The organism is Streptomyces sp. NRRL F-6492 (assembly GCF_001280125.1).
Classification (GTDB): Bacteria; Actinomycetota; Actinomycetes; order Streptomycetales; family Streptomycetaceae; genus Streptomyces.
On sequence record NZ_LGEG01000091.1, the window covers coordinates 1 to 90011 of the forward strand.

Sequence of the window (90011 nt, forward strand, 5' to 3'; positions counted from 1 at the left end):
GCCCCGACAGGCCCCCGTCTCACCCCCGCGCCACCCACCCCTTCTCGTACGCGTGCCAGCCCAGCTGCAGCCGGGTCGAGACCCCCGACAGCTCCATCAGCCCCTTCACCCGCCGCTGCACCGTCCGCAGCCCCAGGTCCAGCTGCTTCGCCACGCTCGCGTCCGTCATCCCGGCGAGCAGCAGGGAGAGGATCTCCAGGTCCACCGTGTCCGGGCCCGGCGCCTCGTCCTCGGTGATCTGCGCGCCCGCCCCGAGCCGCAGCGGCAGCGCGTCCCGCCACACCGACTCGAAGAGCCCCATCAGCGATTCGAGGAGCCCGCTCGCGTGCACCACCAGCGCCGCCGGCTCCGCGCCCCGCCCGGTCAGCGGCACCATCGCCAGGGACCGGTCGGCGACGACCAGCTTCGTGGGGACCCGGTCCGCGACCCGGATGCGCTCCTCGCGGCCGAGCGCCGCCGAGAGTTCCAGGAGTCCCGTCGGCAGCGAGAGCACCTCGCGCTCGATCACCACCCGGTAGCGCACCCCGCGCCCGGCCGCCTGCTCCTCCGCCTCGTTCTCCAGACCGGAGACCGCGATCGGCTTGCCCGTCACCAGGGCGCAGACCTCCTCCGTCGCGCCCAGCTGGAGCTGGAGGAAGCGGTGGGTCACCGCGCTCGCCCCGGTCACCACCTCCACCAGGTCGTGCACGGCCGCCTCCGCGGCCTCCGCCCGGTACTCCTCGGCGAGCAGCGCCGCCGCCAGCTCGGCCTGCTCCAGCTCGTGGCGCTGCTGGGTGAGCAGCGCGCCGAGCGCCACCCCGGGCGGGGCCGCGACCCACCGCCCGGTGCAGGCGGACGACTGGGCGGCGAGCCCCTGCGACTCCAGGCGCCGCAAGGCCCGTTCGGTCTCCTGCTCGGGCAGGGCGAGCCGGTGGGCGAGGTCCGTGACCTCGGCCGCGCCCAGCGAGACCAGGGCGCGGTACGCCGATTCCTGGCGCTCGTCGAGTCCTATCGCTCCCAGCATGGATGCCCCACCCCTCGCCCCACCCCCCGCCGGGCGTCCCGCGTCTTCCGGGGACGTCCGGCGGAGGCTTTCGTTCCGTTGGTGACCTGGCGGGAAACGGCCACGGCGTATTCCCGCCCGGCTCATCATCCCTGTACCGCCCTCACCTCTGCCAATGTGGCGCCACCGCAGCACCGACAGCCTCCGGGAACGGGCGATTCGCGCCGTCGTGCCCGGAACCAGATGGGGAGAGCGATGCGCCCGATTTCGCGTACGGTCCTGGGAGCGGCGACCGCCGCCGTCCTGGTCGCCACCGCGGTCGCGCCGGCCGTGGCGGACGAGCCACGGGACGGCACGGCCGGCAAGCGACCGCCGGTCGGCGGCGAGGCCCCGGTCCGCGCCGGCGCCCGGACCGCCACGGTGACCCTGGTCACCGGCGACCGCGTCCTGGTCACCCACGACACCGCCGGCGCCCCGGCGGCCACGGCCCTGCCCCGCGAGGACGGCACCGTCCCCCTCGTCCAGACCCGCCTCTCCGGCCGGGACCTGTACGTCTACCCCGAGGCCGCCACCGCCGCGCTCGCCGCCGGACGCGTCGACGAGGAGCTCTTCAACGTCACCGGCCTGATCCGCCAGGGCTACGACGACGCCGCCACCACCGCCCTCCCCCTCATCGCCGTCTACGGCTCCGGCGTCGCCCGCTCCGTCCCCCTCGCGCCGCGCGGCGCCCGGCGCGGCCAGGTGCTCAAGGCGGTCGACGGCGTCGCCCTCACGGCCGAGAAGAAGACCGCCGCCACCTTCTGGGCCGAGGTGGACGCCCCGAAGGCCCGCGCCGCCTCCGGCATCGAGAAGCTCTGGCTCGACCGCAAGGTCGAGGCCACCCTGGAGCGCTCCACGAAGCAGGTCCACGCCCCCGAGGCCTGGGCCGCCGGCTACGACGGCAGGGGGACCAGGGTCGCCGTCCTCGACACCGGGGCCGACGTCGACCACCCCGACCTCAAGGGCCGCGTCGTCGCCTCGGAGAACTTCACCGACTCCGACACCGCCGACGACCGCCAGGGCCACGGCACCCACACGATCTCCACCGTCGGCGGCTCCGGCGCCGCCAGTGGCGGCAGGAAGAAGGGCGTCGCGCCCGGCGCGGAGCTCCTCAACGGCAAGGTCCTCAACGACTCCGGCTCCGGCGCGATCTCCTGGATCATCGCCGGCATGGAGTGGGCCGTCGCCCAGGGCGCCGACGTCGTCTCCATGAGCCTCGGCAACCCCACCCCCACCGACTGCACCGACCCGATGAGCGTCGCCGCCGAGGAACTCGCCAGGAACGAGGGCACCCTCTTCGTCGTCGCCGCCGGAAACACGGGCCCCTCCCTCAACACGGTCTCCTCGCCCGGCTGCGCGCCCGGCGTGCTCACCGTCGGCGCCACCGACCGCGACGACTCCACCGCGTACTTCTCCAGCCGCGGCCCGACGATCGTGAACCACACCCTCAAGCCCGAGATAGCCGCGCCCGGCGTCGCCATCTCCGCCGCCGCCGCGGGCGGCCGGGGCGTGTACGCGTACCAGTCCATGTCCGGTACGTCGATGGCCACCCCGCACGTCGCGGGCGCCGCCGCGATCGTCAAGCAGCGCCACCCCGACTGGACCGCCCGGCAGATCAAGGCCGCGCTCGTCGCCTCCGCCGAGAGCGACCTGCCCGGCGACGTCCGCGAGGTCGGCGCCGGACGCCTCGACGTCGGGGCCGCCGTCGACCAGAAGGTCCTCGGCGCCCCCGCCGTCCAGGGCGGCACCTTCCCCTGGCCGCAGGACAGGAGCGACCGCACCACCGTCTCCGTCCCGTACACCAACACCTCGAAGACCCCGGTCACCCTGGACCTGGCCGTCGAGAGGGTCACCGGCAACGACGGCTCCCGCGTGCGGTCCGCCGTCGCCCGCCTCGGCAAGCGGACCGTCACCGTCCCCGCCGGCGCCACCGTGAAGGTCCCGCTGGAGCTCGACCCCGCCGCCCGTCTGGACCGCGCCCAGTACGGCGACGTCACCGGCCGCGTGATCGCCACCGGCAGGGGAGGCGTCCACGTCTCCACGCCGTTCTCCCTGTACGTCGAGCCCGAGACCGTCACCCTCCGCGTCAAGCTGGTCGACCGCCTCGGCCGGCCCGCCTCCGGCGCCTCCTCCCTCGACGTCATCGGCACCGACGACGCCACCGGGGAGCGCCGCTTCAACGAGGGCGCCACCGACCAGGTCTTCCGCCTGCGCCCGGGCGCCTACTTCCTCTCCTCCTACGTCACCACGCCCGACGCGGGCGAGGGCGCCACGCTGAACGACTCGCTCAGCTACCTCGGCCGCCCGCAGTTCGAGCTGAAGAAGGACACCACCGTCGTCCTCGACGCCCGCAAGGCCCACGAGCTGTCCGTGCGGACCGACAAGGACACCGAACTCCGCGGCGCCACCCTCGCGTTCGCCCGCTCCTGGGACGACACCTGGACGCACGCCGGCACCGCCGCCGGACCGCGCACCATCCGCGCCTACTACGCCTCGGTCGAAGGCCGCGCCGACGACGGCGACTTCGAGTTCGGCAGCTACTGGCGGGCCGCCGCCCCGCAGATCACCTCGCTGCGCACCGGCGACGGACTGACCCTGCACCCCCTCACCGGCTCCCTCGCCTCCGACAACCTCGACGGCACCGGCTCCGCCCGCCTCGCCGACGCCGGAACCGGCACCCCCGAGGAGCTGGAGGCCGCCGGCGTGAAGGGCCGCGTCGCCCTCGTCCGGCTCCCCGACGGCGTCGACCAGGCGAGCGCCCTCGCCCGCGACGCCAAGGCCGCCGGAGCCGTCGCCGTCGTCGCCCACCACGCGGCCCCCGGCCGCTGGTACCCGGCCGGAGGCTTCATGGGCAACGGCCTCCCCGTCCTCTCCGTCCCGTCCGCCGAGGCCGCCGCGCTCCTGAAGAGGCTGGCCACCGGCCCGGTCACCCTCGCCTGGAAGGCCACCGCGAAGAGCCCGTACGTCTACAACCTCGCCTTCCCCGAGACCGGCACGATCCGCTCCGCCAAGGACTACCGGGTCCGCGACGGCGCCCTGGGCCGCACGGAGTCCGCGTACGGCTCCACCGGCGTCGCCACCGACTTCTTCGACAGCCCGGCCGCTCATCGCCCCAACGGCACCCGCGTCTTCTTCGGCTCCCTCGAAACGGTCCCCGTGCCCGGCACCCGCACCGAGTACTACTCCGCCGGCGACACCGCCTGGGAGCAGCTGATCGGCAGCAACTTCCCCTTCGGCGAGCTCATGGTCGGCGCCCGCCACGCCTACCGGGCGGGGGAGAGGCGCACCGAGCGCTGGTACGACGGCGTCCTCGCCCCCACCGCCCCGCGCGACACCACCGGGAAGCCGGTCCTCGTCTCCGAGCGACAGGGCAACCTCATCGGCTTCGCCTCGGCCATGTGGGGCGACTCCACCCACCACGCCGAGTCCGGCTCCTTCGGCGACATCGGCAACCTCCGCCTCCGCCGCGACGGCGAACTCCTCGGCGAGACCGGCTGGCCGCACGGCGTCTTCGAAGTACCGGCCGAAGCCGGGACGTACACGCTCGAACAGAACACCACGAAGATCGGCAGCAGGGTGTGGAACCGCTCCACGTCCGTCAACTCGGTGTGGGAATTCACCTCCAAGCTCGACGAGAGCGTCTATTCTCAGGGCATCCCGATTCTCTTCCCCCGGTACGACCTTCCGGAGGACGGCCTCAAGACCCTCGCCGCGACCGACGGCCAGCACATCGGCCTCACCGCGACGGGTCACGCGGGCTACACCCCCGCGGCGCTCACCTCGGCCAGGCTCTCGTACTCCTACGACGGCGGCACGACCTGGACCGAAGCGCGGGTCTCCCAGCAGGGCGGCCGCTGGACCGCGACCGTGAACCACGCGGGCGCGACCGGCGAGCAGGTCACCCTGAAGACCGAACTGACGGACGCCAGGGGCAACTCCGTCACCCAGACCGTGGTCCGCGCTTACGACGTGCGCTGACCACGCCGGTCCGCCGGGCGTCCTTCCCGTGGGGGGTGGGGTCGCCCGGCGGACCACCCATTCGCCGCAACGCTTTTCCCGATGTCCCGTTTTCGGGCCCCCCGCGCGGTGGACAATAAGGGCATGACGCAGCAGGGGGACAGCTGGTGGGACAAGCTCTACGACGAGTCGGCGCCGGACACGGCCCCGACGGCCTCGGGTGACACGCTCGACGACCACTTCGACACGGCGGCCCGCGCCACCACGGGCCCGCCGGACGACCCGCGCCCTCCCACACCGGACGCGACACCGGACGCGACACCGGTCGCGACACCGGTCACGGCGACGGCTCCCGGCCGGACCGAGACCCCGGCCCCCCGGACCACGGCCCCGGCCCCGAAGACCGGGCCCGGTACCGGGCCCGGTACCGGGCCCGGGCCCGACCCGAGCAGGGCCCCCGGCCCGGCCCCGGAGGACACGGCTCCCGAAGCGGTCCCGGAACCGCCCCGGCCCTCCGCACCCCCTCCGCCGCCCGCACCGCCCCCGCCCGCTCCCTCCGCCCCGGGCGCACCCGCTCCCGTGCCGCCCGTCCCCGGGCGGGCCCCCTGGGAGGGTGCCGAGGCCGGGCCGCGGACCTTCCCCGGGCCGCCGCCCCCGTCCGCCCCGCCGGCCGAGGCGCCCGTCGGGGCGCCCACCGTCCAGGTGCCGGCGCCCCCGGACCCGCCGGAGCGGGAGCCCGAGCAGGAACCGGACGGCACCGACACCGACGCCCGCACCGGCGCCGACCACGCCCCGACCGTCCAGGTCGCCCTGCCCGTGCCCCGGCCCCGTACCGGATTCGTCGGCAGCAGGCCGCCCACCTACGAGCCCGAGCCCACCGCCCTGCCCGTCGCCCGACCCGGCGAACTCGCCGACGTGGTCGCGGACACCGTCCTCGACGGCGCCCGCTACGGCACCTGCACGCTGCGCGCCGTCTCCGCGCGCGGCGACTCGGCCCGCTTCCGGGGCGAGCCCCGCCGCGACGCCCTCCTCACCGCCCGCTTCGGCCACGACGAGGCCGCGCTCGTCCTCGTCGCCGTCGCCGCGGGATCCCGCGCCGCCGAGGACGCCCACCTCGCCGCGGCCGACGCCTGCCGGTGGATCGCCGAGGCCGTCTGCCGCAGCCACACCCGGCTCTCCGAGGACATCAGGTCCGGCCGCCGGGGCGACCTCAAGTCCGGACTGCACCGGCTCACCGACCGCACGTACGGCAAGCTGCGCGCCCGCGCCGCCGAGCGGGGCCTCGCCCCCGAGGAGTACACCGCCTCCCTCCGCTGCCTGCTCCTGCCCGCCGACCCCGACTGCCGCACCCGGGTCTTCTTCGGCATCGGCGCCGGCGGTCTCTTCCGGCTCCGCGACGGCGTCTGGCAGGACATCGAGCCGCTGCTGCCCGAGCGGGCCGTCACCGGCGCCCCCGTCGTCGGCTTCGGCTCCCCGCCGGCCGCCCCGTCCGTGCCGGAGGCGACCGAGGAGGGCGACCGGCTCACCATGGACCTCGGCATCACGACCGCGCCCGGGCCGCTCGTCGAGGAGCCCGTGCCGCCGCCCGCCGAGCCGTTCCGCTTCCGCGCCTCCGTCGCCCGTCCCGGTGACACCCTGCTGCTCGCCTCGCCGGGGCTCGCGGAACCGATGCGCGGCGAGCCCGGCCTCGCCCGCGAGCTCGCCGACCGCTGGGCCGACGCGGAGCCGCCCGGCCTCGCCGCCTTCCTCGCCGACACCCAGCTGAGGGTGACCGGTTACGCCGATGACCGTACGGGGGTGGCCGTCTGGGAGGCGTGATCCGCCGGGCCGTGTGTTGATGGAGCCATGGCCAAGCAGAACGTAGCGGAGCAGTTCGTCGACATCCTCGTGCGCGCGGGCGTCCAACGCCTCTACGGAGTGGTCGGCGACAGCCTGAACCCGGTCGTCGACGCGATCCGCCGCACCAAGGGGATCGACTGGATCCACGTCCGGCACGAGGAGACCGCCGCCTTCGCCGCGGGCGCCGAGGCCCAGATCACCGGTGGCCTCGCCGCCTGCGCGGGCTCCTGCGGACCGGGCAACCTGCACCTCATCAACGGCCTGTACGACGCCCACCGCTCCATGGCCCCGGTCCTCGCCCTCGCCTCCCAGATCCCGTCCAGCGAGATCGGCCTCTCCTACTTCCAGGAGACCCACCCCGACCGGCTGTTCCGCGAGTGCAGCCACTACAGCGAGCTGATCTCCAGCCCGAAGCAGATGCCCCGGCTGCTCCACACGGCGATCCAGCACGCCGTCGGCCGCGGCGGCGTCAGCGTCGTGTCGCTGCCCGGCGACATCGCCGGCGAGCCGGCCCCGGAGAAGGCCGTGGAGTCCGCGCTCGTCACCACCCGGCCCACCGTCCGCCCCGGGGACGCCGAGATCGACGCCCTGGTCCGGATGATCGACGACGCCGACCGGGTCACGCTCTTCTGCGGCAGCGGCACCGCCGGGGCCCACGCCGAGGTGATGCGGTTCGCCGAGCGGATCAAGGCGCCGGTCGGCCACGCCCTGCGCGGCAAGGAGTGGATCCAGTACGACAACCCGTACGACGTCGGCATGAGCGGACTGCTCGGGTACGGCGCCGCCTACGAGGCCACCCACGAGTGCGACCTGCTGATCCTGCTCGGCACCGACTTCCCGTACAACGCCTTCCTGCCCGACGACGTGAAGATCGTCCAGGTGGACGTCAGGGCCGAGCACCTCGGGCGCCGCTCCCGGCTCGACCTCGCCGTCTGGGGCGACGTCCGGGAGACCCTGCGCTGTGTGATCCCCCGGGTCCGGGCCAAGAAGGACCGCCGCTTCCTCGACAAGATGCTCAAGAAGCACGCCGACGCCCTCGAAGGGGTCGTCAAGGCCTACACCCGCAAGGTCGAGAAGCACACCCCGATCCACCCCGAGTACGTCGCGTCCGTCCTCGACGAACTCGCCGACGACGACGCCGTCTTCACCGTCGACACGGGCATGTGCAACGTCTGGGCGGCCCGCTACCTCACGCCCAACGGGCGGCGCAGGATCATCGGCTCGTTCAGCCACGGCTCGATGGCGAACGCGCTCCCGCAGGCCATCGGCGCCCAGTTCACCGACCTGAACCGCCAGGTCGTCTCGCTCTCCGGCGACGGCGGCTTCTCCATGCTGATGGGCGACTTCCTCACCCTGGTCCAGTACGACCTGCCCGTGAAGGTGGTGGTGTTCGACAACTCCTCGCTCGGCATGGTCGAGCTGGAGATGATGGTCGCGGGCCTGCCCTCGTACGGGACGACGAACAAGAACCCGGACTTCGCCGCCATCGCCCGCGCCGCCGGGGCCTACGGCGTCCGGGTCGAGAAGCCCAAGCAGCTCGCGGGCGCCCTCAAGGACGCCTTCAAGCACAAGGGCCCGGCCCTGGTGGACGTCGTCACCGACCCCAACGCGCTCTCCATCCCGCCCAGGATCAAGGCGGACATGGTGACCGGCTTCGCGCTCTCCGCCAGCAAGATGGTGCTGGACGGGGGCGTGGGCAGGATGCTCCAGATGGCCCGCTCGAACCTGCGGAACGTGCCCAGGCCCTGACCCTCCGCCACGACCCATGTATGCCGACGGTCCTGTGGGGCATGCATCCCCGTGAGCCTGTTCGACGCGACCACGGGTGGGGGGACATGACCGGGGAGGCACGACAGCCGACTCAACTGCTCAGGAAGGTGGGGTGCGCGGATCTCACCGCCGTGCCGGAAGTGCGGCACGCCTTGCGCGAACTGCTGCGGAAGTGGGGCGGTCCTGGCGCCTCCGACGTGGCCGAACTCCTCACCAGCGAGCTGGTGACCAACGCCCTGGTCCACACCGGCCACGGGGCCGTCGTGACCGCGACGGTCGTCCCCGAGCAGTTACGGGTCGAGGTCCGCGACTTCGTCCCCGGCCTGACGGCGCCGGACGCGCCGCCCCCCGACGACCGCACGAACGGCCGGGGGCTCGTCCTCGTCCAGGCCCTGGCCGACTCCTGGGGAGTCGAGGACCAGGCGGTGGGCAAGGTGGTGTGGTTCGAACTGAACGGCGGGGCCGCCTGAGGGGGCGACCCCGCCGTTCTCTCTGCTTCCGTACCGCGTGATCCGGTACCTCGTGATGCGCGTACCGCTCAGCCGAACTGCTGCTCCAGGTCCTTGAGCTTGCGCTCCAGGGAGTCGAGACGGGGCAGCGCCTGGGTGTCGTCCTCGGCGGTGAGGTCCACCGTCCGGGAGTCTCCCGTCCGGGGCTCATCGCCCCTCACGGCTTGCAGGGATGGCCTTTGGCGAAGGGGCAGTTGTCCGGGGTCCGCTATGGCGGGCTCCACGACGGGCGCCGGGACGGCCCCCGTCGTGGAGCCCGACCCGGCGACCTGGGCGGGCGCCGTGCCCGGGGCGGCCGTGGTGTTCAGCGCGGCCATCTCGACCTGGCGGCCGCCGCCGCGCCCGAGCCCGAAGGCACGGTGCTGACGGTTGATCGCCTTGAGCCGGGCCCGGTCCAGCTTCACCTGGTCCCGCCTGCGGATCCGGTTCTGCTCCTTCTCCCTGCGGTCCTCCCGCACCTCGTCGACCGCCTCGTCCAGGGTCCGCACGTTCTCCAGGAGCATCAGGGACCAGGCCGCGAAGGTCTCCCGGGGCGCCCTCAGCCAGCGGACGATCCGGATCTGCGGCAGCGGGCGGGGCACCAGGCCCTGCTCGCGCAGCGCGGCCCGGCGGGTCTGCTTCAGCGCCCGGTCGAAGAGGACCGCCGCCGAGAGGGACATGCCCGCGAAGAAGTGCGGGGCCCCGTCGTGGCCGAAGCCCCTGGGCGCGTGCACCCAGTTGAACCAGGCCGCCGCGCCCGCGAACAGCCAGACGAGCAGGCGCGAGCCGAGGGCCGCGTCGCCGTGGCTGGCCTCGCGGACGGCGAGGACCGAGCAGAACATGGCGGCGCCGTCGAGGCCGAAGGGCACGAGGTACTCCCAGCCGCCGGAGAGGCTGAGGTTCTGGCGGCCGAAGCCCACCAGCCCGTGGAAGGAGAGCGCGGCCGCGACGGCCGCACAGCAGAACAGCAGGCCGTACGAGGCGAATCCGTAGACCGCCTCCTTGCGCCTGCGGCGTTCCTCGCTGCGTTCCCAGGAGTCCTCGGCCGGGGTCTGGTCACCGGCGCGCTTCCCGCGCGCGAGCACCGCCACCGCCGTCAGGACCCCGGCGACCATCACGCCGCCGGGAAGCAGCCAGTCCAGCGATATGTCGGTCAGTCTCATGCGGTGTCCCTTGCATCGCGGTAGGGCGTTCGGTCGCCCATACTGACCGACCTCGTACGGCCCTCACGGCGTTTCGGGGCAAGACCACGCCATCGGGGTGCCGGGCCATACGAATAGGGGCGATCCGGTCGAACGTCCTTGCAGGGGAGGGGGTTAGCGTTCGATTGACGCCACCCTTCCGGGTGGCGTAATCGTCGTGCGGTCCGGCCGGGCCTCAGGCGGCCGCGGTCAGCCGCCGGACCCGGTCGGCGTCGCAGGTTCGCGGGCAGGTGACGCAGGTGTCCTCGGGGCGCAGCGTGTAGAAGAAGCAGCAGGTGGCCCGGTCGCGGGTGGTGAGCGGGGCGCCGCCGGGGCCCTCGGCGCCGGGCAGCTCCCGGAAGCCCGCGGAGCCCGCGTACGGCTTGGCCGTGCCCGGCATGAGGAGCTCCAGCTCCGCCATCGCCCGCCGCTCCTCGCCGAGCAGGGTGCCGACGTACCAGAGGCCCTCGACGATCTCGTCCGTCGCCATCCCCCACAGGGCCCGGCGGCCGCGCCGCATCCGGGAGCCGAAGCCGTCGAGGACCGACTCGAAGTGCTCGGCGAGCGAGGAGCGCACCTCGGCCCGCAGCGCCTCCTCGTCGGCGACGACCCGGGCGCCGGGCAGGGCCGCGGCGGGGTCGCCCGGCAGGCAGGCGAACTCCTCGACCCGGACCGCCATGCGGCCGAGCGTGCGCTGGAAGGCCACGTTCCGGACGGGCAGGCGGGGGACCCGGCGGTCCAGGAACCAGGGGACGGTCACCAGGAGGCAGGCGGGCCAGGCGTAGCGGTGCAGTCCGAAGCTGGCGACGACGTCGGGGCGGGCCCGGGTGCCGTAGTCCCGCAGCACCTGCTCGTCGTCCCAGGCCAGGAAGGCGTCGAGCTCGGCGCCGCCGGCCGCGAGCGCCTCCGCGTCGACCCAGCCCTCACCGCGCGGCAGGACCTCACCGAGGGCGTGTTCCTCTATGCGCAGGTACGAGAAGACCTCGGCGAGGCGGGCGTAGGAGGCTGCGACGGGCGAGGCGGGCGGGGCGGGCAACAGGGCGGGGACGGTCATGCGGACCACCGAATCGCGATCGTTGGCAGGTAAGGCTTACCTTACCCGATTCGATCGCGTGTCTCACCACCGGCACACGGCTCCGACCTGCGAGGCGTCTCTCACACCCCTGGCACGGGTCCGTTCGCCTATGGTGCACAGAGGACCCGCGCGACGCGAGCCGGGCCCGGCACGAGGCCGCAGGAGGACCCGGGTGGAGCAGGGCGCAGCGCGCGAGCGGACGACGGGAACCCCGTCACCGCCCCCGACCCCGCCCTCCGCCGACGCCGCGTCCGGCGAGTTGGCGGAACCGGCCGGGGCGACGGGCGCGGACGCGCGGTCCGTACGAGTGCCGGGGCAGGCCCGAAGCACGGAGCCGGCCCGGGGCGCGGTCCCGGCCCCCGGGCTCCCGTACGCCCGGGACGAGCACACCCACGACGAGCACACCCACGACGAGCCGGCCGGGCTCACGGTGCCCCGGTCCGTGCGGCGGCACTCCGTGCGCGGGCAGGTCCTCGAAGCGCTCCGCACCGCCCTCGTCGGCGGCGAGCTGGTCCCCGGCGAGGTGTACTCCGCGCCCGCCCTCGCCGAGCGCTTCGGCGTCTCCGCCACCCCCGTCCGCGAGGCCATGCAGCGCCTGGCCGTCGAGGGCGCCGTCGAGGTCGTGCCGAACCGCGGCTTCCGCGTCACCGAGCGCACCCCCCGCGAGCTGGCCGAACTGGCCGAGATCCGCGCGCTCATCGAGGTCCCCGTCATGCTGCGGCTCGCCCGCACCGTCCCGGCCGCCCGCTGGGCCGAGCTGCGCCCGCTGGCCGAAGCCACCGCGACGGCCGCGGCCCGGGGCGACCGCGCCCACTACGCCGAGGCCGACCGCGCCTTCCACCGGGCCGTCCTCTCCCTCGCCGGGAACCAGCAGCTGCTCGCCGTCGCCGACGACCTCCACCGGCGCTCCCAGTGGCCCTTGATCAGCGCCCCCGTCCTGCGCCACGGCGTCCTCGTCGCCGACGCCGCCGAGCACACCGCCCTGCTCGACGCCCTGATCGCCCAGGACCTGGCCGTCGTCCAGGCCCTCGTGCGGGAGCACTTCACCGGATCGGAGTGCTGAGCGCCCGGGGCGACTAAGGTCGTGGGCGTCAGCCGCTCGTACCGTGCCGTCCGTGAGGTGCCCCCATGCCGTCCGCGACCCCGTCCCCGGCCTGGGACGGACGTCGGCCCGCCACCGGTACGGAACCCGGGGCGACGGCCCTGCTCGGCTGGCTCACCGACCCCGACGCGCCCCGGCTCTGCCTCGTCACCGGCGCCCCCGGCAGCGGCAAGACGGCGCTGCTCGGCTGGCTCGCCGCGCACGGCCCGCGCTCCGGCCGCACCCGCCGCCGCCCCGCCCGGGTGCTCGTCCCGCTGGCCGGGCAGAGCGTCCTCGGCGCGGCCTGGACCGTCGCCGACCGCCTCGGCGTGGTGGCCGGAACCCCCGGCGACCTCGTCGACGCCCTCGCCACCAGCGAGGCGCGGCCCACCGGCCGGGCCGTCCTGCTCCTCACCGACCTGCACGCCGCCGCCGAACCCGACGCGCTCGCCCGGCTGGTCACGGAACTCGCCGGCGTGGGCCGGGTCCGGCTCGTGGTCGAGGCCCGCGACGACACCCCCGCCCTCGCCGCCCTGCGCGCCGACCGCCGGGTGGCCCTCGTGGACCTCGACGGCGACCCCGCCCCCCTCGACGCGCCCACGGAGCCCGCCCGGCCGCTGCCGGACCTCTCCGACCCGGCGGCCGTCTGCGCCGCCGACCCGCTGCTCGTCACCACGGCGTACGTCACCGGCTCCGCCCCGGCCGGGGTGCCCGGCACCCTCGACGGGCCCGAACCCTCCGGGCGCCCCGGCGAGACCACCGCCGAGGACCACGGCGGCCTGCGCACCGCCTGGATGCGGGCCGGACAGTCCCTCTGCCGCGCGCAGCCCCCGGCGGAACGGGCCCTGGTGCTGCTCGCCGCGCTCGGCGACGGGGCCGACCCCCGGCTGCGCCCCGCCCTCGCCGACCTCGCGGCGGCCGCGCCCTGGCGGCTCCGCTGGGCCCGTCACCGCGGCGACCTGACCCCGCCCTGGCCGGGCCCGGTCACCGTCCTCGGCGCGGCGGGCGGCCCGCTGGAGGGCACCCTGCTCGTGGGCGACCGCACCGGCACCGTACGCCTGCTGCACGAGACCGACGCGAGCTCCGCCGGGCGCCTGGCGCACACCGTTCCCGGCCGGATCGCCGCCCTGGCGCCCGCGCCGGACGGCACGGTGCTGATCCTGGACGACCGGGGCCGGCTGCACACCGTACGGGGCACGGCGCCCCGGCCCCCGTACCTGGAGCGCCTCACCGAGGCGGTCTCCGCGACGCTCGCCCGCCACCCCGGCACGGCCCTCGCGGCGATCGCCGGCTCGGTGGTGGTGGGGGACCGGCTCGGTTCCGTGCACGCCTTCGGCCTCACCGGCCTCCACCAGACGGCCTCCCACAGCGGCCGGGTCACGGCGGTCGCGGCGGTGGAGTCCGCGACCCCCTTCGTCTGCTCCGGCGGCGCCGACGGGACCGTGCGGCTCTGGACCCCGGGGCGCGACCCGCGCCCCGAGCCCCTCGCCGAACGCCCCTCCCCGGTGGTCTCCCTGCACGCCGCGGAGACCCCGCGGGGCTCCCTGGTCGCCGCGGCCTGGGCCGACGGGCTCGTCGAGCTCCACCGGCCGGAGGGCGGCCCGAAGCTCTCCTTCCGCCCCGGCCCCCCGGTCCGCGCCGTCGCCGTCACCGGCTCCGGTTCCCTCCTCGTCGGCACCGACGAGAGCCTGCTGTGCCTCGCCGCGAAAAGGTGACGCCGGGTCAACAAGCCTTTCTATGAAGGGAATTCATGCGGCCGGGTGCGGGGTGAGCTGGGACGACAGCCAGGTCGGCACCCCGCCCAGCAGCCGGAAGAGGCGCCGCGCCTCCGCCCGCAGCCGGCCGGCCTCCGGTTCGGTCTCGGTGGTGGCCAGGGCGGTGAGGGCCGGAGCCGTACCCACCAGGTAGCCCAACTCCTCCCGGATCCGCAGTGATTCGGCGAATCCGTGTCTCGCCTCCGCCAACTCGCCCTCGCGCAGCGCCAGTCCGGCCAGGTGGCGCCAGGTGGAGGAGAGCAGCAGCGAGTCCCCCTGGGCGGCCGCCCCCGCGTGCGCCCTGCGGTACGCGGCGCGGGCCGCCTGCGGGGAGTCGCCGAGGTTCTGGGCGATCAGGCCGCGCCGGAAGTCCAGCAGCGGCCGGCCCCCGGCGGAGGGGGCGATCAGGGCCGCCGCCCGGCCCAGGGCCATCCGGGCCTCGTCGGCCCGGTCGCGGACCCCGAGCAGGGTGGACGCGTAGGCGAGGTAGCCGCGTTCGCAGGCGGCGGCTCCGCGTTCCTCGTCGGTGCGGGCGACCGCCTCGGCCGTCCGCAGGGCCTCCTCGGCGTCGGCCCAGCCCTTCTCGGTGTAGAGGCAGCGCTCGATGAGCAGCGCGGCCCGTTCGAGCGCCGCGGCCGGTTCGGTGGCGCGCGGCGCGAGCAGCGCGGCCGCGTCCGTCCAGCAGCCCCGGGAGCGGAGACGCCATATGGCGGTCTCCACGGGAGTCTCCTTGCCGTGGGCGAGGGACGGATCTTCGCCATCCCTTGATTCGGAACCAGACATGGCGGTATCCGCCACATTGCCCTCCCCGAGCGCGCCATCGAGCTGTTGAGTAGACCCGCATCTCAGCACGAAGGGCCGCACCCGGCCAAGGGGTCGGGTGAAAGATTTCACAAAGGGACGATCGGTGTGGTGACCACCCTTCGGAGGGCGTCCGACGGGCCGTCAGATCGCCGCCGGGCCCGGGATCGGGCCCCGGCCCGGCCCGGCGGCCCACCCGGCCGACAGGTTCCCACCAGCCCGTACGTCACTCCTTCGGACTCCTCCGAAGGAGTGAATTCCCGGACGGGTTTCCGGGCCGCCGACGGGTCTCTGCCGGGCCTTCGACGGACCTTCGACGGACCTCCGCCGGGTGTCCCCGCCGGGCCTCCACCGAGCCTCCGACGCGCCTCCGCCGGATCGCTCCGGGACGCCTCAGCTCATCCGCAGCGCCAGGAAGAAGTCGAGCTTGTCCTCCAGCCGGGACAGGTCGCGGCCGGTGAGCTGTTCGATCCGGCCCACCCGGTACCGCAGCGTGTTCACGTGCAGGTGGAGCCGGGACGCGCAGCGCGTCCAGGAGCCGTCGCAGTCCAGGAACGCCTCCAGGGTCGGGATCAGCTCCGCCCGGTGCCGCCGGTCGTAGTCCCGCAGCGGGTCGAGCAGCCGGGCCGTGAACGCCCGGCGGACGTCGTCGGGCACGAACGGCAGCAGCAGCACGTGCGAGGCCAGCTCGTGGTGCCCGGCCGCGCAGACCCGGCCCGGCCGGGCCGCGGCGACCCGGCGGGCGTGCCGGGCCTCCTCCAGGGCCCCGCGCAGGCCCTCCGCCGAGTGCACGGCCGCGCTGACGCCCAGGGTCAGGCGCCCGTCGTCGGCGAGGCCCGCGGAGAGCGGAGCCCGTACGGCGGCGAGCAGCGCGTCCGCGTGCAGACCGGCGGCGGGCGTCCGGCCCTCGTCCTCGCTGTCCGGCAGCGGCCCGGCGGCCAGCGGCACCAGGGCGATGGCCTCGTCCCCGCTGTGCGCGACGGCGATCCGGTCGGCCGATTCGGCGCCGGCGGTCGCCGGGTCCACCAGGATCTCCTCCAGGAGCGCCTGCGCGACCGGGCCGCCGTCCACGGCGGAGCCCTGACCGGCCTCCTGCTCCCACTCCACCCGGGCGACGACGACCTGCCAGTGCGGGGCCGTGCCCAGCCCGGGGAGCAGCACCGGGGCGGCCACCCGCAGCCGGGCCGCGATCTCGGCGGGCGCGGCGCCCGTCTGCACCAGCTCCAGGACCTCCTGGGCGAGCCGGCGCCGCACCGTACGGGCCGCGTCGCGCCGGTCGCGCTCGACCGCGATCAGCTGGGTCACGCCCTGGAGCAGGTCGAGCCGGGCGGCCGGCCAGTCCCCGGCGTCCGCCTCGACGGCGAGCAGCCAGTCCGAGAGGACCGTCTCGCGCACGTCCCGGACGGCGGGCGCGGCGCCCCGGCCGGTGTTGCGGATCGGGAAGAGCGAGTACGTCGTGCCGCCGCCGGTCACCCGGTGCGGACCGCGCCGGCCGGTCCGGACGGCGGCCAGGTGCTCACCGGCCAGGGTGGCGGCGAGTCCGCTGTCCAGCGGCTCCCCGGCGCCCGCGATCCGGCGGCCGGTGGGGGAGAGGACCCAGGCCCGCAGGTCCAGGTCGGAGCCGAGCAGATCGAGGACGACCTCGGGGCCGCCGCCCGCCGGACCGGAGGTCATCAGGCGCCGGTGGCGGTCGACGACGGCCGCCAGGTCCCCGGCCCGCTCGCCGGACACCTGTCGAACAACGTGCTCGGTGATCGTCGCGAACGCAACGGACTCGTTGACCGCGAAGAGCGGCAGCCGATGGCGCGAACACGCCTGTACGAGATCGTCGGGGATGTCCCCGAGCTCCGCCTCGCCCGCCGCGAGCGCCGCCACCCCGGCCGAGGCCAGGAGCCGGGCGAAGGGCTCGGCGTCGGCCGGCTCCCGCAGCCAGGCGAGACCGGTGAGGACCAGCTCTCCGCCGGACAGGTACCGGCTGGGATCCTTGAGGTCCGTCGTCATCACGCCCCGGACGGTGCGGTCCAGCTCGTCCTCGCCGCCGAGCAGGCGCAGCCCCAGCGCGTCGTTCTCCAGCAGTGCGCGCAGCCGCATGATGTCGCCGCCGTCCTTCTCGTCAGTGCTCGTGGATGTCGCGTTGTCGACGGTGCGGTGGTGCCACCGTTTCCAGGGGGAAACGGTGAGGTTTCCGTTTCCCGTCTTTCGTTCGAATCTACAAGACGACGGTGGGCGCCAGCCAACTCCTTCATGTTTTCGGTGACTGCACCCAGGAGAACGTGGGCTTGTGTACTAGGCCACACACCGCGTGAACAGCACATGAACAAGTCGAGGGCCGGCCGTCTTCCCGGGCCCATCCGCACCGCCCTGATCATCCGATCACCAGAATCACTAGAAGAGAGCCACCATGGACTTCCTTCGCCCCGCCAGCTGGGAGGAGGCGCTCGCCGCCAAGGCCGAGCACCCCACGGCCGTGCCCATCGCAGGCGGTACCGACATCATGGTCGAGATCAACTTCGACCACCGGCGTCCCGAGTACCTCCTGGACCTGAACCGTATCGAGCTGCTGAGCGAGTGGGAGGTCGGCGAGGAGAACGTCCGGCTCGGCGCCTCCGTCTCCTACACCCGGATCATGGAGAACCTGCGGGCCGAACTGCCCGGCCTGGCGCTCGCCTCGCACACGGTGGCCTCCCCGCAGATCCGCAACCGCGGCGGCGTCGGCGGCAACCTCGGCACCGCCTCCCCGGCCGGTGACGCCCACCCGGCCCTGCTCGCCGCGGGCGCCGAGGTCGAGGTCGAGTCCGTGCGCGGCAGCCGGTTCATCCCGATCGACGCGTTCTACACGGGTGTGAAGCGCAACGCGCTGGAGCCCGACGAACTCATCAAGACCGTCCACATCAAGAAGGCGGACGGCCCCCAGCAGTACTCCAAGGTCGGCACCCGCAACGCGATGGTCATCGCCGTCTGCGCCTTCGGCCTGGCGCTCCACCCGGAGACCCGGACCGTGCGCACCGGCATCGGCTCCGCCGCGCCGACCCCGATCCGCGCCAAGGAGGCCGAGGCCTTCCTGAACGCGGCCCTGGAGGAGGGCGGCTTCTGGGACAGCGGAAAGATCATCACCCCGTCGATCGCGAAGCAGTTCGCCGACCTCTGCTCGGGCGCCGCGAACCCGATCGACGACGTCCGGGGCACCGCCAAGTACCGCCGCCACGCCGTCGGCATCATGGCCCGCCGCCAGCTCGGCTGGACCTGGGAGCAGTACCGCGGCACCGGCCGCACGCTTGAGGGAGCTGCATAACATGCGCGTCAATTTCACGGTCAACGGACGTCCGCAGGAGGCCGACGACGTCTGGGAGGGCGAGTCCCTCCTCTACGTCCTGCGCGAGCGGATGGGCCTGCCCGGCTCCAAGAACGCCTGCGAGCAGGGCGAGTGCGGTTCCTGCACGGTCCGCCTCGACGGCGTCCCCGTCTGTTCCTGCCTCGTCGCCGCCGGCCAGGTCGAGGGCCGCGAGGTCGTCACCGTCGAGGGCCTCGCCGAGTTCGCCAAGGAGCGCGCGGAGCACGGCTCCTGCGGCACGGGCTCCTGTGGCACCCCGCTCGACGCCGCCAAGAAGTGGGAGGCCAGGCCGAGCCAGGACTCCCAGACCGGCGAGGGCGTCGAACTGAGCCCCGTCCAGCAGGCGTTCATCGACGCCGGCGCCGTCCAGTGCGGCTTCTGCACCCCCGGTCTGCTGATCGCCGCCGACGAACTCCTGGAGCGGCAGAGCGACCCGTCCGACCAGGACATCCGCGAGGCCCTCTCCGGCAACCTGTGCCGCTGCACGGGCTACGAGAAGATCCTCGACGCGGTCCGCCTCGCGGCCGCCCGTCAGGGAGAGGCGGTCTGACCATGGCGCAGAACACCCGTACCGCACCCGCCGGTACGCCCACCAACGTCACCCAGAACCACACCAAGGGCGGCATCGGCGAGTCCACGCTCCGCCCCGACGGCACCCTCAAGGTCACCGGCGAGTTCGCGTACTCCTCGGACATGTGGCACGAGGACATGCTCTGGGGCCAGACGCTGCGCTCCACCGTCGCCCACGCCGAGATCGTCTCCATCGACGTCTCCGAGGCCCTCGCCATGTCCGGCGTGTACGCCGTCCTCACGTACGACGACCTGCCGACCGAGGTGAAGAACTACGGTCTGGAGATCCAGGACACCCCCGTCCTCGCCCACGGCCGGGTACGGCACCACGGCGAGCCGGTCGCCCTGATCGCCGCCGACCACCCGGAGACGGCCCGCCGCGCCGCCGCCAAGGTCAGGATCGAGTACCGGGAGCTGCCCGTCGTCACCGACGAGGCCTCCGCGCTCGCACCCGACGCGCCCCTCATCCACGAGGGCCGCGACGACCACCACGCCGGACACGTCCCGCACCCCAACATCGTGCACCGCCAGCCGATCGTCCGCGGCGACGTGGCGGAGGCCCGCAAGCGGGCCGACGTGATCGTCGAGGGCGAGTACGTCTTCGGCATGCAGGACCAGGCCTTCCTCGGCCCCGAGTCCGGCCTCGCCGTGCCCGCCGAGGACGGCGGCGTCGACCTGTACGTCGCCACCCAGTGGCTCCACTCCGACCTGCGCCAGATCGCGCCCGTCCTCGGCCTGCCCGAGGAGAAGGTCCGCATGACGCTCTCCGGCGTCGGCGGCGCCTTCGGCGGCCGCGAGGACCTGTCGATGCAGATCCACGCCTGCCTCCTGGCGCTCCGCACCGGCAAGCCGGTCAAGATCGTCTACAACCGCTTCGAGTCCTTCTTCGGCCACGTGCACCGCCACCCGGCCAAGCTCCACTACGAGCACGGCGCCACCAAGGACGGCAAGCTCACCCACCTCAAGGCCCGGATCGTCCTCGACGGCGGCGCCTACGCCTCGGCCTCCCCGGCCGTCGTCGGCAACGCCTCCTCGCTCGGCGCCGGACCGTACGTGGTCGACGACGTCGAGATCGAGGCGGTCGCCCTCTACACCAACAACCCGCCCTGCGGCGCGATGCGCGGCTTCGGCGCGGTCCAGGCGTGCTTCGCGTACGAGGCGCAGATGGACAAGCTCGCGAAGAAGCTGGGCATGGACCCGGTCGAGTTCCGGCAGATCAACGCCATGGAACAGGGCACGCTCATGCCCACCGGCCAGGTCGTGGACTCGCCGGCCCCGGTCGCCGAGCTGCTGCGCCGGGTCAAGGCCCGTCCGATGCCGCCCGAGCAGCAGTGGCTCGCCGCCGGTGAGCAGGCCGACGTCCGCGCGCTGCCCGGCGGCCTCTCCAACACCACGCACGGCGAGGGCGTCGTCCGCGGCGTCGGCTACGCCGTCGGCATCAAGAACGTCGGCTTCTCCGAGGGCTTCGACGACTACTCGACCGCCCGCGTGGTCCTCCAGGTCATCAACGGCGAGCCCGTCGCCATGGTCCACACGGCCATGGCGGAGGTCGGCCAGGGCGGCGTCACCGTGCACGCCCAGATCGCCCGCACGGAACTCGGCGTCACCCAGGTCACCATCCACCCGGCCGACACCCAGGTCGGCTCCGCCGGCTCCACGTCCGCCTCCCGGCAGACGTACATGACCGGCGGCGCGGTGAAGAACACCTGCGAGGCCGTCCGCGAGAAGGTCCTGGAGATCGGCCGCCGCAAGAACGGCTCCTACCACCCCGCCTGGGCGACCGCCGAACTCCTCCTGGAGGGCGGCAAGGTCGTCACCGACGGCGGCGAGGTCCTCGCGACCCTCGCCGACGTCCTGGAGGGCGAGGACCCGGTCGACCTGGAGCTGGAGTTCCGGCACCGCCCGACCGTCCCCTTCGACCTGGTCACCGGCCAGGGCGACGGCCACGTCCAGTACACCTTCGCCGCGCACCGCGCGGTCGTCGAGGTGGACACCGAGCTCGGCCTCGTCAAGGTCGTCGAGCTCGCGACCGCCCAGGACGTCGGCAAGGCGCTCAACATGCTCTCCGTCGTCGGCCAGATCCAGGGTGGCACCACCCAGGGCCTGGGCGTCGCGGTGATGGAAGAGATCATCGTGGACCCGAAGACCGCGAAGGTGCGCAACCCCTCCTTCACGGACTACCTGATCCCGACGATCCTCGACACGCCGACCATCCCGGTCGACGTGCTCGAACTCGCCGACCCCAACGCGCCGTACGGCCTGCGGGGACTCGGCGAGGCCCCGACCCTGTCGTCCACCCCGGCCGTCCTCGCGGCGATCCGGAACGCGACGGGCCTGGAGCTCAACAAGACGCCGGTCCGCCCCGAGGCGCTCACCGGCACCCTGTAGCACCCTCCGGGCGGTACGGCCCGTCCCGGGAGCGTCACCCCTCCCCGCCCGTACCGCCCGCCCCCACGCACCACCCCCGTTCGTCTCGGGCCGTCCCCCGGGTCGTGCAGCCACGCAGCATCCCAAATCCCGCGGCTTCAGCCGGACCAGAACCCTTCGAAGTCCGACGCGGGTGCCCCTTTGAACCTTGGGAGTAGGCCCCATGACCCAGTCGTCAGTGGAGCCCAAGACCACCGCGGAGGACGTGGGCTCCGGCTCGCGCACCCCCGCCGGCAGGTCCTGGCTCGACCGGTACTTTCACATCTCGGAGAGAGGATCCACCGTCGCGACGGAGGTCCGCGGCGGCGTCACCACCTTCATGGCGATGGCGTACATCCTCCTGCTCAACCCCCTGATCCTCGGCGGCAAGGACGTCGACGGCAATCTGCTCGGCCAGCCGGCGCTCATCACCGCCACCGCCCTCGCCGCGGCCGCGACGACCCTCCTCATGGGCTTCTGGGGCAAGGTCCCGCTCGCCCTCGCCGCCGGTCTGAGCGTCTCCGGGGTCATGGCCTCGCAGGTCGTCCCCGTCATGACCTGGCCGCAGGCCATGGGCATGTCCGTGGCCTACGGCGCGGTGATCTGCCTCCTGGTGGTCACCGGCCTCCGCGAGATGATCATGAACGCGATCCCGCTCGCCCTGAAGCACGCCATCACCATCGGCATCGGCCTCTTCATCGCGATCATCGGCTTCGTGAAGGCCGGCTTCGTGCACGAGAACCCCGCCCCGGGCGGCGGCCCCGTCTCCCTCGGCCCGGCCGGCGAACTCCAGGGCTGGCCCGTCCTGATCTTCGCCTTCACCCTGCTCCTGATCTTCGCCCTCCAGGCCCGCAACGTCCCCGGCGCCATCCTCATCGGCATCGTCGCCGGCACGGTCGTCGCGGTCGTCCTCAACGCGGTCGCCGACATACCCGCCAAGGCCTGGTTCTCCGGCCCGCCGGAGCTCGACGGCAGCGCGGTCTCCGCCCCCGACTTCTCCCTCATCGGGGACGTGTCCTTCAGCGGCTGGGGCGACGTCGGCTACATCACGATCACCATGATCGTCTTCACCCTGGTGCTCGCCGGCTTCTTCGACGCCATGGCGACCATCCTGGGCGTCGGCACCGAGGCCAAGCTCGCCGACGACAAGGGCCGCATGCCCGGCCTCTCCAAGGCCCTCTTCATCGACGGCGCCGGCGGCGTCATCGGCGGCGGCGCCGGCGCCTCGGGCCAGACGGTCTTCGTCGAGTCCGCCACCGGCGTCGGCGAGGGCGCCCGCACCGGCCTGGCCTCCGTGGTCACCGGCGGCTTCTTCGCCCTCTGCCTCTTCTTCACCCCGCTCACCGCGATCGTGCCGCAGGAGGTCGCCGCCGCGGCCCTGGTCGTCATCGGCTCGATGATGATGCAGAACGCCAAGCACGTGGACTGGAGCGACCGCTCCGTCGCGATCCCGGTCTTCCTCACCGTGGTCCTGATGCCGTTCACGTACACCATCACCACGGGTGTCGCCGCCGGTGTCATCTCCTACGCGGTGATCAAGACCGCTCAGGGGAAGGCGCGGGAGGTCGGGGCCTTCATGTGGGGCCTGACCGCGATCTTCGTCGTGTACTTCGCCATCCATCCGATCGAGAGCTGGCTCGGCGTCGGCTGACGCCCCCACCGCCCTCCCCGCACCTTCCAAGGAGAACCGAGATGCTGGACATCGCCGAAGAGCTGCACCGGTGGGTCGAGCAGGGACGCGCCTTCGCCGTCGCCACCGTGGTGGCGGTCGGCGGCAGCGCGCCCCGGCAGCCGGGCGCCGCGCTCGCCGTCGACAGCGAGGGCACGGCGATCGGATCGGTCTCCGGGGGGTGCGTGGAGGGCGCGGTCTACGACCTGTGCGTCCAGGCCCTCGACGACGGCCACACCGTCGTCGAGCGCTTCGGCTACAGCGACGAGGACGCCTTCGCCGTCGGCCTGACCTGCGGCGGCGTCATCGACATCCTCGTCACCCCGGTCCGCGGCGGGGTCCTCCCCGCCGCGCTCGCCGCCGCCGTCGGGGGCGAGGCGGCGGCCCTCGCCCGGATCGTCTCCGGCCCCGACGACCTGCTCGGCCGGGCCCTCCTGGTCCGCCCCGACGGCTCGTACGAGGGGAGGCTCGGCGGCCACCCCGAGCTGGACCGCACCGCGGCCGGCGAGGCCCGCGCGATGCTCGACGCGGGCCGCACCGGCACCGTGGAGATCGGCGAGGACGGCAGCCGCTGCGGACAGCCGCTGACCCTCCTGGTCGAGTCCTCCGTGCCCGCCCCCCGCATGATCGTCTTCGGGGCCATCGACTTCGCCGCCGCGCTCGTCCGGGTCGGCAAGTTCCTCGGCTACCACGTCACCGTCTGCGACGCCCGGCCCGTCTTCGCGACCCCGGCCCGCTTCCCCGAGGCCGACGAGATCGTCGTCGAATGGCCCCACCGCTACCTGGAGTCCACCGAGGTGGACGGCCGGACCGTCCTCTGCGTCCTCACCCACGACGCCAAGTTCGACGTGCCCCTCCTCCAGGTCGCCCTCCGGCTCCCCGTCGCCTACGTCGGCGCGATGGGCTCCCGCCGCACCCACGAGGACCGCAACGAGCGCCTGCGCGGGGTCGGCGTCACCGAACTCGAACTCGCCCGCCTGCGCTCCCCGATCGGCCTCGACCTCGGCGCCCGCACGCCGGAGGAGACCGCGCTGTCGATCGGTGCCGAGATCGTCGCCCACCGCCGGGGCGGCACCGGGGCCTCCCTCACCGGCGCCCACACCCCGATCCACCACGACGCGCCCCGGGGGCCGCTGGGCCGGATAGGTTCCGTGGCCTAGGGGGTGTCTTCGACGGTCAGGCCGGATCCACCGGAAGCGCCTCCCACGGGGGAGGCGCGAGCTGCTCCGTCCAGGCCGCCAGGGCCTCGCCGTCGACGCAGACGATCCCGCAGGTGTCGGCGTACTCGGCGGCCGGCGCGGTGAGGGAGCTGGTGGTCACGAGCACGGCCACGTCCGCCTCGTGCACGGTGAAGCAGGTGCCGCCGAACCGCTGGAGGTCCTGGGAGCCCACCCGGTGGTCCTCCGCGTACTGCTTGCACTGGATCACCACCCGGCGCCCGTCCATGGTCGTCGCGATCACGTCGGCGCCCAGGTCGCCCGCGCCGCCGACCACCTCCACGGGGGTGCAGCCGTCCCGCGCGCAGAGCGCGGCGACCGTGTGCTCGAAGCCGTCGGGGTCGACCGCCGTGTGGTCCAGCGCCTCCGCCCCGACGTCGGGCACGTCCATGACCGGGGCGGCGGCGGGGGCACGGAGGACTCCGGGCCCCCCGACGGGTGCCGCGCGCCTGCGCACGGGCGCCGCGCTCCTCCTGACCAGCGCGAAGGCCACGGCGAGTGCCCCGAGGGCGGCGAACGCCACCAGGAGGGCGGCCGACACCCCCGAGCCGCTGTCCCCGGCCGCCCCGGCCGTCTTGAAGAAGAGGGCCAGACCCCCGACGCACGTCCCCGCGAGCCCGATCGCGAGCACCAGATCGCGCCCGACCGCCACGGGGCCGCGCCGCACCGGCCCCCTGTCCTGCCCGATGGATCCCATCAGGGCCCCTCCCTCCCTCGCGTACGAACTCCCGCGTACGAACTCCCGCGTACGAACTCCTCGTGCACGACCTCGCGCGCACGACCCCTCGCGCACGATCCCGCGCGCACGACCCCTCCTGTACGGCGCGTCCGGGTCCGCACATGCCGCGGCCCCGACCCGGAAGGGGCCGGGGGCCGCGGCATCTGCCGACCCGGAGGTCAGTGCTTGAAGGCGTCCTTCGTCTTCTCCTTGGCCTCGCGGGCGTCGCCCTTGGCGCGCTCGGCGCGGCCCTCGCCGGCCATCCGCTCGTCGCCGAGCGCACGGCCCGTGTTCTCCTTGACCGCGCCCTTGACCTGCTCGCCCTTGGCCTTGATCTTCTCGTTGCCCGACATGTCGGCTCCTCTCCGAGAACCTGGAAAACCGTTGCCTTGATGGAATGCCGCATAACCGCGAACCGGCCCCCGAAACGGGTCCTCGTGCCCGGCCCGCGATAATCGCCGTGGGCCACGCGTGCGCGTGCGGACGGCCCGACCATCCCGAGGACGAAGGACCGAAGATGCTGAAAGCGGGCGGGCGAGTACGCCTCGCGGTGGACCTCAGGCTGGCCGGAGAGGTCGTCCCGGCCGCCGGACCCGGGGCGGAGACGGGCGCCGGAGCGGGGTTCCTGGCCCTGGCGGCCGGCACCGGGGGAACGGTCGAGCGGGTGGACGAGGACCGCCCCCGGAGCCGGGAGGTGCGCGAGTACGAACGGCTCAAGTCCCTCCTGGACGACTTCGGCCACCAGCTGCCCCCGGCCAGCGGGCGGCAGCTCGAAGAGCAGGTCGCCGCCCTGGAACCCGCCTGGGCCGCCTACCTGGAGCGGAAGCTCCGCACGACCGTCCGCGTCCGCCTCGACAACGGGTTCGTCCTCGACGACGCGCCCGGGGACCTCTTCACGCCCGCCTGACCGGTCCGTTCCTCATCCGGCCGCCGCCGGGCCCGTACGGACCACGGCCCGGCCCCCGTGGGGACCGAACAGGTGCAGGATCTCCACCGCCTCGCGGCCGGCGGGCCCGAACCAGTGCGGTTCGGCGGTGTCGAACCCGGCCGTCTCGCCCGGCCGCAGGACGACCTCGCGCTCCCCGGCCAGCACGTACGGCCACTCGTGACCGGCGTGGGACACCAGCCGCGGCGCGCGGTGCGCGAGGACCTGCTTGAAGACCTGGACCCGGCCCGGGCACCGCGTCAGCGGGACGAGGACGCTCCCGCGCCCCCGGCTCCTCGGCGTCAGACGGACCCGGGGGGCACCGGTGGCCGATGCCGGCGACGAGTTCCGCGAGTCCGGTGTCCATGCGGTCATTCTGCGGCCCCCGCACAGCACCCGGACGACGTTCTTGCGGTCTCCGCAAGGTTCCTGGCCCCGTCCTCCTCCCCGGCGCCCTCGCCGACCGCTTCGGACGCCGCCGGGTCTTCCGGTGCGGACTGCTCCTCTTCGGCCTGGCCTCCCTCGTGTGCGCCCTCGCCCCGTCCCCCGGCGTCCTGGACCCGGCGCCCCCGCCGCACTGACCGGGGAACGGGCGGACGACGCGTCAGGCGGCCGGTTCGGCCGGGACCGCCTTCCGGACCTCCGCGAGGTACGCGGTCATGGCGTCCCGGTTGCGGGCCAGTTGGTCGATCCGCCGCGACATGCGCGCGCACTCCAGCTCCAGGAGCGCGATCGTCTCCGGCGTCGGGTTCGGGATGTCGATCCGTCCCGGCGGCCCGAGGCAGGGCAGGATCCTGCGGATCGTCTGCGTCGGGAGGCCCGTGTCGAGCAGCCCGCGCACCTGCTGGACGCGGTCCACGCAGGACTCGGGGTACTCCCGGTAGCCGTTGGCGCACCGCCGGGAGGCGATCAGCTCCTGCTCTTCGTAGTACCGCAGCATCCGGCGGGAGACACCGGTGCGTTCCGACAGCTCCCCGATCCGCACGGACCTCGCCCCCACCCGTTCCCACGACGCTTTTCCGGATCCCGCTTGACCCTCACATCAATGGAAGGGTTCGAGCATGCTGTCATGCCGAGCACAGACCTGACCAGAGGGCCCTCCCACGGCCCCGCCCCCGCCCCGCGACGGGCCGAAATCCCTTCACGGCCGGACAAGTTGCCCCTGCCCGCGCTGCTCGCCCTGGCGACCGCCGTGTTCATCACGAGCCTCACCGAGACGCTGCCCGCCGGGCTGCTGCCCGCGATGGGCGGCGACCTGGGCGTCAGCGAGTCCGCCACCGGGCAGACGGTGACGGTCTACGCCCTCGGCACCGTGCTCACCGCCATCCCGCTCTCCGCCGCGACCGCCGCCTGGCGCCGCCGCCGGCTCCTGCTGACCGCCATGGCCGGGTTCGCCCTCGCCAACACGGTGACGGCGCTCTCCACCTCCTATCCGCTGACGATGGGGGCCCGGTTCGCCGCCGGGGTCGCGGCCGGCCTCGCGTGGGCGCTGCTCGCCGGCTACGCGAGGCGGATGGCTCCCGTACACCTCCAGGGCAAGGCCATCGCGGTGGCCATGGCGGGCATCCCCGTCGCGCTCTCCCTCGGCGTGCCCGCCGGGACGTTCATCGGCAAGGCCGTCGACTGGCGGACGGCCTTCCTCGTCATGACCGGCCTGACCCTCGTCCTCCTCGCCTGGATCCTGGCCGCCGTCCCGGACTATCCCGGCCACCGCCCGGAGAAGGGTTCCGCGCCGTCGATGCTCGGGGCGCTCAAGGTGCCGGGCGTCACCCCCGTCCTCGCCGTCACCCTCGTCTTCGTCCTCGCCCACACCCTCCTCTACACCTACATCGCCGCCTTCCTCGACCGGCTCGGGATGGGCGGCCGGGCCGACGTCGTCCTCCTGGTCTTCGGCGGTGCCTCGCTGCTGAGCATCTGGGCCGTCGGCACCCTGATCAACCGCCGGCTGCGCGCCCTGATGATCACCGGCACGCTGCTCGTCGCGGTGGCCGGCGGCCTCCTGGCGCTGTTCGCGCAGTCGCCCGCGCTCGTCTACGGCGCGGTGGTGCTCTGGGGCCTGGGCTGGGGCGGTGCGCCGACCCTGCTGCAGACGGCGGCGGGCGACGCGGGCGGCGAACAGGCCGACGCGGCGCAGGCGATGCTGGTCACCCTCTGGAACGTCGCCATGGCGGGCGGCGGGGTGGTCGGCGGCCTCCTCCTCGACGCGTTCGGCACCGGAGCCCTGCCCTGGAGCGTGCTGATCCTCCTGGTCCCCGTGACGGCCCTGGTCGTCGCGGCCCGCGCCCACGGGTTCCCGGCCCGCCGGGACGCTCCCTGACGAAGTCTCAGGCGGGGGGCGCGTCCAGGGCCGCCCGTACGGCGGCCAGGACGGCCGTCCCGTCGGCGCCCGTCGCGCGGGCCCCGGCGACGTACGCGCGGGCGAGCCGGGTGAGGGCGGCGGTGTCGACGGGGGCGGCGCCGGGGCGGGCGGCGACCCTGGTGCCCGCGCCGCGGCGGGTGCGGACGAGGCCCGCCGCCTCCAGCTCCTTGTAGGCGCGGTTGACGGTGCCGGGGGCGAGCCCCAGGTCGGCGGCGAGCCGGCGGACGGTCGGGAGCCGTTCGCCCTCCGGCAGGACGCCGCCGCCGATGAGCGCCGCGAGCTGGCAGCGGATCTGCTCGTACGGCGGGACCGGGCCGGTCGTGTCCACGCGTACGGCCGGGCCGTTCACGACCGGCTCCGGAAGGCGGCCGGCGGGGCGAGGACGGTGAACAGCGACCACAGCGCCGTGCCGGCCGCGACCGCGGCGACCGGCAGCAGGAGCAGACCGGCGGTGTGGACCACGGGCCCCACGCAGGACAGCGAGCGCAGCGCGCCGGAGGCGAAGAGGGCGGTGCCGGCCAGCGGCGCCGAAACCAGGAGCCCCCACGCGGCCGTCACGGCGCGGGCGCGCTCCCGGCGCCGCCGCGCGTCGGCGGCCACCGCCGCGGAGTCGCCCCCGGGGACCGGGCGCCCGGTGATCCGGCGCAGCGCGTGGCCGCAGGCGGCGGTGCCGCACGCGAGGGCGGCGAGCACCGGGGCGCCGTAGAACAGGCCGGGCCAGGGCCCCCGGGTCTGGGTGAGGCTTCCGCAGGCGACGCCGAGCGTGCGGCCCGCCCTGCCCATGTCGTCCGGGGAGGCGGTGAGCGCGGCGACGGCGAGCAGGGCGACGAGGACGGCGGCCTCGACGGCGAGCAGGACGGTGAAGCGTGCCGGCAGGACGTCGCGGACGCGGCGCGGGACGAGGCTCGCGCGTCGCACCGCGCCCCCGGGCCCCGGCGTCAGCGCGTCGGCGGCCAGGACGCCCGCCGTGGCGCAGACGGCGAAGACCGGCAGGGCGTGGAGGACGCCGAGCCCGAGCCCGGCGCCCCGGGCGACCGTCCAGGCCGCCGCCGCGCCGATCGCCGCACCGCCCCACCGGACGAGCAGTTCGGCGCGGGCCGGCCGGTGCGGGGCGGGCAGGGCGGAATCGAGCATGGTGACCCCCGTCAGAGCTCTTGTGTCAAGCGGTAGGCACAAGATGGAGGACCTCACGGCTTGTGTCAAATGAATGACACAAGGGGGTGGCGGGGGAGGGATCAGTGGGCCGTCCGCTCCCGTACGGTCGTCGCCCACGCCGGCTGCTCCCCGGCGGTCTCGGTCTCGGTCTCGGCCCGCCGGCCGCCCCGCGCGAAGAAGTCCGCGAGGGGCAGGATCGCCGCGCCGACCGTGACCGCGTCCGGGCCCAGCGTTCCCAGGCCGATGCGGACCCGGGCCGCCGGGTACTTCAGGGCGTACTCCCGGGCGTAACCGGTCACGGTCTCCAGGAAGCGGGTGCCGAGCTGGAGGCCGGCCCAGCCGCCGACGAGGATGCGTTCGGGCTGGAAGAGGTTGATGAGGTCGGCGAATCCGGCGCCGAGGAACTCGGCGGTCTCCTCCAGGACGGCGAGGGCGGTGGCGTCGGGCGGGGTCGTGGTGTCGGCCGGATAGGCGGCGGCGAGCATCGCCGTCAGGGCCGTCTCCTCGTCCACGTCCTCCGGAGGACGCCCGCCCGCCTCGCGCCAGCGCTCCAGCAGCGCCTCCGCGCCCGCGTACGCCTCCAGGCAGCCCAGGGCGCCGCAGCGGCAGCGGCGCCCCCGCACCCGGACCGTCAGATGGCCCCACTCGACCGCCCGCCCCGGCCCCGCCGGGTCGGTGACGACGCAGGCGCCGACGCCGGAGCCGAAGAGCACGACGACGGCGCTGCGGGCGCCGCGTCCGGCGCCGAACCACATTTCGGCCTGGCCGAGGGTCTTGGCGCCGTTGTCGATCCAGTACGGCACCGAGGCCGGGAGGTCCACGCTCTCGCGGAGCAGGCGCTCCAGCGGGACGGCGTCCCAGTCGACGGTCTGGCCGTGCACGACCGCGCCGTCCTCCGGGGTGCGGGCCACGATGCCGGGGACGCCGACGCCGACGCCGAGGAGCTGGTCGGCCGGCACGTCCGCGGTCCGCAGCACCTCAGCGATGCCGTCCCGGAGGTGGCCGACGACGACCCCGACCTCGTAGCGGTTGTGCGGATGCGTGCGGTCCACGGCCAACGGGCGCTCGGTGCGCGCGAGTTCGGTGAGGGCGAGGTCGAAGAGCTCGACCCTGATCCGGGTCTCGCCGACGTCGACGCCGATCATGAAGCCGCTGCCGGAGGAGATCCGGAGCAGCGTACGGGGGCGCCCGCCGGCCGAGTCGACGCTGCCGGCCTCCTCGACCAGGCCCTCCGCGACCAGTTCCGCGACCACGTTGCTGATCGAGCCGGAGCTCAGTCCGGTCGCGGGGCCCAGTGAGAAGCGGCTCATCGGCCCGTCGAAGTACAGGCGCTGGAGGACGGCGGTGCGGTTCTCGCGCCGCAGGTCACGGACGGTGCGTCCGTTCCGCATGGTCACTGGGCCCCCTGGGTGAAGTAGTCCTGACCGCAACATACCGCTGCGGGGCCCCCGGGGCGACTTTATCTTTAGGTTTAAGTCATGACATGAAATAAGGGAGTCGGAGCCCTGGTGCCTTCACTTCCCGAACGCGGGACGTGCCGTCGGATGTTCCCTAGGCCCCCAGGAGGGTCCGGAGGTGGGCGCAGGCGTCGGCCTCGTCCGGGTACGTGGCGACCGGCTCGTACGCGCCCCGCTCGTACACCCCGGTCTCCCAGCCGCCCCCGCCCGGCGCCGCCCGCAGATAGGCGAAGTCGGTCGGGACGGGGGAGGGTTCGTGGACGTCCTCGATCCAGTAGTAGCCGGCGGGCACCCCGGCTTCCCGGAGCGCCCGTTCGAGCGTGCGCCGGTGGCCGGTCATGCGGGGACGCGCACGAGGTAGCCGTGGTCGAGCAGCCACTTCACGTCGAGGCGCTGCCCCTCGCCCGGGTCCGGGAAGACCGGAACCGGCCATTCGCGTCGGGGGCGTGGGCGGGCCTTCGTGGACGGGTCTTCGCGGTCGGGGGTCAGGCCTTCCGGAGGCCGCTGAGGAGCAGTTCGGCGAGCTGGTCGTACGCCTCCGCGTCGGCCAGGCCGGTCGCGGCGGCGACCTGGCGCCGCTGGATGCGGACCATGACCGAGGAGATGACGTCGGCCGCGAAGGTCACGTGCACCTCGCGGAAGACCCCGGCCCGCACGCCCTCCTCGATGAGCTGCTGGACCCGCCCGGCGGCGGCGCGCGTGTTGCGCTCGTAGACCTCGGCCGCCGGTTCGAAGGCGGCCACGTCGTCGAAGAACTGCGGCGAGACCGGAGCCAGTTCGGCCGATACCGCCCGCAGGTAGGCGGCGAGCCGCTCGGCGGGTCCGGTGGCGGCGGCGAGGACGGCCTCGACCCGGGCCGTGGCGCGCCGGAAGAAGTGCACGACCGCCGCCCGGACCAGCTGCTCCTTGCTGCCGGCCAGGCCGTACAGGGTCCGCTTCGAGCAGTGCAGCCGGGCGGCCAGGTCGTCGAGCGTCAGACGGGCGAAGCCCTCGCCGACGAGGAGGGCGACGAGCTCCTCGAAGAGGGCGGAACGGCGTGCCGCCCCGCGGCCCGTCAGCTGCGGGGTGTCGGCGGCGGAGGTCTCGATCACCCGGCCAGTATTCCAGGCCGCGTCCCCGGAGGGCGGTGCCCCCGGAGGGCGGTGCCCCCATCCCGCGCCCGCGGCTCCGGCACCCGCGGGGGCGGCCGGGACCGTGCGGTTCCAGGGGTTGCGGCCGCCCTCTCCTGCGCTACCCTGACCGGTACTGGAGTACCCTCTCCAGTACCACTTTGCGCGCTGCTGGAGTCGCCATGGATGTCGACCGCCTGCTTCCCACCCCCGAGGCGGCGGACCTCATCGCCCTCACCCGGGAGATCGCCGACAAGGAGCTCTCTCCTCGGGTGGACGAGCACGAGGCCGCCGAGACCTATCCCGAAGGGCTCTTCGAGACCCTCGGCGAGGCGGGGCTCCTGGGCCTCGCGTACCCCGAGGAGTACGGCGGCGGGGGCCAGCCGTACGAGGTCTACCTCCAGGTCCTGGAGGAACTGGCCGCGCGCTGGGCGGCCGTGGCCGTCGCCACCAGCGTCCACACCCTGGCCTGCCACCCCCTGCACGCCTTCGGCACGCCGGAGCAGAAGGAGCGCCTGCTGCCCGCGATGCTGGAGGGCCGGACCATCGGCGGCTACAGCCTCTCTGAGCCGCAGGCCGGCTCCGACGCGGCCGCCCTCAGCTGCAAGGCGGAGCGGCAGGCGGACGGCAGCGGGTACCGGATCACCGGCACCAAGGCCTGGATCACCCACGGCGGCCGGGCCGGCTTCTACGCCCTCTTCGCCCGTACGGCCCCCGGCAACCGCGGCGTCTCCTGCTTCCTGGCCCCCGGCGCCACCGAGGGCCTCTCCTTCGGCGCGCCCGAGCGCAAGATGGGCCTCCAGGCCGTCCCCACCACCGCCGCCTACTGGGACGGAGCCCTCCTGGAGGAGGACCGCCTCGTCGGCGAGGAGGGCCAGGGCCTCCAGATCGCCTTCAGCGCCCTCGACAACGGCCGCCTCGGCATCGCCGCCTGCGCCACGGGCCTCGCCCAGGCCGCCCTGGACACCGCCGTCGCCTACGCCAACGAGCGCACCACCTTCGGCCGCCGGATCGTCGACCACCAGGGCCTCGGCTTCCTCCTCGCCGACATGGCCGCCGCCGTCGACGCGGCCCGCGCCACCTACCTGGACGCGGCCCGCCGCCGCGACCTCGGCCGCCCCTTCAGCCGCCAGGCCAGCGCGGCCAAGCTCATCGCCACCGACACGGCCATGAAGGTCACCACGGACGCGGTCCAGGTCCTCGGCGGCTACGGCTACACCCGGGACTTCCCGGTGGAGCGCTACATGCGCGAGGCCAAGATCATGCAGATCTTCGAGGGCACGAACCAGATCCAGCGGCTGGTGATCAGCCGGGGGCTGGCGCTCGCGGAGCAATAGCAGGTCAACGCCTACATTGGCGGGCTTTGCTCAGTCCCCCGAAGTGCTCGTTGCGCGCTTCGGGGGCCGCCTTTCACGGCGGTTGCGAGAATTTTGGGAGATCAAGTTCTCAACAACTTCTTCTGAGGGGACCGGCCCGTACTCCCGACGTCGAGGACCGGGCGGAGGGACTCCTGCCACAGTCGCTCCAGGGTGTCCGCGATTGCCGGCTCCATGCCGAGGATCGCGTGAGAGTAGGTGCCCTCCACTCCCGGGACCTCGTGGCCCGGCCGCTCCTCGATGGCGACGCGCGGGTGGCGCCCCTCCTCGTCCAGCCAGACCTTGACGGCATGGCGCAGGCCGTGCGGAGTCATGCCCGTAAGACCCCGCACGGGGCGAATCCCGGGGCGGGCTGAGTGCCCGCGGCTGCTGGGCTTCGGCGCCCGACCGTCGACGACCGGGTGGAACATGTCGGGATAGAACTCGCCGCCGATGAGGAGTTGACCCCCCTTGGGGGCCGTGAGGACCAGCTCGTTCTCATGGGAGTCGACGAGCTGGTGCAGCAGGCCCGCGAGGAACAAGGGGGTGATCAGCTCCCAGGCCGACTGGTACTTCGGCTCAATCAGTTTCGCCGAACCGTCGATGTACTGGCTCACGGCTACCAGGGGAGGGGCGGGGGCTGACATCTCCCGACGGGTGACCGATGGGGGCCTGTTGGCGTCCGGGACCGCTGGTTAGGGTTCCGATCATGACCGACAACATCGTGCAGGTATCGACTGCCACGGCGACCTGGGAGGAAGCGGTCACGCTCGCGGGCCCGGCGGTCGAGAAGCGGCTCGCCGCCGGGGCGCAGATCATCGGGCCCGTCACCTCTGTGTACTGGCACCTGGGGGAGTACGGGACCGGCGAGGAGTGGCAGGTGCTCTTCAAGACGACCGAGGCGCAGTATCCGGCGCTCGAGGCCGACCTGCTCGAGCGGCACCCCTGGGACAACCCGGAGCTGTGCGCGGTGCCGGTGAAGTTCGCCGCGCCCCGGTGCGCGGAGTGGGTCCGCGACTCCGTCACCGGGGCTGGGGCCTAACCGGCGGCGAGTTCCAGGAGCTCGCGGACGGCGGGCAGTTCCGCGTGGACGCGGAGCTCGCCGACGAGCGGGGTGATCCGCTGCATGGGCCGGATCGATGCGACGCCGGTCGCGAGCTCGAGCGCGCGGCCGGTCGTCGCGGCGGCCTGCTCGACCTCGCCCGCGGTGAGGAAGGCCTCCGCGAGCCACGACAGATACAGGGCCTTGTCGCGGGCGTGCTCGTCGGAGTACCGGCCGAGGGAGTCGACGAGCGCAGGGACGGCGCGCAGCGGGTGGCGGAGTTCGGTCCAGCACCGGCCGGTCATGATGCCGAGCTCTGTGCGGTCGACCCAGACGGACCAGTCGGGTTGCGGCTCGCCGTCCTGCGCGTCGTTGAGGGACTCGTGGGCAGCAGCGAGGGCGGCTTCCGCGCCTCTGGCCCGTCCGTCGACGGCGCAGGCCCAAGCGAGGCGCTCGTACAGCAGGGCACGGACGGTTGCCGGCGTGCGGGTGGTGATGGTCTCGCAGGAGTCGCGGGCGAAGGCCACCGCCGTGCGCCGGTCGTCCGGGAGCGTCTTGTAGGCGAGGAACGCGAGGCTGTTGCCGTACAGGTCGGCGTCCCCGGCTTCGCGGGCGTAGAGGCGGCTTTCCTCGTACAGGGCTGCCGCCTCCTTCGAGTGCCCGCCGTCGAAGAAGGCCCATCCGGCCTGTTGGGCCTGCTCGGCGAGGAGGCCGGTCAGGCGGGTGCGGACGTCGGTGCCGGTGAAGGAGCCGCGGGCGAGGAGGGTCTTGGTGCGCTGGACCTCGCCGAGGTAGACGCGGCAGGTGTCGCCGCCACCGAGGACGTCGTCGAGGCGGCGGAGGCGGGCGGTGCGCTCGCGGAGCCGGTCGACGTACGAGGCGGTGATCCGGTCGGGTTGGGGTGCGTGGTGGAGTGCCGGCAGGGCGGCGGCCAGACTGGCCGTCGTGGCGACCTGCAGAACGGTGCGGCGGTGCATCGAGGGTCCGCTCCAGCGGGACGTTCCGGCAGGAGCGTCCTCCGCCTCCCACGGTTGGGGAGCGAGACCGACCATGTGCCCCGGTACGCGTAACGCCTGCGCGATGAGCCGGATCTTGTCGAAGCTGGTGATCCGGCCGGTGCCCCGTGCGAGCGAGCTGATCCTCTCCGGCTTGATGTCCAGCTCGGCCGCCAGCTTCGAGTAGCTGATGCGGGCACGCTCGCGCGCCATGCGGAACACGGTTCCGAAGTCGTGTGCGCCCAGGGCGCGCTGCATGTCCTCGTCCTCGAGGAGCTCCCGGGGGAGCGTCGTCGGCGGCTGGTAGCTCATGCGGTCTCTTCCTGCCCGTCCAAGCCTGCCCCTCCTGCGTCCCGGGGGGCATCCCCATCATGGGGACACCCACGGTGGGGACGCGCCCGCTTCACGGGGATTCCACTCTGGGACACGAAAGCCCCGGAGGCCGTGGTGTGCACATCCGGGGCGGAGACGACTGGCTAGGAGTCGCCGTGCCCGAGCGTACCCAACTGCCTCCGAGTAGTGGAGTAGTTGAGCGAACTGTCCGACCGACCCGTATCGCCGAGGAGTCCGCACAGGTCGTGCACCTGCGGAGGGAGCGGGAGCTCGCCGCCGCGGCGTGGCTCCTCGTTGCGGCGAAGGACGCCAAGGCAGCTCGACACGAATGGGCGACGTACGGTGTCGCTCTCCTGCGCTGCGGCACCTTGTTCTCCGCCGTCCGCATGCCGGCCGACCTGGTCCACGCCGCTGCCGACAGCGAAGACCGGGAGGAGGTCGCGCACTTCCTCGACGTCGTCCTCGAGGGCGGGCCGGTCATCCACGACGCGGGGAGCCGCCAGTTCTACGCCCTGAGCCCGGCGAGCACCTTCCGGTACTGGCGGATCGTGGGAACCGAGTGCCTGGGGACGGACGCCTTCCTCGGCGTGCCGGCCACCGATCTGACGGCGCCCGACCCGCGGTGTTCGGCGTACTGGGCCGTCCCGATGGACGGGCCCGGGACGCTGTGCGTGCCGGGGGCGGTCGTGAAGCTGGTCGGCATCGGCCGCGACGCCCTCGACCGGGCGGAAGGCGAAGGCGATGAGTAGAGCCGCGCCGAGCCGCCCGCCGCTCCTCTTCCCCAGCAGTCGGGGTGGGTCGTCGTACTCGCGGATGCTGCCCCGTGAGCCGGAGTCGACCGCCGTCGCCCGGCACTTGGTCCGCGGCGCGCTCGACCGCTGGTGCCTGGACGAGCTCGTCGAGGGTGCGGCCCTGGTTGTCACCGAGCTGGTCACGAACTGCGCCCAGCACGCCCGCGGTACGACGATCCATGTCGTCGTCGCGCTGCACCGGACCGGCTGGGTACGAGTCTCCGTCGTCGACCGCGACCGCAAGCCACCGGTTCAACGCATGCCGGCCGACGACGCCGAGCGCGGCCGTGGCCTCGCCCTCGTCGACGCGGTCGCGACCCAGTGGGGCGTCGACCCGCTCCCGTGGGGGAAGCGCGTGTGGGCCGACTTCGCGCCGGAGGTGAGGACGTGACCCGGGAGCGCGCGGCCGTCTGGTCGTACTGCGCCGTCCTCGGCGACCTGGTGCTCGTCCTCGGATGTGGTGTCGCCCGATGAGACTCCCATCCCGGCCGGGAGCCGCTGCACCTGACGGCTTGCGGAGTGCTCCCCCGTGGCACCTGCCCGGCCGGGGTGGGTCCGCACAGAAGAGAGGACGCGCCGAGTGTTCGTGATCGGCCGGTGCTGGCGCCGCGACGCGACCGGCGTGCCGGTCATGTGGCTCGGGCCGGTCACCAGCGAGGACCACGGGCACGGCCCGTTCCACGCCTGTGAACCGTGCATGCGCCGCCTCGAGGAGCTCCTCGCCGAGTACGCCGGGCGCCGCTCCTCGGCCTGAGACCCCCGCCCCGGCTCGCTGGGTTCCGCCTGCCGGGGCGGGTTCGCCACCGCACCAACGACGAGAGGAACAGATCGTGACCACTGTCGTTCAGGCTCCATCCCTCGCGCTCATCCGTGACCCGGAGGAGCTCCTCAACCGCGTGGCCCCGTTCGTGAGGTACCTGCCGGAGAACGTGGCCGACGGCGGGCCGATCTGGGAGCGGGAGATCGCGCTGCTCCTCCGCGACAACACGATGGTCCGCGACATGGCCGAGCGCATCCTCGGCCAGGCCGTCGCGTACACGGTGGCGACGATGCAGCACAAGGACGTGCACCTGGGCGTCGGGAAGCTCGTCGACATCGGCGTCCACCAGCTCATCCTCGACACCCCGGTCTACTTCGCGATGTGCGAGGCCTTCAACGGCGGCGCGTACCGGCATCACGCGCCGTTCATCCAGCGCCGCGCCGACGGCCTGTGCATCCGTACCGCGGACTTCCTGCGGGCGGACGGCTGGGCCGTCGATGACGAGCTGTGGGCCATCGACGGGGCTGAGTGCTCGCCCTGTGACTCGAAGGTGCCGGACAGCCACTGACCGACCCGGGCCGACCCCCATCGGCCCCTAGTCTGGGCCCTCGTCCTCCACCCGTCCGGAGGGCGAGGGCCCTGCCCGTACCACCTCCCGTGAAAGGGGATGACGTGCCCGCACGCCACGACATCGCAGCAGAGACCGAGTTGTGGGACGCGTATGCCGGCAGCGCGTTCAAGGACGACATGGAGCCCACGTTCTGCTGGACGCAGTACGCCGGGCACGGGCCGGGGCCCGAGCTCCTCGGCGACCCGGAGTCGGTCCTCGAGCTCGGCTGTGGGACCGGCCGGGCGCTCGCCTTCCTCGCTGGGCGCGGGGTGAAGGCGCGGGGCGTCGACCTGTCCCCGGTCATGGTGAAGAAGGTGACCGACCGGTGGGGGCCGCTCGGCGTCGATGTCGTTCACGCGGAGGTGCTCGAGCATCTGGCCGCCGACCAGAACGTCTATGACGCCATGTACTCCGTCTTCGGGGCCGTGTGGTTCACCGACCCTGTGAAGCTGTTCCCGCTCGTCGCCGAGCGGCTCCGGCCGGGCGGCGTCCTTGCCTTCTCCCAGCCGCCAGCGATCCCGGGGGCGTACGGGCCGCAGGGGATGTACAAGGGCGGCTTCGCCGGGAAGGCGATGTTCACCTACCGGTACAGCTACACGCCGCGGCGGTGGGTCGGCATGCTCGAGCGGGCCGGGTTCCGTGATGTCGACGCCCAGATCCTCGACGCTCCACAGACCGGGCACATCGGGACGCTCCTGGTGACCGCTCGCCGCTGAGCGATGAGCGGGTACTCCTGCTTTTGGCCTGGCCAGGCGGCATATGCGTGACGTGAGCGATGGGTTCTGGCAGACCCCTCTGAGCTACGGAGAAGTTTAAGCGTCGATCATATTCTCGAGTGAAGAGATATCGGGCGGTGCATCGCAGAACCAGGCTTCATGGTCTGCATCGAGACGGAAGATGCGGCTCCAGCTATGACCCAAGGTGGGGTAGCGCACATCAAGGGTGCTGGTGAGGGAGGGGGCGCGGGTCATGGAAAAACCGACCAAGATCACGACTTCCCTCCGGAGAGCGTTGATCATGCAGATCTTCGAGGGCACGAACCAGATCCAGCGGCTGGTGATCAGCCGGGGGCTGGCGCTCGCGGAGAAGTAGCGGGGCGGGCGGCGGTCCGGGCGGTCGCCCGCGGCGCCCCGCTCAGACGCGGCGGGCCCGCCAGGGCCATGCCGCCGTGCCGGCGACCAGGGCGAGTGCGGCCGGGTCGGCCAGGAGCGTCGGGGTGCCGGCCGCCGGGTGCGCCCCGCCTCCGCCCCGCCGACCGCGACCCGGCTAACGCACCACGCGGTGGCGGAGGTGGACGACCTTCGAGCCGAGCGGGCGGGTCTCGACGAGTTCGAGGTCCACCCGGCGCTCGTGCCGGGGGAAGAAGGGAATGCCGCCGCCGACCAGCACCGGATAGACGACGGTCCGGTACTCGTCGATCAGATCCGCCGCGGCCGCCTCGGCGGCGAGGGTCGCGCCGCCGATCGCGATCTCGCCCTCCCCCGGCTCGGCCCGCAACCGCTCGATCTCCTCCGCCACGCCGCCGGAGGCCAGCCGGGCGTTGCCCCGCACCTCCGACAGGGTGGTGGAGAACACCACCTTCGGGAGCGGGTTCCAGAGCGAGATCCACTCGCGCGACGCGTCGTCGAGCGACGGGTCCCGGTCGGCGGTCTCCCAGTACAGCATCGTCTCGTACAGCCGCCGTCCCAGCAGATGGACGCCGACCCCCCGCATCTCGTCGATCCAGAAGCGGAAGACCTCCTCGGGGGGCTCCGACCAGTCGAAGCCCCCGTCCGGCCCGACGATGTAGCCGTCGAGCGAGACGTTCATCGAATAGGTCACGCTGCGCATCGGAAGTCCTCCTCGGCCGGCCTGCCCGGTGACGGGTCCGACAGTACGGCCGCCGGGCGCCGCGGGGCCCGGTGCGACGCGCGGGGTCTTCCCGTCCCCGTCCGCCGCCTTCGGCGTGCCCGCCGGGGAGAGGAGTGCCGGAGCGGCCGCGCCCGGGCGGCGGCACCGCGACGGAGGGCGGCGGGGACGCGGACATCGGGCGCGCCGACTCCGGCACCGTGCCGGCCGACGGCAGCCCGTGGGGCAACGGCAGGGTCAACGCGTCGGAGAGCGAGGGGTGTTCGTCCTCCGGGTGGGAGGTCCAGGCCGTCCCCCGGCCGTGGCCGGCGCGCGCCGACCACGACGGTCGCCGGCCGCATCGGTGGCCCCCGGGGCCTCGCGCGACCGCCGGTGTGAGGCGCGCCACTACCCGGGTGCGGAGGACCCGCCGTACGTGATCATCACGGTATGGATGCTCGTTTCCTCGGCATCGCCGAGCTCGCCGAAGTCCCCTCCACGGCCGTCGTGGTCGACGTCATGCGTGCCTTCACCGTGGCCGCCTGGGCCTTCGGCCGGGGAGCGGAGCGGATCGTCCTCGCCGGGTCGCTGGACGAGGCCCTGGCGCTGAAGGCCCGGCACCCGGACTGGGTGGCGCTCAAGGACGGCCCGCCGGCGCCCGGGTTCGACGCCGTCAACTCGCCGGGCCTGCTGCGGTCCGCCGACCTCGGCGGCCGGACCGTCGTGCAGAAGACCACGGCGGGGACGGTCGGCGCCCTCGCGGTCAAGGACGCGTCGCTGGTGCTGTGCGCCGGCTTCGTGGTGGCGGAGGCGACGGCCCGGGTCCTGCGGGCGCGCGGGTGCGACGACGTCACGTTCGTGGTCACCGGCGAGGACGGACGCGCCGAGGAGGACCTGGCGTGCGCGCAGTACGTCGCGGGGAGGGCCGCCGGGGCCGGGACGGCCGCGGCCGGGTTCCTCCGCCGCGCCGAGGAGTCGCGCGCCGCCGCCGAGTTGAGGGAGGGCGTGCGCGAAGGGGCCCACCCCGACGACGTCGCGCTCTGCCTCGAACTCGACCGCTTCCCCTTCGCCATGGTGGCCTCCGTGGAGGACTCCCTCATGGTCCTCCGCCCGTACGCCGCGCCCCCGGCGGCCGGCGAGCCCCCGAACTGACCACCGAGGGACGAACGGCGACCCGCGCCTCCGACGGCGGATGCCGCACCCCGCGCCCCCGACGGCGGATGCCGCATCCCGCGCCCCCGACGGCGGATGCCGCACCCCTCGCCTCCGCTTCCGGGGTCGCGTCACGCGGTTCTATGGTGGGCGGCGCAGATCGCGCGGACCGCGCGGTCCTCCGCGGGCACGCGCCCGATCCGGCGGCCATCCCGGCGGCAGGGTCGCCCCCGCACGACACGAACGAGGAGTTCCATGGACATCGCAGGCTCCGCCGCTCTCGTCACCGGCGCCGCCTCCGGCCTCGGTGCCGCCACCGCCGCCGCGCTCGCCGCCCGGGGCGCCACCGTCTACGGCCTGGACCTGGACAAGGCCGTGGCCGCCGCCGGGGCCCTGCCCGAGGGCGTCCGGCTGCTCGCCGCCGACGTCACCGACGAGGAGCAGGTCCGCGCGGCCCTCGCGGAGATCGACGCCGACGGCGCCGAGCTGCGGCTCGCCGTGAACTGCGCCGGCATCGCCCCCTCCGCCCGGATCCTGGGCCGCAGGGGGCCGCACGACCTCGACCTGTTCCGGGCCGTCCTGAACGTCAACCTGCTCGGCACGTTCAACGTGATGCGGCTCGCCGCCGAGGCCATCGCCCGGCACGAGCCCGACGAGCACGGGCAGCGCGGCCTCGTCGTCAACACCGCCTCGATCGCCGCCTTCGAGGGCCAGGTGGGCCAGATCGCCTACGCCGCCTCCAAGGCGGGCGTCGCCGGCATGACCGTCACCGCCGCCCGCGACCTCGCCCAGTTCGGCATCCGGGTCGTCACCGTCGCCCCCGGCATCGTCGACACCCCGATGATGGCCGGGTTCACCGAGGACGTCCGGGCCGGTCTCGCCGCGAGCGTCACCTTCCCGCAGCGCCTCGCCAGCCCGGAGGAGTACGCCCGGCTCGTCACGATGATCGCCGAGCACGACTACCTCAACGGCGAGACGATCCGCATGGACGGCGCGCTCCGGATGACCGCGCGCTGAGCCTCCGTACCCTCGGAAAAGCACTCGGTGCCGGATCTTTCCGGCACCGAGTGCCGCACGAGTGCGTTCCCAATGCTACTTTCGACGCATGGGAACAGCGTCGACGAACTCAACGAAGCCCGTGATGCGGGACTCCCTCATCGCCGCGGCCTTCCAGCTCTTCCTGGAGCGGGGCTACGAGCAGACCACCGTCGACGACATCGTGACGCTCGCGGGCGTCGGCCGGCGGTCCTTCTTCCGGTACTTCCCGTCGAAGGAGGACGTGGTCTTCCCCGACCACGAACAGTGCCTCGACGACATGACCCGCTTCCTCGCGGCGAGCGCGGACTCCGACGACCCGATCGCCCGGGTCTGCGGCGCCGCCCGGCTCGTCATGCGGATGTACGCCGAGAACCCCACCTTCTCCGTGCAGCGCTACCGGCTCACCCGCGAGGTGGCCGGACTCCGCACGTACGAGCTGTCGGTGGTCTGGCGGTACGAGAAGACCCTCGGCGACTACCTGCGCACCCGCTGGGCCGACCGCAGGGACGGCACCCTGCGCGCCAACGTGGTCGCGGCGGCCGTGGTCGCCGCCCACAACCACGCCCTGCGCCACTGGCTGCGCTCGGGCGGCGAGGGCGACCCGCTGGCGGCGGTGGACGAGGCCCTGGAGTTCGTGCGCTCCACCTGGAGCCCGGCCCCGGCCGTCGACGTCCCGGCCGAGGAGACGGAGGACGTCGTGGTGGTCATCACCAAGCGCTCCACCCCGATGTGGCGCGTGGTGCGCGAGGTGGAGTCGAGCCTCGGCGAGGGCTGAGGGGCGCCCGGGCGGCGTCCGGGAAACCCCCGGGGATCTCGGTATCTCCAATTGAGGGAACTCAGGTCTTTATTTGATGGCACTCAGTGCCATATCTTTGCTCCATGCACGGTCGAGCCGCCGAGTGCGAGGAGAAGGCATCGTGTTCCACACGGGACTGAGGAGCGGGACCGCCGTCCAGGCCGACGAGTCGGCCCCCGACTCCGAGCTCTACTTCCAGCGCTGCCGCTGGTGCCACACCACCACGTTCCAGCGACTGCTCTGTCCGACCTGCGGGTCGACCGACCTCGCGCCCGAACTCAGCGGGGGCGAGGGCGTGATCTCCGTACGGCGCGGGGTCGCCGCGGCCGACGCCGACCTCTGGCCGGTGCACATGACGGAGGGCTTCGTGGTCCGCTGCCGGGTCGACGGACCGCCGCACGCGGTGCGCCCCGGGGTCCGGGTCAAGCTCTCCTCGGGCGTCGGAGTCTCCGGCCGCCGGCCGGTCGTCCGGCTCTGCGAAGAGGTCCCGCTCGACGGCTGGATGTGAGCGGGTCCCCGGTCCTCCCTCGTGCGAAAGGGGCGGGTGGGTGGCACAGAGTGCCACCCACCCGCCCCTTTCCGCTGCCGGAAGGTCAGCGGGGGCCGATCTCGTCCGTCAGCTGCGGCAGCACCGCGAAGAGGTCGCCGACCACGCCGTAGTCCACGAGGTCGAAGATCGGGGCCTCCGGGTCCTTGTTGACCGCGACGATCGTCTTCGACGTCTGCATGCCGGCCCGGTGCTGGATCGCGCCGGAGATGCCCGCCGCGACGTACAGCTGCGGCGAGACCTGCTTGCCGGTCTGGCCGACCTGGTTGGCGTGCGGGTACCAGCCGGCGTCCACGGCCGCGCGGGAGGCGCCGACGGCCGCGCCGAGCGAGTCGGCCAGCTTCTCGACGACCCCGAAGCCCTCGGCCGCGCCGACGCCGCGGCCGCCGGAGACCACGATCGCGGACTCGGTCAGCTCGGGGCGGCCGGTGGAGACGCGCGGGGTGCGCGAGACGACCTTCGCCGCGTTGCCCGTGAAGGCGACGGAGACGTCCTCGACCGTGCCGGCGGCCGGGGCGGCCTCCGGAGCGGTGGAGTTCGGCTTGACGGTGATGACCGGCACGCCGTGCGAGACCGTCGACTTCACCTGGTACGAGGCGGCGAAGACGGACTGGGTGGCGACCGGGCCGTTCTCGCCGGCCTCCAGCTCCACGGCGTCGGTGATCAGACCGGAGCCGAGGCGGAGCGCGACGCGGGCCGCGATCTCCTTGCCCTCGCCGGAGGAGGTCACCAGGACGGCGGCCGCCCCCTTCTCCCGGGCGATCTGGGCGAGCGCGTCGACCTTCGGCACGACGAGCCGCTCGGTGAACTCGGCGCCGTCCGCGACGTACACCGTGGCCGCGCCGTACTCGCCGGCGGTGGCGGCGATCGACGCGGCGGCCTCGCCGGCGCCGAGGACGACGGCCGAGGGCTCGCCGACGCGGCGGGCGAGGGTGAGCAGTTCGAGGGCCGGCTTGCGGACCGCACCGTCGGCGTGGTCCACGAGAACCAGGATCTCAGCCATGATTCGTTGCTCCTGTGTGGGTGTCTGGCCGGGGGCGGATCAGATGAACTTCTGGGCGGCGAGGAAGGCGGCGAGCTGCTTGCCGCCGTCGCCCTCGTCCGTGACGATCGTGCCCTGCGTACGGGCCGGGCGCGGGGTCGCGGAGTCGACCAGGGTCCAGGACCCGGCGAGGCCGACCTCGTCGGCGTCGACGCCCAGGTCGTCCAGGTCCAGCTCCTCGACCGGCTTCTTCTTGGCGGCCATGATCCCCTTGAAGGAGGGGTAACGGGCCTCGCCCGACTGGTCGGTGACCGACACGACGGCCGGCAGCGGGGCCTCCAGGAGCTCGGTGGCGGCGTCGCCGTCCCGGCGGCCCTTCACGGTGCCGTCCTCGACGGAGACCTCGGAGAGCAGGGTGACCTGCGGCAGGCTCAGCCGCTCGGCGAGCAGCGCGGGCAGCACGCCCATGGCGCCGTCCGTCGAGGCCATGCCGCAGACGACCAGGTCGAAGCCGGTCTTCTCCAGGGCCTTGGCGAGGATCGCGGAGGTGGCGAAGACGTCCGAGCCGTGGATGTCGTCGTCGTTGACGTGGACGGCCTTGTCGGCGCCCATCGACAGCGCCTTGCGCAGCGCGTCCTTGGCGTCGTCCGGGCCCACGGTGACGACGGTGACCTCCGCGTCGTCGGCCTCCTCCGCGATCTGCAGGGCCTGCTCGACGGCGTACTCGTCCAGCTCCGAGAGCAGACCGTCGACGGCCTCGCGGTCGGTCGTCAGGTCGTCGGCGAAACCGCGGTCGCCGGTCGCGTCGGGGACGTACTTCACACAGACAGCGATCTTCAGGGTCACGGCCTGTCTCCTTTCAACGGGTCAACGGTCTGGTGCTTACGGGAGGTTGCGGGCCATGACGATGCGCTGGACCTGGTTGGTGCCCTCGTAGATCTGGGTGATCTTGGCGTCGCGCATCATGCGCTCGACGGGGTAGTCACGGGTGTAGCCGTAACCGCCCAGGAGCTGCACGGCGTCGACGGTGACCTCCATGGCGACGTCGGAGGCGAAGCACTTGGCCGCCGCGCCGAAGAAGGTCAGGTCGCCGTCGACGCGCTCGCTCTTGGCGGCGGCGGCGTAGGTGAGCTGGCGGGCCGCCTCCAGCTTCATGGCCATGTCGGCGAGCATGAACTGCACGCCCTGGAAGTCGGCGATCGGCTTGCCGAACTGCTTGCGCTCCTTGACGTAGCCCTTGGCGTAGTCCAGGGCGCCCTGGGCGATGCCGATCGCCTGGGCGGCGATGGTGACGCGGGTGTGGTCCAGGGTCTTCATCGCGGTGGCGAACCCGGTGCCCTCCGCGCCGATCATCCGGTCGGCGGGGATGCGCACGTTGTCGAGGTAGACCTCGCGGGTCGGCGAGCCCTTGATGCCCAGCTTCTTCTCCGGCGCGCCGAAGGAGACGCCCTCGTCGTCCTTGTCCACCACGAACGCGCTGATGCCCTTGGAGCGCTTCTCGGGGTCGGTGACGGCCATCACCGTGTAGTACTGCGACACCCCGGCGTTCGTGATCCACCGCTTCACGCCGTTGAGGACCCAGAAGTCGCCGTCGCGGACCGCGCGGGTCTTCATCCCGGCCGCGTCCGAGCCGGCGTCCGGCTCCGAGAGGGCGTAGGAGAACATCGCGTCGCCCTTGGCCAGCGGGCCCAGGAACTTCGCCTTCAGCTCCTCCGAGCCGGACAGGATCACCGGCAGCGAGCCCAGCTTGTTGACCGCAGGGATCAGCGAGGACGAACCGCAGACCCGGGCGACCTCCTCGATCACGATCACGGTCGCCAGCGCGTCCGCGCCCGCGCCGCCGTACGTCTCCGGCACGTGCACCGCGTGCAGGTCGTTGGCGACCAGCGCGTCCAGGGCCTCCTGCGGGAAGCGCCCCTCCTCGTCCACCGCGGCCGCGAACGGCGCGATCTTCGCCTCCGCCAGCGCACGCACCGACTCCCGGAGCATGTCGTGCTCCTCCGAAGGACGGTACAGGTCGAAGTCCTTGCCCATGATGTGGAGCTCCCCTAGACGCTTGTGGCACTGAGTACCCTCAGCAAAGCACACTCAGTACCATAAACGCCAGAGCGCCCCGACGCGTCACGCGTCGGGGCGCTCCGGGGCCGTGCGGCCGGCTCCGCGGGCGGGTGCTTTCCGCCGCTACGAGTGGGCGCTTTCCGCGAAGTTCTCCTCGCTGTGGCGGAGCCGGCTCGCGTCGTATTCGGCGGCCAGCCGCCGTGCGCGGCTCTCGGTCATTTCCAGGCGGATCAACACGGCCGGGGTGCATATCGTCGGCATGACGTGCTGGAGCAGGACCAGAACGCGATGGGTGAGGTCATTCCGGTCGCACAGGATCTGGGACATCGTCTGGATTCCGGCGAAAGCGCCGGAGAAGAGCTCGGCCGTGTCCGTCACGTCCACGTGGACGAGGATCTCCCCCTGCGCCTTCGCCACCATCAGGGCCTCCGACACCTGGTCGATCCAGGCCCGGAAAGGAGCGGCCCGGTCGATTCCCGTGGCGCCGCTGTCCAGCGCCAGCGCGACGCTCGCCCGCACCAGGGGGTCGCGCTGCAGCCGGTGGGCGAGCAGGAAGCCCTGGTCGACCAGCTCCTGCACCTTGACGTCCTGCGGGGTCAGCGGTTCGTCGAGCATCTGGGCGTCGAGCACGCCGAGCGCCAGGTCCTCCTTGGAGGCGAAGTGGAAATACAGCGCCCCCTTGGTGACACCGGCGCGCACCAGGATCTCCCCGATGGTCGTCCGCTCGTAGCCGCGCTCGGCGAAAACGGCGGCGGCCGACTCCAGAATCGTCCGCCGGGTCCGGATTGCACGCGCTTGCTGCGCCAAGGCGCCTCCCGCTGTCTCGCTGTCTGTGCTCAACGTGTGACATGAAGCATTGAAAAGAAAACCGCGCTCTACGTACCCTACGCCGGACGGATTTGCCGTCCCGGGTGTGCAGGGAAGTGCGAGGGGGAGCGATGGAACAGCACCACCGAGGAGTGACGGCGCCCGTCCCCGGGGAGTTCGTCCACCGCGACGACCCGGCCGACATCATCCCCACGGGCTGGACGCGGTCGGGGGACGACCGGTACTCCGTCTCCGCCCGCTGGCCTGCCTCGCATCCCTTCTTCTCCCCGGCGACAGGGGGCCGGCACGACCCGGTCCTGGTGGCCGAGACGATGCGTCAGGCCACCATGCTCGTGGTTCACGCGGGACTCGGGGTACCCGTGGACGATCAGTTCGTCATGTGGGACCTGTATTACACCGCCGATCCCGAGGCGCTCGCCCTCGACGGCTCCGCCCCCGACATCACCGCCGACCTCTCCTTCCCCGGCCACGACGGGCGCGCGAGCCGGGTGCGGAACCTGCGCGTCGACGTCGTCCTGAGCCGGGAGGGCCGCCCGCTCTCGACCGGCGGCGGCACGATCCGCTGCACCTCGGCACCGGCGTACCGCAGGATGCGGGGCGAGCGCATGGCCGCCCTCGGCCGCCCGGTCCCCCTCATACCGCCGATGGCCCCGCACCTGGTCGGCCGCGAGGACGCCAGGGACGTCGTCCTGGGCCCCGGCGACCGCCCCGGCCGGTGGCAGCTGCGGATCAACACCGCCCACCCCACGCTCTTCCGCCGCCCGAACGACCACGTCCCCGGGATGCTCCTCCTCGAAGCGGCCCGGCAGGCGGCGATGCTGGAGACCGGCAGCACCGACTACCTCCCCGTCGGCATGGAGCTCTCCTTCTCGCGCTACGTGGAGCTCGACACCCCCTGCTGGATCGAGGCCGAGACCGTGACCGCCCCCGGCGAGCCGGCGACCACCGTCCGCGTCACCGGCCACCAGGACGGCGACCCCGTCTTCCTCTGCACGCTCGCCTCCCCGTCCCGGGAGCCGGCGGTGGCCGGCCCCTGCGTCCGGCTCGCGGGCTGAGCGGCCGGGACGATGACGAAGGCTCCCCGCATCCTGATCACCGGCGCGTCCGGCTTCGTCGGCGGCCGGGTGGCGGCCGCCGCGACGACGGCGCAGGCCGGGCCCGTACGCCTGCTCGTCCGCGGCCCGCTCGACCCGCCGGCCGCCGGACCCGGGTCCGCCCCGGCGGTCGAGACCGTCCGGGGCGACCTGCGCGACCCCGGCTCCCTGCGCCGGGCCTGCGAGGGGGCGGACGTGCTGATCCACTGCGCCTCCGCGATCGGCGGGGACGAGGAGACGGCCCGCGCCGTCAACGACGAGGGCACCCGGGCCCTGGTCGACGCGGCCGTCCGCGCCGGGGTGACCAGGATCGTCGCCCTGAGCACGGCCTCCGTCCACGGCCGCGGCCCCTTCCGCGCCGCCGCTCCCGGCACCCTGCCGATCGCCCCGGTCTCGGCCACCAGCCGCACCCGCGCGGCGGGCGACCGGCACGTCATGGAGGCCGGCGGGACCGTCCTGCGCCCCCACCTCGTGTACGGGACCGGGGACCGGCAGCTGCTGCCCGGCCTCGTCAAGCTCCTCGGGGCGCTGCCCGGCCCGCTGGTCGGCGGCACCTCGCTGCACTCCCTGATCGAGGTGGGGAGCCTGGCCCGGGCCCTGCTCGCCGCCGCCCTCTCGCCGCACACCCGCCCCGGCCCGTACCACGTGAACCACCCCGACCCGGTGCCGGTCGGGGAACTCATCGCGGTGGGCGAGGAGTTGCTCGCCCACCGGGCCGGGCCGCGCCGGGGGGCGGCCCTCGGCGTCGCGGAGGCGCGCGCCCTCCTGGCGGCCCACCCCTTCGCCGTCCACCACCTCGACATGCTCGCCGTCGACCACTGGTTCTCCGACGACCGGCCCTGGCGGGAGCCGGACCGCGACCCGGGGCCGGGCTTCGCCGAGGGGGTCGTGGAGCACCTGGAGTGGTACCGGAATACGCTCGACCCCGTCCCGGCGGCCGGGCACCGGACCTCCTGACCGGCACCGGACCTCCTGACCGACGACGGCCGCCACACCGGCACCGGCCCCGAGCCGAACGCACCGAACGCACCGAACGCACCGAACGCACCGAGAGAAGGCACCACCGACATGTCCGCGCTGGCCGGCAGAACCGCGATCGTCACCGGGGCGAGCCGGGGCATCGGAAGAGGCATCGCCCAGCGGCTCGCCCGGGACGGGGCACTGGTCGCCGTGCACTACGGCAGCGACGAGGCGGCGGCCCGCGAGACGGTGGCGACCGTCGAGCGCGAGGGCGGCCGGGCCTTCCCGTTCCGCGCGGACCTGGCGGCGCCGGACGCCGTCGACGTCTTCTACGCCGCCCTGGACGCCGGCCTCGCGGAGCTGGGGGAGGGCCCCGGGTTCGACGTCCTCGTCAACAACGCGGGCGCGAGCGGCTCCGGCCGCGTCCACCAGCTCACCCCCGAGGTCTTCGACCGGCTGTTCACGATCAACGTGAAGGCCCCGCTCTTCCTCGTCCAGCGGGGCCTCGACCGGCTGCGCGACGGCGGCCGGATCGTCAACGTCTCCTCGGTGGTGACGAAGCGCGCCTTCCCCGACTCCGTGACGTACGCGATGACCAAGGGGGCCGTCGACACGATGACCCTCGCCCTCGCCAAGGAGCTGGGGCCCCGGGGGATCACGGTCAACGCCGTGGCCCCCGGCTACATCGCGACGGACATGAACGCGCGGCGCCGGGCGACGCCCGAGGCGAGCGCCGCCCTCGCCGCGCTCTCGGTCTTCAACCGGATCGGGACGCCCGCCGACGTGGCGGACGTGGTCGCCTTCCTCGCCTCCGACGACGCCCGCTGGATCACCGGCCAGTACGTGGACGTGACGGGCGGCACCGGGCTCTGAACCCGTGCGGGACCGGGGCCCGGCCCGGCCGGAGACCTCCTCGCACGCCCCTCCTCCGGGCGGTTCCCGGTCGATAAAGTGGGGGCACGATGACACGTTTCCGCGAGAGCGTCCGGTCCCTGCTGCGCGAGCAGGTGCTCGACGCCGCCTACCGCCTCGTCGCCGCCGAGGGGTGGAGCGGGCTGCGCATGACCTCCATCGCGCGGGCCGCCGGCATCAGCCGTCAGACCCTCTACAACGAGTTCGGCGCGAAGGAGGCCATCGGCAACGCCCTGGTCCAGCGCGAGCTGGAGGGCTTCCTGATCGGCATCGAGCGCGAACTCGACGCGCATCGCGGAGAGTTGGAGGCAGCGGCGGCGGCCGGTGTCGGCTACACGCTCCAGCAGACCGTGGACAACCCCCTCATCAAGAGCGTCCTGGTCGCGGCGCGGGGCGGCGAGGACGACCTCCTCGCCTATCTCACCACCCGCACGGAACCGGTCTTCGGCACGGCGATGACGATGCTCGACGCGTACGCGACCGAGGCCTGGCCCGACGTGGACGTGGAGTCGCGCGGCCTCGCCGTCGAGACGGTCGTGCGGCTCACCGTCAGCCACATCGTCCAGCCGGTGGCCTCCCCCTCGGAGACGGCGGCGCGCATCGCCAGGATCACGGCGAGGATCGCCTATCCGGGCGGCTGAGGAGCGCCCCGGACCGCGCCGGACGCGCGACGAGGCCCGGTGCCGAACACGGGGGATCTTCGGCACCGGACCTCTGTTGAATATTCTACGAGATCCTCCGGGGTGCTCGCGCACGACCCGTCGGCCCGCGGACGCCGACGGGCGAAGCGCGGGCCGGCGGGGTACACCTCCCCTGAGACGCGGACACGGCCGGACCCGCCCGGCACACCCCTCGCCCGCGTCGCCGACGCCGAGGAGGAGGCCGCCGTGGAAGGCAGGAGCAAGGGATTCGTGCAGTCCTTCAACCGTCTCGGGGGATACGGGTTCGTCGTCCCCGTCGGCTCCGAGGAGCAGGTCTGGTTCAGCGCGGAGGACATCGAGGACGAGAGCCGGACCGTCTCGGAGGGACAGCAGGTCTCCTTCGTCCTGGTCCTCGGGGACGGCCGCTTCGAGGCCAAGGAGCTGCGCGTCTGACGCCCACCGCGCCCCGGGGAGGCTCCCCGGGCCGGTGGTACTGTGCCGAGGCCAGTCGCACCTTTGTACGCGCCCGAACGGGTGCGTGCACGGGTCGGGGAATCCGGTGGAAGACCGGAACTGACGCGCAGCGGTGAGGGCGACGGGCGGAGCATCGGCCACTGGGCGGCGACGACGGCCCGGGAAGGCGCCCCGTCCGGCCGACCCCGAGTCCGAAGACCTGCTGGCGGCCCCGGCGCACGCCCGCCCGGGGAGCACCGTACGACAGGCTCCGCGTATGAGCCGTGGCCGCAGAGGAAGTCCCGTGCCGCTCGCACACCCCGTCCGCTCCGCCGTGCTGTTCCTGACCGGAGCCCTGCTCCTGACCGCGACCGGCTGCGGCGTGGGGACCACCCCCGCCCCCGTCCGGCCCGCGGGCGGCGCCGGGGAGGCGAAGACCGGACACCCCGTCACCCTCGACGACAACTGCGGACGGCCCGTCCGCGTCGAGCGCGCGCCGGAACGGGCCGTCGCCCTCGACCAGGGCGCGGCGGAGATCATGCTCTCCCTGGGCCTCGCCGACCGCATGGTGGGCACCGGCACCTGGACGGACCCCGTCCTCAAGGGGCTTGAGAAGGAGAACGCCAAGGTCCCGCGCCTCGCCGACCGCTACCCCTCCTTCGAGAAGGTCCTCGACGCCGAACCCGACTTCGCCGCCGCCTCCTTCACGTACACCCTCGGCAAGGGCGGGGTGGCGACCCGCGAGCGGTTCGAGAAGCTCGGCGTCCCCACGTACCTCTCGCCCACCGACTGCGTCGGCAAGGACAACAGCGGCGACGGCGACGGCGTCCGCGTCCGGCCGCTCACCATGGAGACGGTCTACGGCGAGATCCGCGACCTGGCCCGGATCTTCGCGGTCCCGGAGCGCGGCGAGAAGCTCGTCGCGCAGCTCAAGTCCCGTGTGACGAAGGCCGCTTCGGGCGGCGGCTTCGAGGACGCCACGGTCCTCTACTGGTTCGCCAACTCCGAGGCGCCCTACATGGCGGGCTGCTGCGGCGCCCCCGGCATCGTCTCCCGCGAACTCGGCGCGAAGAACGTCTTCGACGACACCAAGGAGGAGTGGCCCCAGATCAACTGGGAGACCGTCGCCGACCGCGACCCCGACGTCCTCGTCATCGGCGACCTCACCCGCCGCTCGCAGTCGGCCGAGAGCGCCGCCAAGAAGATCGAGTTCCTGGAGTCCGACCCGGTCACCCGCACCATGACGGCGGTCAGGAACAAGCGGTACGTGCTCCTCAGCGGCCAGGCGCTCAACCCCACGATCCGCACCGTCGAGGCCGTCGAGAAGGTGGCGGCCGCGCTCCGCTCGTACGGTCTCGCCAAGTGACCCCCGCCCCTCCGGCGGCCGCCTCGGTACGGAAGGGAGCGGCGGCCCTGCTGTGGACGGCGGCCGGACTCGCGCTCCTGGCCGTATCGGTGGCCGTGGCGATCACCATCGGACCGGCCCGCATCGGCGTCGCCGACGTGTGGGCGACGGTCGCCGCCCACCTCGGCGGCGGCGCCCCGGCGCTCTCCCCGATCCGGGACGGGATCGTGTGGGACCTGCGGCTGCCCCGCACCCTCCTGGCCGCCGCCTGCGGCGCCGGGCTCGCCCTCTGCGGCGCGGTGATGCAGTCGCTGCTGCGCAACCCGCTCGCCGACCCCTTCGTCCTGGGCGTCTCCTCCGGCGCCTCGACCGGCGCGGTCGCGGTCGTCGTCCTCGGGCTCGGCGGGGGACTCCTCTCCGTCACCGGCGGCGCGTTCCTCGGGGCGGTCTGCTCCTTCGCGCTCGTGCTGCTGCTCAGCCACACCCTCGGCGGCTCGACGGACCGCGTGGTCCTCTCCGGCGTCGCCGCCATGCAGCTCTTCTCCGCCCTCACCTCCTTCGTGGTGATGACAGCCGCCGACGCGGAGACCACCCGGGGCGTCCTCTTCTGGCTGCTCGGCTCGCTCGCCGGGGCCGGCTGGACCGACGTGTGGGTGTGCCTCGCGGTCCTCGCGGCGGCCCTGACGACCTGCCTCGGACACGCGCGGACCCTGGACGCGTTCGCCTTCGGCGAGGAGGCCGCCGCCTCCCTCGGCGTCACCGTCGCCCGGACCCGGCTCGTCCTCCTGTGCGTCACCGCCCTCCTGACGGCCGCCCTGGTCTCCGCCGCCGGGGCCATCGGCTTCGTCGGGCTCGTCCTGCCGCACGCCGCCCGCGCGCTCGCCGGCCCCGGGCACGCCCGGCTCCTGCCGGTCACCGCCCTGGCCGGAGCGGTCTTCCTCGTCTGGGCCGACACGCTCGCCCGCACCGTCCTCGACCCCCAGGAGGTCCCGGTGGGCGTGGTCACCTCGCTGATCGGCGTACCGGCCTTCGTCCTCGTCCTCTACCGCACGCGAAGCACGAGGAGCACGCGATGACCCCCACCCGAAAGGACGCGGGCCTGCGCGCCGACCGGGTCTCGCGCACCGCCGGCGGCGCCCTCGTCCTCGACGGCGTCAGCGTCGCCCCCGTCCCCGGGACCGTCACCGGCCTCCTCGGCCCCAACGGCTCCGGCAAGTCCACGCTCCTGCGGCTCCTCGCCGGCGTCCTCGCCCCCGACGCCGGGATCGTCACCCTCGACGGCGACCCGCTGGCCGGACTCGGCCGCAGGACCGTCGCCCGGCGCCTCGCCACGGTCGAGCAGCAGTCCGACACCCGGACCGACCTGAGCGTCCTCGACGTCGTGCGCCTCGGCCGCGTCCCGCACCGCCGGGCCTGGACCCCGCCCTCGGCGGCGGACGAGACCGCCGTCCGCTCCGCCCTCGCCCGCACCGGGCTCACCGACCGCGCCCGCCAGCCCTGGCGGACCCTCTCCGGCGGCGAGCGCCAGCGCGTCCAGATCGCCCGCGCCCTCGCCCAGGAGCCGCGCGAACTCCTCCTCGACGAGCCCACCAACCACCTCGACGTCCAGCACCAGCTGGACCTCATGGAACTGGTCTCCGGCCTGCGCCTCACCGCCGTCGTCGCCCTGCACGACCTCAACCTCGCGGCGATGCACTGCGAGCGGCTCGTGGTCCTCTCCGGCGGGCGCGTGGTGGCCGGCGGCACGCCGGAGGAGGTGCTCACGGAGGAGCTGATCGCGGACGTCTACCGGGTCCGGGCCGCCGTGACGCGCCCGGACCCCGGCGGCCGCCCCCACGTCCGCTTCCTGGGGACGGCCGGGCCCCCTCACTCCCCTTCGCCGGGCTCCGGCGTCAGCGCGTCCATGAAGGAGCTGACCGAGAACACCGCGCGCCCGGGACCGGCCGGACCGTAGCCGGGCGGGGCGGTGAGGTTGTTCTCCCGGAGCGTCTCCGTGTACGCCTCCAGGAGCCGCAGGTGGTACTCCAGCGGGGCGCCGTCCGGGTTCTCGCGGCCCAGCGGCGTCGTCGGCTCCGGGCACCAGGTGGTGAACCGGGGCGTGATCCCGCGCGACATGAAGAACCGCAGGCCCTCCCGGGTGGAGGCGATCGCCTCGTCCACGGTCAGGAAGCCCGTGGGACGCGCCATCTCGACCCCGGCGACGAAGTTCGGGATGACGTTGCGCGGCCCGAAGACCTCCGCCGAGTCCAGGATCCGGCGGTGCCACTCGTCCCGGCCGATGTAGCGCTCCTTGCCGGGGCAGTACAGCTCGAACAGGCGCCGGTCCCACACCTCGTAGTTCGGGTGGTAGATCCGGATGCCGTAGTCGTGGAAGCGCTGCACGTCCGCCTTGGGCAGGGCCTGCGCGACCACCTTGCCGATCCAGCGGCCGGGGAAGCGCTCCTCGATCGCCTGCGCGTACTGCCCGTAGAAGTCGGCCTCGTCCTTCCCGCCGACCTTCGAGGTGACGGCCCCGCCGGTCAGGGTGTAGGCGGTCGACGCGCGGGCCGTGTCGTGCCGGTCGATGATCTCCAGGGCCTCCAGGACCTCGTCCACCGGCTTCACCCCGGTGTACGGGCGGCCCGCCGCCTTGTGCTGGCGCCAGTTGTGGTTGATGTCGCAGTACTGGCACTCCTCCTTGGCGCCGAAGTACTGGCACACCCGGAAGACCGTCAGGTAGATCAGGTAGCCCCACTGGATCGTCGGCGCCACCTCCATCACGGACTTGCCGTTCGACAGCGGGTGCCGGTAGTACTCCGGCATCGGCGGCAGGCCGACGTCCGCGATCCGCGACCCGTCCAGGAACAGCGCGAGCGCCCCGTCCTCGTCCGGCGCGACCCGGTACGGCGAGGACGGGTTCACCCGCACCGACACCACCGTGCGGCGCAGCCCGTAGGGGCCGCCGGTCAGCACGATCTCCTCCGGCGGGCGGTTCAGGGCCGCCTCCCCGAGCTCCGGCAGCGTCCGGTGGTCGAAGGAGAAGATGAAGTACGACTTCGGCTTCACCTCGCCCCCCTCGTTGCCGGAGAGGGCGGAGGGGTCGAAGGCGACCCCGCCGCGCAGCAGGTCCTCCTTGAACACGGCCTCCCGGGGAATCCCCGGGAAGCGCTCCATGAGGGACTCCACGACGGACGTGCGGGTGGGTGCGACGCTGGACACAGGCGGGTCTCCGGAGGTCAGGGGCTTATGGAGCCGACGTGTACCCCACGCTACGCGCGCGCACCCGCGACGGGGCGGCCGGGGGCCCGGCGGCCGGTCGGCCGGCCCGTGCGGGGCCCGGCCGAGGGGGCCGGGCGAGCGGCCCCGGCCCCCTCGGTTCCCGTCACGAGCCGGACAGCTCCTCCCGTACGGTGCGGGCGGCGGCGACCAGGTTCTCCAGGGAGGCCCGGGTCTCCGGCCAGGCGCGGGTCTTCAGACCGCAGTCGGGGTTGACCCACAGCCGCTCGGCGGGGATCGCCTCCAGACCGGTGCGCAGCAGGGCCGCCGCCTCCTCGGCGCTCGGCACCCGGGGCGAGTGGATGTCCCAGACGCCGGGACCGGCCTCGCGCGGGTAGCCGTGGGCGGCGAGCTCGCGGGCCACCTGCATGTGGGAGCGGGCCGCCTCCAGGCTGATGACGTCGGCGTCGAGGTCGTCGATGGCCTGGACGACGTCGCCGAACTCGGCGTAGCACATGTGGGTGTGGACCTGGGTGTCCGGCCGTACGCCGCTGGTGGCGAGCCGGAACGACTCGGTCGCCCACGCCAGGTACGCCGGGCGGTCGGCCGCCCGCAGCGGCAGCGTCTCGCGCAGCGCCGGCTCGTCCACCTGGATGACGGAGGTGCCGGCCGCCTCCAGGTCGCCCACCTCGTCGCGCAGGGCGAGGGCGACCTGCCGGGCGGTCTCGCCGAGCGGCTGGTCGTCGCGGACGAAGGACCAGGCGAGCATGGTGACGGGCCCGGTCAGCATGCCCTTGACGGGCTTGGCGGTGAGCGACTGGGCGTAGGAGGTCCAGCGCACCGTCATCGGCCCGGGCCGCGAGACGTCCCCGGCGAGCACCGGCGGGCGGACGTAGCGGGTGCCGTACGACTGGACCCAGCCGTGCCGGGTGGCGAGGTAGCCGTCGAGCTGCTCGGCGAAGTACTGCACCATGTCGTTGCGCTCGGGCTCGCCGTGCACCAGGACGTCGACGCCGGTCTTCTCCTGGTACGCGACCACCTCCTGGATCTCGGCCCGGATCCGCTCCTCGTACCCGGCCGTGTCGATCCGGCCCGCCCGCAGGTCGGCGCGGGCGGTGCGCAGCTCGCCGGTCTGCGGGAAGGAGCCGATGGTGGTGGTCGGGAGCAGCGGCAGGCCCAGGTGGGCGCGCTGGGCGGCGGCCCGCTCGGGGTACGGCTGCGAACGGCGGGCGTCCGTGCCGGTGACGGCCCCGGTGCGGGCGCGCACGGCCGGGTTCCGGGTGATGGGGGAGTTCGCGCGGGAGGCGAGGGCGGCCCGGTTGGCGGCCAGCTCGCCCGCGATCGCGTCGGTGCCCCGGGACAGGCCCCCGGCCAGCGTCGTGATCTCGGCGGTCTTCTGCCGCGCGAAGGAGAGCCAGCGCAGGATCTGCGGGTCGACGTCCTTCTCGGCCGCCGCGTCGAGCGGCACGTGGAGCAGGGAGCAGGAGGCGGAGACGTCGACCCGGTCGGCCAGGCCGAGCAGGGTGCCCAGCACGGACAGGGACTTCTCCAGGTCGTTGACCCAGATGTTGCGGCCGTCGACCACACCGGCGACGAGCCGCTTGCCGGGCAGGCCGCCGACGGCGGCGAGCCCGCCCAGGTTGGCCGCCGCCGGACCGGTGAAGTCGAGCGCGAGGCCCTCGACCGGGGCCTTGGCCAGCACGGGCAGGGCGTCGCCGAGCCGGTCGAAGTACGAGGCGACGAGGAGCTTCGGCCGGTCGGTGAGCGCGCCGAGGTCGCGGTAGGCGCGCGCGGCGGCGTTCAGGTCGGCCGGGGTCCGGTCCTGGACGAGCGCGGGCTCGTCGAGCTGCACCCACTCGGCGCCGGCCGCGCGCAGGTCCGCGAGGACCTCCGCGTACACCGGCAGGAGCCGGTCGAGCAGGGTCAGCGGGTCGAAGTCGGCGGGCACGCCCGGCGCGGGCTTGGCGAGCAGCAGGTAGGTGACGGGCCCGACGAGGACGGGGCGGGCCGTCAGCCCCAGGGCGAGGGCCTCCTCCAGCTCCGCGACCTGCTTGCCGGAGTCGGCGGTGAAGACCGTGCCGGGGCCCAGCTCCGGGACCAGGTAGTGGTAGTTGGTGTCGAACCACTTCGTCATCTCCAGCGGGGCGACGTCCTGCGTGCCGCGCGCCATCGCGAAGTAGCCGTCCAGGGGATCGGCCGCGACGGCCTCGCGGTGCCGCGCGGGGATCGCGCCCACCATGACGGTGGTGTCCAGGACGTGGTCGTAGTACGAGAAGTCGCCGGTCGGCACCTCGTGGACGCCGGCCCCGGCCAGCTGCTTCCAGTTCGTTCGGCGCAGTTCGGCGGCGGTGGCCCGGAGGGCGTCGGCGGTGACGCGGCCCTTCCAGTAGCCCTCGACCGCCTTCTTCAGCTCCCGGTCGCGGCCCTGGCGGGGGTAGCCGTACACGGTGGCCCGTGCTGCCGCGGCTGCGGACTTCGTGGTCACGGAGATCTCCTTCGCGAGATGAATCCCTGAGGTCCCGGTGACGGGACGGGGGCGCGAAGGGGCGACGGACCGGGCGGGACGGGAACGCGCGGCGGGGCGCGGTTCGTCCGCCTGGTATGTGCGCCGACCCGCCCTCGAGGTCACCGGGATGTCCGCGCGCGGAATCGTCCGCGTGCGGGCAACGGGCAGGTCTTCGGACTCGCGGGCACGCCCACCGGACTCGTCCGGCGGACACCTACTGGCCGTCGCTTCCCAGACCCTTCCCGGGCCCAGTGCGTATGACGGCGGTCGTTCCCGCTCACCGCTGCGGGGCAGTCCCGGATTCCCACCGGGTTCCCTCTTGCGACGCATCCCGCCTGGCGGACGGGGCGAACCAGCTGCCGGGCCAGCCTACGGGGTCCGTTCCGGGAGCGGGGGCGGGTATCTCGCCATTCGGACGAAGGGGTGGGACGGACGGGTGACCGGGGCCGGGCACGGCAGTGGGGCCGGGGACGGCACCACCCGTCCCCGGCCCCTCGCCGTACCGCCGCCGGGTCCTCTCGTGGACCCTCCACCGGGCCCGTCCCCGGCGGCGGGCGCCGGCCCCCTCAGGCCGGCCGTCCGGGCGTCTCCGCCCGGTCGTACGTGTGGAACCCCCGGCCGCTCTTGCGGCCGAGCAGCCCCGCCTCCACCATCCGCAGGAGCAGCGGCGGCGGCGCGTACAGGGGCTCCTTGAACTCCTCGTACAGCGAGTCCGCGATGGAGGCGACCGTGTCGAGCCCGATCAGGTCCGCGAGCCGCAGCGGCCCCATCGGGTGGGCGCAGCCCAGCTCCATGCCCCGGTCGACGTCCGTGGCGGACGCGAAGCCCGACTCGGTCATCCGGATCGCGGACAACAGGTAGGGGACGAGCAGGGCGTTGACGACGAACCCGGCCCGGTCGCGGGAGCCGATGGCGGTCTTGCCCAGGGTGCGGGTCGCGAAGTCCGTCACCGCGGCCGTCGTCGCCGCCGAGGTGTGGAGGGTCGTGACGATCTCCACGAGCGGCAGCACGGGCACCGGGTTGAAGAAGTGCAGCCCCACGACCCGGTCGGCGTGCTCGGTGGCCATGGCGAGCCGCATGACCGGCAGGGAGGAGGTGTTGGTGGCGAGGACCGCCGCCGGATCGGTGACGATCTTGTCGAGCGCGGCGAACACCCCGGTCTTGACGGCGGGGTCCTCGACGACGGCCTCGACGACGAGCTGCCGGTCCGCGAGGTCGGCCATTTCGGCGGTGGCCGTGATCCGGGCGAGCGCGGCCTCGGCGGAAGGGCGGTCCGACTTGCCCCGCTGCACGGCCCGTTCGAGGGAGACGGCGACGCGCTCGCGGGCGGCGCGCGCCGCCCGGCCGTCCGCCTCGCAGATCACGGTGGGGAGTCCGGCCCGCGCGCACACCTCGGCGATCCCCGCGCCCATCTGGCCGCCGCCCACGACGCCGACGCGCCGGATGCCACCGCCCGGACCGGCGCCCGCGCCGCCGCTCACGCCGTCACGTCCGCGGTCGTGACGGTCCGGACGAGGTGGCGGGAGTACGCCTCCGGGGTGAAGAAGAGCGGCAGTTCGGCGGCGAGCGCGGTGCTCTCGAAGAGCTCCCGCACCTCGTCGGGCGCCGCCCACGGGAACTCGGCGCCGAGCGCCTCCAGTTCCCGGTCGAGCAGCTCCAGGACGGCGTCGCGCTCCAGGACCCGGCGCCGGAGCCACTGCCAGATCTGGACGCGGGCGATCTCGGCGGTCGCGGCGTCCTCGATCAGGCCGTCGAGGACGACGGAGCCCCTGCCCCGGATCCAGGCGTCGTAGTAGCGGAGGACGACGGCGATGTTGGTGCGGACCCCCTCCTCGGTCGGCGGGCCGCCGATCCGCCGCACCGCGAGCAGGTCCCCGGCGGTCACCCGCACGTCCTCGCGGCTCCGGTCGAGCTGGTGCGGGCGCTCCCCGAGCACCCCGTCGAAGACCTCGCGGCAGACCGGCACCAGACCCGGGTGGGCCACCCACGAGCCGTCGAAGCCGTCCTCCGCCTCCCGCTCCTTCTCCAGGCGGACGGTGGCGAGCACGGCCTCGTTCGCGGCCGGGTCCCCGGCCGGGACCTGGGCGGCCATCGCGCCGACGGCGTGGGCCCCGCGCCGGTGGCAGGTGCGCACGAGCAGTTCGGTGTACGCCCGCATGAACGGCGCCGTCATCGTCACCTTCGCCCGGTCGGGCAGCAGGAAGTCGGAGCGGTGGCCGAAGGTCTTGATCAGGCTGAACAGGTAGTCCCAGCGGCCCGCGTTGAGCCCCGAACCGTGCTCCCGCAGCTCGTGGAGGATCTCCTCCATCTCGAACGCGGCCGTGATCGTCTCGATGAGGACGGTGGCGCGGACGGTGCCCCGGGGGATGCCCAGGAGCTCCTGGGCCAGCAGGAACACGTCGTTCCACAGGCGCGCCTCGTACCGGTTCTCCAGCTTGGGGAGGTAGAAGTACGGGCCGTACCCGGCGTCGATCTGCCGCCGGGCGCAGTGGAAGAAGTACAGGCCGAAGTCGACGAGCGCGGCCGGCACCGGGCCGCCGTCGAACTCCAGGTGCTCCTCGTCGAGGTGCCAGCCGCGCGGCCGGACCACGATCGTGGGCAGCCGGCCGTCGCGGAGCCGGTGCTCCCGGCCCTCGTCGGTGGTGAAGGCGAGCCGCCGCTCGACCGCGTCGAGCAGCACGACCTGGCCCCCGACCACGTTCTCCCAGGTGGGCGCGGTGGCGTCCTCGAAGTCGGCCATCCACACACTGGCACCGGAGTTGAGCGCCTCGACCGCCGCCCGCCGTTCCGGCGGGCCGGTGATCTCCACCCGGCGGTCGGCGAGCCCGGGAGCGGGCGGGGCGACCCGCCAGGTGGGGTCGGCGCGCACGGAGGAGGTGACGAGCGGGAAGTCGAGCGGCGAGCCGGTGGCGAGCCGGATGGCCTGCCGGCGCCGCTCCTTCAGGAGCCACCGCCGGCGCTCGGAGAAGGCGGCGGCGAGCCGGCCGACGAAGTCCAGGGCGTCGGCGGTGAGGATCTCGTCGTGGCGGTCGCCCGGGGCCGCGAGCACGCGGACCTGGCGGGTCGGGACGGCGCTGGTGGTCATCGGTGTCTCCTGAGGGGGAGCGGGTGGCGCGGGGGGAGAAGGAGGAGGAGAAGGAGGAGGAGAAGGAGGAGGAGCGGGGGTGCGGAGAGGGGTGCGGGGACGGGTGACGTGGACACCCGCCCCCGCGGCTCGGACACCCCCTAGTGGAACTGCTCCTCCTCCGTGGACCCCGCGAGCGCGGTCGTGGAGGAGGTGGGGTTGACGGCGGTGGAGACCAGGTCGAAGTAGCCGGTGCCGACCTCGCGCTGGTGCTTGACGGCGGTGAAGCCGTGCTCCTGCGCGGCGAACTCGCGCTCCTGGAGGTCGACGTACGCGGTCATGCCGTGCTCGGCGTAGCCGCGGGCCAGGTCGAACATGCCGTGGTTGAGCGAGTGGAAGCCGGCCAGGGTGATGAACTGGAACTTGTAGCCCATGGCGCCCAGTTCGCGCTGGAACTTGGCGATCTGGTCGTCGTCCAGGGCCGCCTTCCAGTTGAAGGACGGCGAGCAGTTGTACGCCAGCAGCTGGTCCGGGTACCGGGCGTGGATCGCCTCGGCGAACTCGCGGGCCTGCGCCAGGTCCGGGGTGCCGGTCTCGACCCAGATGAGGTCGGCGTACGGGGCGTAGGCCAGGCCGCGGGCGATGACCGGCGCCATGCCGTTCCGCACCCGGTAGAAGCCCTCGGCGGTGCGCTCGCCGGTGGTGAACTCGGCGTCCCGCTCGTCGACGTCGCTGGTCAGCAGGTTCGCCGCGAGGGCGTCGGTGCGGGCGATGATCAGCGTCGGGGTGCCGGCGATGTCGGCGGCGAGCCGGGCCGAGTTGAGGGTGCGGACGTGCTGCGAGGTGGGCACGAGGACCTTGCCGCCGAGGTGGCCGCACTTCTTCTCGGAGGCGAGCTGGTCCTCGTAGTGGATGCCCGCCGCGCCGGCCGCGATCATCGCCTTGGTCAGCTCGAAGGCGTTCAGCGGGCCGCCGAAGCCGGCCTCGGCGTCGGCGACGATCGGCGCGAGCCAGTCCGTCGTGTCGGTGCCGCCCTCGGCGGTGGCGATCTGGTCGGCGCGCAGCAGCGCGTTGTTGATCCGGCGGACCACCTGCGGCACCGAGTTGACCGGGTAGAGGCTCTGGTCGGGGTAGGTGTGGCCGGCCTGGTTGGCGTCGGCGGCGACCTGCCAGCCGGACAGGTAGATCGCCTGGAGCCCGGCCCGGACCTGCTGCACGGCCTGGCCGCCGGTCAGCGCGCCGAGCGCGTGGACGTAGTCGAGCTCGTGCAGCTGCCGCCACAGGCGCTCCGCGCCGCGCCGGGCGAGGGTGTGCTCCTCGCGGACGCTGCCGGACAGCCGGACCACGTCCTCGGCGGTGTAGGTGCGCTCGATGCCCTTCCAGCGGGGGTCCGTGGCCCACTGCCGCGCCAGCTCTTCGGCCGCCTGGTTTCCTGCCTGCGCCATGATGGTCCCTCCCGGGGAGTGTCGAACTTTGCGAAGCTCTGCGAAGGCCCGCGAAGCTCCGTACGAGGTGACGAACGGCCCGCCGGACCCCGGACGCAGACGACCGGGTCCTACGACGTCAGGGCATGAGCCGTGCCCCGGACTCCGCCTCCTGCCGGGTCACCGGCGGGCCGTGGTTCGACTTTCGCAGTGGCACTCCGTGCCATCAACCATGGCCGGATGCCAACTTCTGCGAATCTTCCGGCCTCGTTTTGCCAAGTCTGCGAAGCCCCGGACGGGCGGGCGGTGACCTAGGCTGGGGCCCCGGGAGCACGTCCGAGGGGGAACAGCCGTGAGCAAGATCTACGCGGGGGCGCGGCTGCGGCGGCTGCGCGAGGAGCGCCGGCTGAGCCAGGCCGACCTGGCCAGGGTGCTCCGGATCTCGCCCAGCTATCTGAACCAGATGGAGCACGACACCCGGCCCCTCACGGTCCCCGTCCTGCTGCGGGTCACCGAGTCGTTCGGCGTCGACCCCGACTTCTTCTCCGAGCGGGACACCGGCCGGCTCCTGGCCGACCTGCGCGAGACCCTCGCCGACGAACTCGACCGCTCCGCGCTCTCCGCCGCCGACCTCGCGGAACTCGCCTCCCGGCTGCCGCACGTGGCCGCCGTCCTCCTCGACCTCGGCCGCGGCCGCCAGGCCCTCACCGAGCGCCTCGCCGCCCTGAGCGGCGACCGCGGCGACGCCTCCGCCCCGGACACGGCGCGCGCCCGGACGCCGCACGAGGAGATCCGCGAGTTCTTCTACCGGCGCCGCAACTACCTCCACGACGCCGACCTCGCGGCCGAGGAGCTCGCGGAGGAGATCGGCGTCCGTCCCGGCGAGGTCCGCCGGACCCTCGCCGCCCGGCTCGACGAGCGCCACGGCGTCCGGATCGCCTCCGACGCCGACCGGCAGCTCCACCGCTACGACCCCGCCGCCCGCATCCTGCACCTCTCGCCCCGGCTGCGCCCCGGCCAGCAGGCCTTCCGCATGGCCACCCAGCTCGCCCTGCTCGAACAGGACGCCCTGCTCTCCGCGTACGCCTCCGAGGACTACGAGGAGGGCTCCCGCACCTGGTCCCTGGCCCGCATCGGCGTCGCCCACCACTTCGCCGCCGCGCTCGTCCTGCCGTACCACGCCTTCCACGCCGCGGCGGAGGAGACGCGCTACGACGTCGAGCGCCTCACCGACCGCTTCGGCCTCGGCTACGAGACGGTCTGCCACCGCCTCAGCACCCTCCAGCGCCCGCGCCTGCGCGGGGTGCCGTTCTCCTTCGTCCGCGTCGACCGGGCCGGGAACATGTCCAAGCGCCAGTCCGCCACCGGCTTCCACTTCTCCCGCGCCGGCGGCACCTGCCCCCTCTGGAACGTCTACGAGGCCTTCGCCGCCCCCGGCCGCATCCACGTCCAGGTGGCGGCCATGCCCGACGGACAGCGCTACCTGTGGACCGCCCGCACCGTGACCCGCCACCGCGGCGGCTGGGGCGAGCCGGGCAAGACCTTCGCCATCGGCCTCGGCTGCGAACTGCGCCACGCCTCCCGGCTGGTCTACTCCGACGGCCTCGACCTCGACAACAGGGCCGCCGCCACCCCGATCGGCATGGGCTGCCGCGTCTGCGAACGCCTGGACTGCCCCCAGCGGGCGGTCCCCCCGCTCGGCCGCGTCCTCGCCGTCGACGAACACGCCAGCACGTTCGTGCCGTACGCGGTGGAGGGGTAGGGGAGGGACCCGCCGCGCCGGGGCCGGATACTGTCCGGACGATCTCGGAACGGGGGGCGCGGTGGACTGGTCGACGCTGCTGGGCGGGGTGGCCGCCGGGCTGCTGATCTCCGTCGTGACCGCGCCGGCCGGGGTCTCGGGGGCGGTGTTCCTGCTCCCGGTCCAGCTCAGCGTCTTCGCCGTGCCGAACCCCTCCGTCACGCCGACGAACCTGCTGTTCAACGTCGTCGCGGGCCCCGGCGCCCTGTGGCGCCACGGCAGGACCGGCGCCCTGCGCGGCCCGCTCACCCGGCGCCTGGTGGCGGGCACCCTCCCCGGGGTGGTGATCGGCGCCGTCGTCCGCGTCTTCGCCCTCCCCGGCCCCACCGTCTTCCGCGTCCTCATCGCCGCGCTGCTGCTGCCCCTGGGCGTGTGGCTGTGCGTCCGCACCCTCCGCCCCGCCCGCGAGCGGCCCGCCGCCGAGCCCTCGCCCCGCACCGTCACCGGACTCGCCCTGGCCGTCGGGATCGTGGGCGGGATCTACGGCATCGGCGGCGGCTCCCTCCTCGGCCCGGTCCTGGCGGGCCGGGGCGTCCCCGTCGCCCGCGTGGCCCCGGCCGCCCTCGCCGCCACCTTCACGACCTCCGTCGTCGGAGCCGTCACCTTCGCCCTGCTCTCCCTCACCACCACCGAGGCCGCCGCCCCGGACTGGGCCCTGGGCCTCGCCTGCGGCCTCGGCGGCCTGATCGGCGGCTATCTCGGCGCCCGCCTCCAGCCCCGCCTCCCCGAAACCGCCCTCCGCCTCCTCCTCGGCACCCTCGCCACGAGCCTCGGCGCGCTGTACGCGGTCCAGGCCCTGTTCTGACCGGCCCCCGCGGGCCTACGGCAACACCTCCGCCCCCCCGCCGGGTCTACGGCAACACCTCCGCCCCCCGCCGGGCCTACGGCAACACCCCCGCCCGCCGCGCCGCCACCACCGCCTCCAGCCGCGTGTGCGCCCCCAGCTTCCGCATCGCCGAGCGCAGATAGCCCTTCACCGTCTCGGGGCGCAGGCCGAGCCGGGCGGCCGCCGCCGCGTTCGTCGCGCCCGAGGCCACCGCCGCCAGGACGTCCGTCTCGCGCGGCGTCAGGGCCACCGCCGGGGCGGGGGCGGAGGGCCCCGAAGCCGTCTCCAGGCGGCCGCACACCGCGAGGAGCCGTTCCCGCAGCTCCGGGTCCGCGACCTTCGGCGCCAGCTCGCGCAGTTCGCCGTGCGCCTGCCGGACCTCCTCCCAGGAGGGCCCGGACGGCGGCGGGGCCAGGAGCTCCCGGACCCCGTCCCGTACCGCCAGCGCCCGTTCCAGGTCGCGGGCCGCCGCGACCGCCGCGTCGAAGACCCGGTCGCCGACCGGCTGCGCGTCGCGCAGCGCCCCGTACAGCACGCCCCGCACCTTCCGGCGCACGACGACCGGCACCGCGACCACCGACCGCAGCCCCTCCGCCGACACCGGGCCGTCGTACTCGTGGGTGATGTGCCGGGCCGAGGGGTAGTCCGTCACCGCGCACGGCCGCCCGAGCGCCAGGCACTTCCCGCCCAGACCGGATCCCGCCGAGATCGCCAGCCCGCGCAGGGCCGGCGTCACCGCGCCGTTCAGCTCGCCGATCCGCAGCCCCCGGGTCCCGTGCAGCAGCCCCCCGAAGACCACCGGCAGCCCGGTGGCGCGGCGCAGCCCCAGCAGCGCGCCGCGCAGCTCCACCGACGATCCGACGTGCTCGCGCACCGCGCTCTCCTTCGTGGCCGCCGCGCCGGCCCTCGCCGTCCGCGGGTTCACCCCCGAACGGGGGTGGTGAGACCCGGGTCACTGATTACACGATGTCCGGGACCGGTCCCGCAACGAGGAGGACACATGACGGCAACCAGCGCGACCGAGGAGTTCCGGGCCGCCCGGGACTTCCTCCTGGAACACCGGGAGGACTACGAGGCGGCCTACGGGGGCTTCGCGTGGCCCCGGCCCGAACGGTTCAACTGGGCGCTCGAATGGTTCGACGTCGTCGCGGCGGGCAACGACCGCACCGCCCTGCACGTCGTCGAGGAGGACGGCTCCGGGACGAAGGTGTCCTTCGCGGAGATGTCCGCCCGCTCGAACCGGGTCGCGAACTGGCTGCGGGCCCGGGGCGTGCGCGCCGGCGACCGGATCGTCGTCATGCTGGGCAACCAGGTCGAGCTGTGGGAGACCGTCCTCGCCGCCATGAAGCTGCGGGCCGTCGTCATCCCCGCCACCCCGCTCCTCGGCCCCGCCGACCTGCGCGACCGCGTCGAGCGGGGCCGCGCCCGCCACGTCCTCGTGCGCGCCGGGGACACCGCCAAGTTCGACGACGTCCCCGGCGACTACACCCGGATCGCGGTCGGCGGAGGCGGGACGGACTGGCTGGACTACGGGCTCGCCGCCCGCGAGTCCGCCGACTTCGAGCCCGACGGCGACACGCTCGCCGACGACACCCTGATGCTGTACTTCACCTCCGGCACGACCGCCCGCCCCAAGCTGGTCGAGCACACCCACACCTCGTACCCGGTCGGCCACCTCGCCACCATGTACTGGATCGGGCTCAAGCCCGGCGACGTCCACCTCAACATCTCCTCGCCCGGCTGGGCCAAGCACGCCTGGTCCAACCTCTTCGCGCCGTGGAACGCCGAGGCGACCGTCTTCGTCCACAACTACACGCGCTTCGACCCGGTCCGCCTCATGGACGAGATGGAGCGGAACGGGATCACCAGCTTCTGCGCCCCGCCGACCGTGTGGCGGATGCTGATCCAGGCCGACCTGGGACAGCTCAAGACCCCGCCGCGCGAGGTCGTCGCCGCCGGCGAACCGCTCAACCCCGAGGTCATCGAGGCCGTCCGGCGCGCCTGGGGCACCACCGTCCGCGACGGCTTCGGCCAGACCGAGACCGCCGTCCAGGTCTCCAACAGCCCCGGCCAGCGGCTCAAGGAGGGCTCCATGGGCCGTCCCAGCCCCGGCTACCGGGTCACCCTGATCGACCCGGTGACCGGCCGCCCGGACGCCGACGAGGGCGAGATCTGCCTCGACCTGTCCGCCCGCCCGGTGGGCCTGATGACCGGCTACCACGGCGACCCGGAGCGCACGGCGGAGGCGATGGCCGGCGGCCACTACCGCACCGGCGACATCGGCGCGCGCGACGCGGACGGCTACATCACCTACATCGGGCGCGCCGACGACGTCTTCAAGGCCTCCGACTACAAGATCAGCCCCTTCGAGCTGGAGAGCGCGCTCCTGGAGCACGAGGCCGTCGCCGAGGCGGCCGTCGTCCCCGCCCCCGACCCGCTGCGGCTCGCCGTCCCCAAGGCGTACGTGGTCCTCGCGGCGGGCTGGGAGCCGGGCCCGGAGACCGCGAAGGTCCTCTTCGCGCACTCGCGGGCGGTCCTCGCCCCGTACAAGCGGATCCGGCGCGTCGAGTTCGCCGACCTGCCCAAGACCGTCTCCGGCAAGATCCGCCGGGTGGAGCTGCGCCGCCTCACCGCCGAGGGCGGCGGCACCGAGTACGCGGAAGGGGACCTCTCGTGAGCGCGCCCGAGGAACTCTCGTACGCCCACGGGGCGTCCACCACCCCGCTCCTCGGCGACACCATCGGCGCCAACCTGGACCGGGCCGTCGCCGCCTGGCCCGACCGCGAGGCGCTCGTCGACGTCCCCGCCGGACGCCGCTGGACGTACGCGGAGTTCGGCGCGGACGTCGACCGGCTCGCCGGGTCGCTGCTCGGCAGCGGCGTCCGCAAGGGCGACCGGGTCGGCATCTGGGCGGTGAACCGCGCGGAGTGGGTCCTCGTCCAGTACGCCACCGCCCGCGTCGGCGCCGTCATGGTCAACGTCAACCCGGCCTACCGCGCCCACGAGTTGGCGTACGTGCTGAACCAGTCCGGCGTCTCCCTGCTCTTCGCCTCCCTCACCCACAAGGCGAGCGACTACCGGGCGATGGTCGAGCAGGTGCGCGGGGAGTGCCCGGGGCTGCGCGAGACCGTGTACTTCGGCGACCCGAGCTGGGACGCCTTCCTCACCCGTACGCCCGGGGGGCTGCGGCCGGAGCCGCTCTCCTGCGACGAGCCCGTCAACATCCAGTACACCTCGGGCACCACGGGCTTTCCGAAGGGGGCCACGCTCTCCCACCACAACATCCTCAACAACGGTTACTTCGTCGGGGAGACGATCGGCTACGGCGAGCAGGACAGGATCTGCATCCCCGTCCCCTTCTACCACTGCTTCGGCATGGTCATGGGCAACCTGGCGGCCACCTCGCACGGCGCCTGCATGGTGATCCCCGCGCCCTCCTTCGACCCGGCCGCCACCCTCCGGGCGGTCCAGGAGGAGCGCTGCACCTCGCTGTACGGGGTGCCGACGATGTTCATCGCGGAGCTGAACCTCCCCGACTTCGCGGCGCACGACCTGTCCACCCTCCGCACCGGGATCATGGCGGGCTCGCCGTGCCCGGCGGAGGTGATGAAGCGGGTGGTCGCCGAGATGAACATGGCGGAGGTGTCGATCTGCTACGGCATGACCGAGACCTCGCCCGTCTCCACCCAGACCCGCCGCGACGACGACCTGGAGCGCCGCACCGGCACGGTCGGCCGGGTCCTGCCGCACGTCGAGGTGAAGGTCGTCGACCCGGCGAGCGGACTGACCGTGGAGCGCGGCCGGGCGGGGGAGCTGTGCACCCGCGGCTACGGCGTGATGCTCGGCTACTGGGACGAGCCGGAGAAGACCGCCGAGGCGATCGACCCGGGCCGCTGGATGCACACCGGCGACCTGGCGGTGATGCGCGACGACGGCTGCGTGCAGATCGTCGGCCGCATCAAGGACATGATCATCCGGGGCGGGGAGAACGTCTACCCGCGCGAGATCGAGGAGTTCCTCCACGGGCACGCCAAGATCGCGGACGTCCAGGTGGTCGGCGTCCCCGACGAGCGGTACGGCGAGGAGGTCCTCGCCTGCGTGATCCCGCGCGACCCGGCCGACCCGCCCACCCCGGAGGAGATCAAGGCCTTCTGCCGCGACCGCCTCGCCCACTACAAGATCCCGCGCCGGGTGGAGATCCTCGCGGAGTTCCCCATGACGGTGAGCGGCAAGGTGCGGAAGATCGAGCTGCGGGAGCGGTACGCCGGAAACTAGCCGGCGAGGTCCCGGCGCATGAGGACGCGGGGCCAGGCCGCCAGGCCGTGGGCCGCCTCCGCGCGGCTGATCGCGCGCAGCCCGTCCGTGAGGGCCGGGTCGGAGTCGTCGAGCGGACGGAAGCCGAGCCGGGCGTAGTACGGGGCGTTCCAGGGCACCTCGGCGAACGTCGTCAGGGTCAGCGCCGTCAGGCCCTCCTTCCCGGCGACCACCGCCAGGTGCTCGATCAGGGCCCGGCCGACGCCCCGGCGGGCGGCGTCCGGGTGCACCGACACCTGCTCGATGTGGGCGGCGCCGTCGACCGGATCGGTGAGCAGATACGCCACCGGGCGGTCGGCGGCGTCCGCCGCGACCCAGGCCCGGCCCGCCCCGCGGTACGCCTCCAGGGTCTCCAGGGACGGCGGGTCGTCGTCGGCGATCGCCGCCATGCCGAGGGAGCGGAACGGTTCGCCCGCCGCCCGTTCGATGTCCTGGAGCAGCGGGAGTTCGGCCGCGACGGCCGCTCTGATGCGCATGCGCCAGTATGACGCGGGACGGGCGCGGCACGGCCTCAGCGGCCGGGGGAACCGCCCGGCGGCGGCCGGTTCCGGTCCGTGGCCCCGGGCCGGTCGAGCAGCCCGCCGTCCCGCGAGAAGCGGGGCAGGAAGAGGGCGAGGGCCGGGTCGCCGTACAGCGCCACGTACAGCTGGACGAGCCGTCCGTCCGTCACCTCCCGCCGGTGCGAAGGCAGCGGGTACCGCTCCCGCAGCCCGGAGAGCAGCCGCCGCGCCGCGCCGGTCGTGACGGGCAGCCGCAGCAGCACCGCCACCGCTCCGAGGACCGGCGGGAGGCCGGTCGCGAGCACCTCCGGGAGGTCCGCGCGGGACGCCCCGGTCGCGAACGGCCCGACGAGGACGGTCAGGAGCACGCAGCCGAGCAGCGCCCGGACGACCCACAGCTGCGCGACCGGCCGCAGCAGCCCGGCCCCGCGCAGCTCGCCGCTCAGCGCGTCCACGGCCCGCCGCGCCTCGGGGCGCTGCGTGAGGTCCCCCAGGGCGAGGGCCCGGCGGAGCGCCCCGTGCACCCCGAGCTGGACGGGGTCGCGGGTCCGGCCCGGCCCGCCGTTGGCCCGAATCGTATGTTTGCGGCCCGCCGCGACCGCCCCGCGCTGGTGCAGCGCCACGAGCGCCACGGTGACGGCCGCCCGCCGCCCGCCCCGCAGCAGCGCGAGCGCCTGCGGCGTCGGCACGGCGTCCTCGTCCGGTGCCCCGCTCTCCCTGCTGCAGGTTCGCGACAGCGCGGCGGCGAGCAGCAGTTCGGCCCAGGCCGTCCCGATGAACCACCACATCCCCGTCGGCATGACGCCCACCCCCCAAGGGAGTTGTGCCCGGCGGAGCGTGGTCCTCACGCGTGAATGGCCGATTTCGGATGCCGAGGTGTTGTGGGGGGAGGGCGGGGGCGCGCTCCGCGCGGCTCGGGCGCCGGGACCGGGCGCGGGGCCGGGACCGGGTGCGGTTTCAGGCGCCGTCCGCCACCAGGTCGTCGGCGGCGCGGTTGACCGGCTGCGGGGTGCCGGTCAGGTCGAGGACGAAGAGCGGGAGGCCGATCTCGGCGGCGCGCGAACGGGCCTCCGGGGTGTAGCCGGCGAGCGCGAAGAACACGCTCACGGCCGAGGTGCTCAGACCGTTGAGCCAGAGGCACTCGACCGCCCGCAGCCCGGTGGGGCGGGTGCTCGGGTCCACCTGGGCGACGAGCCCCGGCGCCCGCAGGTCCACCCCGGAGGCGGGCCGCTCCTCGGGCTGGACGACGTCCCGGAAGCCGAGCCAGCGCAGGTACCCGGCGGCCGCGGCCACCGCGTCCCGCCCGGTCCGGATCGTCACGGGCCGGAAGGCGCCCCGTGCCGGGGCCGGGCGCGGGCCCGTGGGCGGCAGCGGGATGTGCGCGGGGTAGCGCTCGGTGAACGGCCGGTACGGCTCCCGGGGCGCCGGCCCTTCGGGCCCGTGCGGGCTGGCGGTGTCGGGGCCGGTGTCGGTGTCGGGCCCGTGCGCACCGGCGCCGTCGACGCCGCGGCCGGGGCCGTCACCGGCGCGGGGGCCGTCGGCCCGGGGGCCACCCGTACGGGAAACGTCCGGGCCGGACGGGCCACCCGTACGGGAAACGTCCGGGGCGGACGCGCCGACACCGCTCCCGCCCTCGGGGTCCGCGCCGGACCGCGACGCGTCGGGGGCCGTCGTCCGGGGCGGGACCGCGCCGGGGCACGGGCCCGCACCCGGGGCGCCGGGACCGCTCGGGCCACCCGGATCACCCGCACCCTGCTCCGTCGCGCCGTCCGTGACGTCCGGGCGGTCCGTGCCGCCCCCGGGGCCCGCCGCGTCCGCCGCCCGGACCGGCACCCGCAGGACCGCGCCGCACTGGCAGCCGAGCTCCGGACGGGGCCAGTCGTCCTCGCGGCCGCAGGCGCCGCAGCGGACGGTGACCCACTCGTCCGTCCAGTTCCGGCGCGTGATCGGTTCCGCCACCGCGTCCGCCGCCACCCGCGGGGCCACGGGGCTCCCGCACGGGCAGGGGAAGACGGGTGCCGCGTACGCCTGGGTGCTCAGGCATTCCGGGCAGCGCACCGGTACCGAATCGCCCACGGTCCAACCCCCTGTCGTCCGCTCCCATCGTCCACCCATCCACCACCCCGGGGGAGGCTGTTCGGCCACTTCGGACGCCCGGAACCGTCCCCGAAGCGCCCCCGACCCACCCCTGAACCGTCCCGCAGCGCGGACCTCCCTTGACGGCTCTTCACCACCCCACTTACATTGCTTCCACATAGCAGAACAGTTTTTCCGTATTACGGAAACAGGCGGGAGGGCCCCCGGTCGAGGGGAGGCCCGCCTGGATCCGCCCGGCCGAAGCAGGAGCACTCCCATGCCTCGTATGACCGCCGCCGCAGCGGCCGTTGAGATCCTCAAGCGCGAAGGCGTCACCCAGGCGTTCGGCGTCCCCGGCGCGGCGATCAACCCCTTCTACCGCGAGCTCAAGAACGTGGGCGGCGTCGGCCACACGCTCGCCCGTCACGTCGAGGGCGCGTCCCACATGGCCGAGGGCTACACCCGCGCCAAGGCCGGCAACATCGGCGTCTGCATCGGCACCTCGGGCCCGGCCGGCACCGACATGATCACCGGCCTGTACTCGGCGATCGCCGACTCGATCCCGATCCTCTGCATCACCGGCCAGGCCCCGGTCTCGAAGCTCCACAAGGAGGACTTCCAGGCCGTCGACATCGCGACCATCGCCAAGCCGGTCACCAAGGCCGCCACCACCGTCCTGGAGGCCGCGCAGGTCCCCGGCGTCTTCCAGCAGGCCTTCCACCTCATGCGCTCGGGGCGCCCCGGCCCGGTCCTCATCGACCTGCCGATCGACGTCCAGCTGACCGAGATCGAGTTCGACCCGGAGACGTACGAGCCGCTGCCGGTCTACAAGCCGCGCGCCACCCGCGCCCAGGCCGAGAAGGCCCTCGGCTTCCTCCTGGAGTCCGAGCGCCCGCTGATCGTCGCCGGCGGCGGCATCATCAACGCCGACGCCTCCGACCTGCTCGTCGAGTTCGCCGAGCTGACCGGCGTCCCGGTCATCTCCACCCTCATGGGCTGGGGCACCATCCCGGACGACCACGAGCTGGCCGCCGGCATGGTCGGCGTCCAGACCGCGCACCGCTACGGCAACGCGACCTTCCTGGAGTCCGACTTCGTCCTCGGCATCGGCAACCGCTGGGCCAACCGCCACACGGGCTACAACCTGGACGCGTACACCAAGGGCCGGAAGTTCGTCCACGTCGACATCGAGCCCACCCAGCTCGGCAGGATCTTCGCCCCGGACTACGGCGTCGCCTCCGACGCGAAGGCCGCCCTGGAACTCTTCGTGGAGATCGCGAAGGAGTGGAAGGCCGCCGGCCGCCTCCCCGACTTCACCGCCTGGGCCGCCTCCGCGCAGGAGCGCAAGGCCACCCTCCAGCGCCGCACGCACTTCGAGAACATCCCGATGAAGCCGCAGCGCGTCTACGAGGAGATGAACAAGGCCTTCGGCCCGGAGACCCGGTACGTCACCACCATCGGCCTCTCCCAGATCGCCGCCGCGCAGTTCCTGCACGTCTACAAGCCGCGCCACTGGATCAACTGCGGCCAGGCCGGCCCGCTCGGCTGGACCATCCCGGCCGCCATCGGCGCCGCCACCGCCGACCCGGAGACCCCGGTCGTCGCGCTCTCCGGCGACTACGACTTCCAGTTCATGATCGAGGAGCTGGCGGTCGCCGCCCAGCACAAGGTCCCCTACGTCCACGTCCTCGTCAACAACGCCTACCTGGGCCTCATCCGGCAGGCGCAGGGCGGCCTCGGCATCAACTTCGAGGTCAACCTGGAGTTCGAGAACATCAACACCCCGGAGATCGGCGTCTACGGCGTCGACCACGTCAAGGTCGCCGAGGGCCTGGGCGTCAAGGCCATCCGCGTCACCGACCCGGACCAGCTGGGCGAGGCCCTGGAGCAGGCCAAGAAGCTGGCCGTCGAGCACCGGGTCCCGGTCGTCGTCGAGGCGATCCTGGAGCGCATCACCAACATCGCGATGAGCAAGACGGTCGACATGAGCGACGTCACCGAGTTCGAGGACCTGGCCACCGAGCCCGGCCACGCGCCGACCGCGATCAAGGCCCTCCAGGTCTGATCCGGCCCCACCGCGAGGCCCCCGTCCCGACGAGCACCGGGACGGGGGCCGCCTCACGTCCCTCGCCCGCCCCGCGCCCGTACGAGCACCGCGCCCGCCTCCGTCCACGCGTACAGCACCGACCGGCCCGCCCGACCCCGCCGTACGAGGCCCGCCTCCCGCAGCACCTTCAGGTGCCGGCCCACCGACCCGAGGCCCTGTCCGGTCAGGGCCACCAACTGGCTGGTGGACAGGGGCGTCTCCAGACGTACGAGCACGCCCGCCCGCGCCGGTCCGAGGAGCGCGCCGAGCGCCTGCGGCACGACGGGGCCCGAGGCCTCCGCCAGGACGCCCGAGCAGGGGTACACCACCGCGAACCGCTCCGTGCCCTCCCAGGACACCCAGCCCGTCGCCGGGGTCACCGGCACGAAGAGCAGCCGGCCCCCGTCGACCGAACGCGGCGGGTAGGGACGGGCGTTGACCTGGAGCCGTCCGTCGCCGAGCCAGCGCGTCCGTCCCGGCGACAGCTCGTCCAGGGCCGCCGCCCAGCCGGCCCGGCCCAACCGCGCGGTCCGCGCGACCACGTCGGCTTCGAGGATCCTCCGCCGCCGCGGCCACTCCGGGAGCACCGTCTCCTCCCACACCCACGTCAGGACCCCCGCCATCCGGCCGGGCAGGTCCCGCGCCGACCGCAGCGGCTCCGGCACGGGACCGCCGAGGGCGACGGCCAGCTGGGGCACCGTGTCGGCCGGATCGGCGGCGCGGACGGCCTCCACCTCCTCCTCGAAGGACCGCTCGCCCTCGCCCAGGGGCGTCGGCGTCAGGAAGTCCGCGTTCCAGGTGCGCCCGATCGCGGCCCGCACCAGCAGGGCGTCGAGCGGTTCGGCCGCCAGACGGGCCCGGTAGGCGGTCGACGACGCGGCCAGCCAGGCCCGTTCGCCCGGATGGGTCGCGGCGGCCGCGTGCAGGGTCTTGAGCGCGGCGATCGTCTCGGCCAGCGGCGAGACCACGAAGCGGCCGCCCGCGAGCGAGTCGGTCCCGATCCGCCACCAGCCCATCCCGCCGCCCTCCCGCGCCCCTCTGTTTCGCCGTGGCGCGAAACAATGACGGTGAGCGCCGGGCGCCCCCGAGACTCCCCGCATGCCCCGTTCCCGCACCCCTCAACGCGCCCGCTACCGCTCCCTCTTCCGCACCCCCGAATTCACCCCGCTCTTCCTCACCGGTTCCGTCCACACCGCCGCGCAGACGGTGGCGGGACTCGGGCTCGCCACCCTCGTCCTGCGCGCCACCGGCTCGCCGTTCCTCTCCGCCCTCGCGCTCTTCGGGCCCTCGCTCGCCCAGCTCCTCGGCGCGACCACGCTGCTCTCCGCCGCCGACCGGCTGCCGCCGCGCGCCGCGCTCTGCGGAACCGCCCTCTTCTTCGCCGTCGGCACGGCCGTCCTGGCGATCCCCGCCCTGCCCACCTGGGCGGTCTTCGCGGTCCTCCTCGCCGAGGGGCTCGTGGCCTCGCTGGGCGGCGGGGTGCGCCACGGCCTCCTGAACGAGATCCTTCCGCGCGAGCGGTACCTCCTCGGCCGCTCGGTGACGAACATGGCCACCGGCGTCTGCCAGATCGGCGGCTTCGCGGCCGGCGGGCTCCTCGTCGCCCTGCTCTCGCCGCGCGGCGCGGTCCTCGCCGGCGCCGGGCTCTACCTCGCCGCCGCCCTCCTGGCCCGCCTCGGCCTGGGGGCGCGCCCGCCGCGCGCCGGGGGACGGCCCTCGGTCGCCGAGACCCGGCGCACCAACGCCCGGCTCCTGTCCGTGCCCGCCCGCCGCCGCTGCTACCTCGCGCTCTGGGTGCCCAACGGACTGATCGTGGGCTGCGAGTCGCTGTTCGTGCCGTACGCCCCCGAGCGCGCCGGACTCCTCTTCGCCTGCGGCGCGTTCGGGATGCTGGTCGGGGACACCGCCGTCGGCCGCTTCGTACCGGCGCGGCTGCGCGGCCCGCTCCGCTTCCCGCTCCAGGCGCTGCTCGCGGCCCCGTTCCTCCTCTTCGCCCTCGACCCGGGGCTTCCGCTCGCGCTCGCCGCCGTGACCGTGTCGGCGGTGGGGTACGGGGCGAGCCTGCTGCACCAGGAGCGGCTGATGGCCCTGGTGCCGGAGGAGCTGGGCGGTCACGCCCTGGGCCTGCACTCCTCGGGGATGCTCGCGCTCCAGGGGGTGAGCGCGGCCCTGGCCGGCGCCCTGGCCCAGTACACCTCGCCGCGGACCGGGATGGTGCTCCTCGCCCTCGCCTCGCTCGCCGTGACGTTCCTCCTGGCGCGGGCCGACCGGCGGGAAACGAGGAAGAGCGCGGAACCAGGGACCGTAAACCTGGTTCCGCGCTCTCCGGTCTTGTGACCGCCCGACGGCACGAGGCTGGCGCGACAGGACGTTCGCGCCGCCGGGCGGAGTCTCGGGATCCCCCTTCGCGGGGGAGGGCGTTGGGACCGCGGCGGTGCCGACGGGCGGAGTGGCCGTCCCTTCCTTCAGGTCAGGAAGGGGGACCCTCGCCCTTACCACCGCACTGGCTCGGCGCCGCCGCGGTCCTCACGCTGTCCGGTTCACCGGCCACCCCTCATTCGGGCCGGCGCTCCGGACCGCGTACGGCGCTGACCTCCCGTCAAGTGCCGTACGCAGTATGGGTGTCGCCGTGGATCAGTCGCGCAGGGCGGCGACCGCCTCGGCCACGCGCCTGCCGTACTCCGGGTCGGCGGCGGCGAAGTGCGCGACGTTCTTCTCGATGACGTCCTCGCGGGACACCTGGGACAGGCCGCCGGCGATGTTGGCGACCAGACGGCCCTTCTCGTCCTCGGACATCAGGCGGTAGAGCTCGCCGGCCTGGAAGAAGTCGTCGTCCTTGACGTGCGCGGGCGCCTCGTGGGTGCCGGTCCAGCCGTGGATCGCGAGCGGCGCGGAGAGCGCGGCGTCGGTCTGGGCCGGGCCCTGGTACGAGTTGGGCTCGTAGTTCTTGTCGTGGCGCGAGCCGTTGCGGGTGGCCATGAGGCCGTCCCGGCCGTAGTTCCGCGCCGTGGTCGCCTTGGGGGCGTTCACCGGCAGCAGGGTGTGATTGACGCCGAGGCGGTAGCGGTGGGCGTCCGCGTAGGCGAAGAGGCGGCCCTGGAGCATCTTGTCCGGCGAGGGGCCGATGCCCGGGACGAAGTTGTTCGGGGAGAACGCGGCCTGCTCGACCTCGGCGAAGACGTTGTCCGGGTTGCGGTCGAGGACCAGGCGGCCCACCCGCTGGAGCGGGTAGTCGGCGTGCGGCCACACCTTGGTGAGGTCGAACGGGTTGAAGCGGTAGTCCGCGGCCTCGGCGGCCGGCATGACCTGGACGTACAGGGTCCAGGAGGGGTTGACCCCGCGCTCGATCGCCTGGAGCAGGTCGGTCTGGTGCGAGTTGGCGTCCTTGCCGACCAGCTCGGCGGCCTGCTCGGCGGAGAGGCTGCGGACGCCCTGGTTCGTCTTGAAGTGGTACTTGACGAAGAAGGCCTCGCCCGCCTCGTTGGTCCACTGGTAGGTGTGCGAGCCGAAGCCGTGCATGTGCCGGTACGAGGCCGGGATGCCGCGGTCGCCGAAGAGCCAGGTGATCTGGTGGGTGGACTCGGGGGAGTGCGCCCAGAAGTCCCAGACGTTGTCCGGCTCCTGCTTGCCCGTGAAGGGGTCGCGCTTCTGCGAGTGGATGAAGTCGGGGAACTTGATCGGGTCCTTGATGAAGAACACCGGGGTGTTGTTGCCGACGAGGTCGTAGTTGCCCTCTTCGGTGTAGAACTTCAGCGCGAAGCCGCGGGGGTCGCGGACCGCGTCCGCGCCGCCGAGCGAGTCGGCCACGGTGGAGAAGCGGATGAAGGTCTCGGTCCGCCTGCCGACCTCGGAGAGGAAGTCGGCCTTCGTGAAGCCGGTGACGTCGTCGGTGACCTCGAAGTACCCGTACGCGCCGGAACCGCGGGCGTGCACCACGCGCTCCGGGATCCGCTCACGGTTGAAGCGCGCGAGCTTCTCCAGCAGGTGCTGGTCCTGGAGGAGGAGGGGGCCACCGACGCCGGCGGTGGCGGAGTTCTGGTTGTCGGCGACGGGGGCGCCGGACTCGGTCGTAAGCACGCGCTGCGACATCGTGACCTTCCGTACGGGAGCTGCACTGTGTGACGGTGCCAGGAGCGTAGGTACGCCCTCCGAAAAACGTCAACAGTTTGTTGAAAATGAAGTGTGGTGTTCCGGTCGGCGGCGGCGCCTGGGCGCGACAGGACAGTTGTCAGCGCCGCCGCCGACCGGAAATCGGGGGCCCCGGGGAAGCGGGGACGGGGTCAGACCTGCTGGCCGGAGAGGCGCTCGACGGCGCGCAGCAGGGCCGAGTGGTCCAGGCCGCCGTCACCCTGCGCGCGCAGGGAGGCGACGAGCTGGGCGACGACCGCGCCGACCGGAAGGGCGGCACCGACGTTGCGGGCGGCGTCGGTGACGATGCCCATGTCCTTGTGGTGCAGGTCGATCCGGAAGCCCGGCTTGAAGTCCCGGTTCAGGAAGTTGTCCTTCTTGCGGGTCAGCACGGTCGAGCCGGCCAGACCGCCGTTGAGGACGTCGAGGGCCGCGGCGAGGTCCACGCCGGACTTCTCCAGGAAGACGACGGCCTCGGCGCAGGCCTGGATGTTGACCGCCACGATGAGCTGGTTGGCGGCCTTCACCGTCTGGCCGGAGCCGTGCGGGCCGCACAGCACGATCGTCTTGCCGAGGGCCTCCAGGATCGGCAGGGCCTCGTCGAAGTCGGCCCGCTCGCCGCCGACCATGATCGAGAGCACGGCCTCGATGGCGCCGGCCTCGCCGCCGGAGACCGGGGCGTCGATGACGCGTATCCCCTTCTCGGCGGCGTTCTTGGCGAGGTCGACCGAGGTCTGCGGGGTGATCGACGACATGTCGACGATCAGCGCGCCCCGCCGGGCGTTCTCCAGGATGCCCTCGGGGCCGTAGGAGATCGCCTCGACCTGCGGGGAGGCGGGCACCATCGTGATGATGACGTCGGCGTCCTCGACGGCCTCGGCGATCGAGCCCGCGACGGTGCCGCCGGCCTGGGCCAGACGGTCCAGCTTGTCCTGCTCCAGGGTGAAGCCGGTGACCGGGTAGCCGGCCTTGAGGAGGTTCTCGGACATGGGGGAGCCCATGATGCCGAGGCCGATCCACGCGATCTTGGGGAGGGTGCTCATGAGGGTGCCTCTCGGGAAACTCTGGTGGTACGGGGAGGGGGCGCTCGTCAGCGGGCCGCGCGGGCCTCGGCCGGGAGCCACTCGAAGGACGCGGCGGCGTCGGCGGCCTTGTACTCCAGGCCGACCCAGCCGTCGTAACCGGCCTTCCTCAGCTCGTCGAGGAGCTGCTCCAGGGGCAGGTCGCCGGTGCCCGGCGCGCCGCGGCCCGGGTTGTCCGCGATCTGCACGTGGCCGGTCTTGTCCGCGTACCGCGCGATGACCGCGCTCACGTCCTCGCCGTTCATCGACAGGTGGTAGACGTCGAGCAGGAACTTGGCGTTGCCGAGTCCGGTGGCCGCGTTGACCTTGTCGACGACCTCGATCGCGGAGGGGGCGCTCACCAGCGGGTAGAGCGGCGACTCCGGCTTGTTGAGGGTCTCGACCAGGAGGATCGCGCCGACGCGGTCGGCGGCCCGGGCGGCCAGGACCAGGTTCTCCAGGGCGAGGGTGTCCTGGATCTGCGGGTCCACGCCCTCGACGCGGTTGCCGTAGAGCGCGTTGAGCGCCCTGCAGCCGACCGAGGCGGCGAAGTCGGCGGCCACGTCGATGTTGGCGCGGAAGCGGTCCGACTCCTCACCCGGTACGGAGAGGGCCCCGCGGTCCGGGCCGGGGAGCCGTCCGGCGTAGAAGTTCAGTCCCACCAGCTGGGTGCCGGCGTCCTCGAGGGCCTTCTTGAGGGCGTCGAGCTCGCTCTGCTCGGGGGTGGCGGTGTCGATCCAGGGCCACCACAGCTCGACCGCGGTGAAGCCCGCCGCGGCGGCGGCCGCGGGACGCTCCAGGAGCGGGAGTTCCGTGAAGAGGATCGACAGGTTCACATCGAAGCGCTGGTCCGTGACGGCGTCTTTTGAGAAGCGGGTCATGAGAGGTGGGCGCTCCTTCCGTATAGCGGAAGTAAGTTTCTGTCTGACGGAATGTTGCAAGCATGTCGCCGGGCTTGTCAAGGGGTCCCCGCAGGTCCGGGGCTCCCGCCGGGCCGGGGAGGGGCCGTAGCGTGGGGCCATGGTGCGTTTGAGAGTGGAGTTCACGACCGAGCCGTTCGACCTCGACGAGGCGCCGGCGCACGCGGTCGTGGCCCGTGAGGTCATCCAGTCGGCCGACCTGGACGCGGTCGACGTCGGCCCCTTCGGCAACACGGCGGAGGGCGGCGCCGACGCGGTCCTCACCGCCGTCGACGCGCTGCTCCGCGAGTCGCTCGCGGCCGGCGCCACCCGCGTCTCGCTCCAGGTCAACGTGATCGAGGGGGGCGAGAAGTGAACGAACACCCCTTGATCGCCGCGGTGAAGCCCCTGGTGGACGCCATGGGTGCCGAGCTGCTGGGGCCCGAGCTGGCCGGGGCCGACGACGTCGTCCTGTCCTGGGAGGGGGAGGACGTGCTCGCCGTGCGCCTCCCGCAGCTGTCGGAGTCCCTGGACCACATCCTGGTCGCGATGGAGCGACGGCACGGGGCGCCCCTCGCGGAGCTCGACCGCAAGTCGAAGCAGGAGGTCGTCCGGCTCCTGGAGGCGCGCGGGGCCTTCTCCGTGCGCCACGGGGTGGAGACGGTGGCGGGCGCGCTCGGCGTCAGCCGCTTCACGGTGTACAACTACCTCAACCGCGAGACCGCCCTGAACAGGGAAAAGGCCGTCGAGGCCGACTAGTTGATCATGTGTGTCCACAAGCCGTCGTCCGCATGTCGGGACGACGGCTTTTGTGTCACCGACTTTTCAACAAACTGTTGACGTTGTGTTGCGGAGGGCGTTAGCTATCCGCAGCCCGTCCGACGCACAGCGAAAAACAGCCACGGAGGCTTCCCGTGACTTCAGGTACGACACCGGGCCTGGCCCGGTTCAACACCTCGGCGGACAGCGAGGCCCTCGCCGCGCTCCACGAGGTGTGCTCCAGCTCGGCGTGGGGGAGCAGGATCCTCGCCCGGCGCCCGTACGCCACCGCCGAAGCCCTCTTCCTCGCCAGCGACGCCGCCATGGCCGAGCTGACCGCCGAGGACCTGGCCGAGGCGATGGCCGGGCACCCGCCGATCGGTCGTCCGAAGGCCGGGGACCCGACCTCCTCCCGCGAGCAGAGCGGGATGGCCGGCGCCTCCGAGGAGCTCAAGGCCGAGATGCTCGAACTCAACCTGGCCTACCAGGACAGGTTCGGGCACGTCTTCCTCATCTGCGCCACCGGCAGGACCGGCGAGCAGATGCGCGACGCGGTCCGCGAGCGGATCGGCAACTCGCCCGAGGCGGAGCGGGAGATCGTCCGCACCGAACTGGGCAAGATCAACCGCATCCGGCTGACCCGCCTCGCGGAGGATCCGCAGGCCCCGTAAGGGCCCGCGGATCCCGCAGAGGACTCGTAAGAGAGAAGAGAGCTCCGCAATGAGCACCGACACCACGGCCTCGGTGTCCACGCACATCCTGGACACCAGCATCGGCCGCCCCGCCGGGGGCGTCGCCATCGCGCTCGCGGCCCGCGCCGGCTCCGACGCGGAGTGGACCGCGCTCGGCGGCTCCGCCACCGACGCGGACGGGCGCTGCAAGGACCTGCCGGCCCTGCCGGAGGGAACCACCCACGTACGCCTCGACTTCGAGACCGAGGCGTACTTCTCGACCAAGCACAGTGCGAAGAAGCAAGCCGAGGCGCAGCAGGACGCCCCCCGCGTAAGGGACAGCGGTGCGTTCTTCCCGGAGGTGGCGATCACGTTCGCCGTCACCCCGGGCGAGCACTACCACGTACCGCTGCTGCTCAACCCGTTCGGCTACTCCGTATACCGAGGGAGCTAGCAGACATGCCCACGATTCTCGGCCAGAACCAGTACGGCAAAGCAGAGAACCGCGTCGTCAAGATCACGCGGGACGGCGCCACCCACCACATCAAGGACCTCAACGTCTCCGTCGCCCTCTCCGGCGACCTCAGCGACGTCCACCTCACCGGCTCCAACGCCCACTGCCTCCCCACCGACACGACGAAGAACACCGTCTTCGCGTTCGCCAAGGAGTACGGCATCGAGTCCGCCGAGCAGTTCGGCATCCACCTCGCCCGCCACTTCGTGACGAGCCAGGAGCCGATCCAGCGCGCCCGGATCCGGATCGAGGAGTACTCCTGGGAGCGCATCGCCTCCTCCGACGCCAACTCCAAGTTCATCGGCGCCGACGAGGTCAACCACTCCTTCGCCCGCAAGGGCCAGGAGACCCGGGTCACCCAGATCACCTACGACGGCGAGAAGTGGGAGGTCATCTCCGGCCTCAAGGACCTCGTCGTCATGAACTCCACCAACTCGGAGTTCTGGGGCTACATCAAGGACCAGTACACGACCCTCCAGGAGGCGTACGACCGCATCCTGGCCACCCAGGTGTCCGGCCGGTGGCGGTTCAACTGGACCGACGACGACCAGCGGATGCCCAATTGGGAGCGGTCCTACGAGCAGACCAGGAAGCACATGCTCGAAGCCTTCGCGGAGACCTACTCGTACTCCCTCCAGCAGACGCTCTACCAGATGGCCACCCGGATCATCAACCACCGCTCGGAGATCGACGAGGTCCGCTTCTCGCTCCCGAACAAGCACCACTTCCTGGTCGACCTCGAACCCTTCGGCCTGAAGAACGACAACGAGGTCTACTACGCCGCCGACCGCATGTACGGCCTCATCGAGGCCACCGTCCTGCGCGACGGAGCCACGGCGCAGATCCCGGTCGACATGACCAACCTCTAAGCGGCACCTGAGTGACCGGCCCCCGCCCGCCCGCAGTCGGGCGGGGGCCGCACCGGACCGGAGGGAACCTTCCCATGGCACAGCCTGCAAAGGGGCCGGCAACCGCCGAAGGCCCGTGTTCCACCCCGTCGTCCTCCCCGGTCCCCTGCCACCCGGTGGACGAGAAGCTCCCCGCCTCGCGGCTCGTCCCCGCGGCGCTCCAGCACATCGCCGCCATGTACGCCGGCGTCGTTACCCCTCCGCTCATCATCGGCCAGGCCGTCGGCCTGGACGCGGCCGGCATGACCCGGCTGATCGCGGCGAGCCTGCTCATCGCCGGCTGCGCGACCGTCCTGCAGACCCTCGGCGCCGGACGCTTCGCCGGCAACCGGCTCCCGTTCGTCAACGCCGCCTCGTCCGCCGGCATCGCCCCGATGCTCGCCATCGCCGAGACCAGCGCCCCCGGACACCAACTGCCCGCCATCTACGGCGCGGTCATGGTCGCCGGAGTCTTCTGCCTCGCCGTCGGCCCCTTCTTCGGCCGGCTCCTGCGCTTCTTCCCGCCGCTCGTCACCGGCGTCGTCATCACCCTCATCGGCGTCACCCTGATGCCCGTGCCCGTCGCCTGGGCCCAGGGCGGCGACCGGACCGTCGCCGACTTCGGCGCCATGAAGCACCTGGCCCTCGCCGGCTTCACCCTCGTCGTCATCCTGCTCTTCCAGCGCTTCGGCAGGGGCTTCGTCAAGCAGATCGCCCTGCTCCTCGGCCTCCTCATCGGCACCCTCGCCGCGATCCCCTTCGGGATGGCCGACTTCGGCGCCCTGCGCGAGGCGCCCGTCGCCGCCCTGCCCGCCCCCTTCGCCTTCGGCGCCCCCGAGTTCCAGCCCGCCGCGATCCTCTCCCTGTGCATCGTGATGCTGGTCCTGATGACGGAGTCCAGCGCCGGCATGCTCGCCCTCGGCGAGATCTGCGAGCGGCCCACCGACGGCCGGACCATCACCCGCGGCCTGCGCACCGACGGCGTCGCCACCCTCCTCGGCCCCGTCTTCGGCGGCTTCCCGACCTCGGCCTTCGCCCAGAACGTCGGCGTCGTCTCGCTGACCCGGGTCCGCTCCCGCTACGTGGTGGCCGCCGCCGGCTGCGCCCTGCTCGTCCTCGGCGCCTTCCCGGTCCTCGGCGCGGTCGTCTCCACGGTCCCGATGCCCGTCCTCGGCGGCGCCGGCATCGTCCTCTTCGGCTCGATCGCGGTCAGCGGCATCCGCACCCTCTCGGAAGCCGGACTCGACGACAGCTCCAACATCATCCTGGTGGCCGTCGCGCTCGGAGCGGGCATCATCCCGCTCGCCGCCCCCACCTTCTACGCCGGCTTCCCGGCCTGGGCGCAGACCGTGCTCGGCTCCGGCATCAGCGCGGGCGCGCTCGTCGCGGTCCTGCTCAACCTGTTCTTCCACCATCTCGGCACCCGGAGCCGTCAGACGGCCCCGGCACTCAAATCCTCCTAGGGTCCTGCCGTGCCCACACCACCCCCGAGGAATGAAGGAAGCACCGCCATGGCAGCACCTTCGGCAGCCCCCCAGCGGATCGTCGTCGAGAACGCGGCGATCGCGACCGTCGACGCGCACGACACCGAGTACGCCTCCGGGTACCTCGTCGTCGCCGACAACAGGATCGAGTCCATCGGCGCCGGCAGGGCCCCCGAGAACCTGGAGAACGTGGTCCGGCGCATCGACGCCACCGGCCACCTGGTCACGCCCGGCCTGGTCAACACCCACCACCACTTCTACCAGTGGATCACCCGCGGCCTGGCGACCGACCACAACCTCTTCGACTGGCTGGTGGCGCTCTACCCGACCTGGGCGCGGATCGACGAGCAGATGGTGCGCGCCGCCGCCCGGGGCTCGCTGGCGATGATGGCCCGCGGCGGCGTCACCACCGCCATGGACCACCACTACGTCTACCCGGTGAACTCCGGCGACCTCTCCGGCGCCATCATCGGCGCCGCCTCCGAGATGGGCGTCCGCTTCACCCTCGCCCGCGGCTCCATGGACCGCAGCGAGAAGGACGGCGGCCTGCCGCCGGACTTCGCCGTCGAGACCACCGAGGGCGCGCTCGCCGCGACCGAGGAGACGGTGAAGAAGTACCACGACGCCTCCTTCGACGCGATGACCCAGATCGCCGTCGCCCCCTGTTCCCCCTTCTCCATCTCCACCGAGCTGCTCCGCGAGGGCGCGGCGCTCGGCCGCCGCCTGGGCGTGCGCATGCACACCCACGGCTCGGAGACCGTGGAGGAGGAGAAGTTCTGCCACGAGCTCTTCGGCATGGGCCCGACGGACTACTTCGAGTCCACCGGCTTCCTCGGCGAGGACGTGTGGATGGCGCACTGCGTCCACATGAACGACTCCGACATCGCCGCCTTCGCCCGCACGAAGACGGGCGTGGCCCACTGCCCCTCCTCCAACGCTCGCCTCGCCGCCGGCATCGCCCGCGTACCGGACATGCTCAAGGCGGGCGTCCCCGTCGGCCTCGGCGTCGACGGCACCGCCTCCAACGAGTCCGGCGAGCTCCACACCGAGCTGCGCAACGCGCTCCTCATCAACCGCCTCGGCGCCCACCGCGAGGCCGCGCTCAACGCCCGCCAGGCCCTGCGCCTCGGCACCTACGGCGGCGCGCAGGTCCTCGGCCGCGCCGACAACATCGGCTCCCTCGAAGCCGGCAAGCTCGCCGACTTCGTCCTCTGGAAGATCGACGGCCTCGGCCACTCCACCATCGCCGACCCGGTCACCGCCATCGTCTTCGGCGCGGCGGCCCCGGTCACGGCCTCCTTCGTCAACGGCCGGCAGATCGTCGAGAACGACCGGCTGCTCACCGTCGACGAGGACACCATCGCGCGCGAAGCGCGCACGGAGGCGCAGCGCCTGGCCCGCACCGCGGCCCGGGGCTGACCCTCCCCACGGAGTCCGGCCGAGGGGGACGGCCCTCGGCCGGTCGCCGCGGATCCGAGCGGGATCCGCGGCAGCCCGACCGGGAGGTGCCGTACGCAGAAGCAGTACGGCACCTCCCGGGACGGTGACACGCGCCCGCGTCACCACCGGACCCCCCGCCCCCACGCCGCGCCCCTCCGCGGCCGCACCGCACCACCTCCCGCAGCCCCACCCTCCGGAGCCCCCGCACGCGGGAGCCCCACCTCCCGGGGCCCCGCCCGCCGGATCCCCGCCCCGCGACGAGCCGCACCTCCCGCACCCCGCACCGCATCGCACCACCTCCCAGACACCCGCGTCACCGCCGACGTGTAACCGACCGGAGGAACCGCCGTGGCATCCAAGCCCCAGGTTCGCAATGCACAAGACGCAGGCTCCGCCCCCGAAGACCGCGAGAGGCATCCGGTCGACGAGACGCTGCCCCCAGTGAAGATGCTCACCAGCGGCCTCCAGCACGTGGCCGCCATGTACGCGGGCGTCGTCGCCCCGCCCCTGATCGTCGGAGCGGCCGTCGGCCTCTCCGGCACCGAACTCACCTTCCTCACCGGCGCGAGCCTCTTCACCGCCGGTCTCGCCACCTTCCTCCAGACCCTCGGCGTCTGGAAGATCGGCGCCCGCCTGCCGTTCGTCAACGGCGTCACCTTCGCCGGCGTCGCCCCGATGCTCGCCATCGTCGACACCACCGACGACAAGGCCGACGCGCTTCCCGTGATCTTCGGCGCGATCATCGTCGCCGGACTCCTCGGCTTCCTCGCCGCCCCCTGGTTCTCCCGGCTCGTGCGGTTCTTCCCGCCGGTCGTCACCGGCACCGTCATCACCCTCATAGGCGTGTCCCTCCTCCCGGTCGCGTTCGGCTGGGCCCAGGGACCCAACCCCCAGGCGAAGGACTACGGTTCGACGACCTTCCTCTCCCTCGCCGGCATCACCCTCGTCGTCGTCCTCCTCCTGCGCCGCTTCACCCGCGGCTTCCTCAAGCAGGTCGCCGTCCTGGTCGGCCTCGTCATCGGCACCCTCATCGCCATCCCGTTCGGCGTCACCGACTTCTCCCCGGTGACCGAGGCGGACATCGTCGGCTTCCCGTCCCCCTTCCACTTCGGCGCCCCGCAGTTCGCCCTCGCCGCGATCATCTCCATGTGCGTGGTCATGCTGGTCTCCATGACCGAGTCGACCGCCGACATGCTGGCGCTCGGCGAGATCGTCGAGCGGCCCGCCGACGAGAAGACCATCGCCGCCGGACTGCGCGCCGACACCCTCGGCTCCGCGATCAGCCCCCTGTTCAACGGCTTCATGTGCAGCGCCTTCGCCCAGAACATCGGCCTGGTCGCCATGACCCGGATCCGCAGCCGCTTCGTCGTCGCCTGCGGCGGCGGCTTCCTGGTCCTCATGGGCCTCTCGCCGGTCGCCGCCTCGCTGATCTCGGTCGTACCCCGGCCGGTCCTCGGCGGCGCGGGCGTCGTCCTCTTCGGCTCGGTCGCCGCCAGCGGCATCCAGACCCTCGTCAAGGCCGGTCTGGAGAAGGACAACAACGTCCTGATCGTGGCCGTCTCGCTGGCCGTCGGCATCATCCCGATCACCGCGCCGAACTTCTACCACGCCTTCCCGGAGACCGCGAAGATCATCCTGGACTCCGGCATCTCCACCGGCTGCGTCGCCGCCGTCCTGCTCAACGTGGTCTTCAACCACCTGGGCCGGCGCCGGGACGACGACGAGGTCACCGCGCCGATGGAGCCCGGCGAGGAGATCTCCGGCAGCCGCGCCGCGAAGGCGGCGCACGTCCACTGAACCCGCACCCCGCCCCACCGGCAGCCCCGGCCCCCGCCCACCCGGCGGGGCCCGGGGCCGTCCCGCGTACGGCGGGGGCCACCGTCGTGGGTGCCACGGGGGCCGTCGCCGTGCGCGCCACGGGATCCGCCGTCGTGCGTGCCACGGGATCCGTCGCGGCGACCGGGCTCGAAGCGACGACCCGGACCGGCGCGAAGGCCTGCACCGGCACCACGACCCGGACCAGTACCGCGACCCGGACCGGCACCGCGCCCCGGACCGGCACCGCGACCCGGACCGGCACCGCGACCCGGACCAGTACCGCGCCCCGGACCAGTACCGCGCCCCGGACCGTCGTCCTGATCAACCCCAACACCTCCGCCACCACGACCGCGATGATGACCGCCATCGCCCGGTGGACCCTGGGACCCGCCCTGCCCGTCCGGGGCGTGACCGTCGCCCGGGGCCCGCGCATGCTCACCGACCCGGCCGCCCTGCGCGCCGCCGCCCCCGAGGTCCTCGCCGCGGGAGCCGCCGCCACCACGGAGGGCGACTGCGCCGCCCTCCTCGTCGCCGCCTTCGGGGACCCGGGCCTGGAGGCCATGCGCGCGGCGACCGGACTCCCCGTGGCCGGCCTCGGCGAGGCGGCGCTCCTGGAGGCGGCCGCCGACGGCGCCCCCTTCGGCATCGCCACCACCACCCCGCTCCTGGCCGACGCCCTCACCGCCCGGGTGACGGAACTCGGCCTCTCCGACCGGTACACGGGCCTGAGGCTCACCGCCGGCGCCCCCGAACGCCTCTCCGCCGACCCGCCGCTGCTCCTCGACCGCCTGGAGCGGGCGGTCCGCGCCTGCGCCGAACGGGACGGGGCCCGCACGGTCGTCATAGGCGGCGGTCCGCTCGGCGAGGCGGCCGAGGAGCTCCGGGCCCGCTGCGCCGTCCGGATCGTCGCCCCGATCCCGGCGGCCTGCCGGGCGCTGGCCCGCCTGCTGACGGAGTGACGGCCGTGCCGGCCGCGCCGCCCAGAAGCCCCGGGGCGGGCGGTCCCGCTCACCCCTCCACCGCGATCCGGCGCCGGCACTCCCGGGCCAGGGACGGGTACGCGGCGCCGATCGCCTCGTACAGCCGCCTGCGCAGCAGCCGTTCGGCCTCGCCGCGCCCGGTCTCGCCGTACAGGCCGTCGAGCAGCGTCTCGTACCGCGAGAGGGCGTGCCGCAGATAGCCCACCTGCCACCGCACGAGCGTCCCGGAGGGTGCGCCGGCCGCCCGCGCGGCGCCCCCGCCGCCCGGCTCCGGCGCCCCCGGGCTCCGGGCCCCCAGCAGGTGCCGGTGGCGGACGGCGCGGCGCTCCAGCTCGGGACCGGGCAGCCGGGGCACCTCGATGGGCTCCGCGCGGATCGCGGCCAGGACGGCGGCCCGCCGCCGCTCGGCGTACGGCCCGGTGGCCGAGGAGCGGGCCCGGGAGAGCGCCGAGGTCGTGGCGAACTCGGGCGTCCGCTCCACGGTCTCCACCCGGGCGAGCAGATAGAGCCGCACCGGCGCGAGGGACCAGCGGCGCGGATCGCGCCCCTGCACGTCGGGCGTGCCGAGCAGGTCCCGGACCATCGCGTCGGTCCAGCCGCGCCGGCGCACCCCGGCGAGCGACACATAGGTCGTACGGTCCGTCATGTTTCCCCCAGAACTCGACTACGGAGCGTGACGATTCCAGTGAAGCGCACCCCACTGACAACGCCCCCTTGTCGAGCCCGCCCCGACTGTGCGATATAGGTCTGGACCTTTCCGAAGGACGGAGGCCGCACCGTGCAACGCCCGTTCCCCCCACACCGCTTGCTCGCCCCGGCAGCACTTCTCGCGCTCGCCCTCACCGCCTGCTCCGCCGCCGGGGCCGCACCGAAGGACACCACCGCCCCCACCGCCCCCACCGGCGTCACCGCCACCTCGGGCAGCTCGACCACCGTCCACGTCATGTGGAGCGCGGCCACCGACGACCGCGCCGTCACCGGCTACGAGGTCTACCGCGAGGGCCGCAAGGTCAAGGACCTCCCCGCCACCACCCTCATGACCGACGTCGTCGGCCTCGCCCCGGCCGCCCCCCACCGCTTCACCGTCCGCGCCCGCGACGCCGCCGAGAACTCCCCCCCGGACAGCAACGCGGTCGACCTCACCACCGCCCCGGCCCCGGGCGCACCCGCGAACAC

85 protein-coding genes and 2 riboswitches are annotated in these 90011 nt (G+C 73.6%); of the genes, 50 read left to right on the forward strand and 35 right to left on the reverse strand.

All coding sequences use genetic code 11. The annotated features are described in order from the left end of the window. Nucleotides 1–19: 19 nt before the first annotated feature. Nucleotides 20–1003, reverse strand: a complete 984-nt coding sequence (locus ADL08_RS09475; protein WP_053641630.1) for a helix-turn-helix domain-containing protein — start codon at nt 1001–1003, stop codon at nt 20–22. Between the two features lie 234 nt (nt 1004–1237). Between ADL08_RS09475 and ADL08_RS09480 the strand changes: the two genes are divergently transcribed. The 4 genes from ADL08_RS09480 (at nt 1238) to ADL08_RS09495 (ending at nt 9057) form a co-directional block, all read left to right on the forward strand. Continuing rightward, a complete protein-coding gene (locus tag ADL08_RS09480; protein ID WP_053641631.1) occupies nt 1238–4999 on the forward strand; it encodes a S8 family peptidase in 3762 nt (1253 codons plus the stop codon). 123 nt (nt 5000–5122) lie between these two features. Further along, nucleotides 5123–6796 (forward strand): protein phosphatase 2C domain-containing protein, encoded by a 1674-nt coding sequence (locus ADL08_RS09485; RefSeq protein ID WP_053641632.1) that lies wholly within the window; start codon nt 5123–5125, stop codon nt 6794–6796. A 27-nt stretch (nt 6797–6823) separates the two neighbouring features. Continuing rightward, nucleotides 6824–8566 carry a pyruvate dehydrogenase gene (locus ADL08_RS09490; protein ID WP_053641633.1) on the forward strand — a complete coding sequence of 581 codons (1743 nt, stop codon included), beginning with the start codon at nt 6824–6826 and terminating at the stop codon, nt 8564–8566. Between the two features lie 86 nt (nt 8567–8652). Beyond that, nucleotides 8653–9057 (forward strand): ATP-binding protein, encoded by a 405-nt coding sequence (locus ADL08_RS09495; RefSeq protein ID WP_053641634.1) that lies wholly within the window; start codon nt 8653–8655, stop codon nt 9055–9057. Between the two features lie 68 nt (nt 9058–9125). Here the strand turns inward: ADL08_RS09495 and ADL08_RS09500 are convergent, their stop codons facing one another. Both ADL08_RS09500 and ADL08_RS09505 read right to left on the reverse strand, forming a co-directional pair. After that, the gene (locus ADL08_RS09500; protein WP_053641635.1) at nt 9126–10238 is read right to left on the reverse strand and encodes a DUF2637 domain-containing protein; all 1113 of its coding nucleotides are present in this window, start codon (nt 10236–10238) and stop codon (nt 9126–9128) included. A 214-nt stretch (nt 10239–10452) separates the two neighbouring features. Then, on the reverse strand, nt 10453–11310 hold the full coding sequence (locus ADL08_RS09505) for a (2Fe-2S)-binding protein (RefSeq protein ID WP_053641694.1): 858 nt from the start codon (nt 11308–11310) through the stop codon (nt 10453–10455). Nucleotides 11311–11503: 193 nt separating this feature from the next. Between ADL08_RS09505 and ADL08_RS09510 the strand changes: the two genes are divergently transcribed. Both ADL08_RS09510 and ADL08_RS09515 read left to right on the forward strand, forming a co-directional pair. Further along, on the forward strand, nt 11504–12394 hold the full coding sequence (locus ADL08_RS09510; RefSeq protein WP_234352071.1) for a GntR family transcriptional regulator: 891 nt from the start codon (nt 11504–11506) through the stop codon (nt 12392–12394). Nucleotides 12395–12459: 65 nt separating this feature from the next. Beyond that, nucleotides 12460–14127, forward strand: coding sequence for a WD40 repeat domain-containing protein (locus tag ADL08_RS09515; protein ID WP_053641636.1), 1668 nt, complete (start codon nt 12460–12462; stop codon nt 14125–14127). 33 nt (nt 14128–14160) lie between these two features. On the opposite strand, the gene ADL08_RS09520 is transcribed toward ADL08_RS09515, so the two are convergent. Beyond that, nucleotides 14161–14949: a hypothetical protein gene (locus tag ADL08_RS09520; RefSeq protein ID WP_053641637.1), complete on the reverse strand. Its 789-nt coding sequence runs from the start codon at nt 14947–14949 to the stop codon at nt 14161–14163. Between the two features lie 411 nt (nt 14950–15360). Further along, nucleotides 15361–17058: a PucR family transcriptional regulator gene (locus tag ADL08_RS09525; protein WP_053641638.1), complete on the reverse strand. Its 1698-nt coding sequence runs from the start codon at nt 17056–17058 to the stop codon at nt 15361–15363. Nucleotides 17059–17368: 310 nt separating this feature from the next. On the opposite strand from ADL08_RS09525, the gene ADL08_RS09530 reads away from it, so the two are divergent. The 5 genes from ADL08_RS09530 to ADL08_RS09550 all read left to right on the forward strand — a co-directional run bounded on the left by ADL08_RS09530 (nt 17369) and on the right by ADL08_RS09550 (nt 24103). Next, nucleotides 17369–18259 carry an FAD binding domain-containing protein gene (locus ADL08_RS09530; protein ID WP_053641639.1) on the forward strand — a complete coding sequence of 297 codons (891 nt, stop codon included), beginning with the start codon at nt 17369–17371 and terminating at the stop codon, nt 18257–18259. A gap of 1 nt (nt 18260) precedes the next feature. Next, on the forward strand, nt 18261–18848 hold the full coding sequence (locus ADL08_RS09535) for a (2Fe-2S)-binding protein (RefSeq protein ID WP_053641640.1): 588 nt from the start codon (nt 18261–18263) through the stop codon (nt 18846–18848). A 2-nt stretch (nt 18849–18850) separates the two neighbouring features. Continuing rightward, entirely contained in the window at nt 18851–21256 is a 2406-nt protein-coding gene (gene pucD / locus ADL08_RS09540; protein ID WP_053641641.1) for a xanthine dehydrogenase subunit D, read from the forward strand. A gap of 202 nt (nt 21257–21458) precedes the next feature. Further along, a complete protein-coding gene (locus ADL08_RS09545; RefSeq protein ID WP_053641642.1) occupies nt 21459–22925 on the forward strand; it encodes an NCS2 family permease in 1467 nt (488 codons plus the stop codon). 41 nt (nt 22926–22966) lie between these two features. Next, nucleotides 22967–24103 carry an XdhC family protein gene (locus tag ADL08_RS09550; protein ID WP_053641643.1) on the forward strand — a complete coding sequence of 379 codons (1137 nt, stop codon included), beginning with the start codon at nt 22967–22969 and terminating at the stop codon, nt 24101–24103. 16 nt (nt 24104–24119) lie between these two features. Here the strand turns inward: ADL08_RS09550 and ADL08_RS09555 are convergent, their stop codons facing one another. Beyond that, nucleotides 24120–24857 carry a restriction endonuclease gene (locus ADL08_RS09555; protein ID WP_078968274.1) on the reverse strand — a complete coding sequence of 246 codons (738 nt, stop codon included), beginning with the start codon at nt 24855–24857 and terminating at the stop codon, nt 24120–24122. A 200-nt stretch (nt 24858–25057) separates the two neighbouring features. Further along, entirely contained in the window at nt 25058–25231 is a 174-nt protein-coding gene (locus tag ADL08_RS35300; RefSeq protein WP_078968275.1) for a CsbD family protein, read from the reverse strand. Between the two features lie 164 nt (nt 25232–25395). On the opposite strand from ADL08_RS35300, the gene ADL08_RS09560 reads away from it, so the two are divergent. Further along, a complete protein-coding gene (locus tag ADL08_RS09560) occupies nt 25396–25785 on the forward strand; it encodes a hypothetical protein (RefSeq protein ID WP_053641644.1) in 390 nt (129 codons plus the stop codon). A gap of 12 nt (nt 25786–25797) precedes the next feature. Here the strand turns inward: ADL08_RS09560 and ADL08_RS09565 are convergent, their stop codons facing one another. Beyond that, nucleotides 25798–26178: a cupin domain-containing protein gene (locus ADL08_RS09565; protein WP_234352072.1), complete on the reverse strand. Its 381-nt coding sequence runs from the start codon at nt 26176–26178 to the stop codon at nt 25798–25800. On the opposite strand from ADL08_RS09565, the gene ADL08_RS35305 reads away from it, so the two are divergent. Further along, entirely contained in the window at nt 26169–26384 is a 216-nt protein-coding gene (locus tag ADL08_RS35305) for an MFS transporter (RefSeq protein WP_078968277.1), read from the forward strand. The genes ADL08_RS09565 and ADL08_RS35305 overlap by 10 nt on opposite strands. 23 nt (nt 26385–26407) lie before the next feature. On the opposite strand, the gene ADL08_RS09570 is transcribed toward ADL08_RS35305, so the two are convergent. Then, the gene (locus ADL08_RS09570; RefSeq protein ID WP_053641645.1) at nt 26408–26788 is read right to left on the reverse strand and encodes a MerR family transcriptional regulator; all 381 of its coding nucleotides are present in this window, start codon (nt 26786–26788) and stop codon (nt 26408–26410) included. Between the two features lie 84 nt (nt 26789–26872). Between ADL08_RS09570 and ADL08_RS09575 the strand changes: the two genes are divergently transcribed. After that, nucleotides 26873–28120 (forward strand): MFS transporter, encoded by a 1248-nt coding sequence (locus ADL08_RS09575; RefSeq protein WP_078968278.1) that lies wholly within the window; start codon nt 26873–26875, stop codon nt 28118–28120. 7 nt (nt 28121–28127) lie between these two features. Here ADL08_RS09575 and ADL08_RS09580 read toward each other — a convergent pair whose 3' ends face one another. From ADL08_RS09580 to ADL08_RS09600, 5 genes are all read right to left on the reverse strand, one after another. Continuing rightward, complete coding sequence (locus tag ADL08_RS09580; protein ID WP_053641646.1) at nt 28128–28511, reverse strand: GntR family transcriptional regulator; 384 nt, start codon at nt 28509–28511, stop codon at nt 28128–28130. Then, the gene (locus ADL08_RS09585; RefSeq protein WP_053641647.1) at nt 28508–29296 is read right to left on the reverse strand and encodes a hypothetical protein; all 789 of its coding nucleotides are present in this window, start codon (nt 29294–29296) and stop codon (nt 28508–28510) included. The genes ADL08_RS09580 and ADL08_RS09585 overlap by 4 nt, the downstream gene beginning before the upstream one ends. A 101-nt stretch (nt 29297–29397) precedes the next feature. Further along, nucleotides 29398–30714 (reverse strand): ROK family protein, encoded by a 1317-nt coding sequence (locus ADL08_RS09590; protein WP_053641648.1) that lies wholly within the window; start codon nt 30712–30714, stop codon nt 29398–29400. Nucleotides 30715–30868: 154 nt separating this feature from the next. Further along, nucleotides 30869–31114 (reverse strand): hypothetical protein, encoded by a 246-nt coding sequence (locus ADL08_RS09595; protein ID WP_053641649.1) that lies wholly within the window; start codon nt 31112–31114, stop codon nt 30869–30871. 145 nt (nt 31115–31259) lie between these two features. After that, nucleotides 31260–31865, reverse strand: coding sequence for a TetR/AcrR family transcriptional regulator (locus ADL08_RS09600; protein ID WP_053641650.1), 606 nt, complete (start codon nt 31863–31865; stop codon nt 31260–31262). 200 nt (nt 31866–32065) lie between these two features. Between ADL08_RS09600 and ADL08_RS09605 the strand changes: the two genes are divergently transcribed. After that, nucleotides 32066–33220 carry an acyl-CoA dehydrogenase family protein gene (locus ADL08_RS09605; protein WP_053641651.1) on the forward strand — a complete coding sequence of 385 codons (1155 nt, stop codon included), beginning with the start codon at nt 32066–32068 and terminating at the stop codon, nt 33218–33220. Between the two features lie 101 nt (nt 33221–33321). On the opposite strand, the gene ADL08_RS09610 is transcribed toward ADL08_RS09605, so the two are convergent. Further along, a complete protein-coding gene (locus ADL08_RS09610) occupies nt 33322–33855 on the reverse strand; it encodes a hypothetical protein (protein WP_053641652.1) in 534 nt (177 codons plus the stop codon). Between the two features lie 92 nt (nt 33856–33947). Here ADL08_RS09610 and cutA point away from each other — a divergent pair, with 92 nt between their 5' ends. Further along, complete coding sequence (gene cutA / locus ADL08_RS09615) at nt 33948–34280, forward strand: divalent-cation tolerance protein CutA (protein WP_053641653.1); 333 nt, start codon at nt 33948–33950, stop codon at nt 34278–34280. On the opposite strand, the gene ADL08_RS09620 is transcribed toward cutA, so the two are convergent. Then, nucleotides 34277–35587 (reverse strand): helix-turn-helix domain-containing protein, encoded by a 1311-nt coding sequence (locus tag ADL08_RS09620; protein WP_053641654.1) that lies wholly within the window; start codon nt 35585–35587, stop codon nt 34277–34279. The two genes, cutA and ADL08_RS09620, sit on opposite strands and share 4 nt — an antisense overlap. Before the next feature lie 266 nt (nt 35588–35853). Here ADL08_RS09620 and ADL08_RS09625 point away from each other — a divergent pair, with 266 nt between their 5' ends. The 6 genes from ADL08_RS09625 (at nt 35854) to ADL08_RS36530 (ending at nt 38861) form a co-directional block, all read left to right on the forward strand. Then, nucleotides 35854–36357, forward strand: a complete 504-nt coding sequence (locus ADL08_RS09625) for a hypothetical protein (protein ID WP_234352073.1) — start codon at nt 35854–35856, stop codon at nt 36355–36357. Further along, nucleotides 36350–36790, forward strand: a complete 441-nt coding sequence (locus tag ADL08_RS09630) for an ATP-binding protein (RefSeq protein ID WP_078968279.1) — start codon at nt 36350–36352, stop codon at nt 36788–36790. The genes ADL08_RS09625 and ADL08_RS09630 overlap by 8 nt, the downstream gene beginning before the upstream one ends. A 189-nt stretch (nt 36791–36979) precedes the next feature. Then, nucleotides 36980–37153 carry a hypothetical protein gene (locus ADL08_RS37590; RefSeq protein WP_199836979.1) on the forward strand — a complete coding sequence of 58 codons (174 nt, stop codon included), beginning with the start codon at nt 36980–36982 and terminating at the stop codon, nt 37151–37153. Between the two features lie 76 nt (nt 37154–37229). Next, entirely contained in the window at nt 37230–37727 is a 498-nt protein-coding gene (locus tag ADL08_RS09640) for a hypothetical protein (RefSeq protein ID WP_053641657.1), read from the forward strand. Nucleotides 37728–37831: 104 nt separating this feature from the next. Next, a complete protein-coding gene (locus tag ADL08_RS09645; protein WP_053641699.1) occupies nt 37832–38485 on the forward strand; it encodes a class I SAM-dependent methyltransferase in 654 nt (217 codons plus the stop codon). A gap of 232 nt (nt 38486–38717) precedes the next feature. After that, nucleotides 38718–38861 (forward strand): acyl-CoA dehydrogenase family protein, encoded by a 144-nt coding sequence (locus ADL08_RS36530; RefSeq protein WP_420709622.1) that lies wholly within the window; start codon nt 38718–38720, stop codon nt 38859–38861. A 174-nt stretch (nt 38862–39035) separates the two neighbouring features. On the opposite strand, the gene ADL08_RS09650 is transcribed toward ADL08_RS36530, so the two are convergent. Further along, nucleotides 39036–39599, reverse strand: coding sequence for a dihydrofolate reductase family protein (locus tag ADL08_RS09650; protein ID WP_053641658.1), 564 nt, complete (start codon nt 39597–39599; stop codon nt 39036–39038). 447 nt (nt 39600–40046) lie between these two features. Between ADL08_RS09650 and ADL08_RS09655 the strand changes: the two genes are divergently transcribed. From ADL08_RS09655 to ADL08_RS09670, 4 genes are all read left to right on the forward strand, one after another. Then, nucleotides 40047–40748, forward strand: coding sequence for a 2-phosphosulfolactate phosphatase (locus ADL08_RS09655; protein ID WP_053641659.1), 702 nt, complete (start codon nt 40047–40049; stop codon nt 40746–40748). A gap of 255 nt (nt 40749–41003) precedes the next feature. Further along, complete coding sequence (locus ADL08_RS09660; protein WP_053641660.1) at nt 41004–41765, forward strand: SDR family NAD(P)-dependent oxidoreductase; 762 nt, start codon at nt 41004–41006, stop codon at nt 41763–41765. A gap of 88 nt (nt 41766–41853) precedes the next feature. Continuing rightward, nucleotides 41854–42561: a TetR/AcrR family transcriptional regulator gene (locus tag ADL08_RS09665; RefSeq protein ID WP_053641661.1), complete on the forward strand. Its 708-nt coding sequence runs from the start codon at nt 41854–41856 to the stop codon at nt 42559–42561. A 142-nt stretch (nt 42562–42703) separates the two neighbouring features. Further along, nucleotides 42704–43090 (forward strand): zinc ribbon domain-containing protein, encoded by a 387-nt coding sequence (locus ADL08_RS09670; RefSeq protein ID WP_053641662.1) that lies wholly within the window; start codon nt 42704–42706, stop codon nt 43088–43090. Nucleotides 43091–43175: 85 nt separating this feature from the next. Here the strand turns inward: ADL08_RS09670 and ADL08_RS09675 are convergent, their stop codons facing one another. The 4 genes from ADL08_RS09675 to ADL08_RS09690 all read right to left on the reverse strand — a co-directional run bounded on the left by ADL08_RS09675 (nt 43176) and on the right by ADL08_RS09690 (nt 46976). Beyond that, nucleotides 43176–44132: an electron transfer flavoprotein subunit alpha/FixB family protein gene (locus tag ADL08_RS09675; RefSeq protein ID WP_053641663.1), complete on the reverse strand. Its 957-nt coding sequence runs from the start codon at nt 44130–44132 to the stop codon at nt 43176–43178. A gap of 39 nt (nt 44133–44171) precedes the next feature. Further along, complete coding sequence (locus ADL08_RS09680) at nt 44172–44957, reverse strand: electron transfer flavoprotein subunit beta/FixA family protein (protein WP_053641664.1); 786 nt, start codon at nt 44955–44957, stop codon at nt 44172–44174. Nucleotides 44958–44993: 36 nt separating this feature from the next. Then, entirely contained in the window at nt 44994–46145 is a 1152-nt protein-coding gene (locus ADL08_RS09685; protein ID WP_107092055.1) for an acyl-CoA dehydrogenase family protein, read from the reverse strand. A 147-nt stretch (nt 46146–46292) separates the two neighbouring features. Beyond that, the gene (locus ADL08_RS09690; protein ID WP_053641665.1) at nt 46293–46976 is read right to left on the reverse strand and encodes a ScbR family autoregulator-binding transcription factor; all 684 of its coding nucleotides are present in this window, start codon (nt 46974–46976) and stop codon (nt 46293–46295) included. Nucleotides 46977–47107: 131 nt separating this feature from the next. Here ADL08_RS09690 and ADL08_RS09695 point away from each other — a divergent pair, with 131 nt between their 5' ends. The 8 genes from ADL08_RS09695 to ADL08_RS09730 all read left to right on the forward strand — a co-directional run bounded on the left by ADL08_RS09695 (nt 47108) and on the right by ADL08_RS09730 (nt 54356). Continuing rightward, the gene (locus ADL08_RS09695) at nt 47108–48052 is read left to right on the forward strand and encodes a ScbA/BarX family gamma-butyrolactone biosynthesis protein (RefSeq protein ID WP_053641666.1); all 945 of its coding nucleotides are present in this window, start codon (nt 47108–47110) and stop codon (nt 48050–48052) included. Nucleotides 48053–48064: 12 nt separating this feature from the next. Next, nucleotides 48065–49048: an NAD-dependent epimerase/dehydratase family protein gene (locus tag ADL08_RS09700; protein ID WP_053641667.1), complete on the forward strand. Its 984-nt coding sequence runs from the start codon at nt 48065–48067 to the stop codon at nt 49046–49048. 111 nt (nt 49049–49159) lie between these two features. Beyond that, nucleotides 49160–49924: an SDR family NAD(P)-dependent oxidoreductase gene (locus tag ADL08_RS09705; RefSeq protein WP_053641668.1), complete on the forward strand. Its 765-nt coding sequence runs from the start codon at nt 49160–49162 to the stop codon at nt 49922–49924. A gap of 89 nt (nt 49925–50013) precedes the next feature. Further along, a complete protein-coding gene (locus tag ADL08_RS09710) occupies nt 50014–50604 on the forward strand; it encodes a TetR/AcrR family transcriptional regulator (protein WP_053641669.1) in 591 nt (196 codons plus the stop codon). 246 nt (nt 50605–50850) lie between these two features. Continuing rightward, nucleotides 50851–51057 (forward strand): cold-shock protein, encoded by a 207-nt coding sequence (locus ADL08_RS09715; RefSeq protein ID WP_053641701.1) that lies wholly within the window; start codon nt 50851–50853, stop codon nt 51055–51057. 96 nt (nt 51058–51153) lie between these two features. Beyond that, nucleotides 51154–51279: riboswitch (cobalamin riboswitch) on the forward strand. Nucleotides 51280–51361: 82 nt separating this feature from the next. After that, complete coding sequence (locus ADL08_RS09720; protein WP_234352075.1) at nt 51362–52423, forward strand: ABC transporter substrate-binding protein; 1062 nt, start codon at nt 51362–51364, stop codon at nt 52421–52423. Beyond that, the gene (locus ADL08_RS09725) at nt 52420–53478 is read left to right on the forward strand and encodes an iron chelate uptake ABC transporter family permease subunit (RefSeq protein ID WP_053641671.1); all 1059 of its coding nucleotides are present in this window, start codon (nt 52420–52422) and stop codon (nt 53476–53478) included. The genes ADL08_RS09720 and ADL08_RS09725 overlap by 4 nt, the downstream gene beginning before the upstream one ends. After that, nucleotides 53475–54356 carry an ABC transporter ATP-binding protein gene (locus tag ADL08_RS09730; RefSeq protein ID WP_078968281.1) on the forward strand — a complete coding sequence of 294 codons (882 nt, stop codon included), beginning with the start codon at nt 53475–53477 and terminating at the stop codon, nt 54354–54356. The genes ADL08_RS09725 and ADL08_RS09730 overlap by 4 nt, the downstream gene beginning before the upstream one ends. Here ADL08_RS09730 and ADL08_RS09735 read toward each other — a convergent pair. The 5 genes from ADL08_RS09735 to aceA form a co-directional block, all read right to left on the reverse strand. Then, nucleotides 54269–55555, reverse strand: a complete 1287-nt coding sequence (locus ADL08_RS09735) for a radical SAM protein (protein WP_053641702.1) — start codon at nt 55553–55555, stop codon at nt 54269–54271. The genes ADL08_RS09730 and ADL08_RS09735 overlap by 88 nt on opposite strands. Before the next feature lie 208 nt (nt 55556–55763). Further along, nucleotides 55764–58082 carry a 5-methyltetrahydropteroyltriglutamate--homocysteine S-methyltransferase gene (gene metE, locus ADL08_RS09740; RefSeq protein ID WP_053641672.1) on the reverse strand — a complete coding sequence of 773 codons (2319 nt, stop codon included), beginning with the start codon at nt 58080–58082 and terminating at the stop codon, nt 55764–55766. A 187-nt stretch (nt 58083–58269) separates the two neighbouring features. Further along, nucleotides 58270–58424: riboswitch (cobalamin riboswitch) on the reverse strand. A gap of 245 nt (nt 58425–58669) precedes the next feature. Next, nucleotides 58670–59584, reverse strand: a complete 915-nt coding sequence (locus ADL08_RS09745; RefSeq protein WP_078968282.1) for a 3-hydroxybutyryl-CoA dehydrogenase — start codon at nt 59582–59584, stop codon at nt 58670–58672. Further along, nucleotides 59581–61188 carry a malate synthase A gene (gene aceB, locus ADL08_RS09750; protein ID WP_053641673.1) on the reverse strand — a complete coding sequence of 536 codons (1608 nt, stop codon included), beginning with the start codon at nt 61186–61188 and terminating at the stop codon, nt 59581–59583. Before aceB ends, ADL08_RS09745 begins: the two co-directional genes overlap by 4 nt. A 140-nt stretch (nt 61189–61328) precedes the next feature. Beyond that, nucleotides 61329–62612, reverse strand: a complete 1284-nt coding sequence (gene aceA, locus ADL08_RS09755; protein WP_053641674.1) for an isocitrate lyase — start codon at nt 62610–62612, stop codon at nt 61329–61331. 331 nt (nt 62613–62943) lie between these two features. Between aceA and ADL08_RS09760 the strand changes: the two genes are divergently transcribed. Beyond that, complete coding sequence (locus ADL08_RS09760) at nt 62944–64353, forward strand: short-chain fatty acyl-CoA regulator family protein (protein ID WP_053641675.1); 1410 nt, start codon at nt 62944–62946, stop codon at nt 64351–64353. A gap of 61 nt (nt 64354–64414) precedes the next feature. Beyond that, the gene (locus ADL08_RS09765; protein ID WP_053641676.1) at nt 64415–65197 is read left to right on the forward strand and encodes a sulfite exporter TauE/SafE family protein; all 783 of its coding nucleotides are present in this window, start codon (nt 64415–64417) and stop codon (nt 65195–65197) included. A 76-nt stretch (nt 65198–65273) separates the two neighbouring features. Here the strand turns inward: ADL08_RS09765 and ADL08_RS09770 are convergent, their stop codons facing one another. Continuing rightward, nucleotides 65274–66092: a response regulator transcription factor gene (locus tag ADL08_RS09770; RefSeq protein WP_053641677.1), complete on the reverse strand. Its 819-nt coding sequence runs from the start codon at nt 66090–66092 to the stop codon at nt 65274–65276. A 126-nt stretch (nt 66093–66218) separates the two neighbouring features. Here ADL08_RS09770 and ADL08_RS09775 point away from each other — a divergent pair, with 126 nt between their 5' ends. Both ADL08_RS09775 and ADL08_RS09780 read left to right on the forward strand, forming a co-directional pair. Then, the gene (locus ADL08_RS09775) at nt 66219–67895 is read left to right on the forward strand and encodes an AMP-binding protein (protein ID WP_053641678.1); all 1677 of its coding nucleotides are present in this window, start codon (nt 66219–66221) and stop codon (nt 67893–67895) included. After that, on the forward strand, nt 67892–69493 hold the full coding sequence (locus ADL08_RS09780; RefSeq protein WP_053641679.1) for an AMP-binding protein: 1602 nt from the start codon (nt 67892–67894) through the stop codon (nt 69491–69493). The genes ADL08_RS09775 and ADL08_RS09780 overlap by 4 nt, the downstream gene beginning before the upstream one ends. Here the strand turns inward: ADL08_RS09780 and ADL08_RS09785 are convergent. The 3 genes from ADL08_RS09785 to ADL08_RS38960 all read right to left on the reverse strand — a co-directional run bounded on the left by ADL08_RS09785 (nt 69490) and on the right by ADL08_RS38960 (nt 72018). Then, nucleotides 69490–70008, reverse strand: coding sequence for a GNAT family N-acetyltransferase (locus ADL08_RS09785; RefSeq protein ID WP_053641680.1), 519 nt, complete (start codon nt 70006–70008; stop codon nt 69490–69492). The two genes, ADL08_RS09780 and ADL08_RS09785, sit on opposite strands and share 4 nt — an antisense overlap. A 35-nt stretch (nt 70009–70043) precedes the next feature. Then, a complete protein-coding gene (locus ADL08_RS09790; protein ID WP_053641704.1) occupies nt 70044–70832 on the reverse strand; it encodes a TIGR04222 domain-containing membrane protein in 789 nt (262 codons plus the stop codon). Nucleotides 70833–70989: 157 nt separating this feature from the next. Then, nucleotides 70990–72018, reverse strand: a complete 1029-nt coding sequence (locus ADL08_RS38960) for a hypothetical protein (RefSeq protein WP_053641681.1) — start codon at nt 72016–72018, stop codon at nt 70990–70992. A gap of 367 nt (nt 72019–72385) precedes the next feature. Here ADL08_RS38960 and gcl point away from each other — a divergent pair, with 367 nt between their 5' ends. Further along, a complete protein-coding gene (gene gcl / locus ADL08_RS09800) occupies nt 72386–74173 on the forward strand; it encodes a glyoxylate carboligase (protein WP_078968607.1) in 1788 nt (595 codons plus the stop codon). A 53-nt stretch (nt 74174–74226) separates the two neighbouring features. Here gcl and ADL08_RS09805 read toward each other — a convergent pair whose 3' ends face one another. Beyond that, nucleotides 74227–75210, reverse strand: coding sequence for an ArsR/SmtB family transcription factor (locus ADL08_RS09805; protein ID WP_053641683.1), 984 nt, complete (start codon nt 75208–75210; stop codon nt 74227–74229). Nucleotides 75211–75292: 82 nt separating this feature from the next. Between ADL08_RS09805 and ADL08_RS09810 the strand changes: the two genes are divergently transcribed. Then, nucleotides 75293–76531, forward strand: coding sequence for an MFS transporter (locus ADL08_RS09810; RefSeq protein ID WP_234352076.1), 1239 nt, complete (start codon nt 75293–75295; stop codon nt 76529–76531). Between the two features lie 297 nt (nt 76532–76828). Here ADL08_RS09810 and ADL08_RS09815 read toward each other — a convergent pair whose 3' ends face one another. The 3 genes from ADL08_RS09815 to ADL08_RS09825 all read right to left on the reverse strand — a co-directional run bounded on the left by ADL08_RS09815 (nt 76829) and on the right by ADL08_RS09825 (nt 80264). Next, the gene (locus ADL08_RS09815) at nt 76829–78283 is read right to left on the reverse strand and encodes a catalase (protein WP_053641684.1); all 1455 of its coding nucleotides are present in this window, start codon (nt 78281–78283) and stop codon (nt 76829–76831) included. A gap of 191 nt (nt 78284–78474) precedes the next feature. Then, nucleotides 78475–79365: a 2-hydroxy-3-oxopropionate reductase gene (locus ADL08_RS09820; RefSeq protein WP_053641705.1), complete on the reverse strand. Its 891-nt coding sequence runs from the start codon at nt 79363–79365 to the stop codon at nt 78475–78477. A 47-nt stretch (nt 79366–79412) separates the two neighbouring features. Further along, nucleotides 79413–80264: a TIM barrel protein gene (locus ADL08_RS09825; RefSeq protein ID WP_053641685.1), complete on the reverse strand. Its 852-nt coding sequence runs from the start codon at nt 80262–80264 to the stop codon at nt 79413–79415. A gap of 142 nt (nt 80265–80406) precedes the next feature. On the opposite strand from ADL08_RS09825, the gene ADL08_RS09830 reads away from it, so the two are divergent. From ADL08_RS09830 to ADL08_RS09870, 9 genes are all read left to right on the forward strand, one after another. Next, complete coding sequence (locus tag ADL08_RS09830) at nt 80407–80658, forward strand: hypothetical protein (protein ID WP_062756771.1); 252 nt, start codon at nt 80407–80409, stop codon at nt 80656–80658. A gap of 44 nt (nt 80659–80702) precedes the next feature. Beyond that, a complete protein-coding gene (locus ADL08_RS09835) occupies nt 80703–81041 on the forward strand; it encodes a helix-turn-helix domain-containing protein (RefSeq protein WP_053641706.1) in 339 nt (112 codons plus the stop codon). 155 nt (nt 81042–81196) lie between these two features. Next, nucleotides 81197–81712 (forward strand): 2-oxo-4-hydroxy-4-carboxy-5-ureidoimidazoline decarboxylase, encoded by a 516-nt coding sequence (gene uraD, locus ADL08_RS09840; RefSeq protein ID WP_053641687.1) that lies wholly within the window; start codon nt 81197–81199, stop codon nt 81710–81712. A gap of 49 nt (nt 81713–81761) precedes the next feature. Beyond that, nucleotides 81762–82166, forward strand: coding sequence for a hydroxyisourate hydrolase (gene uraH, locus ADL08_RS09845; RefSeq protein WP_053641688.1), 405 nt, complete (start codon nt 81762–81764; stop codon nt 82164–82166). A 5-nt stretch (nt 82167–82171) separates the two neighbouring features. Next, a complete protein-coding gene (gene pucL / locus ADL08_RS09850; protein ID WP_053641689.1) occupies nt 82172–83095 on the forward strand; it encodes a factor-independent urate hydroxylase in 924 nt (307 codons plus the stop codon). A 74-nt stretch (nt 83096–83169) separates the two neighbouring features. Beyond that, the gene (locus ADL08_RS09855; RefSeq protein ID WP_053641690.1) at nt 83170–84576 is read left to right on the forward strand and encodes a nucleobase:cation symporter-2 family protein; all 1407 of its coding nucleotides are present in this window, start codon (nt 83170–83172) and stop codon (nt 84574–84576) included. A 48-nt stretch (nt 84577–84624) separates the two neighbouring features. Next, nucleotides 84625–86016 carry an 8-oxoguanine deaminase gene (locus ADL08_RS09860; RefSeq protein WP_053641691.1) on the forward strand — a complete coding sequence of 464 codons (1392 nt, stop codon included), beginning with the start codon at nt 84625–84627 and terminating at the stop codon, nt 86014–86016. 369 nt (nt 86017–86385) lie between these two features. After that, the gene (locus ADL08_RS09865) at nt 86386–87834 is read left to right on the forward strand and encodes a nucleobase:cation symporter-2 family protein (protein ID WP_053641692.1); all 1449 of its coding nucleotides are present in this window, start codon (nt 86386–86388) and stop codon (nt 87832–87834) included. A 134-nt stretch (nt 87835–87968) separates the two neighbouring features. Then, a complete protein-coding gene (locus ADL08_RS09870) occupies nt 87969–88814 on the forward strand; it encodes an aspartate/glutamate racemase family protein (RefSeq protein WP_234352077.1) in 846 nt (281 codons plus the stop codon). Nucleotides 88815–88863: 49 nt separating this feature from the next. On the opposite strand, the gene ADL08_RS09875 is transcribed toward ADL08_RS09870, so the two are convergent. After that, the gene (locus ADL08_RS09875; protein WP_053641693.1) at nt 88864–89481 is read right to left on the reverse strand and encodes a hypothetical protein; all 618 of its coding nucleotides are present in this window, start codon (nt 89479–89481) and stop codon (nt 88864–88866) included. Between the two features lie 132 nt (nt 89482–89613). Here ADL08_RS09875 and ADL08_RS09880 point away from each other — a divergent pair. Continuing rightward, nucleotides 89614–90011 (forward strand): fibronectin type III domain-containing protein (locus ADL08_RS09880; protein ID WP_199836980.1); only part of this gene is annotated, 398 nt, incomplete at its 3' end.

Coding starts and splice junctions, on each gene's coding strand:
- ADL08_RS09505 (WP_053641694.1), bottom strand. CDS start 11,310: ATGACCGTCCCCGCCCTGTTGCCCGCCCCGCCCGCCTCGCCCGTCGCA.
- ADL08_RS09735 (WP_053641702.1), bottom strand. CDS start 55,555: ATGGAGCGCTTCCCGGGGATTCCCCGGGAGGCCGTGTTCAAGGAGGAC.
- ADL08_RS09565 (WP_234352072.1), bottom strand. CDS start 26,178: ATGACCGCATGGACACCGGACTCGCGGAACTCGTCGCCGGCATCGGCC.
- ADL08_RS09480 (WP_053641631.1), top strand. CDS start 1,238: ATGCGCCCGATTTCGCGTACGGTCCTGGGAGCGGCGACCGCCGCCGTC.
- ADL08_RS09585 (WP_053641647.1), bottom strand. CDS start 29,296: ATGCTCGATTCCGCCCTGCCCGCCCCGCACCGGCCGGCCCGCGCCGAA.
- ADL08_RS09545 (WP_053641642.1), top strand. CDS start 21,459: ATGACCCAGTCGTCAGTGGAGCCCAAGACCACCGCGGAGGACGTGGGC.
- cutA (WP_053641653.1), top strand. CDS start 33,948: ATGACCGACAACATCGTGCAGGTATCGACTGCCACGGCGACCTGGGAG.
- ADL08_RS09805 (WP_053641683.1), bottom strand. CDS start 75,210: ATGGGCTGGTGGCGGATCGGGACCGACTCGCTCGCGGGCGGCCGCTTC.
- ADL08_RS09860 (WP_053641691.1), top strand. CDS start 84,625: ATGGCAGCACCTTCGGCAGCCCCCCAGCGGATCGTCGTCGAGAACGCG.
- ADL08_RS35300 (WP_078968275.1), bottom strand. CDS start 25,231: ATGTCGGGCAACGAGAAGATCAAGGCCAAGGGCGAGCAGGTCAAGGGC.
- ADL08_RS09730 (WP_078968281.1), top strand. CDS start 53,475: ATGACCCCCACCCGAAAGGACGCGGGCCTGCGCGCCGACCGGGTCTCG.
- uraH (WP_053641688.1), top strand. CDS start 81,762: ATGAGCACCGACACCACGGCCTCGGTGTCCACGCACATCCTGGACACC.
- ADL08_RS09515 (WP_053641636.1), top strand. CDS start 12,460: ATGCCGTCCGCGACCCCGTCCCCGGCCTGGGACGGACGTCGGCCCGCC.
- ADL08_RS09560 (WP_053641644.1), top strand. CDS start 25,396: ATGCTGAAAGCGGGCGGGCGAGTACGCCTCGCGGTGGACCTCAGGCTG.
- ADL08_RS09820 (WP_053641705.1), bottom strand. CDS start 79,365: ATGAGCACCCTCCCCAAGATCGCGTGGATCGGCCTCGGCATCATGGGC.
- ADL08_RS09875 (WP_053641693.1), bottom strand. CDS start 89,481: ATGACGGACCGTACGACCTATGTGTCGCTCGCCGGGGTGCGCCGGCGC.
- ADL08_RS09695 (WP_053641666.1), top strand. CDS start 47,108: ATGGAACAGCACCACCGAGGAGTGACGGCGCCCGTCCCCGGGGAGTTC.
- ADL08_RS09490 (WP_053641633.1), top strand. CDS start 6,824: ATGGCCAAGCAGAACGTAGCGGAGCAGTTCGTCGACATCCTCGTGCGC.
- ADL08_RS09500 (WP_053641635.1), bottom strand. CDS start 10,238: ATGAGACTGACCGACATATCGCTGGACTGGCTGCTTCCCGGCGGCGTG.
- ADL08_RS09660 (WP_053641660.1), top strand. CDS start 41,004: ATGGACATCGCAGGCTCCGCCGCTCTCGTCACCGGCGCCGCCTCCGGC.
- ADL08_RS09785 (WP_053641680.1), bottom strand. CDS start 70,008: ATGCGCATCAGAGCGGCCGTCGCGGCCGAACTCCCGCTGCTCCAGGAC.
- ADL08_RS09700 (WP_053641667.1), top strand. CDS start 48,065: ATGACGAAGGCTCCCCGCATCCTGATCACCGGCGCGTCCGGCTTCGTC.
- ADL08_RS09550 (WP_053641643.1), top strand. CDS start 22,967: ATGCTGGACATCGCCGAAGAGCTGCACCGGTGGGTCGAGCAGGGACGC.
- ADL08_RS09710 (WP_053641669.1), top strand. CDS start 50,014: ATGACACGTTTCCGCGAGAGCGTCCGGTCCCTGCTGCGCGAGCAGGTG.
- ADL08_RS09530 (WP_053641639.1), top strand. CDS start 17,369: ATGGACTTCCTTCGCCCCGCCAGCTGGGAGGAGGCGCTCGCCGCCAAG.
- ADL08_RS09475 (WP_053641630.1), bottom strand. CDS start 1,003: ATGCTGGGAGCGATAGGACTCGACGAGCGCCAGGAATCGGCGTACCGC.
- ADL08_RS09595 (WP_053641649.1), bottom strand. CDS start 31,114: ATGACCGGCCACCGGCGCACGCTCGAACGGGCGCTCCGGGAAGCCGGG.
- ADL08_RS09630 (WP_078968279.1), top strand. CDS start 36,350: ATGAGTAGAGCCGCGCCGAGCCGCCCGCCGCTCCTCTTCCCCAGCAGT.
- ADL08_RS09835 (WP_053641706.1), top strand. CDS start 80,703: ATGGGTGCCGAGCTGCTGGGGCCCGAGCTGGCCGGGGCCGACGACGTC.
- ADL08_RS09620 (WP_053641654.1), bottom strand. CDS start 35,587: ATGAGCTACCAGCCGCCGACGACGCTCCCCCGGGAGCTCCTCGAGGAC.
- ADL08_RS09855 (WP_053641690.1), top strand. CDS start 83,170: ATGGCACAGCCTGCAAAGGGGCCGGCAACCGCCGAAGGCCCGTGTTCC.
- ADL08_RS09520 (WP_053641637.1), bottom strand. CDS start 14,949: ATGTCTGGTTCCGAATCAAGGGATGGCGAAGATCCGTCCCTCGCCCAC.
- ADL08_RS09605 (WP_053641651.1), top strand. CDS start 32,066: ATGGATGTCGACCGCCTGCTTCCCACCCCCGAGGCGGCGGACCTCATC.
- aceB (WP_053641673.1), bottom strand. CDS start 61,188: ATGACCACCAGCGCCGTCCCGACCCGCCAGGTCCGCGTGCTCGCGGCC.
- ADL08_RS09525 (WP_053641638.1), bottom strand. CDS start 17,058: ATGCGGCTGCGCGCACTGCTGGAGAACGACGCGCTGGGGCTGCGCCTG.
- ADL08_RS09825 (WP_053641685.1), bottom strand. CDS start 80,264: ATGACCCGCTTCTCAAAAGACGCCGTCACGGACCAGCGCTTCGATGTG.
- ADL08_RS09790 (WP_053641704.1), bottom strand. CDS start 70,832: ATGCCGACGGGGATGTGGTGGTTCATCGGGACGGCCTGGGCCGAACTG.
- ADL08_RS09495 (WP_053641634.1), top strand. CDS start 8,653: ATGACCGGGGAGGCACGACAGCCGACTCAACTGCTCAGGAAGGTGGGG.
- ADL08_RS09810 (WP_234352076.1), top strand. CDS start 75,293: ATGCCCCGTTCCCGCACCCCTCAACGCGCCCGCTACCGCTCCCTCTTC.
- ADL08_RS09675 (WP_053641663.1), bottom strand. CDS start 44,132: ATGGCTGAGATCCTGGTTCTCGTGGACCACGCCGACGGTGCGGTCCGC.
- pucL (WP_053641689.1), top strand. CDS start 82,172: ATGCCCACGATTCTCGGCCAGAACCAGTACGGCAAAGCAGAGAACCGC.
- ADL08_RS09685 (WP_107092055.1), bottom strand. CDS start 46,145: ATGGGCAAGGACTTCGACCTGTACCGTCCTTCGGAGGAGCACGACATG.
- ADL08_RS09655 (WP_053641659.1), top strand. CDS start 40,047: ATGGATGCTCGTTTCCTCGGCATCGCCGAGCTCGCCGAAGTCCCCTCC.
- ADL08_RS09665 (WP_053641661.1), top strand. CDS start 41,854: ATGGGAACAGCGTCGACGAACTCAACGAAGCCCGTGATGCGGGACTCC.
- ADL08_RS09815 (WP_053641684.1), bottom strand. CDS start 78,283: ATGTCGCAGCGCGTGCTTACGACCGAGTCCGGCGCCCCCGTCGCCGAC.
- ADL08_RS09650 (WP_053641658.1), bottom strand. CDS start 39,599: ATGCGCAGCGTGACCTATTCGATGAACGTCTCGCTCGACGGCTACATC.
- ADL08_RS35305 (WP_078968277.1), top strand. CDS start 26,169: ATGCGGTCATTCTGCGGCCCCCGCACAGCACCCGGACGACGTTCTTGC.
- ADL08_RS09575 (WP_078968278.1), top strand. CDS start 26,873: ATGCCGAGCACAGACCTGACCAGAGGGCCCTCCCACGGCCCCGCCCCC.
- gcl (WP_078968607.1), top strand. CDS start 72,386: ATGCCTCGTATGACCGCCGCCGCAGCGGCCGTTGAGATCCTCAAGCGC.
- ADL08_RS09775 (WP_053641678.1), top strand. CDS start 66,219: ATGACGGCAACCAGCGCGACCGAGGAGTTCCGGGCCGCCCGGGACTTC.
- ADL08_RS09705 (WP_053641668.1), top strand. CDS start 49,160: ATGTCCGCGCTGGCCGGCAGAACCGCGATCGTCACCGGGGCGAGCCGG.
- ADL08_RS09555 (WP_078968274.1), bottom strand. CDS start 24,857: ATGGGATCCATCGGGCAGGACAGGGGGCCGGTGCGGCGCGGCCCCGTG.
- ADL08_RS09535 (WP_053641640.1), top strand. CDS start 18,261: ATGCGCGTCAATTTCACGGTCAACGGACGTCCGCAGGAGGCCGACGAC.
- ADL08_RS09485 (WP_053641632.1), top strand. CDS start 5,123: ATGACGCAGCAGGGGGACAGCTGGTGGGACAAGCTCTACGACGAGTCG.
- pucD (WP_053641641.1), top strand. CDS start 18,851: ATGGCGCAGAACACCCGTACCGCACCCGCCGGTACGCCCACCAACGTC.
- aceA (WP_053641674.1), bottom strand. CDS start 62,612: ATGGCGCAGGCAGGAAACCAGGCGGCCGAAGAGCTGGCGCGGCAGTGG.